Source organism: Escherichia sp. MR (assembly GCF_005280595.1).
Classification (GTDB): Bacteria; Pseudomonadota; Gammaproteobacteria; order Enterobacterales; family Enterobacteriaceae; genus Escherichia; species Escherichia ruysiae.
Genome location: NZ_SZVK01000015.1, coordinates 1 through 89,673 on the forward strand (window position 1 = coordinate 1; position 89,673 = coordinate 89,673).

The 89,673-nt window shown below is 51.6% G+C and carries 76 protein-coding genes and 1 riboswitch; of the genes, 39 read left to right on the plus strand and 37 right to left on the minus strand.

Annotated features, from left to right (window positions below; translation table 11 throughout):
* Nucleotides 1-185: 185 nt before the first annotated feature.
* Nucleotides 186-1,580, plus strand: coding sequence for a carbohydrate porin (locus tag FC814_RS08890; RefSeq protein WP_137325836.1), 1,395 nt, complete (start codon nt 186-188; stop codon nt 1,578-1,580).
* 40 nt (nt 1,581-1,620) lie between these two features.
* Here the strand turns inward: FC814_RS08890 and rhaM are convergent, their stop codons facing one another.
* The 5 genes from rhaM to rhaB form a co-directional block, all read right to left on the minus strand.
* Nucleotides 1,621-1,935, minus strand: a complete 315-nt coding sequence (gene rhaM, locus FC814_RS08895) for an L-rhamnose mutarotase (protein WP_000619489.1) — start codon at nt 1,933-1,935, stop codon at nt 1,621-1,623.
* Entirely contained in the window at nt 1,932-3,080 is a 1,149-nt protein-coding gene (gene fucO / locus FC814_RS08900) for a lactaldehyde reductase (protein ID WP_085461452.1), read from the minus strand. The genes rhaM and fucO overlap by 4 nt, the downstream gene beginning before the upstream one ends.
* Nucleotides 3,081-3,151: 71 nt before the next feature.
* The gene (rhaD, locus tag FC814_RS08905) at nt 3,152-3,976 is read right to left on the minus strand and encodes a rhamnulose-1-phosphate aldolase (protein ID WP_001179736.1); all 825 of its coding nucleotides are present in this window, start codon (nt 3,974-3,976) and stop codon (nt 3,152-3,154) included.
* Between the two features lie 451 nt (nt 3,977-4,427).
* A complete protein-coding gene (rhaA, locus tag FC814_RS08910) occupies nt 4,428-5,687 on the minus strand; it encodes an L-rhamnose isomerase (RefSeq protein WP_000211489.1) in 1,260 nt (419 codons plus the stop codon).
* A complete protein-coding gene (gene rhaB, locus FC814_RS08915; RefSeq protein ID WP_000144219.1) occupies nt 5,684-7,153 on the minus strand; it encodes a rhamnulokinase in 1,470 nt (489 codons plus the stop codon). The genes rhaA and rhaB overlap by 4 nt, the downstream gene beginning before the upstream one ends.
* A 287-nt stretch (nt 7,154-7,440) precedes the next feature.
* Here rhaB and rhaS point away from each other — a divergent pair, with 287 nt between their 5' ends.
* Together rhaS and rhaR are read left to right on the plus strand one after the other, a co-directional pair.
* Complete coding sequence (gene rhaS, locus FC814_RS08925) at nt 7,441-8,277, plus strand: HTH-type transcriptional activator RhaS (protein ID WP_000382766.1); 837 nt, start codon at nt 7,441-7,443, stop codon at nt 8,275-8,277.
* A 72-nt stretch (nt 8,278-8,349) separates the two neighbouring features.
* The gene (gene rhaR / locus FC814_RS08930; RefSeq protein WP_000941102.1) at nt 8,350-9,198 is read left to right on the plus strand and encodes an HTH-type transcriptional activator RhaR; all 849 of its coding nucleotides are present in this window, start codon (nt 8,350-8,352) and stop codon (nt 9,196-9,198) included.
* On the opposite strand, the gene rhaT is transcribed toward rhaR, so the two are convergent.
* On the minus strand, nt 9,195-10,229 hold the full coding sequence (gene rhaT, locus FC814_RS08935) for an L-rhamnose/proton symporter RhaT (protein WP_137325837.1): 1,035 nt from the start codon (nt 10,227-10,229) through the stop codon (nt 9,195-9,197). The genes rhaR and rhaT overlap by 4 nt on opposite strands.
* Before the next feature lie 284 nt (nt 10,230-10,513).
* Between rhaT and sodA the strand changes: the two genes are divergently transcribed.
* Nucleotides 10,514-11,134 (plus strand): superoxide dismutase [Mn], encoded by a 621-nt coding sequence (gene sodA, locus FC814_RS08940; protein WP_010345169.1) that lies wholly within the window; start codon nt 10,514-10,516, stop codon nt 11,132-11,134.
* 259 nt (nt 11,135-11,393) lie between these two features.
* Nucleotides 11,394-12,377, plus strand: a complete 984-nt coding sequence (kdgT, locus tag FC814_RS08945) for a 2-keto-3-deoxygluconate transporter (RefSeq protein WP_024191187.1) — start codon at nt 11,394-11,396, stop codon at nt 12,375-12,377.
* 56 nt (nt 12,378-12,433) lie between these two features.
* Here kdgT and FC814_RS08950 read toward each other — a convergent pair whose 3' ends face one another.
* Nucleotides 12,434-13,324: a dihydrodipicolinate synthase family protein gene (locus FC814_RS08950; RefSeq protein WP_137325838.1), complete on the minus strand. Its 891-nt coding sequence runs from the start codon at nt 13,322-13,324 to the stop codon at nt 12,434-12,436.
* 152 nt (nt 13,325-13,476) lie between these two features.
* On the opposite strand from FC814_RS08950, the gene yiiM reads away from it, so the two are divergent.
* Nucleotides 13,477-14,151, plus strand: a complete 675-nt coding sequence (gene yiiM / locus FC814_RS08955) for a 6-hydroxyaminopurine reductase (RefSeq protein WP_137325839.1) — start codon at nt 13,477-13,479, stop codon at nt 14,149-14,151.
* A 101-nt stretch (nt 14,152-14,252) separates the two neighbouring features.
* Here yiiM and cpxA read toward each other — a convergent pair whose 3' ends face one another.
* Complete coding sequence (gene cpxA / locus FC814_RS08960; protein WP_137325840.1) at nt 14,253-15,626, minus strand: envelope stress sensor histidine kinase CpxA; 1,374 nt, start codon at nt 15,624-15,626, stop codon at nt 14,253-14,255.
* Nucleotides 15,623-16,321, minus strand: a complete 699-nt coding sequence (gene cpxR / locus FC814_RS08965) for an envelope stress response regulator transcription factor CpxR (protein ID WP_001033722.1) — start codon at nt 16,319-16,321, stop codon at nt 15,623-15,625. Before cpxR ends, cpxA begins: the two co-directional genes overlap by 4 nt.
* Nucleotides 16,322-16,470: 149 nt before the next feature.
* Between cpxR and cpxP the strand changes: the two genes are divergently transcribed.
* From cpxP to cdh, 5 genes are all read left to right on the plus strand, one after another.
* The gene (gene cpxP / locus FC814_RS08970) at nt 16,471-16,971 is read left to right on the plus strand and encodes a cell-envelope stress modulator CpxP (RefSeq protein ID WP_016158830.1); all 501 of its coding nucleotides are present in this window, start codon (nt 16,471-16,473) and stop codon (nt 16,969-16,971) included.
* 148 nt (nt 16,972-17,119) lie between these two features.
* On the plus strand, nt 17,120-18,022 hold the full coding sequence (fieF, locus tag FC814_RS08975; protein WP_137325841.1) for a CDF family cation-efflux transporter FieF: 903 nt from the start codon (nt 17,120-17,122) through the stop codon (nt 18,020-18,022).
* Between the two features lie 180 nt (nt 18,023-18,202).
* Nucleotides 18,203-19,165, plus strand: a complete 963-nt coding sequence (gene pfkA / locus FC814_RS08980; RefSeq protein WP_001355350.1) for a 6-phosphofructokinase — start codon at nt 18,203-18,205, stop codon at nt 19,163-19,165.
* Nucleotides 19,166-19,478: 313 nt separating this feature from the next.
* Nucleotides 19,479-20,468, plus strand: coding sequence for a sulfate/thiosulfate ABC transporter substrate-binding protein Sbp (sbp, locus tag FC814_RS08985; RefSeq protein ID WP_001045694.1), 990 nt, complete (start codon nt 19,479-19,481; stop codon nt 20,466-20,468).
* 104 nt (nt 20,469-20,572) lie between these two features.
* The gene (cdh, locus tag FC814_RS08990; RefSeq protein WP_032226783.1) at nt 20,573-21,322 is read left to right on the plus strand and encodes a CDP-diacylglycerol diphosphatase; all 750 of its coding nucleotides are present in this window, start codon (nt 20,573-20,575) and stop codon (nt 21,320-21,322) included.
* Between the two features lie 55 nt (nt 21,323-21,377).
* Here the strand turns inward: cdh and tpiA are convergent, their stop codons facing one another.
* Both tpiA and FC814_RS09000 read right to left on the minus strand, forming a co-directional pair.
* Complete coding sequence (gene tpiA, locus FC814_RS08995; RefSeq protein ID WP_001216323.1) at nt 21,378-22,145, minus strand: triose-phosphate isomerase; 768 nt, start codon at nt 22,143-22,145, stop codon at nt 21,378-21,380.
* 107 nt (nt 22,146-22,252) lie between these two features.
* Nucleotides 22,253-22,852, minus strand: coding sequence for a YiiQ family protein (locus tag FC814_RS09000; protein WP_000834910.1), 600 nt, complete (start codon nt 22,850-22,852; stop codon nt 22,253-22,255).
* A 100-nt stretch (nt 22,853-22,952) separates the two neighbouring features.
* Here FC814_RS09000 and FC814_RS09005 point away from each other — a divergent pair, with 100 nt between their 5' ends.
* From FC814_RS09005 to uspD, 3 genes are all read left to right on the plus strand, one after another.
* Nucleotides 22,953-23,393, plus strand: coding sequence for a DUF805 domain-containing protein (locus tag FC814_RS09005; protein ID WP_000155269.1), 441 nt, complete (start codon nt 22,953-22,955; stop codon nt 23,391-23,393).
* Between the two features lie 211 nt (nt 23,394-23,604).
* Nucleotides 23,605-23,904: a DUF406 domain-containing protein gene (locus FC814_RS09010; RefSeq protein WP_137325842.1), complete on the plus strand. Its 300-nt coding sequence runs from the start codon at nt 23,605-23,607 to the stop codon at nt 23,902-23,904.
* A gap of 11 nt (nt 23,905-23,915) precedes the next feature.
* Nucleotides 23,916-24,344, plus strand: coding sequence for a universal stress protein UspD (uspD, locus tag FC814_RS09015; RefSeq protein ID WP_000323549.1), 429 nt, complete (start codon nt 23,916-23,918; stop codon nt 24,342-24,344).
* A gap of 4 nt (nt 24,345-24,348) precedes the next feature.
* On the opposite strand, the gene fpr is transcribed toward uspD, so the two are convergent.
* The 4 genes from fpr to glpF form a co-directional block, all read right to left on the minus strand.
* Nucleotides 24,349-25,095, minus strand: coding sequence for a ferredoxin--NADP(+) reductase (fpr, locus tag FC814_RS09020; RefSeq protein WP_032226782.1), 747 nt, complete (start codon nt 25,093-25,095; stop codon nt 24,349-24,351).
* A gap of 96 nt (nt 25,096-25,191) precedes the next feature.
* Nucleotides 25,192-26,202 carry a class II fructose-bisphosphatase gene (gene glpX, locus FC814_RS09025; RefSeq protein ID WP_137325843.1) on the minus strand — a complete coding sequence of 337 codons (1,011 nt, stop codon included), beginning with the start codon at nt 26,200-26,202 and terminating at the stop codon, nt 25,192-25,194.
* Nucleotides 26,203-26,430: 228 nt separating this feature from the next.
* The gene (gene glpK, locus FC814_RS09030) at nt 26,431-27,939 is read right to left on the minus strand and encodes a glycerol kinase GlpK (protein WP_000136801.1); all 1,509 of its coding nucleotides are present in this window, start codon (nt 27,937-27,939) and stop codon (nt 26,431-26,433) included.
* 22 nt (nt 27,940-27,961) lie between these two features.
* Entirely contained in the window at nt 27,962-28,807 is an 846-nt protein-coding gene (gene glpF / locus FC814_RS09035) for a glycerol uptake facilitator protein GlpF (protein ID WP_000084260.1), read from the minus strand.
* Nucleotides 28,808-29,231: 424 nt separating this feature from the next.
* Here glpF and zapB point away from each other — a divergent pair, with 424 nt between their 5' ends.
* The gene (gene zapB, locus FC814_RS09040; protein ID WP_001296623.1) at nt 29,232-29,477 is read left to right on the plus strand and encodes a septal ring assembly protein ZapB; all 246 of its coding nucleotides are present in this window, start codon (nt 29,232-29,234) and stop codon (nt 29,475-29,477) included.
* Nucleotides 29,478-29,560: 83 nt separating this feature from the next.
* Here the strand turns inward: zapB and rraA are convergent, their stop codons facing one another.
* From rraA to priA, 7 genes are all read right to left on the minus strand, one after another.
* Nucleotides 29,561-30,046 (minus strand): ribonuclease E activity regulator RraA, encoded by a 486-nt coding sequence (gene rraA / locus FC814_RS09045; RefSeq protein WP_137325844.1) that lies wholly within the window; start codon nt 30,044-30,046, stop codon nt 29,561-29,563.
* A 92-nt stretch (nt 30,047-30,138) separates the two neighbouring features.
* Complete coding sequence (gene menA / locus FC814_RS09050; protein WP_024212602.1) at nt 30,139-31,065, minus strand: 1,4-dihydroxy-2-naphthoate polyprenyltransferase; 927 nt, start codon at nt 31,063-31,065, stop codon at nt 30,139-30,141.
* A gap of 66 nt (nt 31,066-31,131) precedes the next feature.
* A complete protein-coding gene (hslU, locus tag FC814_RS09055; protein ID WP_001293348.1) occupies nt 31,132-32,463 on the minus strand; it encodes an HslU--HslV peptidase ATPase subunit in 1,332 nt (443 codons plus the stop codon).
* Nucleotides 32,464-32,472: 9 nt separating this feature from the next.
* Nucleotides 32,473-33,003: an ATP-dependent protease subunit HslV gene (hslV, locus tag FC814_RS09060; RefSeq protein ID WP_000208242.1), complete on the minus strand. Its 531-nt coding sequence runs from the start codon at nt 33,001-33,003 to the stop codon at nt 32,473-32,475.
* A gap of 92 nt (nt 33,004-33,095) precedes the next feature.
* A complete protein-coding gene (gene ftsN / locus FC814_RS09065) occupies nt 33,096-34,055 on the minus strand; it encodes a cell division protein FtsN (RefSeq protein ID WP_000068837.1) in 960 nt (319 codons plus the stop codon).
* A gap of 91 nt (nt 34,056-34,146) precedes the next feature.
* Entirely contained in the window at nt 34,147-35,172 is a 1,026-nt protein-coding gene (gene cytR / locus FC814_RS09070; RefSeq protein WP_000644884.1) for a DNA-binding transcriptional regulator CytR, read from the minus strand.
* A gap of 155 nt (nt 35,173-35,327) precedes the next feature.
* Nucleotides 35,328-37,526 (minus strand): primosomal protein N', encoded by a 2,199-nt coding sequence (priA, locus tag FC814_RS09075; RefSeq protein ID WP_024212601.1) that lies wholly within the window; start codon nt 37,524-37,526, stop codon nt 35,328-35,330.
* Nucleotides 37,527-37,729: 203 nt separating this feature from the next.
* On the opposite strand from priA, the gene rpmE reads away from it, so the two are divergent.
* Entirely contained in the window at nt 37,730-37,942 is a 213-nt protein-coding gene (gene rpmE / locus FC814_RS09080; protein WP_000710770.1) for a 50S ribosomal protein L31, read from the plus strand.
* 70 nt (nt 37,943-38,012) lie between these two features.
* On the opposite strand, the gene FC814_RS09085 is transcribed toward rpmE, so the two are convergent.
* Genes FC814_RS09085 through FC814_RS09095 form a run of 3 tightly spaced genes read right to left on the minus strand, consistent with a single transcriptional unit; the run spans nt 38,013 to nt 42,492 of the window.
* Nucleotides 38,013-39,293: a sigma-54 dependent transcriptional regulator gene (locus FC814_RS09085; RefSeq protein WP_000132856.1), complete on the minus strand. Its 1,281-nt coding sequence runs from the start codon at nt 39,291-39,293 to the stop codon at nt 38,013-38,015.
* A 2-nt stretch (nt 39,294-39,295) separates the two neighbouring features.
* Complete coding sequence (locus tag FC814_RS09090) at nt 39,296-41,263, minus strand: ATP-binding protein (protein WP_137325845.1); 1,968 nt, start codon at nt 41,261-41,263, stop codon at nt 39,296-39,298.
* Nucleotides 41,260-42,492: an ABC transporter substrate-binding protein gene (locus FC814_RS09095; RefSeq protein ID WP_000619303.1), complete on the minus strand. Its 1,233-nt coding sequence runs from the start codon at nt 42,490-42,492 to the stop codon at nt 41,260-41,262. The genes FC814_RS09090 and FC814_RS09095 overlap by 4 nt, the downstream gene beginning before the upstream one ends.
* Nucleotides 42,493-43,275: 783 nt before the next feature.
* On the opposite strand from FC814_RS09095, the gene FC814_RS09105 reads away from it, so the two are divergent.
* A complete protein-coding gene (locus FC814_RS09105) occupies nt 43,276-44,661 on the plus strand; it encodes an MFS transporter (RefSeq protein ID WP_024212600.1) in 1,386 nt (461 codons plus the stop codon).
* 34 nt (nt 44,662-44,695) lie between these two features.
* Here FC814_RS09105 and FC814_RS09110 read toward each other — a convergent pair whose 3' ends face one another.
* A complete protein-coding gene (locus FC814_RS09110) occupies nt 44,696-45,304 on the minus strand; it encodes a YiiX family permuted papain-like enzyme (protein WP_000877404.1) in 609 nt (202 codons plus the stop codon).
* A 196-nt stretch (nt 45,305-45,500) separates the two neighbouring features.
* The gene (gene metJ, locus FC814_RS09115) at nt 45,501-45,818 is read right to left on the minus strand and encodes a met regulon transcriptional regulator MetJ (RefSeq protein ID WP_000852812.1); all 318 of its coding nucleotides are present in this window, start codon (nt 45,816-45,818) and stop codon (nt 45,501-45,503) included.
* Between the two features lie 276 nt (nt 45,819-46,094).
* Here metJ and metB point away from each other — a divergent pair, with 276 nt between their 5' ends.
* The 5 genes from metB (at nt 46,095) to yijE (ending at nt 54,408) form a co-directional block, all read left to right on the plus strand.
* Nucleotides 46,095-47,255 carry a cystathionine gamma-synthase gene (gene metB / locus FC814_RS09120; RefSeq protein WP_001295694.1) on the plus strand — a complete coding sequence of 387 codons (1,161 nt, stop codon included), beginning with the start codon at nt 46,095-46,097 and terminating at the stop codon, nt 47,253-47,255.
* Between the two features lie 2 nt (nt 47,256-47,257).
* A complete protein-coding gene (metL, locus tag FC814_RS09125) occupies nt 47,258-49,690 on the plus strand; it encodes a bifunctional aspartate kinase/homoserine dehydrogenase II (protein WP_000110772.1) in 2,433 nt (810 codons plus the stop codon).
* Nucleotides 49,691-50,006: 316 nt separating this feature from the next.
* Nucleotides 50,007-50,897, plus strand: a complete 891-nt coding sequence (metF, locus tag FC814_RS09130; protein ID WP_000007526.1) for a methylenetetrahydrofolate reductase — start codon at nt 50,007-50,009, stop codon at nt 50,895-50,897.
* Between the two features lie 328 nt (nt 50,898-51,225).
* The gene (gene katG / locus FC814_RS09135) at nt 51,226-53,406 is read left to right on the plus strand and encodes a catalase/peroxidase HPI (RefSeq protein WP_024212599.1); all 2,181 of its coding nucleotides are present in this window, start codon (nt 51,226-51,228) and stop codon (nt 53,404-53,406) included.
* 96 nt (nt 53,407-53,502) lie between these two features.
* Nucleotides 53,503-54,408 (plus strand): cystine transporter YijE, encoded by a 906-nt coding sequence (gene yijE, locus FC814_RS09140; protein WP_032226772.1) that lies wholly within the window; start codon nt 53,503-53,505, stop codon nt 54,406-54,408.
* Between the two features lie 25 nt (nt 54,409-54,433).
* Here the strand turns inward: yijE and FC814_RS09145 are convergent, their stop codons facing one another.
* The 4 genes from FC814_RS09145 to ptsP form a co-directional block, all read right to left on the minus strand.
* On the minus strand, nt 54,434-55,051 hold the full coding sequence (locus tag FC814_RS09145; protein WP_137325846.1) for a DUF1287 domain-containing protein: 618 nt from the start codon (nt 55,049-55,051) through the stop codon (nt 54,434-54,436).
* 415 nt (nt 55,052-55,466) lie between these two features.
* Nucleotides 55,467-56,570 carry a bifunctional L-1,2-propanediol dehydrogenase/glycerol dehydrogenase gene (gldA, locus tag FC814_RS09150; RefSeq protein ID WP_000373988.1) on the minus strand — a complete coding sequence of 368 codons (1,104 nt, stop codon included), beginning with the start codon at nt 56,568-56,570 and terminating at the stop codon, nt 55,467-55,469.
* Nucleotides 56,571-56,580: 10 nt separating this feature from the next.
* Entirely contained in the window at nt 56,581-57,243 is a 663-nt protein-coding gene (gene fsa / locus FC814_RS09155; protein ID WP_137325847.1) for a fructose-6-phosphate aldolase, read from the minus strand.
* An 11-nt stretch (nt 57,244-57,254) separates the two neighbouring features.
* A complete protein-coding gene (gene ptsP, locus FC814_RS09160) occupies nt 57,255-59,756 on the minus strand; it encodes a phosphoenolpyruvate--protein phosphotransferase (protein WP_137325848.1) in 2,502 nt (833 codons plus the stop codon).
* A gap of 308 nt (nt 59,757-60,064) precedes the next feature.
* Here ptsP and FC814_RS09165 point away from each other — a divergent pair, with 308 nt between their 5' ends.
* The 5 genes from FC814_RS09165 to FC814_RS09185 are packed head-to-tail and all read left to right on the plus strand — an operon-like array spanning nt 60,065 to nt 65,014.
* Complete coding sequence (locus FC814_RS09165; protein WP_001004465.1) at nt 60,065-61,144, plus strand: PTS fructose transporter subunit EIIC; 1,080 nt, start codon at nt 60,065-60,067, stop codon at nt 61,142-61,144.
* Between the two features lie 14 nt (nt 61,145-61,158).
* Nucleotides 61,159-61,479, plus strand: coding sequence for a PTS fructose-like transporter subunit IIB (locus FC814_RS09170; protein ID WP_025210087.1), 321 nt, complete (start codon nt 61,159-61,161; stop codon nt 61,477-61,479).
* 50 nt (nt 61,480-61,529) lie between these two features.
* Complete coding sequence (locus FC814_RS09175) at nt 61,530-63,827, plus strand: formate C-acetyltransferase (protein WP_137325849.1); 2,298 nt, start codon at nt 61,530-61,532, stop codon at nt 63,825-63,827.
* Nucleotides 63,793-64,671 carry a [formate-C-acetyltransferase]-activating enzyme gene (locus FC814_RS09180; protein WP_137325850.1) on the plus strand — a complete coding sequence of 293 codons (879 nt, stop codon included), beginning with the start codon at nt 63,793-63,795 and terminating at the stop codon, nt 64,669-64,671. Before FC814_RS09175 ends, FC814_RS09180 begins: the two co-directional genes overlap by 35 nt.
* A 1-nt stretch (nt 64,672) precedes the next feature.
* Nucleotides 64,673-65,014 (plus strand): PTS fructose-like transporter subunit IIB, encoded by a 342-nt coding sequence (locus FC814_RS09185; RefSeq protein ID WP_000323849.1) that lies wholly within the window; start codon nt 64,673-64,675, stop codon nt 65,012-65,014.
* On the opposite strand, the gene FC814_RS09190 is transcribed toward FC814_RS09185, so the two are convergent.
* From FC814_RS09190 to argE, 4 genes are all read right to left on the minus strand, one after another.
* Nucleotides 65,001-65,852: an AraC family transcriptional regulator gene (locus tag FC814_RS09190; protein WP_000274614.1), complete on the minus strand. Its 852-nt coding sequence runs from the start codon at nt 65,850-65,852 to the stop codon at nt 65,001-65,003. The two genes, FC814_RS09185 and FC814_RS09190, sit on opposite strands and share 14 nt — an antisense overlap.
* Nucleotides 65,853-66,000: 148 nt before the next feature.
* Nucleotides 66,001-67,734: a phosphoethanolamine transferase CptA gene (locus tag FC814_RS09195; protein WP_137325851.1), complete on the minus strand. Its 1,734-nt coding sequence runs from the start codon at nt 67,732-67,734 to the stop codon at nt 66,001-66,003.
* Nucleotides 67,735-67,914: 180 nt separating this feature from the next.
* Nucleotides 67,915-70,566: a phosphoenolpyruvate carboxylase gene (gene ppc, locus FC814_RS09200; protein WP_001005563.1), complete on the minus strand. Its 2,652-nt coding sequence runs from the start codon at nt 70,564-70,566 to the stop codon at nt 67,915-67,917.
* Between the two features lie 473 nt (nt 70,567-71,039).
* Nucleotides 71,040-72,191 carry an acetylornithine deacetylase gene (gene argE, locus FC814_RS09205; protein WP_032226759.1) on the minus strand — a complete coding sequence of 384 codons (1,152 nt, stop codon included), beginning with the start codon at nt 72,189-72,191 and terminating at the stop codon, nt 71,040-71,042.
* Between the two features lie 153 nt (nt 72,192-72,344).
* Here argE and argC point away from each other — a divergent pair, with 153 nt between their 5' ends.
* From argC to oxyR, 6 genes are all read left to right on the plus strand, one after another.
* Nucleotides 72,345-73,349 carry an N-acetyl-gamma-glutamyl-phosphate reductase gene (argC, locus tag FC814_RS09210; protein ID WP_000935358.1) on the plus strand — a complete coding sequence of 335 codons (1,005 nt, stop codon included), beginning with the start codon at nt 72,345-72,347 and terminating at the stop codon, nt 73,347-73,349.
* 7 nt (nt 73,350-73,356) lie between these two features.
* Nucleotides 73,357-74,133, plus strand: coding sequence for an acetylglutamate kinase (gene argB, locus FC814_RS09215; protein WP_105290580.1), 777 nt, complete (start codon nt 73,357-73,359; stop codon nt 74,131-74,133).
* A gap of 60 nt (nt 74,134-74,193) precedes the next feature.
* Nucleotides 74,194-75,567: an argininosuccinate lyase gene (gene argH / locus FC814_RS09220; RefSeq protein ID WP_001230092.1), complete on the plus strand. Its 1,374-nt coding sequence runs from the start codon at nt 74,194-74,196 to the stop codon at nt 75,565-75,567.
* Between the two features lie 492 nt (nt 75,568-76,059).
* Entirely contained in the window at nt 76,060-77,274 is a 1,215-nt protein-coding gene (gene manD, locus FC814_RS09230) for a D-mannonate dehydratase ManD (RefSeq protein WP_137325853.1), read from the plus strand.
* A 66-nt stretch (nt 77,275-77,340) separates the two neighbouring features.
* Nucleotides 77,341-78,624, plus strand: a complete 1,284-nt coding sequence (locus FC814_RS09235; RefSeq protein ID WP_137325854.1) for an MFS transporter — start codon at nt 77,341-77,343, stop codon at nt 78,622-78,624.
* A 252-nt stretch (nt 78,625-78,876) separates the two neighbouring features.
* Nucleotides 78,877-79,794 (plus strand): DNA-binding transcriptional regulator OxyR, encoded by a 918-nt coding sequence (gene oxyR, locus FC814_RS09240; protein WP_001025936.1) that lies wholly within the window; start codon nt 78,877-78,879, stop codon nt 79,792-79,794.
* Here the strand turns inward: oxyR and sthA are convergent.
* Nucleotides 79,777-81,177, minus strand: coding sequence for a Si-specific NAD(P)(+) transhydrogenase (sthA, locus tag FC814_RS09245; protein WP_001120821.1), 1,401 nt, complete (start codon nt 81,175-81,177; stop codon nt 79,777-79,779). The genes oxyR and sthA overlap by 18 nt on opposite strands.
* Nucleotides 81,178-81,506: 329 nt before the next feature.
* Here sthA and FC814_RS09250 point away from each other — a divergent pair, with 329 nt between their 5' ends.
* From FC814_RS09250 to FC814_RS09265, 4 genes are all read left to right on the plus strand, one after another.
* Nucleotides 81,507-82,673: a M20 aminoacylase family protein gene (locus FC814_RS09250; protein ID WP_000569581.1), complete on the plus strand. Its 1,167-nt coding sequence runs from the start codon at nt 81,507-81,509 to the stop codon at nt 82,671-82,673.
* A gap of 42 nt (nt 82,674-82,715) precedes the next feature.
* On the plus strand, nt 82,716-84,032 hold the full coding sequence (locus tag FC814_RS09255; RefSeq protein ID WP_137325855.1) for a citrate-proton symporter: 1,317 nt from the start codon (nt 82,716-82,718) through the stop codon (nt 84,030-84,032).
* Between the two features lie 103 nt (nt 84,033-84,135).
* Entirely contained in the window at nt 84,136-84,786 is a 651-nt protein-coding gene (gene fabR / locus FC814_RS09260; protein ID WP_123007655.1) for an HTH-type transcriptional repressor FabR, read from the plus strand.
* Nucleotides 84,786-85,145, plus strand: coding sequence for a YijD family membrane protein (locus FC814_RS09265; protein WP_000806411.1), 360 nt, complete (start codon nt 84,786-84,788; stop codon nt 85,143-85,145). Before fabR ends, FC814_RS09265 begins: the two co-directional genes overlap by 1 nt.
* A 39-nt stretch (nt 85,146-85,184) precedes the next feature.
* Here the strand turns inward: FC814_RS09265 and trmA are convergent, their stop codons facing one another.
* Nucleotides 85,185-86,285 (minus strand): tRNA (uridine(54)-C5)-methyltransferase TrmA, encoded by a 1,101-nt coding sequence (trmA, locus tag FC814_RS09270; protein ID WP_085461431.1) that lies wholly within the window; start codon nt 86,283-86,285, stop codon nt 85,185-85,187.
* Between the two features lie 113 nt (nt 86,286-86,398).
* A riboswitch (cobalamin riboswitch) is annotated at nt 86,399-86,590 on the plus strand.
* Between the two features lie 64 nt (nt 86,591-86,654).
* On the opposite strand from trmA, the gene btuB reads away from it, so the two are divergent.
* The gene (gene btuB, locus FC814_RS09275; protein WP_000591347.1) at nt 86,655-88,499 is read left to right on the plus strand and encodes a TonB-dependent vitamin B12 receptor BtuB; all 1,845 of its coding nucleotides are present in this window, start codon (nt 86,655-86,657) and stop codon (nt 88,497-88,499) included.
* Nucleotides 88,444-89,301, plus strand: coding sequence for a glutamate racemase (gene murI / locus FC814_RS09280; RefSeq protein WP_000201834.1), 858 nt, complete (start codon nt 88,444-88,446; stop codon nt 89,299-89,301). Before btuB ends, murI begins: the two co-directional genes overlap by 56 nt.
* The last annotated feature ends 372 nt before the right edge of the window (nt 89,302-89,673 follow it).

Sequence of the window (89,673 nt, forward strand, 5' to 3'; positions counted from 1 at the left end):
GGAACGGTCTGCGTTGTCGGGAAGATACGTGATCTGATCCTTCAACTCAGCAAAAGTTCGATTTATTCAACAAAGCCCATTAAAATCGAAAGTGCACATCCTATTAAAACAATTTTTTATATTTTTCGATATACGCACGCCTTTTGGAAAGCGTAGGGCATCCTTTATTTCAGGGAACGTAAATAATGAAAAAATCGACGTTATCTTTAGCCATCGGTTTATTATTGGCATGTAGTACCGGTATGGCAAAAACACAGCATTTAACGCTGGAACAACGCATGGCATTGCTGGAGGAGCGGCTGGAAGCGGCGGAAATGCGGGCAACAAAAGCTGAAAGCCAGGTAAAACAGCTTCAGACACAACAGGCAGCCGAAATTCGCGAAATTAAAGCCGCGCAGGGTAATACGCCAGTAAATGGTCAGGCTGCTGCGGAATCTGCAAAGAAAAACGCGTCATCTCCTAATCTTTTGCTTTCAGGTTATGGCGATTTGAAAATCTACGGCGACGTAGAATTTAATATGGACGCGGAAAGCAATCATGGCCTGCTGGCAATGACCAACGCCGATATGAATAGCGATCCTACCAATGAACAGTGGAATCTCAATGGTCGTATACTGTTAGGCTTTGACGGTATGCGAAAGCTGGATAACGGTTATTTTGCCGGATTCTCCGCACAGCAGCTGGGGGATATGCACGGTTCAGTGAATATCGATGACGCCGTATTCTTCTTTGGCAAAGAAAATGACTGGAGAGTCAAAGTAGGGCGCTTTGAAGCCTACGATATGTTCCCGCTAAATCAGGATACCTTTGTTGAGCATTCAGGTAATACTGCGAACGATCTTTATGACGATGGCAGCGGTTATATCTATATGATGAAAGAGGGGCGCGGGCGTTCTAATGCTGGCGGTAATTTCCTTGTCAGCAAACAACTCGATAACTGGTATTTTGAATTAAACACGTTACTGGAAGACGGAACATCTTTATATAACGATGGCAATTATCATGGCCGCGATATGGAGCAGCAGAAAAATGTCGCTTACCTGCGCCCGGTAATTGCCTGGTCGCCGACGGATGAATTAACCGTTTCCGCAGCGATGGAAGCGAACGTGGTGAATAATGCTTACGGTTATACCGATAGTAAGGGTAATTTTGTCGACCAGTCCGATCGTACCGGCTATGGCATGAGCATGACCTGGAACGGCCTGAAAACCGATCCGGAAAATGGTATCGTGGTTAATCTTAATACCGCCTATTTAGATGCCAATAATGAGAAAGATTTCACTGCCGGGATCAACGCGCTGTGGAAACGTTTCGAGCTGGGTTATATCTACGCGCACAATAAGATTGATGAATTTAGTGGCGTAGTTTGTGATAACGACTGCTGGATTGATGATGAAGGGACGTACACCATTCACACCATTCATGCGTCTTATCAGTTCGCTAACGTGATGGATATGGAGAACTTTAATATTTACCTTGGTACTTATTACTCCATTCTGGATAGCGACGGCGATAAGAAACACGGCGACGATACTGATGACCGTTACGGCGCACGCGTTCGCTTTAAATACTTCTTCTGATGAAGGCGCGGTGCTGGATATTTTCCGGCACCGCAACTCATTAAGGCAGATAAAAGACTTCTTGCAGCTCGCTGCTGACCGGGCTGTTATCCGGATTAGCGGGCATCACCTCGGTCATATGTTTCCACCATCGTTGGCAAACATCCGTATTGGCAACCGCATTCCAGCGTTCTTCAGATTCAATTTCTACCGTGGCAAAAAGTAAATTACGTGCTTCGTCGAGGTAGATGGCGTAATGGTGCGCGCCGTGTGACTTCAACACCGCTTCCAGTTCCGGCCAGATCGGGTTATGCCGACGCTGATACTCTTCGTGAGCGTCCGGGTTGACTTGCATAACAAACGCTTTGCGGATCATAACGCCTCCAGATAAAGCTCACGCACGTCGTCGCGGCTGGCGGTACGCGGATTACATGGTGCGCATGGGTCGGCCAGGGCTTTATCTAACCAGCCTTCGATATCCTCTTTGCTGATGCCAAGCTGACTAAATCCCGCAGGTATGCCCACGCGATGGCTCAAGACTCGAATGGCATTAATTGCTTCCAGACTTGCCGCTTCATCACTCATCCCGCGCGTATCGACACCCATCGCCTGGGCGATACGGGCAAAGCGTGCGATGGCATTCGGGCGGTTAAAGTTTTCGATTACTGGCAACAAGATGGCATTACACACCCCGTGTGGCAGGTTGTGGGTAGCTCCGGGCTGATGCGCCAGTGCGTGAACCAGCCCCAGTCCCGCGCTGTTAAAAGCCATTCCCGCCAGATATTGCCCGAATGCCATTTGTTCACGGGCTTCCAGATTATGACCATCTTCTACCGCTTTCGGCAGCCACAGAGAAATCAGGCGGATAGCTTCCAGCGCGTTGGCGTCGGTTAATGGATGTGCACCAACAGAAACATAGGCTTCAACTGCGTGAGTCAGTGCATCCATACCGGTGGCAGCGGTAACGGAGGCAGGGATCTCCAGCATTACACTGGCATCATCCACCGCAATATCTGGAATAATATTCGGATCGATGATGACTTCTTTCACTTGCCGCGCAGTGTCGATGATCACCGCATTGCTGGTCATCTCAGCGGCGGTTCCGGCAGTCGTATTGATCGCCACCAGCGGTACGCCGGGGTTTGTCACTTTACCAACACCAGAGTACGCCGTAGAAGGTGCGGGATTAGCGGTAAGGATTTTTACGGCTTTTGCGGTATCAATCGGGCTACCGCCACCGAAAGCAATAATGTAGTCACATGCGGCGTCCTGAAATGCAGCGTAGCCTTTTTGCACCAGTTCTTCGGTGGGGTTTGGAAAGACCTCATCGAATAGGTGGTAAGACATTTGGTGTTGATCCAGCGCGGTGAACAGACTGTCCAGCAATCCCAATTTAACCAGTTGCCCATCGGTAACGATCAGTGCTTTTCCCCATTGCTTATTCGCAACCAGGTTTACCATATCGCCAATTGCCCCAGCGCCATGCAGGCTGATTTTCGGTAATGCCAACATAAAACTCATGATTATTCTCCTTAAGATCAAATCCTTCTGTCCGGCGGCATAACCCGCGCCGCCAGATGCGAAACGGGGTGTTAAAGCGCCAGTGCGCTTGCCAGCGGGGTGACACCGAAACGCTTGCCGAGGGCTATCAACTCTTCACGGCTGATAGTCTGTTTCATACCGCCCATCGAATACACTTTCACCAACACTTCCGCCGATTTTTCTGCGGTATCGATTAGGCCAAACGCTTCGTCCAGCGTCGGACCGCTGCCGAAGACGCCATGGAAAGGCCAGAGAACCAGTGAGTGTTTTTGCATTTTCTGCGCGGTGGCCTGGCCAATTTCGTCCGTGCCGGGCACCATCCACGGCAAAATGCCAACGCCATCCGGGAATACCACCAGGCACTCGGTGCTGCCTTCCCACAGTTGGCGAGTGAAGACCGCCGTGTCGTTTTCCAGTACATAGGTGAGGGCAATCAGGTTGGTGGCATGGCAGTGCATGATCACCCGATCTTTACCGTTGGTGGCTTTAATGCGTTCGCAATGGGAGAGGAAGTGCGCCGGAAGTTCAGAGGTTGGGACGGCTTCGTTGGTTAGCCCCCAGAGAATATGGTAGCCCGCGCCGTCGCTGTCGATTTTTACGACGCCTAAATTGGCGGCTGGATCGAGCTGGACGTTACGAAAGAATTTGCCGGAGCCGGTGACGATAAACGGTGTATTTGCCAGTAAAGGCATTGGCTGACTGAGCGGAATATATCGCGGTTGTGGGTGAAAATTGTCGTGATATGGCGCGATATCAGCGTCATCCAGGCGCAGTGTGAGGTTACCGCCGTTGCGCTCGTCCCAGCCTTTCAGCCAGGCGTCGGTGGTGGCTTTGATCATTCCCTGGACAAACCAGGACTGGGTAATGTTTTGCATGTTCTGTGTTCCTGTAAATTCGGTTGCCTTGTTGATACATGGTGCGGCTTGTTCCCCTCACCCTAACCCTCTCCCCGAAGGGGCGAGGGGACTGTCCGGCGCAGTGTTTAGCTCCGTTGCCGGAGGGTGCTGTGGTTTTCTCCCTCGCCTTTTCAGGGAGAGGGGACGGTGCAGTGTTTAACTCCGTTGCCGGAGGGTGCTGCGGTTTTCTCCCTCGCCCTTTCAGGGAGAGGGGACGGTGCAGTGTTTAACTCCGTTGCCGGAGGGTGCTGTAGTTTTCTCCCTCGCCCTTTCAGGGAGAGGGGACGGTGCAGTGTTTAACTCCGTTGCCGGAGGGTGCTGTGGTTTTCTCCCTCGCCCTTTCAGGGAGAGGGTCGGGGTGAGGGTGACAGCCCGCACGGTCATTCGACCCGTAGGCCGGATAAGGCGCTCGCGCCGCATCCGGCGGTGTTTACCCGCGCTGACGCAAAATTGCGTTCTCATAAGCCCGCACGCTTTCCAGCCATTCGCTACCCGCTGGCGTATCGTGACGCTGGCAATACATTTCCCACACTGCCTGCCACGGCAACGATTTCTGTTCTTCCAGCAGCGCCAGTCGCGCGGTGTAATCGCCCGCTGCTTCCAGCTTGCGTAGTTCGGCTGTCGGTTCTAACAACGCACGCAGCAGGGCTTTTTTCATATTGCGCGTGCCAATAACCCACGCGGCAATGCGGTTGATGGAGGCATCAAAGAAGTCGAGACCAATGTGTACCCGGTCAAACAGGTCATGACGGACAATCTCACTGGCAATCGCCTGGGTTTCATCATCCAGCAGCACCACGTGATCGCTGTCCCAGCGAACCGGTCGGCTGACGTGTAGCAGCAACTGCGGCACATACAGCATGGCGGCGGAAATCTTGTCGGAAATAACTTCTGTCGGGTGGAAGTGCCCGGCGTCCAGACACAAAGCGGTCTGGCGGCTGGTGGCATACCCCATGTAAAACTCATTGGAGCCAACCGTGTAGCTCTCCGCGCCAATACCAAACAATTTGCTCTCAACGGCGTCGATATGGTGCGCAGGGTTCAGCTTTTCGCTGATCACTTCATCCAGCGCAGCCAGCAAACGCTGGCGCGGGGCGAGACGGTCAACGGTGATATCTTTCATGCCATCCGGGATCCAGATGTTCATCACCGATGGCGTGCCAAGTTGCTCGCCAAAATAGGCCGAAACGCGACGGCTTGCTTTGCAGTGGTCAATCCAGAACTGGCGAATGCGGTCGTCGGGATGCGAGAGCGTAAAGCCATCGGCACTTAGCGGATGCGAAAAACAGGAGGGGTTAAAGTCCAGACCGAGGTGATTGGCTTTCGCCCATTCAACCCAGTTTTTGAAATGCTCTGGTTTGATTTTATCGCGCGAGACTGGCGTGTCTGATTCCAGATAGATAGCATGTAAATTAAGCCGTTTCGGCCCCGGAATCAGCCGCATAGCCTGTTCCAGATCGGCTCGTAGCTCGCTGGCATTACGCGCTTTACCCGGATAATTACCTGTGGCCTGAATCCCACCAGTCAGCGAACCTTCCGGGTTTTCAAAACCAGAAACATCATCGCCCTGCCAGCAGTGCATTGAAACGGGTAAGCGATCAAGTTGGCGCAGCGCCTCCTCGACATCAATCCCTACCGCCGCGAAACGCTGTTTCGCCAGTTCCCAGGCCTGTTCCAGTTGAGTGGTCATGCGCAAAGCTCCTTTGTCTGTCGTGTAGAGTGAATCCGCGCCACATAGTGGGCAATTTCACTGTCAGGATTAGGGGTAAAGGTGGTCAGATTCGCGGTGGCGCTCACGACCTGACGGAAATCATCCACATTGTTGAGTTCATCCAGCGTCATTAACTGGATGCCGATATTGCCGAGCGTCGAGGCTTCAACTGGCCCGGCGATCACCCGAATACCGCAGGCATCGGCACACAACTGGTTGAGCAGTGCGTTCTGGCTGCCGCCGCCGACAATATGCAGTTGAGAGAAGTCTTCACCGCGTAGCTGCGCCAGTTCGTGCAGTACGTCGGCATACAGCAGCGCCAGACTGTCGAAAATACAGCGCGCCAGTTCAGCATCACTTTCCGGGATCGGTTGCGCCGTTTCCCGACACGCTGCCTGAATTTCGCTGCACATCTCGTCAGGATTAATAAAGCGATCGTCATTGGGATTGATGATGAAGCGACAGGCCGGGAGTGCCTGTGTCGCGGCGATAAGCGTTGGGAGATCGTTGATTTTCCGCTCCTGAAGCACCCGCTGAAGCAGCCATAAACCCATGATATTTTTCAGCACCCGATAGCGACCTTCCGCACCGCCTTCATTGGTGATGTTGGCTGCGAGCGCCGCATCATCGGTGAATGGCGTCTGGCTTTCGAAGCCCATCAATGACCAGGTGCCGGAGGAGAGATAAGCGGCGCGGGAACCGTTTAATGGCGAGGCGATAACCGCGCTGGCGGTATCATGGCTGGCAACGGCAACCACCGGAATTTCATTACCCTGCGGGCAAATCCAGTGACCAATGACATTGCCCGGATGCGTCGGGCGACCAAACCAGGCTTTGTTGGCTCCGCTCCACGCCAGCAGGGACTCGTCCCAGTCGTCGCTATTGATATTGACCAGTTGCGTGGTTGTGGCGTTGGTGTACTCCCAGTTCATCTTGCCGGTCAGGCGATAACTGAAGTAATCCGGCATCAGCAGAGCGTGAGCGATTTGTGGAATAAGTTCAGGTTGTTGCGCCGTCAGCGCACGCAACTGATAGATCGTATTGAAGGGCAGAAACTGGATGCCGCTACGCTGATAAATATCGCGTTTGCCGAGTTGCTGCTGTGCCAATGTCATCAGCCCGTGAGTGCGGCTATCACGATAGGCAATCGGTAAACCGACGCGCTGACCGTGTTGATCCAGCAGCACATAGTCCACGCCCCAGGTATCAATACCGATGCTATCGATACGAATCCCTTCCTCGCACACCTTGTTTAACCCAAAGCGAATGGCGTTTTCCAGACTATCGACATCCCAGGTGGCATAACCGCTCTGGTAATACAGCCCATTGGTAAAACGATGGATTTCACGCAGCGTCAGGCTGCGACATTCACGGTGGTAACGCGCCAGCATTACGCGCCCACTGGATGCGCCGAGATCAACAGCGACGCAGTAGCGAAAGGTCATAATGAGATCCTTCTAGGTTTCATTACGCCCAGTCTAAGAAGCGCCCGACTTCGCTACCTTCTCGTTACTGACAGGAAAATACACCACTGGCAACCAGGGAAAGATGAACGTGATAGCGTTCACAATTTTCAGAATTGTGGTGGTGTGATGTTTGCCGCATTTTCTGAAAAATCACGCTTTATCTTGAAAAATAGACATTTTTTACGTGTTTTGCTGTCGAAAATTTAAGGTAAGAACCAAATCGCTTGATTACTATTCCGCCATGTTGACGGCATCAGGAGGTTTATATGGACGTATTACATTGCGTGGATTTTTTTCCGTCTGGTAACGTGTCTGTGGCAATAGAACCCCGGCTTCCACAGGTGGATTTTCCTGAACATCACCATGATTTCCATGAGATTGTGATTGTCGAACACGGCACGGGTATCCATATTTTCAATGGGCAGCCTTATACCATCTCCGGTGGAACAATCTGTTTCGTGCGCGATCATGATCGGCATTTATACGAACATACGGACAATCTGTATTTGACCAATGTGCTGTATCGCTCACCGGATAGATTTCAGTTTCTCGCCGGGCTGCATCAGCTTCTGCCGCAAGAACAAGACGGGCAATATCCGTCCCATTGGCGCGTGAGCCACAGCATATTGCAGCAGGTACGGCAACTGGTTTCGCAACTGGAACAGCAGGAAAGAACGAATGATTTACCCTCGAAAGCCAGCGGTGAGATTTTGTTTATGCAATTACTGCTCTTGCTGCGTAAAAACAGTTTGCAGGAGAGCATGGAAAGTCGCGAATCGCGTCTGAACTTGTTGTTGGCCTGGCTGGAAGAGCATTTTGCCGACGAGGTGAATTGGGAAATGATGGCGGATCAATTTTCTTTGTCACTACGTACATTGCATCGTCAGTTAAAACAGCAAACTGGTTTGACGCCCCAGCGTTACCTTAACCGTTTACGGTTGGTGAAAGCGCGTCATCTGTTACGCCACAGCGAGGCCAGCGTTACTGACATCGCCTATCGCTGCGGATTCAGCGACAGTAACCACTTTTCGACGCTTTTTCGCCGAGAGTTTAACTGGTCACCGCGTGATATTCGTCAGGGACGGGATGGCTTTCTGCAATAACGCGAATCTTCTCAACGTATTTCCACGCCAGTTTATGAATAATCAAACACGTCTTCTGGCTGAGGTGGCACGGTGGCTCATCAGTTTGTCCTTCGTAAAAAAGATTTTTTTGCCAGCGAACAGCAGGCGGTCGCTGTGGCTGATCGTTATCCGCAGGATGTCTTTGCCGAGCATACACATGATTTTTGTGAACTGGTGATCGTCTGGCGCGGTAACGGTTTGCACGTGCTCAACGATCGTCCTCATCGTATTACTCGTGGCGATCTCTTTTATATCCACGCAGACGATAAACACTCCTACGCTTCCGTTAACGATCTGGTGTTGCAGAACATTATTTATTGCCCGGAGCGGCTGACGCTTAATCTCGACTGGCAGGGAGCGATTCCAGGGTTTAACGCCAGTGCAGGACAACCACACTGGCGTTTAGGCAGTGCGGGCATGGCGATGGTGCGGCAGGTTATCGGGCAGCTTGAGCACGAAAGCAATCAGCCCGCGCCGTTTGCCAACGAAATGGCGGAGTTACTGTTCGGGCAGTTGGTGATGCTTTTGAAACGTCATCGCTACACCAGTGATTCGTTACCGCCAACATCCAGCGAAACGTTGCTGGATAAGCTGATTACCCGACTGGCGGCCAGCCTGAAAAGTCCTTTTGTGCTGGATAAATTTTGTGATGAGGCGGCGTGCAGTGAACGCGTCTTGCGCCAGCAATTTCGCCAGCAGACCGGGATGACCATCAATCAATATCTGCGGCAGGTCAGAGTGTGCCATGCGCAATATCTTCTCCAGCATAGCCGCCTGTTAATCAGTGATATTTCGACAGAATGTGGCTTTGAAGACAGTAACTACTTTTCGGTGGTGTTTACCCGGGAAACCGGGATGACGCCCAGCCAGTGGCGTCATCGCAATTCCCAGAAAGATTAACTTGCCATGCCCATGCCGACGATGTTGGCGGCGACAATAATCACCACACAACCGAGGCTCAATACGGTAACCGGACGGCGTCCCGCATTGTTCCACTCTTTCAGCACCAGCCCGACGATACCGCCGCACAATACATAGAAACTCATATGCAGCATCCAACTGATGTAGTCATACTGCGCCGGAATGCGGGCGTGTCCCCAGGCATAGAAAAAGAATTGCAGATACCACATCAACCCCCCCAGTGCCGAGAGCAATACGTTGTGGATGATCAGCGGTTTTGCCAGCGAGAAGTCGGCTTTTAGCGACAAATCTTTCACTTTTGCCAGACGAATAAAACAGAAACCGAGGTTGATGATCGCGCCGCCACCCATGATGACAACATAGCTTGGCAGAGCGACATACAATGGATCAACACCCAGCGCGGCAGCCGCTTCATGCATCGGTTTTGCGGCGTTCATCGCAAAAGACATCCCGGCAGAGAAAATGCCGCACATTACCGCCAGCACCAGCCCTTTTTTCAGGTTGAACTCTTCGGCTTTAATGCCCATTTTGCGCTCTTTCAACTGCCCGGCGCGAGTCACAATCCCCACGCCAATCAACGCCACCAGTACGCCGAGCAACGTCATGCGCCCACCGTCGGTGTTAATCAGCACATCGAAATTGCCGTTGATAATTGGCGTCATCAGCGTACCGACGATCAACGTAAAGCCAATGGCGATACCTATCCCCATCGACATGCCGAGATAACGCATAGTCAGACCGTAGTTGATATTACCAATCCCCCACATAGCGCCGAACAGAAAAACAGGCAGCAGGGTAGAGAGACTGAACGAGCTGTAATATGCCCAGAAATCAGGTAGTAGCATGGCGCTGATGGCCCACGGCAGAATAATCCACGAAACAATCCCACCGACAGACCACATGGTTTCCCATGACCACTTTTTTACTTTTTTGAACGGAGCGTAAAAACAGGCTGCACTGGCCGCGCCGATCAAATGCCAAAATATCCCCATCGTAATCGCGTTACTCATCTTCTTATCCTCATCATTTTTCGTCGCGTCACATCTCCGACGAGATGAGTGTAAAAATCGTGCTGTCGATTAACCTTTCGCCTGTTGCCGCCGTTGTCGATTTACTGGCAATCACGGCATTAAGTGGGTGATTTGGTTCACATCTCGGACATTTCCCTGCAAAACCATTCCCCTATGAAAAGTACGGCATTGATAATTATTTTCAATATCATTTAATTAACTATAATGAACCAACTGCTTACGCGGCATTAACAATCGGCCGCCCGACAATACTGGAGATGAATATGAGCTATACCCTGCCATCCCTGCCGTATGCTTACGATGCCCTGGAACCGCACTTCGATAAGCAGACCATGGAAATCCACCACACCAAGCACCATCAGACTTACGTCAACAACGCCAATGCGGCGCTGGAAAGCCTGCCAGAATTCGCCAACCTGCCGGTTGAAGAGCTGATCACCAAACTGGATCAGCTGCCAGCAGACAAAAAAACCGTGCTGCGCAACAACGCTGGTGGTCACGCCAACCACAGCCTGTTCTGGAAAGGCCTGAAAAAAGGCACGACTTTGCAGGGCGACCTGAAAGCGGCTATCGAACGTGATTTCGGTTCCGTTGATAACTTCAAAGCAGAATTTGAGAAAGCGGCAGCTTCCCGCTTTGGTTCCGGCTGGGCATGGCTGGTGCTTAAAGGCGATAAACTGGCGGTGGTTTCTACTGCTAATCAGGACTCCCCGCTGATGGGCGAAGCCATTTCTGGCGCTTCCGGCTTCCCTGTTCTGGGTCTGGATGTGTGGGAACACGCTTACTACCTGAAATTCCAGAACCGCCGTCCGGACTACATCAAAGAGTTCTGGAACGTGGTGAACTGGGACGAAGCTGCGGCACGTTTCGCGGCGAAAAAATAATCGCATATTGCCTACTGCAATGAGGCGTTTACGCCGTTTTTCAGCATAAAAAACAAACCATCGCACATAGCGGTGGTTTTTTTGTGATCAATTTCAAAATAAAAACAATGATCCTATAAAAATAAAACAACGTTTCAATTGATGTGGTTTTGATCACTTTTATTGCTCTGTTGAATGTCTATCTTCATTTCCATCAACACTGATGCATCGTGAAGGACTTATGCATCAGCCTATAAAAATATGCCGATAGGTGATGAAAATGCAGATAAAACACACGATAGAGAAAATCCCAGGAGGGATGATGCTCGTCCCGCTGTTCCTTGGCGCACTGTGTCACACTTTCTCGCCAGGGGCGGGAAAATACTTTGGTTCATTCACAAATGGAATGATTACCGGCACGGTGCCGATTCTGGCGGTGTGGTTTTTCTGCATGGGGGCATCGATAAAATTAAGTGCGACGGGAACGGTATTGCGTAAATCCGGTACGCTGGTGGTAACTAAAATTGCCGTGGCGTGGGTGGTTGCGGCAATTGCTTCACGCATTATTCCTGAACATGGTGTTGAAGTTGGATTCTTTGCCGGACTTTCAACGCTGGCGCTGGTGGCGGCGATGGATATGACCAACGGCGGACTTTACGCTTCGATCATGCAGCAGTATGGCACTAAAGAAGAGGCCGGGGCGTTTGTATTAATGTCGCTGGAATCCGGGCCGCTTATGACGATGATTATTCTGGGGACTGCCGGGATTGCATCGTTTGAACCGCATGTTTTCGTCGGTGCGGTATTACCGTTCCTCGTCGGCTTTGCGTTAGGGAACCTTGACCCTGAGCTGCGAGAATTTTTCAGCAAAGCCGTACAGACGCTGATCCCGTTCTTTGCCTTTGCGCTGGGCAATACCATTGATTTAACCGTGATTGCTCAGACCGGTTTGCTGGGGATCTTGCTGGGTGTGGCGGTGATCGTCGTGACCGGTATTCCGTTGATTATTGCCGATAAATTGATTGGCGGTGGCGATGGTACTGCCGGAATCGCGGCCTCCAGTTCTGCCGGTGCTGCGGTGGCGACACCGGTACTGATTGCTGAAATGATCCCCGCCTTTAAACCGATGGCGCCTGCGGCAACTTCGCTGGTGGCGACGTCAGTGATTGTGACCTCGATTCTGGTGCCGATTCTGACTTCTGTCTGGTCGCGCAAAGTTAAAGCCAGAGCGGCGAAAATCGAAATATTGGGTACGGTGAAGTAATCTCCATCCATATAAATCAAGAGGCCGGATGATTTGTAGTCATCCGGCCTTTTGCGTTATCTGACAAAGACTTCATCAATCGTTCGACATTCACTTTCGCTTAACTCACCACCCGCATTGCGTGATACGTCAGTGCAATAGCCAAACTTACGCGATACCACCGTCTTGATAGTAGCGACAAAATCCTCACCAATGGCGTAGATGGACATATAAGTGCCAATCTGTTGCTGAATCTCTGGTAAAGCCGCCAGGTCGCCGCGTTTGAAGGCTTCACGGGCTTCGACAAACAGCTCCGGCATAACGTTGTTCAGGCCGGATATTATTCCCGCGCCGCCTGCCAGCAGATTAGGAATGTAATACTCGTCATAGCCCGAAAGCACTGCAAAATCAGAACGAACTGCCTGGGTTGCCTGAATCATGCTGCGGGTGTGTGACTGGCAATCGACGGTATCTTTAATTCCGGCAAAGTCAGGAAATTCACTCGCCAGCGTGGCGACCAGGTCAGGGGTTAAATCACAACCGGTTCTTGCCGGGAAGTTATATGCGAACCATTTGCCCTGTAATTCGCGACCCAGATGGCGGAAATAGCTTAATAATTGTTTTGCCGTCTGGCCGTAGTAGTAAGGCGGGAGGATCATCACTGCATCATAGCCTGTGCGATACGCCTCTTGCGCCATCATCAGCACATCGTGTGTGCAGGTGGAAGAAACGTTAGCGACCATTTTTAATGTGCTCATGGAACGCGCTTCGCGGATAAGTATGAGTCTCTCTTCGAGAGTGAAAGAGGCAAATTCACCAATGCTGCCCATCAGCAATATCACATCAATATTGGCTTCTGTTAGCCGCTGCAGATGCTTCTTCAGTCCGTTAAGATCCACATTACCGTCTTTATCCATTGGCGTAATGGAAGGACACCAGACGCCAGAAAACTGTGTTTGCTCGGTCACGTTGTACACTCCTGATAATGAAATGGCGTTTCAAATTCATCTCATTGATAACATTTCTAAGACGTCGTCATGTGAACCGTGCTCTCATTTTGCGCGCCTGACGTAAAATAAATATGGTCTAATGGGGAAATTTCTCGGTGGAGAGGGAACAGATGCGATATCCGGTTGATGTATACACAGGCAAAATACAGGCTTATCCCGAAAGCAAACCCAGCGCGATTGCGAAAATCCAGGTCGATGGCGAGTTGATGTTGACAGAGCTGGGTCTGGAAGGTGACGAGCAGGCAGAGAAAATAGTTCACGGTGGGCCGGACAGGGCGCTGTGTCACTATCCTCGTGAGCATTATCTCTACTGGGCGCGGGAATTTCCTGAACAGGCAGATTTGTTTGTTGCGCCTGCGTTTGGTGAAAACCTCTCAACCGACGGCCTGACGGAAAGCAATGTTTATATTGGCGATATTTTCCGCTGGGGTGAGGCATTAATTCAGGTCACCCAGCCGCGCTCCCCGTGTTACAAACTCAATTACCATTTTGACATCAGCGATATGGCGCAGTTGATGCAAAACGCCGGTAAAGTTGGCTGGCTGTATAGCGTGATTGCGCCGGGGTTGGTATCTGCGGATGCTCCGCTGGAGCTGGTTTCTCGCGTCAGCGATGTCACCGTGCAGGAGGCAATAGCTATCGCATGGCATATGCCGTTTGATGACGAGCAGTATCACCGTTTACTCTCCGCTGCCGGGCTGTCGAAAAGCTGGACGCGGACGATGCAAAAGCGCCGACTGAGCGGCAAGATCGAAGATTTTTCCCGCCGGTTGTGGGGAAAATAACCCCCCGGAGTGTAGGCCTGATAAGACGCGATCAGCGTCGCATCAGGCATCCTGCTCAAACGCCGGATGCGGCGTAAACGCCTATCCGGCCTGCGCGGAGTTTAACTCCGCTTATACAGCGGCAGCCAAATTACCAGCTGTAAACCGCCCAGCGGGCTGTCTTCCGCTTTAACCCAACCACGGTGCTGCTGAATGGCGGTTTCGACAATCGCCAGCCCCAGACCTGTACCGCCAGATTCACGATCGCGTGCTTCATCAGTGCGATAGAACGGACGGAAAATCTGTTCGCGATCTTCCGGGCTGACGCCAGGACCATCGTCGTCCACCGTAATGGTGATACCGTCTTTATCTACCGCAAAGCCCACTTCAATCTTCGTATGGGAATAACGCAGGGCATTACGAACAATGTTTTCCAGCGCGCTTTCCAGGGCGTTCGGGTTGCCGTACAGCGGCCACGGCCCAGGCGGGAAGTTAACGGTAAACGACTTGCCCATCTGCTCCGCTTCGAACGCTGCGTTATCCAGCACTTCGCTCCACAACTGGTTGGCTTTGATGGTCTCGCTCACCAGCGCGTTTTTCTGCTGATTACGTGACATCACCAACAGGTCGTTGATCATGCTGTCCAGACGTTGCGCTTCGGTTTCAATACGCTCCAGTTCCTTACTTTCACCACTACGACGGCGCAGTAACGCCGTACCCAGTTGCAGACGCGTCAGCGGCGTGCGCAGCTCGTGAGAGATATCAGAAAGCAGGCGCTGCTGAGAGGTCATCATGCGCTCCAGCGCGGTGACCATCTGGTTAAAACTGGCACCTGCGGCAAGAAATTCCTGTGGCCCCGCTTCCAGTTCCGGATGCTGGCGTAAGTTTCCCTGGGCGACTTCATCGGCAGCGTTTTTCAGCTTACGCGCCGGTTTTGCCAGACTCCAGGCCAACCACAACAGCAGCGGCGTACTGACCAACATGGTGACAATCAGCAGTAATAGCGGGCGGTCAAACAGTAAGTTAATGAAATCGGATTGAGAACTGCTGGCCGGACGAATCAGATACAGTTGGTAATTATCTTCGCCATCACGCACGGAGAACGGACCGACCAGTTCTACGCGGCCATACTTTTTCTTCTGCGGGTGATCGGCGTTATCGGCCTGGCCAATAAAGTTGCGAATGATCTGCATTTCGCTGCGTTCTGCGCCAATCACGCGGCCTTCGGTGGTCACCAGTAACAAACGCTGCCCCGGTGGTGCCCACTTATCAATGGCACGGAACAGACGGCGCCACCACATTAAATCGTTGGGTGGATCGTTCGCCAGTTCCGCTTCGACATGCTGCTCAATCATCAGCCCCTGACGCTGTTCGCTATCCAGAAGCTCGGTCATCTGGCGTGAATCGAGCTTGGGTAACATCAAAACCAACATCAACACCAGCGCCAGCGTCAGCCAGAAGATGGCGAAGATGCGCGCGGTTAAGCTGCCTATCATGAAGCAGAAACCATCAGATAGCCGCGACCACGCAAGGTTTTAAACCACGGGTGACCATCTTTACGATCCGGCAGTTTACGACGCAGGTTGGAAATGTGCATATCGATAGCGCGGTCGAAAGGCGTCAGGCGTTTGCCCAGCACTTCCTGGCTTAAATGTTCACGAGAAACTACCTGACCCAGATGCTGTGCCAGCAAATAGAGTAGGGTAAATTCAGTACCGGTTAACTCCAGCGTTTGCCCATCGAAGCTGGCTTCCTGACGGCCTGGATTCAGCACTAAGGCATCAACTTCAAGCGTCGGTGAACCGTTGTCGTTGTTTTGCTGTTGCTCGCTCCAGTGGGAACGGCGCAGGATCGCGCGAATACGAGCCACCAGCTCACGGTCGTTAAACGGTTTCGGGAGATAGTCATCAGCGCCTAACTCAAGGCCGAGGACGCGATCAAGTTCACTGCCGCGTGCCGTTAACATAATGACAGGCGTCTGGTGTGTCTGGCGAAGTGCCTTCAATGTGTCGATACCATTTTTCTTCGGCATCATGACATCAAGCAAAAGTAAATCAATGCTGTCGTCCAGAAGATCAAGCGCCTGCTCCCCATCGTGGGCAACAATTACGTTGAAGCCTTCCATCTCGAGCAGCTCCTTTAACAGGGAAGTCAGCTCTCGGTCATCATCAACTAACAGGATTTTATTCATTGTTTAAATACCTCCGAGGCAGAAATTACGTCATCAGACGTCGCTAATCCATGACTTTACGTTGTTTTACACCCCCTGACGCATGTTTGCAGCCTGAATCGTAAACTCTCTATCGTTGAATCGCGACAGAAAGATTTTGGGAGCAAATGATGCGCATAGTTACCGCTGCCGTCATGGCCTCAACGCTGGCAGTCAGTTCATTAAGCCACGCTGCTGAAGTCGGTTCAGGCGATAACTGGCATCCGGGCGAAGAACTTGCGCAGCGCAGTACGCAGAGCCATATGTTCGACGGCATAAGTTTAACCGAACATCAGCGTCAGCAGATGCGAGATCTTATGCAACAGGCCCGGCACGAACAGCCTCCTGTTAATGTTAGCGAAGTGGAGACAATGCATCGCCTTGTCACCGCAGAAAATTTTGATGAAAACGCTGTGCGCGCTCAGGCAGAAAAAATGGCGAAAGAACAGATCGCTCGCCAGGTTGAGATGGCTAAAGTCCGCAACCAAATGTATCACCTGTTAACGCCAGAGCAGCAAGCGGTTTTAAACGAGAAACATCAACAACGAATGGAGCAGTTGCGCGACGTGACGCAATGGCAAAAAAGTTCATCGTTGAAGCTATTGAGTAGTAGCAACTCACGTTCCCAGTAGTAAACCCTGTTTTCCTTGCCATAGACACCATCCCTGTCTTCCCCCACATGATGTGGGGGTTTTTTTTATCTTCAATTTGCCTGTTGCTTGATGCATTGCAGATGATTTGCTTCCGTTATACTACCGTCAGTTGATAGCGGGAGTATTTATGAATCAATCTTATGGACGGCTGGTCAGCCGGGCGGCGATTGCTGCGACGGCGATGGCTTCGCTGCTATTGCTGATTAAAATTTTTGCATGGTGGTATACCGGTTCGGTGAGTATTCTTGCCGCGCTGGTGGATTCGTTGGTGGATATTGGCGCGTCGTTGACGAATTTACTGGTGGTGCGTTACTCGCTGCAACCTGCCGACGACAATCACTCGTTTGGTCACGGTAAAGCCGAGTCCCTCGCGGCGCTGGCGCAAAGTATGTTTATCTCCGGTTCGGCGCTGCTCCTGTTTTTGACTGGTATTCAGCATTTGGTTTCTCCGACGCCGATGACAGACCCCGGCGTCGGGGTTCTCGTGACTATTGTGGCGCTGATTTGTACGATTATCCTTGTTTCGTTTCAGCGTTGGGTGGTGCGCCGGACGCAAAGCCAGGCGGTGCGGGCTGATATGCTACATTACCAGTCTGATGTTATGATGAACGGCGCAATTCTGCTGGCGCTGGGGTTGTCCTGGTATGGCTGGCATCGTGCTGATGCCCTGTTTGCATTGGGAATCGGCATCTATATTTTATATAGCGCGTTACGCATGGGGTATGAGGCGGTACAGTCATTACTGGATCGCGCGCTGCCCGATGAGGAACGGCAAGAAATTATTGATATCGTGACTTCCTGGCCGGGAGTTAGCGGCGCTCACGATCTTCGTACGCGGCAGTCAGGGCCGACCCGCTTTATTCAGATTCATTTGGAAATGGAAGACTCTCTGCCTTTGGTTCAGGCGCATATGGTGGCGGATCAGGTAGAGCAGGCTATTTTACGGCGTTTTCCGGGATCGGATGTGATTATTCATCAGGACCCTTGTTCCGTCGTACCCAGGGAGGGTAAACGGTCTATGCTTTCATAATCAGTATAAAAGAGAGCCAGACCCGCATTTTGTGTATAAAATACCGCCATTTGGCCTGACCTGAATCAATTCAGCAGGAAGTGATTGTTATACTATTTGCACATTCGTTGGATCACTTCGATGTGCAAGAAGACTTCCGGCAACAGATTTCATTTTGCATTCCAAAGTTCAGAGGTAGTCATGATTAAGAAAATCGGTGTGTTGACAAGCGGCGGTGATGCGCCAGGCATGAACGCCGCAATTCGCGGGGTTGTTCGTTCTGCGCTGACAGAAGGTCTGGAAGTAATGGGCATTTATGACGGCTATCTGGGTCTGTATGAAGACCGTATGGTACAGCTAGACCGTTACAGCGTGTCTGACATGATCAACCGTGGCGGTACGTTCCTCGGTTCTGCACGCTTCCCGGAATTCCGCGACGAGAACATCCGCGCCGTGGCTATCGAAAACCTGAAAAAACGTGGTATCGATGCGCTGGTGGTTATCGGCGGTGACGGTTCCTACATGGGTGCAATGCGTCTGACCGAAATGGGCTTCCCGTGCATCGGCCTGCCGGGTACCATCGACAACGACATCAAAGGTACTGACTACACTATCGGTTTCTTCACTGCTCTGAGCACCGTTGTGGAAGCCATCGACCGTCTGCGTGACACCTCTTCTTCTCACCAGCGTATTTCTGTGGTGGAAGTGATGGGTCGTTACTGTGGCGATCTGACGCTGGCTGCGGCCATTGCCGGTGGTTGTGAATTTGTGGTGGTTCCGGAAGTTGAATTCAGCCGCGATGACCTGGTAAATGAAATCAAAGCGGGTATTGCGAAAGGTAAAAAACACGCAATTGTGGCGATTACCGAACATATGTGTGATGTTGACGAACTGGCGCATTTCATCGAGAAAGAAACCGGTCGTGAAACCCGCGCAACTGTGCTGGGTCACATCCAGCGTGGTGGTTCTCCGGTGCCTTACGACCGTATTCTGGCTTCCCGTATGGGCGCTTACGCTATTGAACTGCTACTGGCTGGTTACGGCGGTCGCTGCGTAGGTATTCAGAACGAACAACTGGTTCACCATGACATCATCGACGCTATCGAAAACATGAAGCGTCCGTTCAAAGGTGACTGGCTGGACTGCGCGAAAAAACTGTATTAATGATTTCGGGCAGATTTCTTTCGCCTGAAACCGATGACAGAAGCAAAAATGCCTGATGCGCTTCGCTTATCAGGCCTACATGAATTGTGCAATCTATTGAGTTTGCAAGCTTTTGTAGGCCGGATAAGGCGTTCACGCCGCATCCGGCATGAACAAAGCGCACTTTGTCAGCAATATGAGGCGGATTTCTTCCGCCTTTTTAACTCCCCAACATATACCCACAAGTTATAGCCAATCTTTTTTTATTCTTTAATGTTTGGTTCACCTTCTGGCACGCTTTGCTTATCACAACACAACATAAGAGAGCCGGGCGATGAACAAGTGGGGCGTAGGATTAACATTTTTGCTGGCAGCGACCAGCGTGATGGCAAAGGATATTCAGTTACTTAACGTTTCGTATGATCCAACGCGCGAGTTATACGAACAATACAACAAAGCCTTCAGCGCCCACTGGAAACAGCAAACCGGCGATAACGTGGTGATTCGTCAGTCGCACGGTGGTTCAGGGAAACAGGCAACATCGGTAATCAACGGGATAGAAGCTGACGTTGTTACGCTGGCGCTGGCTTACGACGTAGATGCGATTGCTGAACGTGGTCGAATTGATAAAGAGTGGATCAAACGTCTGCCGGATAACTCCGCGCCGTATACCTCCACCATTGTCTTCCTGGTTCGTAAGGGCAATCCGAAGCAAATCCATGACTGGAACGACCTGGTTAAACCGGGTGTTTCGGTGATCACGCCTAACCCGAAAAGCTCTGGCGGTGCACGCTGGAACTACCTGGCGGCGTGGGGATATGCCCTGCACCACAACAATAACGATCAGGCAAAGGCGCAGGATTTTGTGCAGTCATTGTATAAAAACGTGGAAGTGCTGGACTCTGGTGCGCGTGGTTCAACAAATACTTTTGTCGAGCGTGGGATTGGTGACGTGCTGATCGCCTGGGAAAACGAAGCACTGCTGGCAACGAATGAACTGGGGAAAGATAAGTTCGAAATCGTCACGCCGAGTGAGTCTATTCTCGCGGAGCCGACGGTATCGGTTGTCGATAAAGTGGTGGAGAAAAAAGGCACCAAAGAGGTGGCAGAAGCCTATCTGAAATATCTCTACTCGCCAGAAGGTCAGGAGATTGCAGCCAAAAACTATTACCGTCCGCGCGATCCTGACGTGGCGAAAAAGTATGAAAATGCTTTTCCGAAGCTGAAGTTATTCACCATTGATGAAGAGTTCGGCGGCTGGACGAAAGCGCAAAAAGAGCATTTCTCTAACGGCGGTACGTTTGACCAAATCAGCAAACGTTAATTTTGTTGACGATAACCAGACCCGGTGGCATCTCGCGACCGGGTTTTTTATTTGTCGCGATTTTGCGTTACCCTTGCATCTCTTTGAGGTACAGGGAAAAAACGATGAAAAAAACGGTTATTCTCATTTTGGTGATGATAGTTATCGCCGTTGCTGCGGGTATCGGCTACTGGAAATTTACCGGTGATTCGGATGTGTTACGTAAGATTGTCCTTGAGCAATGTTTGCCCAACCAGCAGCAAAACCAAAATCCTTCGCCATGTGTGGAAGTCAAACCCGATGCCGGATATGTGGTTTTAAAAGACATTAACGGACCACTGCAATATCTGTTGATGCCAACGTATCGTATTAACGGCACTGAAAGTCCTTTGCTGACCGATCCTGCAACGCCGAACTTCTTTTGGCTGGCCTGGCAGGCGCGTGATTTTATGAGTAAAAAATATGGTCAGCCGGTTCCCGATCGCGCGGTCTCGTTGGCGATTAACTCCCGAACGGGACGCACGCAAAACCATTTTCATATTCATATCTCTTGCATCCGTCCTGATGTGCGCGAACAACTGGATAATAACCTGGCGAACATCAGCAGCCGCTGGTTGCCGCTGCCGGGCGGATTACAAGGGCATGAATATCTGGCGCGTCGGGTAACCGAAAGCGAACTGGTACAACGTAGTCCGTTTATGATGCTGGCGGAAGAAGTGCCAGAAGCGCGGGAACATATGGGAAGTTACGGGCTGGCGATGGTACGGCAGAGTGACAACTCGTTTGTATTACTGGCGACACAGCGTAATCTGCTGACGCTGAATCGTGCTTCAGCCGAGGAGATTCAGGATCATCAGTGTGAGATTTTGCGTTAAGGCAAGCAGTTAAGAAAAGTTAAGTGCCGGATGTGAAATCCGGCACCTGTCAGACTTAAGCCTGTTTAGCCGCTTCTGCAGCTTTAACGATCACTGCGAAGGCGTCAGCTTTCAGAGAAGCTCCGCCAACCAGCGCGCCGTCGATGTCCGGCTGAGCGAATAGTTCAGCAGCGTTAGACGCGTTTACAGAACCGCCGTACTGGATGATCACTTGTTCAGCGATATCAGCGTCAACTTTAGCGATGTGATCGCGGATGAATTTGTGAACAGCCTGCGCTTGCGCCGGAGTTGCAGATTTGCCAGTACCGATTGCCCATACTGGTTCGTAAGCGATAACTGCGCCTTCGAATGCTGCCGCACCCTGAGTTTTCAGCACTGCGTCGATCTGACGTGCGCAAACTTCTTCAGTTTTGCCCGCTTCGTTCTCAGCTTCAGTTTCGCCGATGCACAGAACCGGAGTCAGACCCTGCTCTTTCAGCACAGCGAATTTTTTCGCGATCAGTTCGTCAGACTCTTTGTGGTAAGTACGACGTTCAGAGTGGCCGATGATGATGTACTGTGCGCCGATGTCTTTCAGCATAGCAGCAGAGGTTTCACCGGTGAATGCGCCGGACAGGTTCAGATCCACGTTCTGCGCACCCAGCATGATGTGGCTGCCTTCAGCTTCACGCTTCGCCATATCGATGTACATTTCCGGTGGTGCGATTGCAACCGCACAGCCAGCAACACCTGCCAGCTCTTTACGCAGGTTAGAAACCAGCTCGTGAACCATGTGGCGGCTGCCGTTCAGTTTCCAGTTACCCATCACTAAAGGATGTCGCATTTTAATTCTCCACGCTTATAAGCGAATAAAGGAAGATGGCCGCCCCGCAGGGCAGCAGGTCTGTGAAACAGTATAGAGATTCATCGGCGCAAAGGCTTTGCTTTTTGTCATTTATTCAACCCTTCCAGCGTTTCAGATAGCGCCAGCTTAATCGGTTCAACAGCGAAGGTCAGCCCCTTTTCGCCGTTGTCCGCGACAACATAGCGCAACGCGCCTTCTGTCTCAGTGTAGTAACGTTTGTTTTTCCCCGCCGTAAGGAGTGACTGCAGCTTTTTCTGACTTTGTGTTTTGGTCATCAGCGGGGTGAGTGTGCGGATCATTGCTGCCATGTATTCCTGGGCTTTCGCTTTAGCGGCTTTTTGCTCTGGCCCCTGGATTGGCAGCCAGGTAATTTGAATGCTTTTGATTTTTAAGGTGCCGCGCTCAAGCGCCGTGGAAGCATACAAGTTCTCGTTAATTTTACTGGCGGCGCGAGTCAGGTTGGCTTTGTCGGGGCTGCTGTCGATGGCACGAAATTCGTTCAGTGGCAGATTGGGGTTCTGGCTGTTAAAGTCTTCTCGAAACTGGCTGATGGAGAGATCGAAAGTGGGGGCGCCAGCCAGCAGGTAGGGCGCTGTCGTTGCCGTGCCAGGCGATTGTGCGTGCACCGTTGCACTAACGGATAACACGGTAGATAAGAGAAAAAACACTGAACACCCTGACTTCATCGGCAGTACCTTTTGTTATGACTGGGTTCGATTAAAACGATATCTGTCGCCCTTGTCAAAAGGGTAGAATCCTGGAAAAGACAACCATCAAGGAACTTACATGACCATACAGCAATGGTTATTCTCATTTAAAGGGCGTATTGGACGCCGCGATTTCTGGATTTGGATTGGCCTCTGGATCGTTGGCATGTTGGTGCTTTTCTCACTGGCGGCTAAAAAATTACTCGATATCCAGACCGCCGCGTTTTGCCTTGTGTGCCTGTTATGGCCGACAGCGGCAGTGACGGTGAAACGACTGCACGATCGTGGGCGTTCTGGCGCATGGGCATTTCTGATGATTGTAGCGTGGATGCTTCTGGCGGGTAACTGGGCGATTTTACCGGGCGTGTGGCAATGGGCGGTGGGGCGGTTTATTCCGACGTTGATTCTGGTGATGATGCTTATCGATCTTGGCGCATTTGTCGGCACCCAGGGCGCAAATAAATTTGGTAAAGATACCCTGGACGTAAAGTATAAGTCTGAGAATAAATCAAGCCATTAATCCGCAATATATCTCTTATTGCTATTTTTATCCGGGATCGTTATTTCCATATTGCAAATGACGATACCCGGAAAATCTCCCTCATTTCCTAACCTTAATCAATATCAAAAAAAATGGTAATCCATAAGATCATTACTTGTTTGTTCTTCCCTTAACGGCGCATTATTCTTAAGTGGCAATCGACAGAGAGGCGAATATACAGAGGTGCCCTATGAAAGATGTCGTAGATAAATGCAGTACTAAAGGATGTGCGATTGATATCGGTACGGTGATTGATAACGACAACTGTACAAGCAAACTTTCGCGCTTTTTTGCTACCCGCGAAGAAGCAGAGTCCTTTATGACCAAACTGAAAGAGCTTGCAGCCACTGCATCCTCTGCGGATGAAGGCGCCAGCATGGCCTATAAGATTAAAGATCTGGAGGGGCAAGTCGAGCTTGATGCAGCTTTCACCTTCTCATGCCAGGCCGAGATGATTATTTTTGAGTTATCACTGCGTTCACTTGGTTAATGGAGTTAAACATGGCTTATAAACACATTGGCGTGGCAATTTCCGGGAATGAAGAAGATGCCCTACTGGTGAACAAAGCCCTGGATCTCGCCAGACATAATGACGCTCATCTGACGTTAATTCATATTGATGATGGCTTAAGTGAGTTGTATCCGGGTATCTACTTCCCCGCAACAGAAGATATTCTTCAACTATTGAAAGATAAGTCAGATAACAAACTGTATAAGCTGACGAAAAATATTCAGTGGCCGAAAACGAAACTGCGCATTGAGCGCGGAGAAATGCCGGAAACACTGCTGGAAATTATGCAAAAAGAGCAGTGTGACCTCCTTGTTTGTGGTCACCACCACTCGTTTATCAACCGTTTGATGCCGGCATATCGCGGGATGATCAATAAGTTGAGTGCGGATCTCTTGATCGTGCCATTTATCGACAAGTAACCGCTTACCAGTAATGCTCCGCTGTCATGTGACCCGGTCGGCGACGTAAATGTTTCGTCATCTGCCGGGTCTCTTTCAGCAGTTGTTGCGTATCGCGCACCATCTGTGGATTACCACACAGCATCACATGGCTGGTTTCTTTATTCATTGGCAGTCCAACCGCGTTTTCCAGTTCACCGCTTTCAATTAACGCCGGTATTCGCCCGGTGAGTGAGCCCGCTGCCGTTTCCCGACTGACAACCGTCTGAATGCGCAGTTTTCCTTCGTAGCGTTTTTCCAGTTCCTGCATCAGTGGCAAATAGCTTAAGTCGGAGGCATAACGCGCGGCGTGAACCAGTACCAAATTTTTGAAGCGATCTAAATCTTTGCCTAATTGCAGAATCGACAAATAAGGGCCAATCGCTGTACCGGTTGCCAGCATCCATAGCGTTTCGCAATCTGGTACTTCATCCAGAACAAAAAAGCCAGCCGCTTCGCTAACCACCTGCACTTCGTCACCCGGTTTTAGCGCCGCCAGTCGCGGGCTTAATTTGCCATCAGGGACGGTGACCAGATAAAACTCCAGGTCGGGATTGTCGGGAGAATTAACGTAAGAGTAGGCGCGCTGGACGCGTTCGCCGTCAATTTCAAGGCCAAGTTTGGTGAATTGTCCGGCGGTAAATGGAAGTACCGGAGCGTGAACGGTGAGACTAAACAGGGCGTCGGTCCAGTTCTGCACTTTAGTGACTTTGCCTGTTACCCAATCAGCCATGTTTCTCTCCTGTTTTGATTGACTTGCCTTATCTTCGTTCTCCGGACAAAAAAATTCCAGTCCCGAAGGACTGGAAGGCTCAATCGATCAAATGACTCAGAGAATATGCACCTGCATTTCCGGGTCTTTGCGATCCAGATAGTGAATCGACTGAATGCGGCGAATGGTGCGTGACTTACCACGAATCAGCAGCGTTTCGGTGGTGGCGATATTGCCTTTGCGGCTAATCCCTTCCAGCAGATCGCCTTTGGTGATACCGGTGGCAGAGAAGATGATGTTATCGCTACGCGCCATATCGCCCAGACGCAGTACTTTACCGGCTTCAATGCCCATTGCTTTGCAGCGCGCCAGCTCCTGCTCGCCAATGCGACGATTCTCTTCGTTGTCGCCTTTGACGTCATGACGTGCCAGCAGACGGCCATTCATGTCGCCATCTAATGCGCGGATCACCGCCGCAGACACCACACCTTCTGGCGCGCCGCCAATACCGTACAGCACGTCAACTTCGCTGTCTGGCATACAGGTGAGAATCGAGGCTGCGACATCGCCATCAGGAATGGCAAATACGCGCACGCCGAGTTGCTGCATTTCTGCGATAACCGCGTCGTGGCGCGGTTTCGCCAGAATAGTGACCGTCAGTTCGCTTAACGGTTTGCCGAGTGCCGCCGCAACATTGCGCAGGTTATCCGCCAGCGGCAGATTCAGGTCGATGATGCCTTTGGCACCAGGTCCGACGATCAACTTCTCCATATACATATCCGGCGCATTGAGGAAGCAGCCCTTATCGCCCACAGCCAGCACCGCCAGCGCGTTAGCCTGACCCATCGCCGTCATGCGCGTGCCTTCAATCGGATCAACAGCAATATCCACCGCATCACCGCGACCAGTACCGACTTTTTCACCAATATAGAGCATCGGTGCTTCGTCGATTTCGCCTTCACCAATGACGATGGTGCCGTCAATGTTGACCTGGTTGAGCATAATACGCATGGCGTTTACCGCCGCGCCGTCAGCGGTGTTTTTATCGCCGCGTCCTAACCATTTGTAGCCAGCCAGCGCCGCAGATTCGGTGACGCGGGAAAATTCGATGGCAAGTTCTCGTCTCATAGCAAACTCTAAGCAGTAAGGAATGGCGCGAAGTGTAGCACAGGGGAAGGGAGGGATTATTGATGTGTGCGGGGTTGCCCCCGCACGGTTTCAGAGTCTGCATGATGCCGGATGCGGCGTGAACGCCTTATCCCGCCTACACAAAATGGCATCGGCTCGTAGGCCTGATAAGACGCGTAAGCGTCGCATCAGGCGATCAGCATCAGGCAATCGTTCAGATGCCTGGCATCACTCCTCGTGTTCTTCCCACGCCATCGCGCGTTTAACCGCTTTTTTCCAGCCTGCGTAACGGTAATTACGCTCGGTGGTTTCGATGCCAGGGCGGAACTCGCGTTCAATCACCGCTTTCTCTTGCAGCTCGTCAAGGTTCTGCCAGAAGCCAACCGCCAGACCAGCAAGATAGGCTGCACCCAATGCGGTCACTTCGCGCACTTCCGGGCGCTCAACGCGCGTGCCGAGGATGTCAGACTGGAACTGCATCAGGAAATTGTTCGCCACCGCGCCGCCATCCACGCGCAGTGCGTGCAGACGAATGCCGGAGTCGGCCTGCATTGCTTCCAGTACGTCACGCGTCTGATAAGCAATAGACTCCAGCGTCGCGCGGATGATGTGGTTAGCATTCACCCCACGAGTCAGACCGAAAATCGCCCCGCGCGCATACGGGTCCCAGTACGGCGCGCCCAGGCCGGTAAAGGCCGGAACGACATATACGCCGTTGGTATTTTGCACTTTGGTGGCAAAGTATTCGGAATCGTCGGCGTCGCTAATCAGTTTCATTTCATCGCGCAGCCACTGAATGGACGCGCCCGCCATAAATACCGCGCCTTCCAGCGCATAATTCACTTCGCCAGTCGGGCCACAGGCGATGGTGGTCAGCAGGCCATTTTCTGATGTCACCGCTTTCTCACCGGTATTCATCAGCATAAAGCAGCCTGTACCATAGGTATTCTTCGCCATCCCTTCTTTAACGCACAACTGACCGAATAGCGCCGCCTGCTGATCACCCGCGATCCCGGCGATCGGAATACGCGTGCCGCCTTTACCGCCGATGTTGGTCTGACCGTACACTTCCGAAGAGCGACGCACTTCAGGCAGCATCTCGCGCGGGATATCCAGTGCGTCGAGCATTTTGTCGTCCCAGTCCAGAGTATGGATGTTGAACAACATGGTGCGAGACGCGTTGGTGTAATCGGTCACGTGAACGCGACCTTGAGTCATTTTCCAGATTAGCCAGGTATCAACCGTACCAAACAGCAGTTCACCACGACGCGCACGCTCGCGGGAGCCTTCCACATGGTCGAGGATCCACTTCACTTTGGTGCCAGAGAAGTACGGGTCAATGACCAGACCGGTGTTATTACGAATGTACTCTTCCATGCCATCGCGCTTGAGATGCTCGCAGATCTCAGCGGTACGACGGCACTGCCAGACAATGGCGTTATAGATAGGCTTGCCGGTTTCTTTTTCCCAGACGATAGTGGTTTCTCGCTGGTTAGTAATCCCAATAGCTGCAATTTGATCGGAACTGATATCGGCTTTCGCCAGCACTTCTACCAGCGTAGAGCTTTGGGTGGCCCAGATTTCCATTGGGTCGTGTTCTACCCAGCCTGGTTTTGGGTAGATTTGCTCAAATTCGCGCTGTGACACGCTAATGATGTTGGCATCGTGATCCATCACGACTGCGCGGGAGCTGGTGGTGCCCTGGTCGAGCGCAACGATATATTTTTTTTCAGTCATGTTTAATTGTCCCGTAGTCACATTACAGTGAAGCTTTTTGTTCTGAAGGAGTTGTGATCTCCTTTTCTTCCACAACACAGATATCGCAAGGCAAATGGCGGCCAATCAGTTTGCGGTAGGCAAATGCACCTACAATCGCGCCAACGATAGGGCCAAAAAGCGGCACAAGGAAGTAAGGAATGTCTCTGCCGCCGGTAAAGGCGACCTTGCCCCAGCCCGCCAGCCAGGCAAAGACTTTCGGACCGAAGTCACGTGCTGGGTTCATGGCAAAGCCCGTCAATGGACCCATAGATGCGCCGATGACCGCAATCAGTAGACCAATCAACAACGGTGCCAATGGCCCACGCGGTACACCGTTACCATCGTCCGTGAGCGCCAGGATCAGCCCCATCAGAATAGCGGTAATCACCATTTCAACTGCGAAAGCCTGCACAAAATTGATATGAGGGTTAGGGTAAGTAGAGAATGTGCCCGCCAGATCAACACTTTCGACGCTGCCGCGAACAATATGATGGGTCTGTTCGAAGTCGAGGAATAAATTGTAGTAAAGCCCGTAAACTAATGCCGCAGCGCAGAAAGCACCGGCAACTTGTGAAATGATAAAAGGAATAACTTTTCGCTTGTCGAAACAGGCAAACAGCCACAACGCAATAGTGACAGCGGGATTAAGATGCGCGCCGGAAACCCCTGCGGTCAGGTAGATGGCCATTGCCACCCCTAGTCCCCAAATGACACTGATTTCCCACTGACCAAAAGACGCACCAGCGACTTTAAGTGCTGCAACGCAACCCACACCGAAAAAAATCAACAACCCGGTCCCTAGGAATTCGGCAATGCACTGGCCTTTCAAGGTTGATGTTTGACTCATAATCGGATCCTGAAGAGTTAATGTTTGTTGTAAGCGTGAAAGTCACTGACGTTCACGATGCTTGTAGGCATCCTGTGAATTTATCGTTAACGAGCAAAAACGAGAAATATCGAAATCAAAATGTGTGTGCCGCGTCATAAAATGAGCGTTATCGCGCCATTTGTTTCACATCTTCTTACATGATGCACGTTTGTTAAATCATTCTTGCAACAAATTTTTTAACATTTTCGATTCACGTGGGTTATGTCACCAGGAGAAGGATGAAAAGTGTGGCAAACCGGAATCTGCAAGGCGTGCTGCTGGACAGAGATGGCGCGGCTTCATACAATCGGAGCTAACGAAAACGTGCACGTATTTATTAAGGCGTCACCGATAATCGGGACGAGGATATATATCCATCAACGCCTTGCAATTCAGGAGAGGTATGACAATGTCATTAGAAGTGTTTGAGAAACTGGAAGCAAAAGTACAGCAGGCGATTGATACCATCACTTTGTTGCAGATGGAAATCGAAGAGCTGAAAGAAAAGAACAACTCACTGTCGCAGGAAGTTCAAAATGCCCAGCATCAGCGCGAAGAGCTGGAGCGTGAGAACAACCATCTGAAAGAACAGCAGAACGGCTGGCAGGAACGTCTGCAGGCCCTGCTGGGTCGCATGGAAGAGGTCTGATTACGCTTCATCTTTCGCGTAATTGATTTACTGTGTAGGCAACAGGTAACGCAGAAAAAAGGCACCTTGCGGTGCCTTTTTTATCACTCGATATCCAGCGGATCTTCAGAAAGAATAATCCCGGTATTGTCGGCATAGAGATGGTCGCCGGAGAAGAAGGTGACGCCGCCAAAGTTGACGCGGACATCGCTTTCGCCAATGCCTTCGCCAACAGCACCGACCGGAATTACGGCCATCGCCTGGATGCCGATATCCAGCTCTTCCAGGTCATCTACCTGACGCACCGCGCCGTAAATGACCAGGCCTTCCCATTCATTTTGTACTGCCAGACGCGCCAGTTCAGCATCGACCAGTGCGCGACGAACAGAACCACCGCCATCGACGACAAGAACACGACCACGACCATTCTGTTCGAGCAGATCATACAGCAACCCGTTGTCCTCGAAACATTTTACCGTGATGATTTGTCCGCCAAACGACGCCCGTCCACCAAAGTTGGAGAACAGCGGTTCCACGACGTTGACATCTTCTTGATAGATGTCACAAAGCTCGGAAGTATCGTATTTCATAGGCTTAACATTCAGTTGCTGCGAGAATTTTCAGTATATCGCGCTATGTGGGTTGTTGGCAAAATCATCAATTGTTAATTGATATTTGTCAGTTATGCTGCCCACTGGCTTAGGAATATCCCTAAAACAAACAGCAAGTTAGTCAGTAATGCGCCCTTGACAGTGCGTTCCAGCATTGGTCGCATCGCTACCGGATCCATTTCACGCATCACATAACGAGCCTGTTTCACCAGTAACGGCGTTGCCAGCAGGAACAACCAGCCCCACAGGCTGTGCAGCGAAAAGAGATTAAACAGCGCCAGGCACACCAGTGAGCCGATCAGCAGGCAGGCATGGTAACGACGCGCGTTTACTGCACCTAAGCGCACCACCAGCGTGTTTTTGCCATTCTCGCGGTCGCTATTGATATCACGCAGGTTATTAATATTCAGAACCGCTGTTGCCAGCAGGCCACAGGCGGTCGCCGGAAGGATCAATGCCGGAATCAACGTATGCGCCTGCAAATACCAGCTCCCCATCACGCTCAACCAGCCAAAGAAAACCAGTACGGAAATATCACCCAGACCGATATAACCATAAGGGCGATTGCCCACGGTGTAGGTGATTGCGGCGATGATCGACAACCCGCCCAGAATCAGGAAGCCGACAAAATCGGCCAGCGTATGGCACGCCACTGCGACCAGCGCCAGTCCGGAGAGACAGATGAGCACGACGGTAATGATGAGCGCCCGTTTCATCTCTTGCTGGGTAATAACCCCTTTTTGCATACCACGTAGTGGTCCGATACGGTCAGGTTTGTCGCTGCCTTTGACGGCATCGCCGTAATCATTGGCGAGGTTAGAAAGGATCTGTAATAGCCCGGCGGTAATCAGTGCCAGCAGGGCGACCAGCGGATCGAAGTGACCTTGCCACCATGCCAGCGCCGTCCCGACGATAATTGCAGCAAAGGCGAGGGGGAGGGTTTTAGGTCGTAAACTTTCCAGCCACGCCTGAGTTCGGCTAATTTGTTGTTCAGTCATAATACGCGCCAATAAAAATGGGGCCTTTCAGCCCCATCAAACAATGATGAAAATGATTGAACGCGATTATAGGATAAAACGGCTCAGATCTTCATCTGCCACCAACGCATCCAGATGTTTGCTCACATAATCTGCGTCAATGGTGATAGTTTGACCGCTTAAATCGCTGGCGTCGTAGGAAATCTCTTCCATTAAACGCTCCAGAACGGTATGTAAACGGCGTGCACCGATGTTTTCGGTAGATTCGTTCACCTGCCATGCCGCTTCCGCGATACGCTTAATACCGGAATCCGTAAATTCGATATTCACGCCTTCGGTCGCCATCAGTGCTTTGTACTGCACGGTGATAGAGGCATTCGGTTCGGTCAGAATGCGCTCGAAGTCGCTGGTGGTCAGCGCCTGGAGTTCGACGCGGATCGGCAGACGACCTTGCAGTTCCGGGATCAGGTCAGACGGTTTCGCTACCTGGAATGCGCCAGAAGCGATAAACAGAATGTGGTCAGTTTTGACCATCCCGTGTTTGGTAGAAACGGTGCAACCTTCTACCAGCGGCAGCAGGTCACGCTGAACGCCTTCACGAGAAACATCCGGACCGGAAGACTCGCCGCGCTTACAGATTTTGTCGATTTCGTCGATAAACACGATCCCGTGCTGCTCAACGGCGTCGATAGCGTCTTGCTTCAGTTCTTCCGGATTCACCAGTTTCGCCGCTTCTTCTTCAATCAGCAGCTTCATGGCGTCTTTGATTTTCAGCTTACGCGCTTTTTGTTTCTGACCGCCCAGGTTCTGGAACATGGATTGCAGCTGGCTGGTCATCTCTTCCATTCCCGGAGGCGCCATAATTTCAACGCCCATCGGTGCTGCGGCAAGATCGATCTCGATTTCTTTGTCATCGAGCTGGCCTTCACGCAGTTTTTTGCGGAATGCCTGACGGGCAGCGGACGGCTCCTGCTGCTGTTCGGTCTGTCCCCAGTTGTTTTTGGCCGGTGGGATCAGCACGTCGAGAATACGTTCTTCTGCCAGTTCTTCAGCGCGATAACGGTTTTTCTCGATAGCTTGTACGCGCACCATTTTCACGGCGGCATCGGTCAGGTCGCGGATAATAGAATCGACTTCTTTACCCACATAACCGACTTCGGTGAATTTGGTCGCTTCAACTTTGATGAACGGCGCGTTAGCCAGTTTTGCCAGACGACGGGCGATTTCAGTTTTACCGACGCCGGTCGGGCCGATCATCAGGATATTTTTCGGGGTCACTTCATGGCGCAGCTCTTCGTTGAGCTGCATACGGCGCCAGCGGTTACGCAGAGCAATCGCCACAGAACGCTTGGCGTTGTCCTGGCCGATGATGTGCTTATCCAGCTCGCTGACGATTTCGCGTGGGGTCATTTCAGACATGGGAGATCCTTACGCTTTGTAGCTTAATTCTTCGATGGTGTGGAAATGGTTGGTATAGATGCAAATGTCGCCTGCAATATCCAACGCCTTTTCAGCAATTTCACGGGCGCTAAGTTCAGTGTTTTCTAACAGCGCGCGCGCCGCCGCCTGGGCATAAGGGCCGCCGGAGCCGATAGCAATAAGATCGTTTTCTGGCTGCACCACGTCACCGTTACCGGTGATGATAAGCGATGCAGTTTCATCTGCGACTGCCAGCAGTGCTTCAAGTTTGCGCAACATGCGATCGGTACGCCAGTCTTTTGCCAGTTCAACGGCCGCTTTAACCAGATGACCCTGATGCATTTCCAGCTTACGTTCAAACAGTTCGAACAGCGTAAAAGCATCCGCAGTACCGCCCGCAAAGCCCGCGATGACTTTGTCGTTGTACAGACGGCGGACCTTTTTCACGTTGCCTTTCATTACGGTATTGCCCAACGTGGCCTGACCATCACCAGCGATGACCACATGGCCGTTACGGCGTACGCTTACTATAGTTGTCACGAGCTGACCCCTTGGTTACGAATACAGAGTACAAACCCCGTACAAAAGTACGGGGCATAATGCAATTATAGATGGGGGGGATTTTGAGGGTTTCAACCCCCGGCAGCGAGCCGAATGCAGTTTGTATGACCCGCCATCTTCAACCGATTGAGGGTGCTGTCTGCGTTCTCTTTGCCTTTCACCGGGCCAATGACCACACGATTCCAGCCATTGTTGGTGGTAATTTTCGAGTCAAAGCCTTCGAACGCCAGCTGAGCACGTACTGTCTCTGCCTGTTCTGCCCCTCTGAACGAACCGCACTGTACCATCCAGCGGCGTTCATCTTTTTTCTCCGCCGTCGGTTTTGGCGCGTCAGCGGCACGAGTAACCGGCGCAGCTTGCTGCGGCTTCGACTGCGCGGTCGTGTGCGCAGGGGTTTGCAGCAGATCCTGGTACGGCTGCTGAGTAGACGCCGGTTTAGACTGGCGCGGTTGCGCCTGTACCGGCGCGGCTTGCGACGTACGCGTCTGCTGCTGCCAGCTTTGTTCAGTCGTACGCGACTGCTGAGCCAGGCGTTGCTGTTCCGCTAACTGCTGCGCCTGACGCTGGCGTTGTAGCGTTTGCTGGCGCTGTTCTGGCGTTTGCTCATTCCACGGAACTTCAACTAACTGCGTTGGCTGCTGGCGCATATCGGCCTGCATTTGTTCAAGAAGCTGGCGCTGTTCTGGTGTCAGTTGCTCCGGCGTTTTTACTTCACCACCGGCAGAAGGTTCTGTTGGCGCACGCACACCCGGCTGGCGACTTTCCAGCTCTTTAATGTAGCGCCAGCGTTCTTCCGGTTTCGGAGGTAGTCCGTTTCCGGTCACTTTCTGGCTTTGCAGCGTCTCGGACTCTTCTTTCTTGTGATGCGTAATGAAGTACAGACCACCGATAAAGGTCACAAGAACGGCGGCAGCAATAGCGACCATTGCGGGAGAAACCGCAGGCAGATTTCGTTGCTTTTTCCGTGAGGTACTCTTTTTTCGCCGCGAAGGTGCCGGTTGGCTGCGGCGTACATAATCTCGTTGTGCCACTATCGTTTCGCTGTATTTATTCGTTCGTCAGCCCGCCATGTTACTTAAGCGGCGGGCCTTTGACCAGTCACGGAAGCCTTAAAGGTTTACTTTAAGTCAATGTGCGTGTCGATCCCCGGATAATAAGCTCGCAGTCCATTAAACGTGAGCCACTGCCGACCGTTTGCCCCTGCATTTGGTCAAGCAATAACAACATTGCCTCGCGACCAATTTCATAGCGCGGCTGTGCGATGGTTGTCAGTGGCGGATCACAAAATTGCGTCAGGTCGATGTTATCAAAACCGATTATGGAAAGGTCATCAGGAACTTTCAGCCCCTGACGTTTTGCCTGCGAAAGTGCGCCAAGTGCCATCACATCGCTATGACAGAAAACAGCAGTTGGCGGTTGCGGAAGGTCGAGCAACTGCTGCATGGCTTTGCTTCCGGCGTCGAAGGTGAAGTCGCCACGGGCGATGTATTGTGGATCAACCATAATTCCGCAGCGACGCAGAGCCTGAACGTAGCCTTGCAGGCGATAGTGACACAGCGGCATTTCTTCCGGCCCAGCAATACAGCCGATCAATTTATGCCCCTGTTCATACAGGTAATTTACCGCATCAAATGCAGCGGTCAGGTTGTCGATATGAACTGTAGGCAGTTCCAGCTCCGGTGCAAATTCGTTCGCCATCACCATCGGCGGCAGATTACGCTGTTCCTCAATGCTGGCATCAAACGGCAGCCTTGAACCGAGCAGCAACATGCCATCAATTTGCTTAGTGATTATCAAATCGATAAAGGTTTTTTCCTGCTGGTTTTGATGTGCACAGTCGCCAATCAGTACCAGATACCCATGACTTGCTGCCGTAATTTCGATTCCGCGAATAATTTCGCTAAAGAAGGGATCACAGATATCCGGGACAATCACCAGAATGGTGCGGGACTCATTACGCTTGACGTTACGCCCCATCGGCTGCGGTAAATAACCCACATCCCGGGCGGCTTTTTCAACCCGGTTACGAGTCGCCAGGGAGACCTTATCTGGATTCATTAACGCTCGGGAGACGGTTGCCGTAGAGACTTTTGCTTTCAGGGCGACGTCTTTCATGGTTGCGGCAGTTTCCTGCTTCTTCGCTTTCACTCTCACTCCTCGCCTGGCACGTCAGGCGTACTACATCCGTGTTTACTTCACATCGGCAACATTTTTAGCAGATAGCGCGTGAAAACGGTTACAGAATTTTCATGAAAAGTGTGATGAATATTTAATTTTTCGATCCGCCTCGCATCGTTAGCGGTTTAACCCTCAATAGGATCGACATCCAGCACCCATTTCACTTTCCGTGAATCCGGTATTGTATTAATAAGCGCCAGCGTACCGTTAATGATGTGCTGTAAGCGCACGCGGGAAGGATGTTGCAGCAGGATCTGCCAGCGCCAGCGACCGCCACGTTTGGGTGCCAGTGCTGGAACCGGGCCGAGAACCCACAGTTTCTCATCCGCCAGCGGACTGGAGAGGATGAGATTTCGCAACTGTTGCAGGAACAGCGGCGCGTGCTGATTGTTATGATCTTCGGCGCGCACAATCACGTGGCTGGTCCACGGTGGTAGCTGCATCATACGCCGCTCGGCCAGCGCCTGTTCTGCAAAGGCGTCATAGCCTTTATAGAGCAATGTTTGCAAGAGAGGATGTTCCGGATGATGCGTTTGCAGCACCACTTCGCCCTGTTTACCGGCACGCCCCGCACGACCAGCGACCTGGGTGTAAAGCTGGGCGAAACGTTCTGCGGATCGAAAATCGGCAGAAAACAGCGCACCGTCCACGTCCAGTAATGCCACAAGTGTGACATCCGGAAAGTGGTGACCTTTCGCCAGCATTTGCGTGCCAATCAAAATCCGCGCGCCGCCGCGATGTACTTCCGCCAGTTGTTGTTCCAGCGCACCTTTGCGGCTGGTAGTGTCACGATCAATACGTGAAATGGGTACACCAGGGAACATCGGGGCAAGCGTCTGCTCAAGCTGCTCGGTGCCCAGGCCCACCGGCACAAGATGCGTGGAGCCGCAGGAAGGGCACTGGCGCGGCACTGGGCGCTGGCTGTCGCAGTGATGACAGCGCAGATGCTGCTGCGCCTGATGCAATGTGTAGTAGTGATCGCAACGCGGGCATTCGGCTATCCAGCCACAGTCGTGGCACAGCAGCGCAGGCGCAAAACCCCGGCGGTTAAGAAAGAGGATAACCTGGTTGTCGGCCTGTAAATGCTGGCGCATACGGCTGATCAACGCCGGAGCCAGCCCCGCCTGCACCTTCTGACCTTTTAAATCCAGCACGTGTTGAATTGCCGGACGCGCATTACCCGCCCGACGCGTCAGGCGCAGCAGACGGTATTTTTTCTGCTGCACGTTGCATAACGTTTCAAGTGCCGGCGTTGCCGAACCGAGAATAATTGGGATTTGCTCACTGTGCGCGCGATACACCGCCAGGTCGCGGGCATGGTAGCGCCAGCCTTCCTGTTGCTTGTAGGAGCTGTCGTGCTCTTCATCGATGACAATCACGCCGAGATTTTTAAACGGTGTAAACAGCGCGGAGCGGGTGCCAATCACAATCGCCGCCTCGCCATTTTTCGCTTTTAGCCACGCCGAAAGGCGTTCGCTGTCGTTCAGGCCAGAATGCAGAACTTCCACGGGGGCATTAAAGCGTTCACGAAAACGGGCGATAGTTTGCGGTGTCAGGCCGATTTCCGGCACCATTACCAGCGCCTGTTTGCCCTGGGCGAGCACGTTTTCCAGCACGCTTAGATAAACTTCCGTTTTACCGGAGCCGGTGACGCCCGCCAGCAGCCAGGCGGAAAAGGTATCTGCCGCGCTATGGATGGCGCCAACGGCGGTGGCTTGTTCAGTATTCAGTCGCAACCGCTCGCCAGAAACGGCGTAGTTCGTTCGCCAGTCACTAAACTCTGGTGTTTCACTTGCTAAATCACACAGACCTTTTTTGCGCAGTGCCTGTAGCGCGGCATCATTAAATTCGAGAGTGGCAACCTGGTCGCGCCAGATTTTCCCTTGTCGCAATGCCGCCAGTGCCTGTTGTTGCTTTGGCGAACGTTTCAGGCTGTTGATATCTACCGCCTGACCGTGCTCGGTGGCAAACCAGTACCACATGGGCGCGTTCGCTGCAGGTCGCCCCTGGCGCAGTAAAATCGGCAAGGCATGAAACAACACATCGCCAATTGGATGATGATAATAATCCGCCGCCCATAGCAGTAATCGCCAGACGGAGTGAGTAAATACCGGCTCAACGTCCAGCACTTCAACTACCGCTTTTAGCTCGTTGAGCGGCAGCTCGCTGACATCGCTAACGGACACCACAATCCCGATGCGCTCCTGCTGTTTACCAAACGGCACGCGCACGCGACACCCGGCTTTAACCGTCATGCCTTCAGGCAGCAGATAGTCAAAGGTTCGGGGAAGCGGAACGGGCAAGGCAACGTGAGCAACGGGCATAGCATCATCCTGACTTGAAATTCGGTGGAACAGTATACACATTGCCGTAGAGGAGTGCGGATCAGTTTGCATACGCTGGTTAATTTCTGTATGATTCGGCGCCTTTGATACGAAATGATCGTATTGAAACTATACTTTAAACATCGCGTGGTGTCTGGCGTTAGGGCTGGAAGAGCGACGCGGCCTTAAACCGAGGTTTTCCCATGAAAAAAGATATTCACCCGAAATACGAAGAAATTACTGCTAGCTGCTCTTGCGGTAACGTAATGAAAATCCGCTCCACCGTTGGTCATGACCTGAACCTCGACGTGTGCAGCAAGTGCCACCCGTTCTTCACTGGCAAACAGCGTGATGTTGCTACCGGTGGCCGTGTTGACCGCTTCAACAAGCGTTTCAGCATCCCGGGCAGCAAATAAGACCGGATTTCCGAAAAAAGCGCCGCACGGCGCTTTTTTTGTGCCTGAAAACCTACATTATCAACATAACTCATTGAGTTTGTGTCTTTTTATCTTTCTTCTCATAGCGAAAATCCATTTTATCAATACCGTATTTTTTCATGCGCAAATACAGCTTTTTCCTGGGTATCTGAAAGTAATCGGCAACGTCGTTGATACGACCCTGATGGAAGTTGAGAGCATCAATAATTATTTGTCTTTCATAAGATTCTACGAGTTCATCCAGCGGGGCTGGATCCGTCTCCATCATCTGCAAACTGACCGAATCGTCCAGCATTAAAACGCCGACTGCCACCAGTTCTGCCGCATTCACCAATTCAATAATATTACCAGGCCAGGTACGCGCCATCAGTCGCTTATAAAAAGCTTTTCCCAGCAGTGGCTGCTGGCGATTTAATCGTTTACAGGTGAGGGTCAGATAATGGTGAAAAATAGGTTCAATATCCCCCGGACGCTGGCAGAGTGGTGGGCATTCAATGTGGGTGAGTGAAAAAAGAAAATACAATGCAGGAATAATTTTTTGTGCGGCAGCCAGTTCAGCCAGAGGGCTTTGATTAACAACAATCAGACGAAATGACCGATCCTGGGGTCTTTCCTGGTACTGGATCAAGGCGCGCTGATTTTCTGGCGTTAAATGCTCAAGTTCTTTTAATAACAGCGTGCCACCTTCTGCTTCTTTCACCCATTCTTCCAACGGCTGCTGGCTATTGGCGCTGAGTGTGCGTTCAATTAAAGGTCTTTCCTTGCGAGAACTAAATTGATGAAGATAGTGGGCGGCTAATGTTCTTCCTGTGCCAGGTTCGCCGTAAAAGCAGACGGGAAGATCGGTTTCTGCCAGCGTTTCAAGCTGTTGACGTGTCTGGCGAATCCAACCACTGTTACCGATTAAGTGCCGATTAAACTGAGCGTGTCGCCATTTTTTTTGTTCCAGATAAGCTTCACGTTCAGCCAGTGCTTTTTCGATAAGTGAGAGAAATTGTTCTGGATTGATCGGCTTTTGCAGGAAATCCCACGCTCCCTTTTTTACTGCTTCAACGGCCATGGGGACATCGCCATGCCCGGTGATCATCAGAATGGGAAGATGAGGGTCGATAAGCATTATTTTTTCCAGCAGCGTGATGCCTGAAATATCCGGCATACAAACGTCGCACACCACGATGCCTTCCCACGTATTTTGCAGTAATTGTAGAGCCTCAGAAGGGTTGCTACAGGTACATACGACATAACCCTCTTGCTGTAAGAGAGTGCTGTAGGCTAGCAGAACATCATTGTCGTCATCAATTAACAGAATTGTTGGGGTAGTGTCTGTCATGCTTAAAGTTTCCTGAAACGTAGAATAACCAGCGCATGGCGGTCGAGAGTTGACGCGATATATAACTCTCCCTGGCACTGGCGCATAATAGAATGGCTAATCGAAAGGCCAATACCCAAACCTACAGCTTTGTCCGTGGTAAAAGGCGTTAATAGTCGATCAGCCAGATGCACTGGCCAGCCTTTTCCATTATCAGCAATATATAGCGTTACAGTGGAGGCTTCTTCTTCAAAGCTGATGGTTATTGTGGGTGATTGCTCCAGACTGGCTTCCAGGGCATTCGTAAACAAATTAACTAAAACTTGTTGAATCAAGACATCATCACCATAAACGGCAGGGAAATTATCAGGGTAGTGAAGAGAGGCCTTCTGTGATCGATGTTTCAACGCCAGAAGTTCCCAGGACGAATAAATTACCTGCTGTAAATTGATTGCACCGCCAGCCAGTTCACTATCTCGACGGCGGGCGAAGTTGCGCAATCTTTTAACGATGTTATCCATGCGCTCGACTAACGATCGCATAGTAACAATATAATTTTTCACCAAACCAACGTCTTGTTGTTCCAGCGCGCGGTTGGCGCTGAAAAGATACATAGATAAGGCATTAAGTGGTTGATTAATTTCATGTGCCAGTGTTGTCATTGTCTGCCCAACCACGGCCAGTTTTGCAGTTTGGATCAATTCACTTTGCGTTGTACGAAGGTTTTTTTCTGTCGCGATACGCTCGCATATTTCCTGTCCCAGTTGACGTTGCTGTTGATTAATTTTCTCAATGGTCTGGCGGAGCAGGTTGGCAATTCTCCCAAGTTCATCGTTACCGGAGACAGGGATATCAGCATCGAGTTCACCATTGCTTAACTTGACAACGGAATCATTCAGTAACCGAAATCGGCGGATCATTCTGGGACGAATGTAGAGGTAATTTACCAGAATAACGAACAGTAAGGCGGTAACCATAGCTGCCAAAATCAATAACCCGCTGATTTGCATTATTTTTTCCAATCGTAGATTGAATGTTTGTAATTGTTGATGGCTATTACCTAATTGCGTTTCTAATTGAGCACGTATTTGCGTAAATACACGCTCTTTATCCCCGATAGTACTCATGAGAGTTTGTTGAGCTTGTTGCCAGGCAGCCAGGGTTCCGGGTAGATAATTTTGCTGAGTACCCAGTTCCCACAAGGAATAAACTGTCTGGTGTAATGTGATGGTACTGGAATAAGAAGATAACGACCGCACATTTTCGTCAATGCTGTGTTTCAAAAAATTCAAATACTGAATATGTTGTTTCAACGCGTCTATATCTCTGCTATGCGTGTTAAGCATCTCCTTTAGCGTACTGACGATTTGGGTTTCTATATGTGAAAGTTCGAAAACGAGCTGCAATTCTTTTTGAATAGTTTGCTGAGCATTTTGCAAACTCTCTTTTTCGGGCAGATCTTTTCGTTGGCTGAGTTGATTTAGCAACGACGATTGTTGCCAACTTAAATCCTGGGTAAGTGAGTTGAGTTCATTATTAAAGTCATCATGCAGCCAGTTAACTCTTGAGGATATAACGTCGAGTTTTCCTTTTTCCTGATTGTTGTTGTTCAATGCGTTATCGAGCTTGTTAAGCAGTCTGTCACTACTGGCGACCTGTTGGTTAAGCGCACGTTGATGTACTGAATCAAGATGAGGATTAATGGCCTTAATTTTCTGTAGCCGTTGTTCAATTTGCTTCCTCACCTGAAGACGACTAGCGGTATTGGTGGTTTGTTGCAGCTCATTAAATTCGTTTACCAATGCGGTGAGGTTTTCTTCAAAAAGAAATGAAGCCTGAATCCTCGGGAAATAATCATCAAGCGCGTAGCGAACCTGAGAATTTTGTTCATACCAGGAATAGAGGCTGACTACGCTAACGAATAGCGTAAGAATGGCGCTAAAAACAAAGGCGAGCCGTAAGCTCGTCCCTATAGTATGTAGTTGTTTCACTTTAACGACTCAAGTTGTGTGTTCACCAATTGCTGCTGATGCAGGAAAAACTGCTGCCATGCCATGAGCTGAGCTTCACGAAAGCCTGATTGCAGTTCGAATTGCTGCAGGTACATGGCATTAACGGACTGCTCCGGGGTAACAGGAACTGCTGTTAATAATGCACGCACATCTGGCAATTTACGCTTAAGCCGATGTTCTGCGGCATATAATGATTTCCAGCTGTTTTGAAGTTCGGTAAGGCGAACAGTAATCGCATTATCAAATAACAATTGCACAAGCTTTTGGCGCTGCATAATCAACGGATAATCAAGGGAAGGAGAGGCAAATAATCGCAATTGTTGATCCGCGAGTGGAGTACCGGAGGGTAGCGGATATACCGGATACTTTCCTGAATCAGAATCGCTCAATGCCTGTTGTCCTTCCTGGCTCAACAAAAAATTAATAAAACGCCCCGCCTCCTGTGGGTGTTTACTGCCGTTTGCGATGGCAATAAACATTGGCGCTGCGCGAGAGTTGGGGAAATAACTGAAACGTAAAGTTGAATTATTAAGCAGTACGTTAGCGTAATTGTCGATGACTGGACCTGCGTCACCCAGCCCTGTACTGATCTTATTTGCTACGCCAAAGCTGCGAGATGAAATGGTAGCGAGATTACCGCCTATTTTCAGTAGCGTACCCCAACCATTACTCCATCCTTGTTGTTGCAGGAGATCTTCAATCATCAGATGTGTGGTATCTGAACGTGAAGGGCTGCTCATTAATAGTGTTCCTTGATAACGTGACCTGCTCAATTCCTTCCATGAAGTAGGCACTGGCTCATTTTTATCTTCCAGATGCGCCACATTGATCAGGATGCCATAGCCCGATACCGCAACCGCAACGGTGGTTGAGCGAATAGATTCGGGGACTAACTTTCTGCTTGTTTCGATTTGATTATTAAAAGGCTGGAGCAGATTTTTACTTTGCAACCGCTGTAGCAACATGGGGGATGAACTCAGTACCAGATCAATATTTTCACCCAATGGATTTTCTAGCAGGCGCTCAATGGATGCACTGGTTCGGTTAAGCGTTCGGATTTTGGTTGCCAGTGGTTGTTTTTGCCATTGACTAATAATGTGTTCCGTCGCTTCCGAAGAAAGCGTTGTTGCAATCACCAGCTCTTGCGCTGAGGTGACATTGACGCATAAAACCCAACAGATTAATGCTCGTTGTATAATACGAATCATGTCAAAAATCCTATTAACGAGAGAAAAACTCTTACGCTGTAATTCATATCATTATCCGTTAGCTAATATACATAATGACTGTAAGACGCTGGTGTCAGTATCGGAAATTTCATTAATTCAGATGTAACGAGCGTCACTATATCCGGAAGCGGTTATCAAAAAAAGATCAATATTGCACCTCTGAACATGTGTATCTTGCGGAAATAGCGATTGTTACAGCTATTTCCGGTAATTAATTTCGATATTCGTGCTATCGGATTCAGGCCCTGACCGGATTCTATTGTTTCTTTGCACCAGCCTTCAGAAGCCGGAACAATCGCTTTAACTTGAGCGCAAATGTGCTTATCACGAAGGATAACATGAAAATCCTTAATCCCTGCTGGTTGTTGAACGGTGATGAAAATTTTCATGTTGCGTAGCATGATCTTCCAACAGGGCAAAATCGAGTCTCTTCAATGATCACGTATATGGATGCAAAATATGTGACTGACCTCAAAAACTGAAAAAATTAATAAAAGTCATTATTTTTTTATTGGGGCTGTTGTAACCCGTTAATGCTGAAATAATGGCTTTGTTCTATTTTGAGATATAAAAATGGGAAAGAAATGGAACATGATATTTGTATTTTTGAGTCAGTTTTGACTCATATGCCCTGTATTGTAACTTAAACTCACTTGCTTCACTATCTTTAAAACCAATGAAGCAAGGGCTTTTGCAATACTCTTCAGAGAGTAGCAACTGGCATTGCTGTTTCAAATAACTCTATGAACTGGAAGGTGATATATGCTTTCTCTATTGAAACCTAAAGTGGCAACACATAAGGTTCCTGAAAGTGAAATAAAGAATACGTATAATCGTTATCGTATGCAGGCGCTATTTAGCGTATTTATCGGTTATCTTTCGTATTATATTGTCAGGAATAACTTTGTTCTTTCCACACCTTATTTAAAGCAAGATCTTAATCTGTCTGCGACTCAAATAGGTCTACTTAGCAGTTGTATGCTGATCGCCTACGGTATTAGTAAAGGGGTAATGAGTAGTCTGGCAGATAAAGCGAATCCTAAAGTCTATATGGCTGTGGGTTTGGTTCTTTGTGCTCTCGTTAACGTGGCGCTTGGATTTAGTTTTGCTTTCTGGATGTTTGCGGGACTTGTTGTTTTAAACGGTCTCTTTCAAGGAATGGGGGTTGGTCCTTCGTTTATTACAATAGCCAACTGGTTCCCTCGTAAAGAACGAGGCATCGTCGGTGCGGTCTGGAATATTTCACACAATGTCGGGGGCGGTATTGTTGCTCCGATTGTTGGTGGTGCATTTGCTGTGCTGGGGACTGAACACTGGAAAATAGCAACATATGTTGTTCCAGCGATTGTATCTGTTGTCATTGCTATAGTGGTACTGATGTCAGGTAAAGGTTCGCCCGTAAGTGAAGGTTTGCCGCCATTAAGCGAAATCGTCCCGGACGACGTCAGCATTAAAGCAAAAGATGATCGTGCGCCGGAAGATATGACGGCCTGGCAAATTTTTTGTACCTATGTGCTAAAAAACAAGAACGCATGGTTCGTCTCTTTCGTTGATGTTTTTGTCTATATGGTGCGTTTCGGAATTATCAGTTGGTTGCCTATTTACCTGTTAAGTGTGAAACATTTTACGAAGACTGAAATGAGCACGGCATTTTTAATCTTCGAATGGGCGGCGATTCCAACTACATTATTTGCTGGTTGGTTGAGTGATAAATTATTTCGTGGTCGCCGTATGCCACCCGCTATTATCAGTATGGTATTAATTTTCTTCTGCCTGCTGGGCTACTGGAAAAGTGACTCTCTGCTCTCTATTACCATTTTTGCTGCTTGCGTAGGCTGCCTTATCTATGTACCGCAGTTCCTGGCTTCTGTTCAGACAATGGAAATTGTCCCCAGTTTTGCCGTGGGTTCCGCAGTCGGTTTGCGTGGTTTTATGAGCTATATTCTTGGCGCAACGCTTGGAACAAGTCTGTTTGGTGTTATGGTCGATCAGGTTGGTTGGGATGGCGGTTTTTATCTTCTGCTTGCTGGTGTTATCTGCTGCATTATTTTCTGTACGTTAACGCACTTTGGCGCGATCGCCATGGAACGACAGCGTCAAAATGACGTTGCTGAGTTTTCGCAAGAGCTTCAGAGCAGCAAAAGTTAGATTTGGGGGGGCCAATTATGATGCGATTGGCCCATTACCATGAAAACAGCGGCCATTCTTTAGCAACGGTAGTGAGTTGTGGCGCATCGAAAACGGCCTGAGGTGAAACCACAGTTTCCTCAAGAGGAATATTTTTGCCGTAGCGTTCTTTGAGCTTTGCCTGAACCAGCGGGTTACTAAGATCGAACTCTTTTAGTTTTTGCTGCTCACCCACGCGTATTCCCAGCGCGTTCTGATAAACCTTCCACACCACTTCCGAACAGTACTGGCGATCGTCGCTCCACGAGAAGCTGAAATCGTATGGTTTGCCGAGATAACGTTTTGCCGTTTGCGCCAGTTTTTGTTGCTGTTCGGCGCTGAGTCCGCCTTCAACGCGGCGAACAACGTATTTGCCATTTTCACCGTGGGCGATCCACTGTTTGAGCGGGGTGTATTTCACCGGGCCGACCGCTTCAAAGACGTAGGGCTTTTTGTTACGCATCACCAACATACCGGTGTGGCTGTAATCGGAATGGGTTGCCAGTTGGATTGCTTTACTTTGCGATGAGCGAGAAATTTGAAAGATGATGTCGCCGGTTTGCGGTTGCCAGGCAAGGGCAGGCACAGAAACCAGCAGGCCGGGGAGCAGTAGCCTGTATTTCATAGTTAAACGTCCATGTATAAAAAGCGGTGGGTTAGAGCAGAACCGCTGACAACGTGCTCGTTGTTTATGCCGGATGCGGCGTGAACGCCTTATCCGGCCTACAAGTTCGTGCAAATTCAATAAATTGCAATATGACGTAGGCCTGATAAGCGTAGCGCATCAGGCGATTCCACTCTCCGCGCCGCTCTTTTCCGCTTTAGTATTCCCACGTCTCCGGGTTAATCCCCATCTCACGCATGATCTCTTTTGCCGCTTCCGGGATTTCGTCGCTGCGCTCTTTACGCAGATCGGCATCATCCGGCAGAGGTTGCCCGGTAAAGGCATGCAGAAACGCTTCGCACAGCAGCTCGCTGTTAGTAGCGTGACGCAGGTTGTTCACCTGACGACGCGTGCGTTCATCGGTGAGGATTTTTAACACCTTAAGAGGAATGGAAACCGTAATCTTTTTGACTTGTTCACTCTTCTTACCGTGCTCAGCGTATGGGCTGATATATTCGCCGCTCCATTCAGCCATGAGATACTTAATCCTCTTCGTCAATAAATTGAGACCAGACCGCACAGTTTATAAGGGTACTGGTCATAAACCCGCATAGTTTACCGCACAGGCGCTACCGTGACATCGTGTAATGCGCCTGCCAGCGTGATAATGCATATAATTTTAACGGCAATTTCGGATTTGCTCAATCTATACGCAAAGAAGTTTAGATGTCCAGATGTATTGACGTCTATTAACACAATGTTTACTCTGGTGCCTGACATTTCACCAACAAAGCCCAGGAAACTTCATCACATGACGCGTAAACAGGCCACTATTGCAGTGCGTAGCGGGTTAAATGACGACGAACAGTATGGTTGCGTTGTCCCGCCTATCCATCTTTCCAGCACCTATAACTTTACCGGATTTAACGAACCACGCGCGCATGATTACTCGCGTCGCGGCAACCCAACGCGCGATGTGGTCCAGCGGGCGCTGGCAGAACTGGAAGGCGGTGCAGGTGCGGTGCTAACCAATACCGGCATGTCAGCTATTCACCTGGTCACGACTGTCTTTTTGAAACCCGGCGATCTGCTGGTTGCGCCGCACGACTGCTACGGCGGCAGCTATCGCCTGTTCGACAGCCTGGCGAAACGCGGTTGCTATCGCGTGTTGTTTGTTGATCAGGGCGATGAGCAGGCATTACGGGCGGCACTGGCAGAAAAACCTAAACTGGTGCTGGTAGAAAGCCCAAGTAATCCATTGTTACGCGTCGTGGATATTGCGAAAATCTGCCATCTGGCAAGGGAAGTCGGGGCGGTGAGCGTGGTGGATAACACCTTCTTAAGCCCGGCATTACAAAATCCACTGGCATTAGGTGCCGATCTGGTGTTGCATTCATGTACGAAATATCTGAACGGTCACTCAGACGTGGTGGCGGGCGTGGTGATTGCTAAAGATCCAGATGTTGTCACCGAACTGGCCTGGTGGGCAAACAATATTGGCGTAACGGGCGGCGCGTTTGACAGCTATCTGCTGCTGCGCGGTCTGCGTACTCTGGTGCCGCGTATGGAGCTGGCTCAGCGTAACGCGCAGGCGATTGTGAAATATCTGCAAACCCAGCCGTTGGTGAAAAAACTTTATCACCCATCGCTGCCGGAAAATCAGGGGCATGAAATTGCCGCGCGCCAGCAAAAAGGCTTTGGCGCAATGTTGAGTTTTGAACTGGATGGCGATGAGCAAACGCTGCGTCGTTTCCTGGGCGGGCTGTCGTTGTTTACGCTGGCGGAATCGTTAGGGGGAGTGGAAAGTTTAATCTCTCACGCCGCAACCATGACACATGCAGGCATGGCGCCAGAAGCGCGTGCTGCCGCCGGGATCTCCGAGACGCTGTTGCGTATCTCCACCGGTATAGAAGATGGCGAAGATTTAATTGCCGACCTGGAAAATGGCTTCCGGGCTGCAAACAAGGGGTAAAAATGAGTGTGATTGCGCAGGCAGGGGCGAAAGGTCGTCAACTGCATAAATTTGGTGGCAGTAGTCTGGCTGATGTGAAGTGTTATTTGCGTGTCGCGGGCATTATGGCGGAGTACTCTCAGCCCGACGATATGATGGTGGTTTCCGCCGCCGGTAGCACCACTAACCAGTTGATTAACTGGTTGAAACTAAGCCAGACCGATCGTCTCTCTGCGCATCAGGTTCAACAAACGCTACGTCGTTATCAATGCGATCTGATTAGCGGCCTGTTACCTGCCGAAGAAGCCGATAGCCTTATTAGCGCCTTTGTCAGCGATCTTGAACGCCTGGCGGCGCTGCTCGACAGCGGTATTAACGACGCGGTGTATGCGGAAGTTGTGGGTCACGGTGAAGTGTGGTCGGCGCGCCTGATGTCTGCGGTGCTTAACCAACAAGGACTGCCTGCGGCCTGGCTTGATGCCCGCGAGTTTTTACGTGCTGAACGCGCCGCACAACCGCAGGTTGATGAAGGGCTTTCTTACCCGCTGCTGCAACAACTGCTGGTGCAGCATCCGGGCAAACGTCTGGTAGTGACCGGGTTTATCAGCCGTAACAACGCCGGTGAAACGGTGCTGCTGGGGCGTAACGGTTCTGACTATTCCGCTACCCAAATCGGTGCGCTGGCGGGTGTTTCTCGCGTAACCATCTGGAGCGACGTCGCCGGGGTATACAGCGCCGACCCGCGTAAAGTGAAAGATGCCTGCCTGCTGCCGTTGCTGCGTCTTGATGAGGCCAGCGAGCTGGCTCGTCTGGCGGCACCTGTCCTCCACGCCCGTACTTTACAGCCAGTTTCTGGCAGCGAAATTGACCTGCAACTGCGCTGTAGCTACACGCCGGATCAAGGCTCTACACGCATTGAACGCGTGCTGGCTTCCGGTACAGGAGCGCGTATTGTCACCAGCCATGATGATGTTTGTTTGATTGAGTTTCAGGTGCCCGCCAGCCAGGACTTCAAACTGGCGCATAAAGAAATCGACCAGATCCTGAAACGCGCGCAGGTGCGCCCACTGGCGGTTGGCGTACATAACGATCGCCAGTTGCTGCAATTTTGCTACACCTCCGAAGTGGCTGACAGCGCCCTGAAAATTCTCGACGAAGCGGGATTACCTGGCGAACTGCGTCTGCGTCAGGGGCTGGCGCTGGTGGCGATGGTCGGGGCGGGCGTCACCCGTAACCCGCTGCATTGCCACCGTTTCTGGCAGCAATTGAAAGGCCAGCCGGTCGAGTTTACCTGGCAGTCGGATGACGGCATCAGCCTGGTGGCAGTACTGCGTACCGGCCCGACCGAAAGCCTGATCCAGGGGTTGCATCAGTCCGTATTTCGCGCGGAAAAACGCATTGGCCTGGTTCTGTTCGGCAAGGGCAATATCGGTTCCCGCTGGCTGGAACTGTTTGCCCGTGAGCAGAGCACGCTTTCGGCGCGTACCGGCTTTGAATTTGTGCTGGCAGGCGTAGTGGACAGTCGCCGCAGTCTGTTGAGCTATGACGGGCTGGACGCCAGCCGCGCGTTAGCGTTCTTCAATGATGAAGCCGTCGAGCAGGATGAAGAGTCGCTGTTCCTGTGGATGCGCGCCCATCCGTATGATGATTTAGTGGTGCTGGACGTTACCGCCAGCCAGCAGCTTGCCGATCAATATCTTGATTTCGCCAGCCACGGTTTCCATGTCATCAGTGCCAACAAACTGGCGGGAGCCAGCGACAGCAATAAATATCGCCAGATCCACGACGCCTTCGAAAAAACCGGGCGTCACTGGCTGTACAACGCTACCGTCGGCGCAGGCTTGCCGATCAACCATACCGTGCGCGATCTGATCGACAGCGGCGATACTATTTTGTCGATCAGCGGGATCTTCTCCGGCACGCTCTCCTGGCTGTTCCTGCAATTCGACGGTAGCGTGCCGTTTACCGAGCTGGTGGATCAGGCATGGCAGCAAGGGTTAACTGAACCTGACCCGCGTGATGACCTTTCCGGCAAAGACGTGATGCGCAAGCTGGTGATTCTGGCGCGTGAAGCAGGTTACAACATCGAACCGGATCAGGTGCGTGTGGAGTCGCTGGTGCCTGCTCATTGCGAAGGCGGCAGCATCGACCATTTCTTTGAAAATGGCGATGAGCTGAACGAGCAGATGGTACAACGGCTGGAAGCTGCCCGCGAAATGGGGCTGGTGCTACGCTACGTGGCGCGTTTCGATGCCAACGGCAAAGCGCGTGTGGGCGTGGAAGCGGTGCGGGAAGATCATCCGCTGGCATCACTGCTGCCATGCGATAACGTCTTCGCCATCGAAAGCCGCTGGTATCGCGATAACCCGCTGGTGATCCGTGGACCAGGCGCAGGGCGCGATGTCACCGCTGGGGCGATTCAGTCGGATATTAACCGGCTGGCGCAGTTGTTGTAAGTTCAGGAGCCCAATTAGGCATGATGTACATGCTTGTTGGGCTTATGGCCTTTAACACAATTTACCTAATTATCATTGAGTTGTAAGCCGGATAAGGTGTTCACGCTGCATCCGGCAAGAAACAATAAATCCGTCTGCCAGGTTTCTTGTAATTCCCATCCTGAATCTTTTTCATCTTCCCTGATTTTTCCTCACCATCATTGGTCATTTTTCGGTTGACGCCCCTCGGCTTTTCCTTCATCTTTACATCTGGACGTCTAAATGGATAGATGTTCACAACACAACATATAACTACAAGCGATTGATGAGGTAAGGTATGAGCTTTTTTCACGCCAGCCAGCGGGATGCCCTGAATCAGAGCCTGGCAGAAGTCCAGGGGCAGATTAACGTTTCTTTCGAGTTTTTCCCGCCGCGTACCAGTGAAATGGAGCAGACCCTGTGGAACTCCATTGATCGCCTTAGCAGCCTGAAACCGAAGTTTGTGTCGGTGACCTATGGCGCGAACTCCGGCGAGCGCGACCGTACACACAGCATCATTAAAGGCATTAAAGATCGCACCGGTCTGGAAGCTGCGCCGCATCTCACCTGCATTGATGCGACTCCCGATGAGCTGCGCACCATCGCTCGCGACTACTGGAATAACGGCATTCGCCATATTGTGGCGCTGCGTGGCGACCTGCCGCCGGGAAGCGGTAAGCCGGAAATGTATGCCTCTGACCTGGTGACGCTGTTAAAAGAAGTGGCGGATTTTGATATCTCCGTGGCGGCGTATCCGGAAGTTCACCCGGAAGCGAAAAGTGCCCAGGCCGATTTGCTTAACCTGAGACGTAAAGTCGATGCCGGCGCCAACCGTGCGATTACTCAATTCTTCTTCGATGTCGAAAGCTACCTGCGTTTTCGCGATCGCTGCGTATCGGCGGGTATCGATGTGGAAATTATTCCGGGCATTTTGCCGGTCTCTAACTTTAAACAGGCGAAGAAATTTGCCGACATGACCAACGTGCGTATTCCGGCGTGGATGGCGCAAATGTTTGACGGTCTGGATGACGATGCCGAAACCCGCAAGCTGGTGGGCGCGAATATTGCCATGGATATGGTGAAGATTTTAAGCCGGGAAGGAGTGAAAGATTTCCACTTCTATACGCTTAACCGCGCTGAAATGAGTTACGCGATTTGCCATACGCTGGGTGTTCGACCTGGTTTATAAACATTGTGTCTTTTGTGAAAATCACACAGTGATCACAAATTTTAAACAGAGCACAAAATGCTGCCTCTAAATGAGGGTGGGAAAATAAGGTAGTCAGCCTTGTTTTCTCCCTTCTTCCTTGAAGGATGTGAAGCTAAAACACTTTTTTATAAAGTATTTGTCCTAAATCGGACATAATCAAAAAGGCTTAATTACGATCAATTTGATCTACATCTCTTTAACCAACAATATGTAAGATCTCAACTATCGCATCCGTGGATTAATTCAATTATAACTTCTCTCTAACGCTGTGTATCGTAACGGTAACACTGTAGAGGGGAGCACATTGATGAGCACGTCAGACGATATCCATAACACGACAGCCACCGGCAAATGCCCGTTCCATCAGGGCGGTCATGACCAGAGCGCAGGTGGGGGCACAACCACTCGCGACTGGTGGCCAAATCAACTCCGTGTTGACCTGTTAAACCAACATTCTAATCGTTCTAACCCGCTGGGTGAGGACTTTGACTACCGCAAAGAATTCAGCAAATTAGATTACTACGGCCTGAAAAAAGATCTGAAAGCCCTGCTGACAGAATCTCAGCCGTGGTGGCCAGCCGACTGGGGCAGCTATGCGGGCTTATTTATTCGTATGGCCTGGCACGGCGCGGGGACTTACCGTTCCATCGACGGACGCGGCGGCGCAGGTCGTGGTCAGCAACGTTTTGCACCGCTGAACTCCTGGCCGGATAACGTAAGCCTTGATAAAGCGCGTCGCCTGTTGTGGCCAATCAAACAGAAATATGGTCAGAAAATCTCCTGGGCAGACCTGTTTATCCTCGCGGGTAACGTGGCGCTGGAAAACTCCGGCTTCCGTACCTTCGGGTTTGGTGCCGGTCGTGAAGACGTCTGGGAACCGGATCTCGACGTTAACTGGGGTGATGAAAAAGCCTGGCTGACCCACCGTCATCCAGAAGCACTGGCGAAAGCACCGCTGGGCGCAACCGAGATGGGGCTGATTTACGTTAACCCGGAAGGCCCGGATCACAGCGGCGAACCGCTTTCTGCGGCGGCAGCTATCCGCGCGACCTTTGGCAACATGGGGATGAACGACGAAGAAACCGTGGCGCTGATCGCGGGTGGACACACGCTGGGTAAAACCCACGGTGCCGGTCCGACATCTAACGTTGGCCCTGACCCGGAAGCTGCACCGATTGAAGAACAAGGTTTAGGCTGGGCGAGCACTTACGGCAGCGGCGTTGGCGCAGATGCCATCACCTCTGGTCTGGAAGTGGTCTGGACGCAGACGCCGACCCAGTGGAGCAACTATTTCTTCGAAAACCTGTTCAAATATGAGTGGGTACAGACCCGCAGCCCGGCTGGCGCAATCCAGTTCGAAGCGGTAGACGCACCGGAAATTATCCCGGATCCGTTTGATCCGTCGAAGAAACGTAAGCCGACGATGCTGGTGACCGACCTGACGCTGCGTTTTGATCCAGAGTTCGAGAAGATCTCTCGTCGCTTCCTCAACGATCCGCAGGCGTTCAACGAAGCCTTTGCCCGTGCCTGGTTCAAACTGACGCACAGGGATATGGGGCCGAAATCTCGCTACATCGGGCCGGAAGTACCGAAAGAAGATCTGATCTGGCAAGATCCGCTGCCGCAGCCGATCTACAACCCGACCGAACAAGACATTATCAGTCTGAAATTTGCGATTGCGGATTCTGGTCTGTCTGTCAGTGAGCTGGTATCGGTGGCCTGGGCGTCTGCTTCTACTTTCCGTGGTGGCGACAAACGCGGTGGCGCCAACGGTGCGCGTCTGGCATTAGCACCGCAGCGCGACTGGGATGTGAACGCCGCAGCCGTTCGTGCTCTGCCAGTTCTGGAGAAAATCCAGAAAGAGTCTGGCAAAGCCTCGCTGGCGGATATCATCGTGCTGGCAGGTGTGGTTGGCGTAGAGAAAGCCGCAAGCGCCGCAGGGTTGAGCATTCATGTACCATTTGCGCCGGGTCGTGTCGATGCGCGTCAGGATCAGACTGACATCGAGATGTTCGAGCTGCTGGAGCCGATTGCTGACGGCTTCCGTAACTATCGCGCCCGTCTGGATGTTTCCACCACCGAGTCGCTGCTGATTGATAAAGCACAGCAACTGACGCTGACCGCGCCGGAAATGACCGCGCTGGTGGGCGGGATGCGTGTACTGGGTGCCAACTTCGATGGCAGTAAAAACGGCGTCTTCACTGACCGCGTGGGCGTATTGAGCAATGACTTCTTCGTGAACTTGCTGGATATGCGTTACGAGTGGAAAGCGACCGACGAATCGAAAGAGCTTTTCGAAGGCCGTGACCGTGAAACCGGCGAAGTGAAATACACGGCCAGCCGTGCGGATCTGGTGTTTGGTTCTAACTCTGTCCTGCGCGCGGTGGCGGAAGTTTACGCCAGCAGCGATGCCCACGAGAAGTTTGTTAAAGACTTCGTGGCAGCATGGGTGAAAGTCATGAACCTCGACCGTTTCGACCTGCTGTAATCTGACCTCCTTCAGCGACTGCCTTTCAGGCAGTCGCTGAAGTTTCTTTACCGGCGTATAGTGTCGCTAACAAAACTACTACACGCTGGATCTCTCATGCCTACTACGGGAAAGAGCAACCCACTGGCAATCAGTGGCCTGGTTGTGCTCACACTTATCTGGAGTTATAGCTGGATTTTCATGAAGCAAGTCACCAGCTACATCGGTGCCTTCGACTTCACCGCCTTACGCTGCATTTTCGGCGCTCTCGTTTTATTCATCGTCCTTTTATTACGTGGTCGCGGAATGCGCCCGACGCCGTTTAAATACACCTTAGCCATTGCCCTGTTACAAACCTGTGGGATGGTTGGCCTGGCGCAGTGGGCGCTGGTCAGCGGCGGTGCGGGAAAAGTGGCTATCCTGAGTTATACCATGCCATTCTGGGTGGTGATTCTCGCGGCATTGTTTCTCGGTGAACGCCTGCGACGTGGGCAATATTTCGCGATTCTGATTGCCGCCGTTGGTTTATTGCTGGTGTTGCAGCCGTGGCAACTCGATTTCTCCTCGATGAAAAGCGCCATCCTGGCAATCCTCTCCGGTGTTAGTTGGGGGGCGAGCGCGATTGTTGCTAAACGTCTGTATGCCCGTCATCCGCGCGTGGATTTATTGTCGTTAACATCCTGGCAGATGCTCTATGCGGCGCTGGTGATGAGTGTGGTCGCTTTACTGGTGCCGCAACGTGAAATTGACTGGCAGCCCACAGTGTTCTGGGCGCTGGCCTACAGTGCGATTCTGGCGACGGCGCTGGCCTGGAGCTTATGGCTGTTTGTGCTGAAAAACTTACCCGCCAGTATTGCCAGCTTAAGCACACTGGCCGTTCCCGTTTGCGGCGTACTCTTTTCCTGGTGGCTGCTCGGTGAGAATCCGGGGGCCGTTGAAGGTAGCGGTATTGTGCTGATTGTGCTGGCACTGGCGCTGGTGAGCCGTAAGAAAAAAGAAGCCGTCAGCGTAAAAAGGATCTGAAGCGTATCTTCATGGGTGCTATCGCTTATTTCGTAAAATAGCGGTAGTGCCCGACAATCCGCCAGCTAAACAGCACATCTTCCTCCTGTGCGCCTGCGCCAATGTTATGTATCACCAGCGGCGTACCGTCGCGGGCGAAGCCATCTGACACCACCCCAATATGCGCCAGCCCGTTATCTAATCGCCAGGAGACAATATCGCCCGCTTGATAGTCACTGGCGTTTTTGCTGGTGGGGCGTGTTTTATCGTGGCGGCTAAACCAGGTTTCCAGATTCGGCACCCGACGATGATCGATGTTGCTGTCCGGACGTTTTAACTGCCACTTTTGTGGATAATCGGCAAAATTCTTCGCCATATCTTCATGCACCAGCTTCTGCAAATCGACCTTCTGGCTGCGCAAGGCGCGGATCACTACATCAGAACATACGCCGCGCTCCTGCGGGACATCGCCGCCAGGATAGGTAAGCTGCACATATGCCGGATCGTAAAACAGCGTGCTGCCAATTTGCTGTCTGGCACCGTCTGCGATGGCAAGGTTGGTGTTGGTCTGGATTTGTACCACGGTTGGTGGAACGGCGGGAGATTTTAAGGAGTGGCTGGTAAATCCCGTCAGAAGACTGACCAACGCGAGTGAAGCTTTCATCTGTTTCGTCCGTGAAAATAATCGTCGCAGATTCGACCTTCCGGGCGTTTGAATGTTCTGTGGGGAAAATGTCCAGAAGCGGATAAAAAAACTCCGAACAACGCGGAATTTCAGATGGGTGACAAAGTAAAAAAGTGTCCGGACGGTTCCCTCACATCTTTGGGGAGAGGGCGAGGGGGAAAACCGTGCCCTCAGTGACGAATGAGCCAGTTTGGCAGCAATTTCCAACACCCGGACAACGCAGGTGTTTCAGACGGGCGACAATGTATAAAACGTGCCCGGACGGTCCCCTCGCCCCTTTGGGGAGAGGGTGAGGGGAACAAACCAGCTCCGGCGCGACCCCGGCAAGGGGGAATACCGTGCCCACTTTGCCTGCAATCTCAAACTCCCGGACAAGCCGGGAGTTTGGCATAGGTTATTCCCACTCTTGCAGGAAACGCTGTCCGTACTGGTCGGCTACCAGCAGTGCGGCGTAAACCTGATCTGGCGTTGCGCCGCCTGGCATGTTGTGAATAGTTTCACCTTCTGCACAAGATGCTTCTGCGACAATCCGCATTTTCGCCGGAATATCTTCTTTAATATCCAGTTGCGCCAGGGTAATTGGCAGACCAACGGCATGACACAGCGCCGCTACGGTTTCGATTTCCTCAACCGGTGCGTTTTCCAGCACCAGTTGTGTCAGCGTACCGAACGCCACTTTTTCACCGTGATAATAGTGATGCGCGTCCGGGATAGCGGTCAGGCCGTTATGCACCGCGTGTGCCGCAGCCAGACCACCGCTTTCAAAGCCTACACCGCTCAAATAGGTATTCGCTTCAATCACGCGCTCCAGCGCCGGAGTTACCACATGCTGTTCGGCAGCAAGCATCGCTTTTTCGCCTTCTTCCAGCAGGGTGTTGTAGCACAGTTCAGCCAGCGCCAGCGCGGCCTGGGTGCACTTGCCGCCCGCCATCGTGGTCGCGCCACTGCGAGAGCAGGCACGTGCTTCAAACCAGGTTGCCAGCGCATCGCCGATACCCGCCGCTAACAGACGTGCAGGTGCGCCAGCAACGATTTTTGTATCCACAATGACGCGTTCCGGGTTGTTCGGCAGCAGCAGATAGCGGTCAAACTCACCATCATCGGTGTAGATAACAGACAGTGCGCTACACGGTGCGTCGGTAGAGGCTATGGTCGGTGCGATTGCTACCGGAACGCCCATAAAGTGCGCCAGTGCTTTGGCGGTATCGAGAGTTTTGCCACCACCGATACCGAGAATTGCGCCACACTGAGCTGTTTCCGCAATGCCGCGCAGACGGTCGATCTCATTTTGCGAACATTCACCGCCAAACGGCGCAATTTCTACTACCAGTCCAGCATCTTTAAAGCTTTTCTCGACAGTGGATTGAGCAAAGCCTAAAACAAATTTGTCACCCACCACTAACCAGCGTTCCGCCAGTGGCTTCAGGTATTCGCCCAGACGATTAATGACATCTGCGCCCTGGATGTATTTACCCGGTGATTGAATAATGCGGTCCATAATTGCTCCTTTAGAGATGAGTAGTGCCAAATGCGGCGTTCCAGTCGTGTTCGAACTTCTCTATTGCTGACTCTACCGCAGGCGTGTTGAGCATTTGTTGCGCTACATCTAAGGGCAGGGTGATGGATTCACATCCTGCCAGCAAACAATCCAGCGCCTGACGCGGTGTTTTAAAGCTGGCAGCCAGCACCATGCTTTCTGGCGCGTGCATTTCCAGCAATGCTTGCAACTCCTGAACCGTGCGAATACCGTCACCGCCCTGGGCGTCTACGCGGTTAACATACGGAGCAACATATTTGGCGCCTGCCAGCGCGGCTAATAACCCTTGTGCGGCGCTATATACAGCGGTGCCAAGCGTAGTAATACCTTCTTTTTTCAGTATTTTAATTGCTGCCAGACCTTCGGCGGTTACCGGGATTTTCACCACGATGCCCGGAATGGCGTCGCGCAGACGCTTCGCTTCTTCCACCATACCCTGCGCGTCACGGCTCATGGTCTGAGCAAACAGAATGCCCTCATCACCAATCGCTTTTTGCAGACGCGGCAGCACTTCCCAGATGGACTCCTTGCTGACAGCGATAATGCTCGGGTTAGTTGTCACCCCGGCAATCGGGAATATGCGTGCCAGACGTTCGACTTCTGCGACGTTAGCGGTGTCCAGATACAGTTCCATGATGTTTCCTTTTACAGTTCCAGTTCATGTTGCAGCAGGCTGGCGATAGCGTCGGCAGAGGCGGCGTTAACCAGCGCGTTACGGAATTCTTCGTGCATGATGCGACGAGCGAGGCGCGAGAAAATGCGCATATGCTGATCGCCCGCAGCGTGTTTGTTCAGCGTTAACATAATGATGAATTGCGCTTCATCATCGCCCCAGCGTACCGGCGCTGCCAGACGCGCCACGCTGATGGTGGATTGCTCAATGTGTTCTGATTTGCTGTGTGGAATGGCAAAACTAAAGCCCAGACCGGTAGAGAAAACGGCCTCGCGCGCCCACAAGTCGGCTTCCAGTTTACGCGGATAGCGGCAGCGGCCTGCCAGCAGCAGGTTATCGGTCATGCTTTTGAGCACTTCTTCTTTGCTGCGCCAGTCGCTTTCCAGCGTGATGCACTCAGCGGTGACCAGCGGTGCGTCCTGTTGTGTCATGCGGAATTGTGCCAGCAGGTGTTCCACTTCCAGCGAAGTACGGCAGGCCATTGCCTGGTTGAGCAACTGGCGGCACTCACGGCTATCAAGTTGCGCCATTCGCGCTTTCGCCGCCGGAATTGACGGTGCGCTCATGCTGAGTTCATCCAGCCCTAAACCGACCAGCAACGGCAGCACTGAACCTTTCGCTCCCAGTTCACCGCACAGACCAATCCATTTCCCCTGGCGATGCACCGCCTGCACGGCGTAATCGAGCGCCCGCAAGAAGGCCGGATTCAGGCTGTTGTAGTGACGGGTAACTTTGGCGTTATCGCGATCTACTGCCAGCAGATATTGCGTCAGGTCATTACTACCGATACTAAAGAAATCAATCTCTTCGCAGCACTGATCGATGATGAACATCACCGACGGCACTTCCAGCATAATGCCGAGCTGGATCTTCTCATCAAACGGAATATGTTCGTTACGCAGTTGCTGTTTAGCTTCCGCCAGTTTTTCTTTCACCCATAAGATCTCTTCCATTGAGGAGATCATCGGGATCATGATTTTCAGGCTACCGTGAGCAGAGGCGCGCAGGATCGACCGTAGCTGCGTGGTAAACAGCGAGGCGTACTCTTCATAAATACGCACGGCGCGATAACCGAGGAACGGGTTAGCTTCTGCGGGAATGTTCAGATAATCAACGGGTTTGTCACCGCCAATGTCCATGGTACGCACAATAATGCTGCGCCCGTTGGCGGACTCCAGCGCCTGACAAAAAATGTTGTACAGCTCGCTTTCGCCCGGTGCGCTGGTGCGATCCATATAGAGCATTTCAGTGCGGAACAAACCAACGCCTTCCGCGCCATTGCCAAATGCGGCCTGCGCTTCCACGGAGTGGGCGATGTTAGCGGCAATTTCAATGCGGATACCGTCAGCGGTGCGGGCTTGCTGAGTCAGCCAGACACGTTGCTGCTCACGCAGGGCGTCCTGTACGCGGGCTTCTTGTTGATAATAACGCGCTACCGCGTCTGTCGGTTCGACCACAATCGCCCCGGCGTTGCCGTCGATATAAATCGTTTGCTGCTGCCACGGAGTAAGCGTGTCGATATCCACGCCAACCAGTGTCGGAATGTTGAACGAACGGGCAAGAATTACCGTATGTGAGGTGGTGCCGCCGCTTTTGAGTAACAAACCTTTGAGGTGATTTTTATCCAGTTCGAGGAACTGACTGGGGGTCAGTTCATCAGCCATACAAATGGCGGGCTGCGTCAGTTTGCCCGGTGCTGGAAAGCGTTGTTCACCGTAAATTTGCTGGAGTAACTGGAAGCAGACATCGCGCACATCCAGCGCACGTTCTTGCAGATAGCTGCTGCTGGAGCGGGCGAACTCTTCGCAAAAGTGATTCGCACTGGCGACAATCGCTTCGGCGCAGCTTAATCCGGCGCTGACACCTGCCAGTAAGTGGTGACGCAAAGATGTATCGCTCGCTAATGAACGGTGCGCTTCCAGAATCGCGCTGGTGGCGCCGTCGCTATCCAGCAGACGAAACTCAATATTTTTCAGTACCAGTGTCAGGCCGTTTTCCAGTGCGGATTGCTCGGCGTCAACGTCTTTGGCTGCGGGAAGATTACCCAGCGCGTTAAGATCTAAAGAAGAGATCGGCGTCAGAATGCCACCTGCGCTACCGCTGCATACGGTGCGGGCGCGGATAATTCTCGGATTCAGGTTGGTCAGTGAAACCGGCAACGGCTCCAGTTCGTCAGATTTAACTTCCGCCAGCGGCGCGTCGCAGTGGGGAAATTCATCGCGCAGCCATTGGCTTAAACGCTGGTGCGCTTCCTGTTCGTCGGCTCCGGAAATCAGTAACTGGCAGTTATCGCCCACCAGCGTGTCGGTGCCAATCAGCGCCAGTGCGCTTTTGGCGTTGCCTTTGCGATCGGTGCGCAGGTTATGCCACTCAATTTGTGATGAAAAAGTATTACACAGCGTTTCAACGTGGCTTGCCGGACGTGCATGTACGCCGTTAGGTAGCTCACAAATAAATTCTACAATCAGGGCCATTGCCTTTCTCCCGGTACGGTTTTCTGTTTACAGGATAAGAGCGCACGGCAACGGCCTGCCATGTGACAAATCTGCCAAAAGCTGGACAAATGTAATGTAACCGCCAATTTGCGACGCGTCTCACAAGACGCGTCACTCCGGCATGATTCCGAGTTAACGCAAGTTATGAGGCGGATCGCATTTTTGTACAGACATTACAAAAATCCAGTAAATGGCCTTTTTATCCACTGTTTGCCCTGCTTGCGATTGCCTATTGTTTCTGCCATCAAAAATATGGACATGGGCTTTACTAAGCCCGGGAGCGACTTATGAATGAGTTGGTGCAGATCCTGAAAAACACCCGTCAGCACTTAATGACGGGCGTTTCACACATGATTCCCTTCGTGGTATCGGGCGGTATTTTGCTGGCGGTTTCCGTCATGTTGTATGGCAAAGGCGCAGTGCCGGATGCCGTCGCCGATCCGAATCTGAAAAAACTGTTTGATATCGGCGTCGCGGGTTTGACGCTGATGGTGCCTTTCCTCGCGGCGTACATCGGTTATTCCATTGCAGAACGCTCTGCGCTGGCGCCGTGCGCTATTGGTGCCTGGGTTGGTAACAGTTTCGGCGCGGGCTTCTTTGGCGCGCTGATCGCCGGGATTATCGGCGGCATCGTGGTGCATTACCTGAAGAAAATTCCGGTGCATAAAGTTCTGCGTTCTGTCATGCCCATCTTCATTATCCCAATCGTCGGCACACTGATTACCGCTGGCGTCATGATGTGGGGGCTGGGCGAGCCGGTGGGTGCGTTGACTAACAGCCTGACCCAGTGGCTTCAGGGAATGCAGCAGGGCAGCATTGTTATGCTGGCGGTGATCATGGGATTGATGCTGGCGTTCGATATGGGCGGCCCGGTTAACAAAGTGGCTTATGCATTCATGCTGATTTGCGTTGCTCAGGGGGTTTATACCGTGGTGGCCATTGCCGCTGTGGGTATTTGTATCCCGCCGCTGGGTATGGGGCTGGCGACGTTGATTGGTCGTAAAAATTTCTCCGCTGAAGAGCGCGAAACGGGTAAAGCGGCGCTGGTGATGGGGTGTGTTGGCGTCACTGAAGGGGCGATTCCTTTCGCCGCCGCCGATCCGTTACGTGTGATCCCTTCCATCATGGTCGGTTCTGTTTGTGGCACGGTGACCGCAGCAATGGTCGGTGCGCAGTGCTATGCAGGCTGGGGTGGTCTGATTGTGCTGCCGGTGGTTGAAGGTAAGTTGGGTTATATCGCAGCAGTGGCTGTCGGGGCGGTTGTGACGGCAGTCTGCGTGAACGTGCTGAAAAGTCTGGCGCGTAAAAATGGGTCTTCGGCTGATGAGAAGGAAGATGACCTGGATCTGGATTTTGAAATTAATTAATTGAGGAACGAGCCATGATGAAAATTATTGCAGTAACCGCATGTCCTTCAGGTGTTGCCCATACCTATATGGCGGCAGAGGCGCTGGAAAGCGCCGCGAAAGCGAAAGGCTGGGAAGTGAAAGTAGAAACCCAGGGCTCGATCGGTCTGGAAAATGAACTGACTGCGGAAGATGTGGCGAGTGCCGATATGGTGATTCTGACCAAAGATATCGGCATCAAGTTTGAAGAGCGTTTTGCTGGCAAGACCATCGTGCGCGTCAACATCAGCGATGCAGTAAAACGCGCTGATGCCATCATGAGCAAAATCGAAGCCCATCTGGCGCAAACCGCTTAAGTTCTTATCCCGCCCGCAAGGGCGGGTTCGCTTTCCTACAGGAGTTCCTCATGACGAATCGTATCTCTCGCCTTAAAACTGCGCTGTTTGCCAATACCCGTGAAATCTCGCTGGAGCGGGCGCTGCTTTATACCGCCAGCCATAAGCAAACCGAAGGCGAACCGGTGATTATTCGTCGGGCAAAAGCCACGGCGTATATCCTGGAACACGTTGAAATTTCGATTCGTGATGAAGAACTGATTGCCGGTAACCGTACCGTAAAACCTCGCGCCGGGATTATGTCACCGGAAATGGATCCTTACTGGTTGCTGAAAGAGCTGGAGCAATTCCCGACGCGACCGCAGGATCGCTTTGCTATCAGTGAAGAAGATAAACGTATCTACCGCGAAGAGTTGTTCCCGTACTGGGAAAAACGTTCGATGAAAGATTTCATCAACGGGCAGATGACGGATGAAGTAAAAGCCGCAACCAGCACGCAAATTTTCAGCATCAACCAGACGGATAAAGGTCAGGGGCATATCATTATTGATTATCCGCGCCTGCTGAATCACGGGCTGGGTGAGCTGGTGGCGCAGATGCAGCAACATTGTCAGCAACAGCCGGATAATCACTTTTATCAGGCCGCGCTGTTACTGCTGGAAGCTTCACAAAAACACATTTTGCGTTACGCCGAACTGACGGAAACGATGGCGGCAAACTGCACCGATGCCCAGCGTTGCGAAGAATTGCTGACTATTGCGGAGATCTCCCGCCATAACGCGCAACATAAGCCGCAGACGTTCTGGCAGGCGTGCCAGTTGTTCTGGTACATGAACATCATTCTGCAATACGAATCCAACGCCAGTTCGCTGTCGTTAGGGCGCTTCGACCAGTATATGTTGCCGTTCTATCAGACATCATTAACCCAGGGCGAAGACCCGGCGTTCCTGAAAGAACTGCTCGAATCTTTATGGGTGAAGTGCAACGACATCGTGCTGTTACGCTCCACCAGCAGCGCGCGCTATTTTGCGGGATTCCCGACCGGCTATACCGCGCTGCTCGGCGGTTTAACGGAAAACGGACGTAGTGCGGTGAACGTGCTTTCGTTCCTCTGCCTCGACGCCTATCAAAGCGTGCAATTACCGCAACCGAACCTGGGCGTGCGCACTAACGCCTTGATCGACACGCCGTTCCTGATGAAAACCGCAGAAACCATCCGCCTTGGCACCGGTATTCCGCAAATCTTTAACGATGAAGTGGTGGTGCCTGCGTTCCTCAACCGTGGCGTTTCGCTGGAAGATGCGCGCGACTATTCAGTGGTCGGTTGCGTGGAGTTGTCTATTCCTGGCAGAACCTACGGCTTGCACGACATCGCGATGTTTAACCTGCTGAAAGTGATGGAAATTTGTCTGCATGAAAATGAAGGCAATGCTGCGCTGACTTATGAAGGTTTACTGGAACAGATCCGCGCCAAGATCAGCCACTACATCACCCTGATGGTTGAAGGCAGCAATATTTGCGATATCGGTCACCGTGACTGGGCGCCAGTGCCGTTGCTTTCGTCGTTTATCAGCGATTGTCTGGAAAAAGGCCGCGATATTACCGATGGCGGCGCGCGTTATAACTTCTCCGGCGTACAGGGGATAGGTATCGCTAACCTGAGCGATTCTCTCCATGCGTTGAAAGGGATGGTTTTTGAGCAACAGCGTTTAAGTTTTGACGAATTGTTGTCGGTATTAAAAGCCAACTTCGCAACGCCAGAAGGCGAAAAAGTTCGCGCTCGCTTAATTAACCGTTTTGAGAAATACGGCAACGATATCGACGAGGTGGATAACATCAGCGCCGAACTGCTGCGCCACTACTGCAAAGAAGTGGAAAAATACCAGAACCCGCGCGGTGGCTACTTCACGCCGGGGTCGTATACCGTTTCTGCTCACGTCCCGTTGGGATCGGTGGTTGGCGCGACGCCAGACGGTCGTTTTGCCGGGGAGCAACTGGCAGACGGTGGCTTGTCGCCAATGCTGGGCCAGGACGCACAAGGACCAACGGCGGTACTGAAATCAGTCAGTAAGCTCGATAACACGCTGCTGTCTAACGGTACATTGCTGAACGTGAAATTCACTCCGGCGACCCTCGAAGGTGAAGCGGGATTACGTAAACTGGCCGACTTCTTACGGGCATTTACCCAGCTTAAGTTGCAGCATATTCAGTTTAACGTGGTGAATGCCGACACGTTGCGGGAAGCGCAAAAGCGCCCACAAGATTATGCCGGGCTGGTGGTGCGCGTTGCCGGATATAGCGCCTTCTTTGTCGAATTGTCGAAGGAGACCCAGGATGACATCATCCGCCGGACAGCGCATCAGCTGTAACGTTGTGGAAACGCGCCGCGATGACGTGGCGCGCATTTTCAACATTCAGCGTTATTCGCTGAATGACGGTGAAGGCATCCGCACGGTGGTCTTTTTTAAAGGCTGCCCACATCTTTGCCCGTGGTGTGCTAATCCGGAGTCGATCTCCGGCAAAATCCAGACGGTACGCAGAGAGGCGAAATGTCTGTACTGCGCGAAATGTTTACGTGATGCGGATGAATGCCCCTCCGGGGCGTTTGAACGGATTGGTCGCGATATCAGCCTTGACGCGCTGGAGCGGGAAGTGATGAAAGATGACATTTTCTTTCGCACGTCCGGCGGCGGCGTCACGCTTTCTGGCGGCGAAGTGTTAATGCAGGCGGAATTTGCGACCCGTTTTTTACAGCGACTTCGGCTGTGGGGCGTCTCATGTGCCATCGAAACTGCCGGAGACGCGCCAGCCAGCAAGCTGTTACCACTGGCGAAATTGTGCGATGAAGTGTTGTTCGATTTAAAAATTATGGACGCGACTCAGGCGTGGGATGTGGTGAAGATGAACCTGCCACGCGTGCTGGAGAATCTGCGTTTGCTGGTAAGCGAAGGTGTCAACGTGATCCCGCGTTTACCGCTGATCCCTGGTTTCACACTCAGCCGGGAGAATATGCAGCAGGCGCTGGACGTGCTGATCCCGCTGAATATCAGGCAAATCCACCTGTTGCCGTTTCATCAGTACGGTGAACCGAAATACCGCCTGCTGGGGAAAACATGGTCGATGAAAGAGGTTTCTGCGCCCTCGTCAGCCGATGTGGCAACGATGCGCGAAATGGCAGAACGAGCCGGATTTGAGGTTACCGTGGGGGGGTAAAATGGCATACCTGGTGGCAGTAACCGCCTGCGTCAGCGGCGTGGCGCATACTTATATGGCGGCAGAACGGCTGGAAAAATTATGCCAGTTAGAGAAGTGGGGCGTCAGCATTGAAACCCAGGGGGCGCTGGGAACGGAGAATCGTTTAGCGGACGAGGATATCCGTCGGGCGGATGTTGCGCTGTTGATTACGGATATCGAGCTTGCTGGTGCCGAGCGATTTGAGCATTGCCGCTATGTGCAATGCAGCATCTACGCATTCCTGCGTGAGCCGCAGCGGGTAATGAGCGCGGTGCGCAAAGTGCTTTCTGCGCCGCAGCAAACCCATCTTATTCTGGAGTAGTCGGTTTTTCTGTCAGTTGGCTGTGGTATTGCCGACGATATTCTGACGGCGAGCGTTCGGTGTTTTTACGAAACAGGCGGCAGAAGTAGTTGCTGTCGACAAAGCCGCAGGCGTGCGCCACTTCTTTTACCTTCAGGTCATAGCCTTTCAACAACGTTTTTGCATGTTCCAGCCGTGTATGATTCAGGTATTCGTTAAAGCCCGTCGCACCCGTTTTTTGAAACAGGTGGGAGAGGTAATTGGGCGAAATATAGAATGCTTGCGCGACAGATTCACGGGTTAGCGCGGAGGCATAGCGTTCATCGATATAATCGCGAATCGCTTCAAATAGTGCCTGGCTGCGTGAGGCGGTCTGGATTTGACTGCCGAGCAAGTCGCGGCAGTGGCTAAGCAGGCTGGCGACGATAAGCCTTGCCGTTTGCTGCTCCTGTGGCTGCATTTGCATTTCATTGAGTGTTTGCAGCAAGAATGAACCAATGCGCGGGCCGCGTCGGGCGACGTGCTGCTTTGCCAGATTTTGGTATTGCTTGCCATCCCATTGTACGACGCTGAAGCCGAGTTGCTGTTTGCCAAACAGCACGCTGAAGGTGGTGGCGGGTGTTTGCCATTGCGGGAAGTTCCAGCCGCCAGCAGGGACGTACAGTACATCGCCGGGAACTAACGTTGCGCCAGCGCCGGTATCAACAAACTCGCCTTCCAGCACAATTTCCAGCCGTGGAAAATCGACCTGATATGCAAGATCGGGCGCCGGGCCGTTGCTACTGGCAAAGTAAATCTGGCGCAGGGACAGCGGGCCGTTGATCAGGCGGGAGAGTAGATAGCTGACGTCGTGATACATGTTATTCCCTTAGGTATGTAGACGGGAAAACAGTAACTGGCATTATGAAAAAAGGCCACCTGAAAAGTGTGGCCTGATGAGAGTTCGATGTAAACATTGCGGCAGTATCGCATCCGGCAAATAGCGCCAGACGCGATACAAAGGTCATTTACTGATTACCCACCTGATCGCCATACGGCAGTGTGTCGTAATCGATCAGCGCGTTTTTCTTGTACGGGTTGCCAATCCAGCGGGTGGTTTCTTTGAACTGCGGGTTCACCACCGAACGGGTTGGATCGTAACCGTCGTAAGATAAGCCCGCCAAATCCGACCAGGTGTGGATCAGTTCCGCTAGGCTGTATTTACGATCGACATCCTGCGAGAAATCACGCGGATGCGCCGCCTGCCATTTTTCCGACGTCCACAGCAGGAACGGAATGGTGTACATATGACGCGTCGGGTTATCTTCGTTACGCCCCTGGGTTTTGTGCGGCGGCGTGTCGTAAACCTCTTCACCGTGATCAGAGAAGTAAACCAGGAAACCGTTCGGATCGGTCGCTTTAAAGTCTTTAATCAGGCTGGCAACCACATGATCGTTATACAGGTTAGCGTTGTCGTAATCGTTATACGACTCCAGCTCTTCTGCGCTTAATCCTGGTGGGACATGATCGGTATTGCCATCAAACTTGCCCTGATCTTCCGGGTAACGGTACTTGTATTTGATATGTGTACCCAGCAGATGAACGATGATCAGTTTCTTCGGCGCAGGGTCCTTCAGCACTTCCTGGAACGGCTTCAGCACGTTAGTGTCGTATTCACGCGCACTCTGCGTACGTTGCTGGTTCATGTAGTACTGCTTGTCGGTCTGGCGCGAAAATACCGTCAGCATGGTATTGCGGGCGGTCATCGTCTGCTGGTTGGTTATCCAGAAGGTTTTATAACCCGCCTGTTTCATCATGTTCATCAGCGACGGTTGCGTCAGATACAGGTCAGGGTTCTTTTCGTTGGCAAAAGTCAGCGCCTGTTGCAGGATTTCAATGGTGTACGGACGAGACGTAACCACGTTATTAAATACGGTCAGATTCGGATCGGTTTTATGCAGCGCATCCAGTTCTGGCGTGGTTTCACGCGGATAACCATACAGACTCATACGTCCACGCTGGGTTGACTCGCCAATCACCAGTACCAGGGTGCGTGGTTCGTTGCCCGATTCATCTTTGAAATTAGCCAGCGGCGGTAATGCATTATTTTCATTCAGCAGCTTCGTCAGCGAGTTAAGTTGCTGGCGATACTGATAATAACCAGTCAGGAATTGCCACGGCGCGGCAGGCTCCATGCGCGATGCCAGGTTATTCAACGTTTTCTCAAACGGCTTGTTTTTGATAAACGTATTCATGGCGATCGGATGCAGAATCAAACCGTAAAGCAGGGCAAAAGAGACGATATAACGCCACGGCTTCGGAATATAGACCGGGCGCAGGCGTGTCCACAGCAGAACTGCCACCGCCGTATAGGCCAGCGCGATAAGCACAATCTTCAGGCTGAAATACTGGCTTAAATACTCGCTGGCTTCGTTGGTGTTGGTTTCAAACATCACAAACAGAACGCTCTGCGAGAACTCCTGACCGTAGATGACGTAGTAGCACAGCGCCGCCAGAGAGGCCGCCCACAGCACCACGCCGATCACTGCGGCAATAATTTTAATCCGCTTCGGAAAGAGGAATACCGGGATCAACCACAGCGAACTGAACAGCAGTGAGTCGCGAATGCCGTTGGTGCCGCTGTAGCCGCTGATGTAAATAATGGCCTGTAACAGGGTAGAGAAAAACCAAAAGTAGAGCAGTGCCCAACCCAGGGCTTTCCAGCTAAAAAGGGGTTTAGTCTGGACTTCAGTGGAATGCATAGTAAGAACCCGTTTTGGATAATAGCGCCGAATGTAAGGACAAAACCTTAAGGATATCTGAAGGGATATCCAGAATCTGGGTGAAATGCAGACAGAAATATATTGAAAACGAAGGTGTTAGAACAGAAGTATTTCAGAAAACCCTCGCGCTATTGCACGAGGGTTGATAGAGGATGGGGGTTAGCCGGTATTACGCATACCTGCTGCAATTCCGGCAATAGTGACCATCAACGCTTGTTCGACGCGGGGATCCGGCTCCTGGCCTTCTTTTTCTGCCTGGCGGGAGCGGTGCAGCAACTCTGCCTGCAGTACGTTCAGCGGGTCAGTGTATATATTTCGTAGCTGAATAGACTCGGCAATCCACGGTAGATCGGCCATCAGATGGGAATCGTTGGCAATTGCCAGCACCACTTTGATGTCTTCTTCTTGCAGATTGCGTAACTCTTTACCTAACGGCCACAGCTCTTTGTCGACCAGGCGTTGGTCATAGTATTCCGCCAGCCACAGGTCTGCTTTGGCGAAGACCATTTCCAGCATTCCCAGACGCGTTGAGAAGAACGGCCAGTCGCGGCACATGGCTTCCAGTTCGCTCTGTTTGCCATCTTCCACCACTTTTTGCAGCGCAGTACCCGCGCCCAGCCAGGCTGGGAGCATCAGGCGGTTTTGTGTCCAGGCAAAAATCCACGGAATTGCGCGCAGTGATTCGACGCCGCCGGTCGGGCGACGTTTCGCCGGACGTGAACCTAACGGCAGTTTGCCCAGTTCCTGTTCCGGCGTGGCGGAGCGGAAGTATGGAACAAAGTCTTTGTTTTCACGCACATAACCACGGTAGAGATCGCAGGAGATGACCGAAAGTTCATCCATAATGTGACGCCAGCTCTCTTTCGGCTCAGGCGGTGGCAGCAGGTTGGCTTCCAGAATCGCCCCGGTGTACAGCGACAGGCTGCTGACCGTGATTTCTGGCAGACCGTACTTAAAGCGGATCATCTCGCCCTGTTCGGTCACGCGCAGGCCGCCTTTCAGGCTTCCTGGCGGTTGCGATAGCAGCGCCGCATGAGCCGGTGCGCCGCCGCGACCAATAGAACCACCGCGACCGTGGAACAGCGTCAGTTCAATACCCGCTTTTTCGCAGGTTTTGATTAACGCATCCTGTGCCTGATATTGCGCCCAGGAAGCCGCCATCACGCCTGCATCTTTTGCCGAGTCGGAATAGCCAATCATCACCATCTGTTTGCCCTGAATCAGGCCGCGATACCAGTCGATATTCAGCAACTGGGTCATGACATCGTTGGCGTTGTTCAGGTCATCGAGAGTTTCAAACAGCGGTGCGACTGGCATCGCAAATCCAATACCTGCTTCTTTCAACAGCAGGTGAACGGCCAGTACGTCGGACGGCGTTTTCGCCATCGAGATCACGTAGGCGGCAATCGAACCTTGCGGTGCTTCGGCAATCACCTGACAGGTATCAAGCACTTCGCGCGTTTCGGCGCTTGGTTGCCAGTTGCGTGGCAGAAGCGGACGTTTGGAGTTCAGTTCGCGGATCAGGAACGCCTGTTTGTCGGCCTCTGACCAGCTTTCGTAGTCGCCGATGCCGAGATAGCGGGTCAGTTCACCCAGTGCTTCGGTATGACGGGTGCTCTCCTGACGGATATCAATACGCACCAGCGGTACGCCGAAACATTTCACGCGGCGCAGAGTGTCGAGCAGATCGCCGTTGGCGATAATGCCCATACCACACGCCTGAAGGGACTGGTAGCAAGCGTAGAGCGGCTCCCACAGTTCTTCGTTCTGCGTCAGCAGACCTTCCGGCTTCGGCAGTTCTTCGCCTTTCAGACGCGCTTCCAGCCAGGCCTGTGTTGCCATCAGGCGGGAACGCAGGTTTTTCATCAGATAGCGATACGGTTCTGCGGCACCTTCTTCGCCGACCAGCGCCAGCAGTTCAGGGGTTGCTTCAACCATCGACAGTTCAGAAACCAGAACCTGAATATCTTTCAGGAACAGGTCGGTTGCTTTCCAACGGCTGAGCAGCAGGACGTGGCGGGTGATATCGGCAGTGACGTTCGGGTTGCCGTCGCGGTCGCCGCCCATCCACGAGGTAAAACGCACCGGAACAAATTCGACGGGCAGTTTGTAGCCGAGATTCTCTTCCAGTTGTTCGTTCAGTTCGCGCAGGTAATTCGGTACGCCTTGCCACAGGCTGTTTTCTACTACGGCAAAGCCCCATTTGGCTTCATCTATCGGGCTTGGGCGCAGCTTACGGATTTCATCGGTATGCCATGACTGGGCGATCAACTGGCGCAGGCGGCGCATCAGTTGGTTGTGTTCGTAGTCGGCGATATCTTTGTTGTCGAGCTGTTTTAAGCACGCGTTCACTTCCACCATTTTGTGGATCAGTGTACGACGAGTAATTTCGGTTGGGTGCGCAGTGAGTACCAGTTCCAGCGACAGTGATTCCACCGCTTTTTTGATGGTGTCTTCGCTCAGTTCCGGCTGGTTTTTCAGTTTACGCAGGGTGCGGGCGATCACTTCCGGGTTGCTGGCAGCCTCGCCTTTCGGCGAAATGCTGTGGTATTGCTCGGCGGTGTTTGCCAGGTTCAGGAACTGACTAAACGCACGCGCAACGGGCAGCAGCTCGTCGTTCGACAAATTTTGTAAGGTGGTGAGCAACTCCTGGCGGTTAGCATCATTGCCAGCGCGTGAAGATTTGGACAACTTACGGATAGTTTCTACGCGTTCAAGAATGTGTTCTCCCAACGCATCCTTGATGGTTTCTCCCAGCACTTTGCCGAGCATACTGACATTACTACGCAATGCGGAATATTGTTCGTTCATATAACCCCAGACACCCCATCTTATTGTTTGAAGCCCGGTATCCTTCACGTCGCATTGGCGCGAATATGCTCGGGCTTTGCTTTTCGTCGTCTTTTATAAAGCCACGTAAAAGCGGTGACGTCAAATGCTGCGAAATCGCTTCAGCAAACGAATAACTAGCAGGAATTTACGCCATTAAATTCACGATGATTTAAATAAGCGTAACTTATGGAAATGTTAAAAAATCACCATACATAACACCAAAGGTGTAGGTCGGATAAGATGCGCAAGCATCGCATCCGACATTATTGCGGCACTGGAGTTTGGTAACAGTCTCGGATGCGGCGCAAGCGCCTTATCCGGCCTACGGTTGGGCACCGTTTGAGTCACTGTAGGTCGGATAAGATGCGCAAGCATCGCATCCGACATTATTGCGGCGCTGGAGTTTGGCAACAGTCTCGGATGCGTCGCGAGCGCCTTATCCTGCCTACGTTTTAATGCCAGCAGAAATGGTGAATGACCTGGGTGATCAGTTCGCGGGTGGGTTTAATAAACCGCGTCTCCAGATATTCATCAGGCTGATGAGCCTGATTAATTGAGCCTGGACCCAACACTAGCGTCGGGCATAACGTCTGAATAAACGGCGCTTCGGTACAGTAGTTCACCACTTCGGTCTTTGCACCGAGTAATTTCTCAACCACTTCAACCAGTTGATGATTCGGCGGGCACTCGTAACCAGGGATCGGCGGATGCAGCTCTTCGACCGTCAGACGACCCGGCCAGCGTTCGCTCACCGGAGCCAGCGCGTCGTTGAGTAAGCCATTAAGTTCATTGAGCGTCATGCCAGGCAACGGACGAATATCCATATGCAACTCGCAGCAAGCGCAAATACGGTTAGAGGCGTCACCACCGTGAATATGCCCAAGGTTGAGCGTGGGATATGGCACGGTAAACGCTTCGTAGTGATAACGCTCTTTCAGGTTATCGCGCAATTGTAAAATATGACCGATGGCGTCGTGCATCAGTTCGATAGCGTTAACTCCGCGCGACGGATCGCTGGAATGCCCCGACTGACCCAGAATGCGAATGGCATTGGAGATGTGGCCTTTATGTGCGCGTACCGGTTGTAGTGACGTCGGTTCGCCAATGATGGCGCAATCCGGGCGCAGGGCGGTAGTTTCGGCAAAATAACGCGCTCCGGCCATACTGGTTTCTTCATCAGCAGTCGCCAGGATGTAGAGCGGTTTTGCCAGCTTCGTGACGTCGACGTCGCGTAGCGCATCGAGGATAAACGCAAAGAAGCCTTTCATGTCGGCGGTGCCTAAGCCGTAAAGCTTGCCGTCATGCTCCGTCAGCGTAAACGGATCGCGCGTCCAGCGACCGTCATCAAACGGCACCGTATCGGTATGACCCGCCAGCAGCAAGCCGCCAGCACCCTGTCCGCAACTGGCCAGCATATTAAATTTGTTGCGAGTTCCTGGCACAGGCTGCACTTCCACATTGAAGCCCAAATCTTTAAACCAGCCCGCCAGCAGAGTGATTAAATCTGCATTGCTTTGATCGAGTGCCTCTTCCGTGGCGCTTATTGAAGGTGTGGCAATCAGAGCACGGTAAATCTCGATAAATGGCGGTAATTTGTTTTTCATTGTTGACACACCTCTGGTCATGATAGTATCAATATTCATGCAGTAATTGTGAATAAAAATACACTAACGTTGAGCGTAATAAAACCCACCAGCCGTAAGGTGAATGTTTTACGTTTAACCTGGCAACCAGACATAAGAAGGTGAATAGCCCCGATGTTGAATACGCTGATTGTGGGTGCCAGCGGCTACGCTGGCGCAGAGCTAGTGACCTATGTAAATCGCCATCCGCATATGAACATAACCGCTTTGACTGTTTCAGCGCAAAGCAATGATGCGGGAAAGTTAATCTCCGATTTGCATCCGCAGCTAAAAGGCATCGTTGATCTGCCGTTGCAGCCGATGTCGGATATCAGCGAGTTTAGCCCAGGGGTGGACGTGGTGTTTCTCGCCACCGCCCATGAAGTTAGCCACGATTTAGCACCGCAATTTCTTGAAGCGGGCTGCGTGGTGTTTGACCTTTCCGGCGCGTTTCGTGTTAACGACGCTGCCTTCTATGAAAAATATTACGGCTTTACCCATCAATACCCGGAACTGCTGGAACAGGCCGCTTATGGTCTGGCGGAGTGGTGCGGCAATAAATTAAAAGAAGCGAACTTAATTGCGGTGCCGGGATGTTATCCGACGGCGGCACAACTGGCGCTGAAACCGTTGATTGATGCCGATCTTCTCGACCTCAGTCAGTGGCCGGTGATTAACGCCACCAGCGGTGTGAGCGGAGCGGGACGTAAGGCAGCGATTTCAAACAGCTTTTGTGAAGTTAGCCTGCAACCGTATGGTGTCTTTACCCATCGCCACCAGCCGGAGATCGCCACGCATCTCGGTGCTGACGTTATCTTCACCCCGCATCTGGGCAATTTCCCGCGCGGCATTCTCGAAACCATTACCTGCCGCCTGAAACCGGGTGTGACCCAGGCGCAAGTCGCGCAAGCGTTACAGCGGGCGTATGCGCATAAACCGCTGGTACGGCTATATGACAAAGGTGTTCCGGCACTGAAAAATGTCGTCGGGCTGCCGTTCTGTGATATCGGGTTTGCCGTTCAGGGCGAGCATCTGATTATTGTGGCGACCGAAGACAATTTATTGAAAGGTGCGGCGGCACAAGCGGTACAGTGCGCCAATATTCGTTTCGGTTATGCGGAAACGCAGTCTCTTATTTAAGGGTGCAATGATGAATCCATTAATTATCAAACTGGGTGGCGTACTGCTGGATAGTGAAGAGGCGCTGGAACGTCTGTTTAGCGCACTGGTGAATTATCGTGAGTCACATCAGCGTCCGCTGGTGATTGTGCACGGCGGCGGTTGCGTGGTGGATGAGCTGATGAAAGGGCTGAATCTGCCGGTGAAAAAGAAAAATGGCCTGCGGGTGACGCCTGCGGATCAGATAGACATTATCACCGGAGCACTGGCGGGAACGGCAAATAAAACCCTGCTGGCATGGGCGAAGAAACATCAGATTGCGGCCGTAGGTTTGTTTCTCGGTGACGGCGACAGCGTCAAAGTGACCCAGCTTGATGAAGAGTTAGGTCATGTTGGACTGGCGCAGCCAGGTTCGCCTAAGCTTATCAACACATTGCTGGAGAACGGCTATCTGCCGGTGGTCAGCTCCATTGGCGTAACAGACGAAGGGCTACTGATGAACGTCAATGCCGACCAGGCGGCAACGGCGCTGGCGGCAACGCTGGGCGCGGATCTGATTTTGCTCTCCGACGTCAGTGGCATTCTCGACGGCAAAGGGCAACGCATTGCCGAAATGACCGCCGCGAAAGCAGAACAACTGATTGAGCAGGGCATTATTACCGACGGCATGATAGTGAAAGTGAACGCGGCGCTGGATGCTGCGCGCACGCTGGGGCGCCCGGTGGATATTGCCTCCTGGCGTCATGCGGAACAGCTTCCGGCACTGTTTAACGGTATGCCGATGGGTACGCGGATTTTAGCTTAAGTTTTGTTAGCCGGAGGCGTAGCTTTCCGGCATTGAATTTCAAAATAAGGAAACAGAGTTATGGCACTTTGGGGCGGGCGTTTTACCCAGGCAGCAGATCAACGGTTCAAACAATTCAACGACTCACTGCGCTTTGATTACCGTCTGGCGGAGCAGGATATTGTTGGCTCTGTGGCCTGGTCCAAAGCCCTGGTAACGGTCGGCGTGTTAACCGCAGAAGAGCAGGCGCAACTGGAAGAGGCGCTGAACGTGCTGCTGGAAGATGTTCGCGCCAGGCCACAACAAATCCTTGAAAGCGACGCCGAAGATATCCATAGCTGGGTGGAAGGCAAACTGATCGACAAAGTAGGTCAGTTAGGCAAAAAACTGCATACCGGGCGTAGCCGTAATGATCAGGTAGCGACTGACCTGAAACTGTGGTGCAAAGATACCGTTAGCGAGTTACTGACGGCAAACCGGCAGCTGCAATCGGCGCTGGTGGAAACCGCACAAAACAATCAGGACGCGGTGATGCCTGGTTACACTCACCTGCAACGCGCCCAGCCGGTGACGTTCGCGCACTGGTGCCTGGCCTATGTTGAGATGCTGGCGCGTGATGAAAGCCGCTTGCAGGATGCACTTAAACGTCTGGATGTCAGCCCGCTAGGCTGTGGCGCGCTGGCGGGAACGGCCTATGAAATCGACCGTGAACAGTTAGCAGGCTGGCTGGGCTTTGCCTCAGCGACCCGTAACAGTCTCGACAGCGTTTCTGACCGTGACCACGTGCTGGAACTGCTTTCTGCTGCCGCTATCGGCATGGTGCATCTGTCGCGTTTTGCCGAAGATCTGATTTTCTTTAACACCGGCGAAGCGGGGTTTGTGGAGCTTTCTGACCGCGTGACTTCCGGTTCATCATTAATGCCGCAGAAGAAAAACCCGGATGCGCTGGAGCTGATTCGGGGTAAATGCGGTCGAGTGCAGGGCGCGTTAACCGGCATGATGATGACGCTGAAAGGTTTGCCGCTGGCTTACAACAAAGATATGCAGGAAGACAAAGAAGGTTTGTTCGACGCGCTCGATACCTGGCTGGACTGCCTGCATATGGCGGCGCTGGTGCTGGACGGCATTCAGGTGAAACGCCCACGTTGCCAGGAAGCAGCGCAGCAGGGTTATGCGAATGCTACTGAACTGGCGGATTATCTGGTGGCGAAGGGCGTACCGTTCCGCGAGGCGCACCATATCGTGGGTGAAGCGGTGGTGGAAGCCATTCGTCAGGGTAAACCGCTGGAAGATCTGCCGCTGACCGAGTTGCAGAAATTCAGCCAGGTGATTGGCGAAGATGTCTATCCGATTCTGTCGCTGCAATCGTGCCTCGACAAGCGTGCGGCAAAGGGTGGTGTCTCACCGCAACAGGTGGCGCAAGCGATTGCTTTTGCAAGGGCGCGTTTGGGGTAACCTTGTTATTTTGCTCCCCTGAGAATGGGGAGTTTGCCTGATGTGCTTTGTTTATCATGTCTACGTAGTGTTGCACTTGTAGGCATGATAAGACGCGACAGCGTCGCATCAGGCAGTATTCTGTTGACCTTAAATTTAACGCCCAACCAGAACCATTATTTGTCACATGCCTTTTTATTCTTGCTTTACTCTCCCTATAAAAATCATTTTTAAATACACCAGGCGATACACAGTTTAATTAATTGAATATAATTAATTTCTATTGTTGTGTTTATTTTTAAGATTGATGGTGTTTATTATGTGATTATTTAACGCGTTGTTTTAACGATGATGATTAATAGTGTAGGTCAAATTTGAGGATATTTTTGTTCTCCGCCGGAAATTTTTGTTTTTAATGTGATCATGGTTGAATAATCACCTTTTCTCTCTTGTATGGTAGTAGGCGAGAAATTAAGTTTGAAGCGTCTATTTACAACACAGGAGATTGCAATAATGAAAATTATTGCTGCGGACGTTTTTGTTACTTGCCCCGGGCGTAATTTCGTTACGCTTAAAATAACCACTGAAAGCGGACTTTGTGGGCTGGGAGATGCCACGTTAAATGGTCGCGAATTGTCGGTCGCTTCTTATCTGAAAGATCATCTTTGCCCACAATTAATTGGCCGCGATGCCAGCCGTATCGAAGATATCTGGCAATTCTTTTATAAAGGCGCTTACTGGCGGCGTGGTCCCGTCACGATGTCGGCCATTTCTGCCATTGATATGGCGTTGTGGGATATCAAAGCTAAAGCAGCCAATATGCCGCTGTATCAACTGCTTGGCGGTGCTTCTCGTGAGGGCGTGATGGTTTATTGCCATACCACCGGGCGCACGATTGATGAAGTTCTTGAGGATTATGCAAAGCACCAGCAGATGGGCTTTAAGGCGATTCGTGTGCAGTGCGGTGTGCCTGGGATGCAAACCACCTATGGCCTGGCGAAGGGCAAAGGGCTTGTGTATGAACCGGCAACCAAAGGCCAGTGGCCGGAAGAGCAGTTGTGGTCTTCAGAAAAGTATCTCGACTTTACGCCGAAGTTATTTGAGGCGGTGCGCAATAAGTTCGGTTTTAACGAACATCTGTTGCATGACATGCACCATCGCCTGACCCCCATCGAAGCGGCGCGCTTTGGAAAGAGCATTGAAGATTACCGCCTGTTCTGGATGGAAGATCCAACGCCTGCCGAGAATCAGGAATGTTTCCGTTTGATTCGCCAGCATACCGTGACGCCAATTGCGGTCGGAGAAGTGTTTAACAGTATCTGGGATTGCAAGCAGTTAATCGAAGAGCAGTTAATTGACTATATTCGCACGACGATTACCCATGCAGGCGGCATTACCGGGATGCGGCGGATTGCCGATTTTGCATCACTTTATCAGGTACGTACCGGTTCGCACGGTCCTTCTGATTTATCGCCCATTTGCCATGCGGCGGCGCTGCATTTTGACCTCTGGGTGCCAAACTTCGGCGTGCAGGAGTACATGGGCTATTCCGAACAAATGCTTGAAGTCTTCCCGCATAGCTGGCGCTTCGAGGAGGGGTATATGCATCCGGGCGATGAACCGGGGCTGGGTATTTCTTTCGATGAGAAACTGGCGGCGAAATATCCGTATGACCCGGCGTATCTCCCCGTCGCACGACTGGAAGATGGCACATTGTGGAACTGGTAATAACGGTTCGCTTAATTATTTTCTGAATAGTCATCAAATCGATTAATTCCGCTCAAGGAGCTAAAAATGGACGTTGATGTGTCAACCAGTGTTGCGGGTAATAAACCGCAACGGATTCGTCGTATTCAGACCGTGACCCTGGTTTTATTATTTATGGCGGGGATCGTTAATTTTCTCGACCGTTCGTCATTGAGCGTGGCAGGCGAAGCGATTCGTGGCGAGTTAGGATTATCGGCGACAGAGTTTGGTTTTCTGCTTTCTGCATTTTCTCTGTCTTATGGTTTTTCACAACTTCCTTCCGGTATTTTGCTAGACCGCTTTGGCCCACGAATAGTTTTAGGCGCAGGCTTAATATTCTGGTCATTAATGCAGGCATTAACAGGAATGGTTAATTCTTTTAGCCACTTTATTTTAATGCGTATCGGTCTGGGTATTGGCGAAGCGCCATTTATGCCTGCGGGAGTAAAGTCGATCACCGACTGGTATGCACAAAAAGAACGCGGCACGGCGCTGGGAATTTTTAACTCATCTACCGTTATCGGTCAGGCCATCGCGCCTCCTGCTCTTGTATTGATGCAGTTGGCATGGGGCTGGCGGGCGATGTTCGTTATCATCGGCGTAGCGGGGATTCTGGTTGGGATTTGCTGGTACGTGTGGTATCGCAACCGGGCGCAGTTTGTCCTGACCGACGAAGAACGGACGTATCTCTCCGCGCCGGTTAAACCGCGTCCACAGCTGCAATTTAGCGAGTGGCTGGCGCTGTTTAAGCACCGGACAACCTGGGGGATGATTTTAGGTTTCTCTGGGGTTAACTATACCGGTTGGCTCTACATCGCGTGGTTACCCGGTTATTTGCAGGCCGAGCAAGGTTTCAGTCTGGCGAAAACGGGCTGGGTGGCGGCGATTCCTTTCCTCGCGGCGGCGGTCGGGATGTGGGTTAACGGTATTGTTGTCGATCGACTGGCGAAAAAAGGCTACGACCTGGCGAAGACGCGTAAAACGGCTATTGTCTGCGGTTTGATGATGTCGGCATTAGGAACGTTGCTGGTCGTGCAATCTTCCTCGCCTGCGCAAGCGGTGGCGTTTATCTCAATGGCGCTGTTCTGCGTGCATTTTGCGGGAACATCTGCATGGGGACTGGTTCAGGTGATGGTGTCAGAAACAAAAGTGGCTTCCATCGCCGGGATTCAAAACTTTGGTAGTTTTGTCTTTGCTTCCTTTGCTCCGATCGTAACCGGCTGGGTGGTGGATACCACGCACTCGTTTAATCTGGCGCTGGTTATCGCGGCCTGTGTGACCTTCACTGGTGCGCTGTGTTACTTCTTTATCGTCAAAGATCGCATTGAGTAAGTATTGCAGCCTGGCCCTCCGCTGGAGGGTCGGAAGAAATAAAAAAAAAGCGGATCCTGGAGATCCGCAAAAGTTCACGTTGGCTTTAGTTATTCGAGTTGAGAAACTCTCGAAACGGGCAGTGACTTCAAGGGTTAAAGAGGTGCCGCTCCGTTTCTGTGAGCAATTATCAGTCAGAATGCTTGATAGGGATAATCGTTCGTTGCTATGCTACCTATCGCCATGAACTATCGTGGCGATGGAGGATGGATAATGAATATTCGTGATCTTGAGTACCTGGTGGCACTGGCCGAACACCGCCATTTTCGGCGTGCGGCAGATTCCTGCCACGTTAGCCAGCCGACGCTTAGCGGGCAAATTCGTAAGCTGGAAGATGAGCTGGGCGTGATGCTGCTGGAGCGAACCAGCCGTAAAGTGTTATTCACCCAGGCGGGAATGCTGCTGGTGGATCAGGCGCGTACCGTGCTGCGTGAGGTGAAAGTCCTTAAAGAGATGGCAAGCCAGCAGGGCGAGACCATGTCCGGGCCGCTGCACATTGGTTTGATTCCCACGGTCGGGCCTTACCTGCTACCGCATATTATCCCGATGCTGCACCAGACCTTTCCAAAGCTGGAAATGTATCTGCATGAAGCGCAGACCCACCAGTTACTGGCGCAACTGGACAGTGGCAAACTCGATTGCGTGATCCTCGCGCTGGTGAAAGAAAGCGAAGCATTCATTGAAGTGCCGTTGTTTGATGAGCCAATGTTGTTGGCTATCTATGAAGATCACCCGTGGGCGAACCGCGAATGCGTACCGATGGCCGATCTGGCAGGGGAAAAACTGCTGATGCTGGAAGATGGTCACTGTCTGCGCGATCAGGCGATGGGCTTCTGCTTTGAAGCCGGGGCGGATGAAGATACACATTTCCGCGCCACCAGTCTGGAGACGCTGCGCAACATGGTGGCGGCAGGTAGCGGGATCACTTTACTGCCTGCGCTGGCTGTACCGCCAGAGCGCAAACGCGATGGCGTTGTTTATCTGCCGTGCATTAAGCCGGAACCACGCCGCACTATTGGCCTGGTATATCGTCCTGGCTCACCGCTGCGTAGTCGTTATGAACAACTGGCAGAGGCCATCCGCGCAAGAATGGATGGCCATTTCGATAAAGCGTTAAAACAGGCGGTTTAATCCGTTTAGTGCCGCTACCCGATAGGCTTCCGCCATGGTCGGGTAGTTAAAGGTGGTGTTAACGAAGTACTCAATGGTGTTGCCGCCACCTTTCTGTTCCATAATCGCCTGACCGATATGAATAATTTCGGCAGCGCGCTCGCCAAAGCAATGAATCCCAAGAATCTCTTTTGTTTCCCGATGGAATAAGATTTTCAGCGTACCCACGTTCATGCCAACGATTTGCGCTCGCGCCAGATGTTTGAACTGGGCGCGACCCACTTCATACGGCACTTTCATCGCGGTCAGTTGCTGTTCGGTTTTACCGACTGAGCTGATTTCCGGGATGGTGTAGATGCCGGTAGGGATATCTTCAATCAGATGCGCGGTGGCTTCACCTTTCACCAGCGCCTGTGCGGCGATGCGCCCCTGGTCATAGGCCGCCGACGCCAGGCTCGGATAACCAATCACGTCGCCCACGGCATAAACATGCGGCTGTGCGGTTTGATACATGCTATTGACCTTAAGCTGGCCACGACTGTCAGTTTCCAGACCAATATTATGCAGCGCCAGCGAATCGGTATTACCGGTGCGGCCGTTGGCATAGAGCAGGCAGTCGGCTTTTAGTTTCTTGCCTGATTTCAGGTGCATGATTACGCCGTCGTCACAACCTTCAATCTTCTCGTATTCTTCGTTGTGACGAATTACCACACCGCTGTTCCAGAAGTGGTACGAGAGAGAATCTGACATCTCTTGATCAAGAAACGCCAACAAACGATCGCGGGTGTTGATCAGATCCACTTTCACATCCATTCCACGGAAGATCGATGCGTATTCGCAGCCGATCACTCCGGCACCGTAGATAAGCACGTGGCGTGGTTCGTGATGCATGCTAAGAATTGAGTCGCTGTCGTAAATGCGCGGATGGGTAAAATCAACGTCCGCCGGATGATATGGACGAGAGCCGCAGGCAATAACAAATTTTTCTGCGGTCAGCGTTTCGACCGTGCCGTCCGGGCAATCAAGCGCCAGCGTGTGCTCGTCAACAAAGCGAGCGTTCCCCTGCAATATTTCGCAGTGATTACGTTCGTAAAATCCCTGACGCATACGTGTTTGTTGATTAATCACGTTATCGGCATGGTTAAGGATATCGGCAAAAGAAGAGCGGAGCAGTCGCGAATGGTCGCTGTAAAGTGGGTTTTGATTGAATTCTATAATGCGGCTGACGGCGTGACGGAGAGCTTTCGACGGGATGGTGCCCCAGTGGGTGCAACCGCCGCCAACATTTTGATAACGCTCGATAACTGCGACGCGCGCACCTTGCTTAACCAGACCCATTGCAGCGCCTTCGCCGCCGGGGCCGGAACCTATTACTATGGCATCGTAATCGTAGGAATGTGGCATGGTAGGGCTTACCTGTTCTTATACATAAAAGCAACAGAATGGTAACATTTTATCGCGGGTAAGCCAATTGATCCCCGTCATTTATCTGGCTATATCGTGAGCGGCCTTTGCTTTGTCTTCCTCCTTCTTATTTTATTTATTCACTATTAATCGCTTTTTCTTGTGACTGGCAGTTTTATCTTGATGAAGTGTGCTTTTTTGTTATTGTCTTTGTGAAATTTTCTTATAAAACAAATATATAAATATTTTATATTGATGGGGTATTTGTATTTATACCATCAATAAAATCCGTCAATTAGCCTGTTTATCTATAAATAAGGGAATAGCAGATGATCGAACACTATATTCGTGGGTTTGAGGAAGAACTGCGCGAGATTCGCCATCAGATCCATGAAAACCCGGAGCTGGGGTTACAGGAGTTTCAAACCAGTGCGTTGGTAGCAGAAAAGCTGCGCCAGTGGGGCTATGAGGTAGAGCAAGGGCTGGCGACGACCGGCGTGGTTGCCACCTTAAAAGTGGGCGACGGAGAGAAAAGTATTGGTTTGCGGGCGGATATGGATGCGTTACCGATTTATGAAAATAGCGGCAAACCCTGGTCCAGCAAACAACCTGGTTTGATGCACGCCTGTGGGCATGACGGGCATACCACAATATTGCTGGGTGCCGCGCGCTATCTTGCCGAAACCCGCCGCTTTAACGGCACGTTGCGTCTCATCTTCCAGCCAGCTGAAGAGATGATCAACGGCGGTGAGATTATGGTTAAAGAAGGTCTTTTTGACCGTTTCCCCTGCGATGTGATTTTCGGTATGCACAATATGCCGGGTCTGCCGGTTGGCAAGTTTTACTTTCAGCCAGGGGCGCTGATGGCGTCAATGGATCAGTTCCACATTACGGTTCGTGGCTGTGGTGGACATGGTGCGATTCCCCACAAAGCCATCGACCCGGTGCTGGTCGCGGCACATATCACCACCGCATTACAAAGTATTGTGTCGCGCAATGTCGATCCGCTGGAAGCGGCGGTCATTACCGTCGGCAGCATTGTTGCGGGTGAGGCCGCTAACGTCATTCCAGATAGTGCCGAGATGAAAATCAGCGTCCGCTCGCTTAGCCGTGAAACCCGGCAACTTCTTCTGACCCGTATTCCTGCTCTGGCACAAGCCCAGGCCGTCAGCTTTGGCGCTACGGCTGATGTGACGCATGTTAACGGCACTCCGGTATTAGTGAATGATGAGGCGATGGCGAGATTTGCCTGCCAGGTGGCCTGCGAAACGTTTGGTGAAGACAGGGCGGAGTTTGGCATCAAGCCTCTGATGGGCAGTGAAGACTTCTCTTTCATGCTGGAGGCCCAGCCAAAAGGCGCTTTCCTGTTGTTCGGTAATGGTGATGTCGGGGAAGGTTCCTGCATGGTGCATAACCCCGGGTACGACTTCAACGATGCAAGTCTGGTGCCGGCAAGTAGCTACTGGGGCGCGCTGGTGGAAGCCTGGTTGCAATAAATAAAACAACACACAACAACACTTTCTGGCAAGGAATATGGAATGACGGCGATCGTAAATGAATCGGTGGGCGTAAAGAAAAAGCCCAGCGGTAAGCGGGTGATTTTTGCCTCGGCGTTTGGCAATGCGCTCGAATTTTTTGATTTTGGCGTTTACAACTTTTTTGTGGTCTATATCAGTACACTTTTCTTTCCTCCCAGTGCCGATCATAACGTTGCGCTGTTACTGGCATTTGCGACTTTTGGCGTGAGCTTTTTTATGCGCCCGCTTGGTGGGATTATCGTTGGCGCCTGGGCCGATCGTTTCGGACGCAAACCCGCGATGGTGTTCACCATTGCCCTGATGAGCCTCGGTACGCTGATGATCGGCATCGGGCCGACCTATGCGACGGCGGGATATTGGGGAACCGCGACGCTGGTGCTGGCGCGTCTGATCCAGGGCGTTGCGGCAGGTGGTGAAGTCGGCGCCTCAATGTCTTTGCTGGTTGAGTCTGCGCCGGCAAATCGTCGCGGCTTTTACAGCAGTTGGTCGCTGGCGACCCAGGGGCTGGCAACGACCTTTGGTGGCATCGTCGCTTTAGGGTTGAGTGCATGGCTGCCGTTTGCCACAGGTTCAGAGACCGTAATGGCGGAATGGGGCTGGCGAGTGCCGTTTTTTATTGGTGTGCTGTTAGCACCCATCGGTTGCTGGCTGCGCCTGAGTCTGGAAAATGATGCGCCTGAAGTGGCGAATAAGAAGAGTGCTGCTGCCAGCGAAAGTACGTTTTCCCTGCTTCTGCAACATAAAGCGACTCTCGCTAACGGTGTTTTACTCGCGATTGGCAGTACGGTAGCAACCTATATCTCCCTCTTTTACTACGGCACCTGGGCGGCGAAGTATCTGGCGATGCCTCAACATTATTCTCATGCAGCGATGTTACTGGCGGGCGTTATTACTTTTGTGGGGGCGCTGCTGGTGGGGATGCTGTGTGATTCGGTCGGGCGTAAAAAGCTGATTTTAATCTCCTGTGTGATGGTGCTTCTCTGTAGCTGGCCTTCGTTCTGGCTGTTGGTGAATTACCCAAGCCCAGGCATGTTGCTGACGGTGGTTTTCGTGATGGTCAGCTTTACTACGCTTGGCGGTGTGCCGGTAATGTTGTTGATTTCCGAACTATTGCCGAAACGGATCCGGGCATTGGGCTTCGCGCTGGTTTATAGCATTGGTGTGGCAATTTTTGGTGGTTTTGCACAATATTTCGCCACGCAATCTATCGTGTTACTGGAGAGTCTGACGGCTCCGGCGTGGTATCTGGGCTGCGGCACGTTGCTGTCGATGCTGGCGTTGTTGTTTGTGAAAGAACCAGCCAAAGAGCTGCAGTAAATGTGTTTTATTGCGTTACCGTTCATTCACAACACTGGAGCAATCCAGTATGTTCATTCTCTGGTATAGTGCCAGCAGTACTTTTGGCAAGGATTCAGACATTGTGATGGGCGTAAGAGCGCAACAAAAAGAAAAAACCCGCCGTTCGCTGGTGGAAGCCGCATTTAGCCAATTAAGTGCTGAACGCAGCTTCGCCAGCCTGAGTTTGCGTGAAGTGGCGCGAGAAGCGGGCATTGCTCCCACCTCTTTTTACCGGCATTTCCGCGACGTAGACGAACTTGGTCTGACCATGGTTGATGAGAGCGGTTTGATGCTGCGCCAACTCATGCGCCAGGCGCGTCAGCGTATTGCCAAAGGCGGGAGTGTGATCCGTACCTCGGTCTCCACATTTATGGAGTTCATCGGTAATAATCCGAACGCCTTCCGGTTATTATTGCGGGAACGCTCCGGCACTTCCGCTGCGTTTCGTGCCGCCGTTGCGCGTGAAATTCAGCACTTCATTGCGGAACTTGCGGACTATCTGGAACTCGAAAACCACATGCCTCGTGCGTTTACTGAAGCGCAAGCCGAAGCAATGGTGACGATTGTCTTCAGTGCGGGTGCCGAGGCGTTGGACGTTGGCGTCGAACAACGTCGGCAATTAGAAGAGCGACTGGTACTGCAACTGCGAATGATTTCGAAAGGGGCTTATTACTGGTATCGCCGTGAACAAGAGAAAACCGCAACTATTCCGGGAAATGTGAAGGACGAGTAATGAAACAAGCAAATCAAGATAGAGGTACGCTGCTGCTGGCGTTGGTTGCTGGCTTATCGATCAATGGTACGTTTGCGGCGCTGTTTAGCTCCATTGTGCCATTTTCTGTATTCCCGATTATTTCTCTGGTGCTGACGGTTTACTGCCTGCATCAACGTTATCTTAATCGCACCATGCCGGTAGGCTTGCCGGGGCTGGCTGCCGCCTGTTTTATTCTCGGCGTTCTGCTGTACAGCACGGTGGTTCGTGCGGAATATCCGGATATCGGTTCTAACTTCTTCCCGGCAGTGCTGTCCGTCATTATGGTGTTCTGGATTGGCGCGAAGATGCGTAACCGTAAGCAGGAAGTTGCTGAGTAATCAGTAACATGCCGGATGCTGGCGCATCCGGCATGGGTTTTACTTCGCCGTCAGTAACACGCCGCACTCCATATGGTGCGTGTAGGGGAACTGATCAAACAGAGCCAGACGTTCAACTTTGTGCGTCTGGTTTAATGTTTCCAGATTCTTGCATAACGTTTCCGGGTTGCAGGAGATGTACAAAATACGCGGATACGCCTGCACCATTTTCTCGGTTTCACTGTCCAGACCGCTGCGCGGCGGATCGACAAAAATGGTTTCGCACTGATAACTCTTTAAATCGATCCCTTGCAGGCGGTTAAACTCGCGCACACCATTCATCGCTTGGGTAAACTCTTCCGCCGCCATACGAATAATTTGTACGTTATCAATATGGTTAGCAGCAATATTGTATTGCGCGGCAGCGACCGATGGCTTAGCGATTTCGGTAGCTAATACTCGATCAAAATTGCGCGCCAGAGCTAATGAAAAATTACCGTTGCCGCAGTACAGCTCCAGTAAATCACCTTTTGAACCTTTGGTTACATCCAGCGCCCATTCCAGCATCTGAATATTCATCGCCGCGTTCGGCTGAGTGAAGCTGTTCTCCACCTGACGGTAGATCATCTCTTTCCCTGCAACCGGCAGACGTTCGTCGATGTAATCTTGATCCAACTCGATTTTGGTTTTCGTTGCCCGACCAATCAGATGCACATTCAGATTCTGCGCTCGCAGTGCATCGCGCAGGGCTTCTGCCTGCTGGCGCCACTCGTCATCCAGCTTTTTATGGTACAGCAGGGAAACCACCGCCTGATTGCTCAGCGTGGTGAGGTAATCAATCTGGAACAACTTGTGGCGCAGAACGGGATTATTGCGCACACCCGCAATCATCGCGCCCATCAACTGGTTGATAAGTTCACTGGCGGCGGGGAAGCTATCCACGCGGATGCGGCTTTTGGTTTGTTGATCGAAAATGATGTGATACAGGTCATCGCCATCGTGCCAGATGCGGAACTCTGCACGCATCCGGTAATGACTGACCGGCGAGCGAAACACTTCCGGAACCAGGTCAGAAAACGGCGCCATCATACTTTGCAAACGTACCACTTTTTCGGCTAACTGCGCTTCATACTGTTCTGTTGGAAGGTGTTCGGGGGTCATGATGTATCCTGAAAATGAAATGTACGCGGCGATTGTAGGGATTGCTCATCAGATGTCCAGATCTTGATAGATTCCTATTTGTGAGCTACGTCTGGACAGCAACTTGTTACAACCTGTAGCATCCACTCGCCGGTCCTGTGAGTTAATAGGGAATCCAGTGCGAATCTGGAGCTGACGCGCAGCGGTAAGGAAAGGTGCGATGATTGCGTAATGCGGACACTGCCATCCGGTGGGAAGTCATCATCTCTTTGTATCCTCAGATACCCCTCCAAGCCCGAAGACCTGCCGGCTAACGTCGCATCTGGTTCTCATCATCGCGTAATATTGGTGAAACCTGCGGCATCCTTCTTCTATTGTGGATGCTTTACAATGATTAAAAAAGCTTCGCTGCTGACGGCGTGTTCCGTCACAGCCTTTTCCGCTTGGGCACAGGATACTAGCCCGGATACTCTCGTCGTTACTGCTAACCGTTTTGAACAGCCGCGCAGCACTGTGCTTGCACCAACCACCGTTGTGACGCGTCAGGATATCGACCGCTGGCAGTCGACCTCGGTCAATGATGTGCTGCGCCGTCTCCCTGGTGTGGATATCACCCAAAACGGCGGTTCAGGTCAGCTCTCATCTATTTTTATTCGCGGTACAAATGCCAGTCATGTGTTGGTGTTAATTGATGGCGTCCGCCTGAATCTGGCAGGGGTGAGTGGTTCTGCCGACCTTAGCCAGTTCCCTATTGCGCTTGTCCAGCGTGTTGAATATATCCGTGGGCCGCGTTCCGCCGTATATGGTTCCGATGCAATAGGCGGGGTGGTGAATATCATCACGACGCGCGATGAACCCGGAACGGAAATTTCAGCAGGGTGGGGAAGCCATAGTTATCAGAACTATGATGTCTCTACGCAGCAACAACTGGGGGATAAGACACGAGTAACGTTGTTGGGCGATTATGCCCATACTCATGGTTATGATGTTGTCGCTTATGGCAATACCGGAACGCAAGCGCAGCCAGATAACGATGGTTTCTTAAGTAAAACGCTTTATGGCGCGCTGGAGCATAACTTTACTGATGCCTGGAGCGGCTTTGTGCGCGGCTATGGCTATGATAACCGTACCAATTATGACGCGTATTATTCTCCCGGCTCGCCGCTGCTCGATACTCGCAAACTCTATAGCCAAAGCTGGGATGCCGGGCTGCGCTATAACGGCGAACTGATTAAATCACAACTCATTACCAGCTATAGCCATAGCAAAGATTACAACTACGATCCCCATTATGGTCGTTATGATTCGTCCGCAACGCTTGATGAGATGAAGCAATACACCGTTCAGTGGGCAAACAATGTCATCGTTGGTCACGGTAGTATTGGTGCGGGTGTCGACTGGCAGAAACAGACTACGACGCCGGGTACAGGTTATGTTGAGGATGGATATGATCAACGTAATACCGGCATCTATCTGACCGGGCTGCAACAAGTCGGCGATTTTACCTTTGAAGGCGCAGCACGCAGCGACGATAACTCACAGTTTGGTCGTCATGGAACCTGGCAAACCAGCGTCGGTTGGGAATTCATCGAAGGTTATCGGTTTATCGCTTCTTATGGTACGTCGTACAAGGCACCTAATCTTGGGCAACTCTATGGCTTCTACGGTAATCCGGATCTGAACCCTGAGAAAAGCAAACAGTGGGAAGGGGCGTTTGAAGGCTTAACTGCTGGAGTGAACTGGCGTATTTCCGGATACCGTAACGATGTTAGTGACTTGATCGATTACGATGATCACACCCTCAAATACTACAACGAAGGGAAAGCGCGGATTAAGGGCGTCGAGGCGACCGCCAATTTTGATACCGGACCGCTGACGCATACGGTGAGTTATGATTATGTCGATGCGCGTAACGCGATTACCGACACGCCGTTGCTACGTCGCGCTAAACAGCAGGTGAAATATCAGCTCGACTGGCAACTGTATGACTTCGACTGGGGTATTACTTATCAGTATTTAGGCACTCGCTATGATAAGGATTACTCATCTTATCCTTATCAAACCGTTAAAATGGGCGGTGTGAGCTTGTGGGATCTTGCGGTTGCGTATCCGGTCACCTCTCATCTGACTGTTCGTGGTAAAATAGCCAACTTGTTCGACAAAGATTACGAGACAGTCTATGGCTACCAAACTGCAGGACGGGAATACACCTTGTCTGGCAGCTACACCTTCTGAACCACGTCCCACCGTGCTGGTGTTTGACTCCGGCGTCGGTGGGCTGTCGGTCTATGACGAGATCCGGCGTCTCTTACCGGATCTCCATTACATTTATGCTTTCGATAATGTCGCTTTCCCGTATGGCGAAAAAAGCGAAGCGTTTATTGTTGAGCGAGTGGTGGAAATTGTCACTGCGGTGCAAGAGCATTATCCCCTTGCACTGGCTGTGGTGGCCTGCAACACCGCCAGCACCGTTTCGCTTCCTGCATTACGCGAAAAGTTTGACTTCCCGGTTGTCGGTGTCGTGCCGGCGATTAAACCCGCAGCGCGTCTGACCGCTAATGGCATTGTTGGATTGCTGGCAACTCGCGGAACAGTTAAACGTTCTTATACCCATGAACTGATTGCGCGTTTCGCCAATGAATGTCAGATAGAAATGCTCGGATCGGCAGAGATGGTTGAGCTGGCTGAAGCGAAACTGCATGGCGACGAAGTTTCTCTGGATGCGCTAAAGCGTATCTTGCGTCCGTGGTTAAGAATGAAAGAGCCACCAGATACTGTTGTTCTAGGGTGTACTCATTTCCCTCTATTACGAGAAGAACTGTTACAGGTGCTACCAGAGGGAACACGGCTGGTAGATTCTGGCGCAGCAATTGCCCGCCGAACGGCCTGGTTGTTAGAACATGAAGCCCCGGATGCAAAATCTGCCGATGCGAATGTTGCCTTTTGTATGGCAATGACGCCGGAAGCAGAACAATTATTGCCCGTTTTACAGCGTTACGGTTTCAAAACGCTCGAAAAACTGGCAGTTTCAGGCTGATTTGGTTGAATGTTGCGCATTCGGAAAATTATTTTAAATTTCCTCTTGTCAGGCCGGAATAACTCCCTATAATGCGCCACCACTGACACGGAACAACGGCAAACACGCCACCGGGTCAGCGGGATTCTCCTGAGAATTCCGGCAGAGAAAGCAAAAATAAATGCTTGACTCTGTAGCGGGAAAGCGTATTATGCACACCCCGCGCCGCTGAGAAAAAGCGAAGCGGCACTGCTCTTTAACAATTTATCAGACAATCTGTGTGGGCACTCGAAGATACGGATTCTTAACGTCGCAAGACGATAAATGAATACCAAGTCTCAAGAGTGAACACGTAATTCATTACGAAGTTTAATTCTTTGAGCATCAAACTTT

Bases quoted from the DNA above. Each gene is read 5' to 3' on its own strand.
- FC814_RS08890 (WP_137325836.1), top strand. From the start codon at position 186: ATGAAAAAATCGACGTTATCTTTAGCCATCGGTTTATTATTGGCATGT.
- rhaM (WP_000619489.1), bottom strand. From the start codon at position 1,935: ATGATCCGCAAAGCGTTTGTTATGCAAGTCAACCCGGACGCTCACGAA.
- fucO (WP_085461452.1), bottom strand. From the start codon at position 3,080: ATGAGTTTTATGTTGGCATTACCGAAAATCAGCCTGCATGGCGCTGGG.
- rhaD (WP_001179736.1), bottom strand. From the start codon at position 3,976: ATGCAAAACATTACCCAGTCCTGGTTTGTCCAGGGAATGATCAAAGCC.
- rhaA (WP_000211489.1), bottom strand. From the start codon at position 5,687: ATGACCACTCAACTGGAACAGGCCTGGGAACTGGCGAAACAGCGTTTC.
- rhaB (WP_000144219.1), bottom strand. From the start codon at position 7,153: ATGACCTTTCGCTACTGCGTCGCTGTTGATCTCGGCGCATCCAGTGGG.
- rhaS (WP_000382766.1), top strand. From the start codon at position 7,441: ATGGACGTATTACATTGCGTGGATTTTTTTCCGTCTGGTAACGTGTCT.
- rhaT (WP_137325837.1), bottom strand. From the start codon at position 10,229: ATGAGTAACGCGATTACGATGGGGATATTTTGGCATTTGATCGGCGCG.
- sodA (WP_010345169.1), top strand. From the start codon at position 10,514: ATGAGCTATACCCTGCCATCCCTGCCGTATGCTTACGATGCCCTGGAA.
- kdgT (WP_024191187.1), top strand. From the start codon at position 11,394: ATGCAGATAAAACACACGATAGAGAAAATCCCAGGAGGGATGATGCTC.
- yiiM (WP_137325839.1), top strand. From the start codon at position 13,477: ATGCGATATCCGGTTGATGTATACACAGGCAAAATACAGGCTTATCCC.
- cpxA (WP_137325840.1), bottom strand. From the start codon at position 15,626: ATGATAGGCAGCTTAACCGCGCGCATCTTCGCCATCTTCTGGCTGACG.
- cpxR (WP_001033722.1), bottom strand. From the start codon at position 16,321: ATGAATAAAATCCTGTTAGTTGATGATGACCGAGAGCTGACTTCCCTG.
- cpxP (WP_016158830.1), top strand. From the start codon at position 16,471: ATGCGCATAGTTACCGCTGCCGTCATGGCCTCAACGCTGGCAGTCAGT.
- fieF (WP_137325841.1), top strand. From the start codon at position 17,120: ATGAATCAATCTTATGGACGGCTGGTCAGCCGGGCGGCGATTGCTGCG.
- pfkA (WP_001355350.1), top strand. From the start codon at position 18,203: ATGATTAAGAAAATCGGTGTGTTGACAAGCGGCGGTGATGCGCCAGGC.
- sbp (WP_001045694.1), top strand. From the start codon at position 19,479: ATGAACAAGTGGGGCGTAGGATTAACATTTTTGCTGGCAGCGACCAGC.
- cdh (WP_032226783.1), top strand. From the start codon at position 20,573: ATGAAAAAAACGGTTATTCTCATTTTGGTGATGATAGTTATCGCCGTT.
- tpiA (WP_001216323.1), bottom strand. From the start codon at position 22,145: ATGCGACATCCTTTAGTGATGGGTAACTGGAAACTGAACGGCAGCCGC.
- FC814_RS09000 (WP_000834910.1), bottom strand. From the start codon at position 22,852: ATGAAGTCAGGGTGTTCAGTGTTTTTTCTCTTATCTACCGTGTTATCC.
- FC814_RS09005 (WP_000155269.1), top strand. From the start codon at position 22,953: ATGACCATACAGCAATGGTTATTCTCATTTAAAGGGCGTATTGGACGC.
- FC814_RS09010 (WP_137325842.1), top strand. From the start codon at position 23,605: ATGAAAGATGTCGTAGATAAATGCAGTACTAAAGGATGTGCGATTGAT.
- uspD (WP_000323549.1), top strand. From the start codon at position 23,916: ATGGCTTATAAACACATTGGCGTGGCAATTTCCGGGAATGAAGAAGAT.
- fpr (WP_032226782.1), bottom strand. From the start codon at position 25,095: ATGGCTGATTGGGTAACAGGCAAAGTCACTAAAGTGCAGAACTGGACC.
- glpX (WP_137325843.1), bottom strand. From the start codon at position 26,202: ATGAGACGAGAACTTGCCATCGAATTTTCCCGCGTCACCGAATCTGCG.
- glpK (WP_000136801.1), bottom strand. From the start codon at position 27,939: ATGACTGAAAAAAAATATATCGTTGCGCTCGACCAGGGCACCACCAGC.
- glpF (WP_000084260.1), bottom strand. From the start codon at position 28,807: ATGAGTCAAACATCAACCTTGAAAGGCCAGTGCATTGCCGAATTCCTA.
- zapB (WP_001296623.1), top strand. From the start codon at position 29,232: ATGACAATGTCATTAGAAGTGTTTGAGAAACTGGAAGCAAAAGTACAG.
- rraA (WP_137325844.1), bottom strand. From the start codon at position 30,046: ATGAAATACGATACTTCCGAGCTTTGTGACATCTATCAAGAAGATGTC.
- menA (WP_024212602.1), bottom strand. From the start codon at position 31,065: ATGACTGAACAACAAATTAGCCGAACTCAGGCGTGGCTGGAAAGTTTA.
- hslU (WP_001293348.1), bottom strand. From the start codon at position 32,463: ATGTCTGAAATGACCCCACGCGAAATCGTCAGCGAGCTGGATAAGCAC.
- priA (WP_024212601.1), bottom strand. From the start codon at position 37,526: ATGCCCGTTGCTCACGTTGCCTTGCCCGTTCCGCTTCCCCGAACCTTT.
- rpmE (WP_000710770.1), top strand. From the start codon at position 37,730: ATGAAAAAAGATATTCACCCGAAATACGAAGAAATTACTGCTAGCTGC.
- FC814_RS09085 (WP_000132856.1), bottom strand. From the start codon at position 39,293: ATGACAGACACTACCCCAACAATTCTGTTAATTGATGACGACAATGAT.
- FC814_RS09095 (WP_000619303.1), bottom strand. From the start codon at position 42,492: ATGATTCGTATTATACAACGAGCATTAATCTGTTGGGTTTTATGCGTC.
- FC814_RS09105 (WP_024212600.1), top strand. From the start codon at position 43,276: ATGCTTTCTCTATTGAAACCTAAAGTGGCAACACATAAGGTTCCTGAA.
- FC814_RS09110 (WP_000877404.1), bottom strand. From the start codon at position 45,304: ATGAAATACAGGCTACTGCTCCCCGGCCTGCTGGTTTCTGTGCCTGCC.
- metJ (WP_000852812.1), bottom strand. From the start codon at position 45,818: ATGGCTGAATGGAGCGGCGAATATATCAGCCCATACGCTGAGCACGGT.
- metB (WP_001295694.1), top strand. From the start codon at position 46,095: ATGACGCGTAAACAGGCCACTATTGCAGTGCGTAGCGGGTTAAATGAC.
- metL (WP_000110772.1), top strand. From the start codon at position 47,258: ATGAGTGTGATTGCGCAGGCAGGGGCGAAAGGTCGTCAACTGCATAAA.
- metF (WP_000007526.1), top strand. From the start codon at position 50,007: ATGAGCTTTTTTCACGCCAGCCAGCGGGATGCCCTGAATCAGAGCCTG.
- katG (WP_024212599.1), top strand. From the start codon at position 51,226: ATGAGCACGTCAGACGATATCCATAACACGACAGCCACCGGCAAATGC.
- yijE (WP_032226772.1), top strand. From the start codon at position 53,503: ATGCCTACTACGGGAAAGAGCAACCCACTGGCAATCAGTGGCCTGGTT.
- FC814_RS09145 (WP_137325846.1), bottom strand. From the start codon at position 55,051: ATGAAAGCTTCACTCGCGTTGGTCAGTCTTCTGACGGGATTTACCAGC.
- gldA (WP_000373988.1), bottom strand. From the start codon at position 56,570: ATGGACCGCATTATTCAATCACCGGGTAAATACATCCAGGGCGCAGAT.
- fsa (WP_137325847.1), bottom strand. From the start codon at position 57,243: ATGGAACTGTATCTGGACACCGCTAACGTCGCAGAAGTCGAACGTCTG.
- ptsP (WP_137325848.1), bottom strand. From the start codon at position 59,756: ATGGCCCTGATTGTAGAATTTATTTGTGAGCTACCTAACGGCGTACAT.
- FC814_RS09165 (WP_001004465.1), top strand. From the start codon at position 60,065: ATGAATGAGTTGGTGCAGATCCTGAAAAACACCCGTCAGCACTTAATG.
- FC814_RS09170 (WP_025210087.1), top strand. From the start codon at position 61,159: ATGATGAAAATTATTGCAGTAACCGCATGTCCTTCAGGTGTTGCCCAT.
- FC814_RS09175 (WP_137325849.1), top strand. From the start codon at position 61,530: ATGACGAATCGTATCTCTCGCCTTAAAACTGCGCTGTTTGCCAATACC.
- FC814_RS09180 (WP_137325850.1), top strand. From the start codon at position 63,793: ATGACATCATCCGCCGGACAGCGCATCAGCTGTAACGTTGTGGAAACG.
- FC814_RS09185 (WP_000323849.1), top strand. From the start codon at position 64,673: ATGGCATACCTGGTGGCAGTAACCGCCTGCGTCAGCGGCGTGGCGCAT.
- FC814_RS09190 (WP_000274614.1), bottom strand. From the start codon at position 65,852: ATGTATCACGACGTCAGCTATCTACTCTCCCGCCTGATCAACGGCCCG.
- FC814_RS09195 (WP_137325851.1), bottom strand. From the start codon at position 67,734: ATGCATTCCACTGAAGTCCAGACTAAACCCCTTTTTAGCTGGAAAGCC.
- ppc (WP_001005563.1), bottom strand. From the start codon at position 70,566: ATGAACGAACAATATTCCGCATTGCGTAGTAATGTCAGTATGCTCGGC.
- argE (WP_032226759.1), bottom strand. From the start codon at position 72,191: ATGAAAAACAAATTACCGCCATTTATCGAGATTTACCGTGCTCTGATT.
- argC (WP_000935358.1), top strand. From the start codon at position 72,345: ATGTTGAATACGCTGATTGTGGGTGCCAGCGGCTACGCTGGCGCAGAG.
- argB (WP_105290580.1), top strand. From the start codon at position 73,357: ATGATGAATCCATTAATTATCAAACTGGGTGGCGTACTGCTGGATAGT.
- argH (WP_001230092.1), top strand. From the start codon at position 74,194: ATGGCACTTTGGGGCGGGCGTTTTACCCAGGCAGCAGATCAACGGTTC.
- manD (WP_137325853.1), top strand. From the start codon at position 76,060: ATGAAAATTATTGCTGCGGACGTTTTTGTTACTTGCCCCGGGCGTAAT.
- FC814_RS09235 (WP_137325854.1), top strand. From the start codon at position 77,341: ATGGACGTTGATGTGTCAACCAGTGTTGCGGGTAATAAACCGCAACGG.
- oxyR (WP_001025936.1), top strand. From the start codon at position 78,877: ATGAATATTCGTGATCTTGAGTACCTGGTGGCACTGGCCGAACACCGC.
- sthA (WP_001120821.1), bottom strand. From the start codon at position 81,177: ATGCCACATTCCTACGATTACGATGCCATAGTAATAGGTTCCGGCCCC.
- FC814_RS09250 (WP_000569581.1), top strand. From the start codon at position 81,507: ATGATCGAACACTATATTCGTGGGTTTGAGGAAGAACTGCGCGAGATT.
- FC814_RS09255 (WP_137325855.1), top strand. From the start codon at position 82,716: ATGACGGCGATCGTAAATGAATCGGTGGGCGTAAAGAAAAAGCCCAGC.
- FC814_RS09265 (WP_000806411.1), top strand. From the start codon at position 84,786: ATGAAACAAGCAAATCAAGATAGAGGTACGCTGCTGCTGGCGTTGGTT.
- trmA (WP_085461431.1), bottom strand. From the start codon at position 86,285: ATGACCCCCGAACACCTTCCAACAGAACAGTATGAAGCGCAGTTAGCC.
- btuB (WP_000591347.1), top strand. From the start codon at position 86,655: ATGATTAAAAAAGCTTCGCTGCTGACGGCGTGTTCCGTCACAGCCTTT.
- murI (WP_000201834.1), top strand. From the start codon at position 88,444: ATGGCTACCAAACTGCAGGACGGGAATACACCTTGTCTGGCAGCTACA.